Below are 108,594 nucleotides of genomic sequence, written 5' to 3'. Positions count from 1 at the left end.
CGGAGCCCTATGAATCAGACATCTCGCGCCGTGAGAATCCTGAATGTCGATACGCTCTAGGCCGAACCTACCTGCATCAGCCGCTGGCTCCGGTCAGCGGCTGATGTCGGCCAGGACGCCGCCAAGCTCGTCGACCGCCTCCGGCGTCGTCGCCCATGAGCACATGAAGCGGACCGAGCCGTCCAGGAACCGATAGACGAACCAGCCCGCCGCATGCAGGCGGCTGAGCGCCCCGTCATCCATCTCAACAAACACCGCATTGGCCTCCACCGGGTGGCGCACCGTGAAGGGCATGAGCGCCGCCAGGCGCCTCGCCATGGCGTTGGCGTGGGCGGCGCGCTCAATGAAGGCGCCGCTCTCCAGCATGCCGATGAAGGGCGCGGCGTAGAAGCGGCCCTTGGAGGGGAGCTGGCCGGCCTGCTTCAGCCGCGCGTCGAACCGGCGGGCCAGCTGGCGATCGAAGATCACCACGGCCTCGGTCGGGGTCATGCCGGCCTTGGTGCCGCCGACGACCAGAATGTCGACGCCCATCGGGCCGATGGCTTTCAGGTCGAACCCGCCCGCCGCGGCGTTGGCCAGGCGCGCGCCGTCCAGATGCACCGCCAGCCCCTTGGCCTTGGCCGGCGCGACCAGGGCGGCCAGGGCCTGCGTCGAATAGGTCGTGCCGTACTCGGTGGCGTTGGTCAGTGACAGCGCCGCCGCGGACTGACGATGGGAGAAGTCGGGGGCGGCCAGGGGCGCGGTGAGCGTGTCCGGCAAGAGCCGGCCCGAGGCGCCCGGCAGGCCGATCAGGCCGATCCCCTGGCCGAAGAAGCCGGGGGCGCCGGTCTCGTCGGTGCAGATATGGGCGTGCTCGTGGGCCAGCACCGCCTCGAACGGCCGACAGAGCGCCGCCAGCGAGATGGCGTTGGCCGCCGTGCCGGAGGCGACGAACCGCACCTCGGCGTCGGCGTCCAGCAGGCCCCGTACAGCGTCGGCGGCGCGGGCGCTGATGGCGTCGGAGCCATAGCCCGGCGTGAACCCGGTGTTGGCGGCGATCAGGGCCTCGATCGCCTCGGGCGCGGCGGGGGCGGTGTTGTCGGATGCGAAATCGTAGCGAGCCATGTAACCCCACCTCTAGAGCGGCTTTGAGGTCCGACGAAGCCGCGAATTTCGTGGTTTCTTCATAGCCGCAGCCGCATCGTCCGCCAGGGGGATTAGCGGATGGGCGGCATCGAGGCGGGCGACCTGACGGCGAGGCTGGCCAGCGTGGCGCGCCTGACGCCGCACGCCATTGTCCTCTGCGACCCCGCCGGCCGGATCGATTGGGTGAACGACGGGTTCACCGCCATGACCGGCTTCACCCTGGCCGAGGCGGCCGGCCGCACGCCAGGCTCGCTCCTGCAATGCCCCGAGACCGATCCGGCGACCGTCGCCATGATGTCGGCTTGCGTCGCCGGCGGCGAGGGCTTCCGCGTCGAGATCATCAACCGCGCCAAGGACGGCCGGAAATTCTGCCTGGACCTCGATGTCCGTCCGACCTTTTCCAGCACGGGCGCGCTGGACGGCTTCATGGCCATCCAGGTCGACATCACCACGGCGCGGGACCTGCAGAACCAACTGAATTCGACCTCGGTGTCGCTGAAATCGGCCGGCCGTCTGGCGCGTCTGGGCGCCTGGGAGGTCGACCTCGCTGAGCGGCTGGTGCGCTGGAGCCCCGAGCTGGCGGAGCTGTTGGGGCGTCCGGCCTTGGTGGAGAGCCATCTCGACAGTCTGGTCATCTACGCCCCCGAGGTGCGGGAAGAGGTGCTGGCGCACATCAGCGGCGCCATCGAAACCGGCGAGCGGATCGACTTCGAGGCGCCGGCGCTGATCGCATCGGGCGAACGGATCTGGCTGCGGGTCATGGGCGAGCCGCGCATGGTCGACGGCAAGTGCGTGGCGCTGCACGGCGCCAGCCAGGACGTCACCGAGCAGCGCGAGGCCGTGGCCGATCTGCGGGAGTCCGAGCGCTTCGGGCGCGGGGTCATCGACGGGCTGGCCGCGCTGTTGACCGTCATCGACGACACCGGCGCGATCATCGCCGCCAACTCGGCCTTCAAGCAACTGGGCGCCCAGGTCGTCCAGGCCGACGTCTATCCGATGGGGCGCAATCTCTTCGCGGTCTTCGAGCGCCTGCCCGGCGGCCGGGGCCGGACGCTGACCAACGGGGTGAAGCGCGTCCTGGCCGGCCGGACGGACACCTTCGCCTACGCCTACCAGTCGCGCAGCGGCGAGTGGTTCCGTCTGACCGCCGCGCGCTTCCAGGGCGAGGGGCCGGTGCGGTGCGTGGTCATCACCCAGTCCATCGAGGACCTGAAGCGTTCGGAGAAACGGCTGAAGGCGCTCAACGCCTCGCTGAAGCGCGCGCGGGACGAGGCCAACGCCGCCAACGTGGCCAAGTCCGCCTTCCTGGCCACGATGAGCCACGAGATCCGCACGCCGCTGAACGGCGTGCTGGGCATGGCCCAGGCCATGGCCCGCGACGAGCTTTCGGATCGCCAGCGCGAGCGGCTGACCGTCGTGCGCCAGGCGGGCGAGACCCTGCTGGCCTTGCTGAACGACCTGCTGGACCTGTCGCGGATCGAGGCCGGGCGCCTGGAGCTGGAGGACGGCCGGATCGACATCGACGCCCTGGCGCACGGGGTGCAGGCGACGTTCATGACCCTGGCCAGCGAGAAGGACGTTTCGTTCGAACTGACGGTGTCGCCGCAAGCCCATGGCGCCTGGCGCGGCGATCCGACCCGGATACGCCAGATCGTCTACAATCTTGTCTCCAACGCCGTGAAGTTCACGGCGCGCGGGGCCGTGCGGCTGGCGGTCTCGCACGAGGCCGGAATGCTGGTCTTCAAGGTGGTCGACACCGGCCCCGGCATCGCCGAGGACCGTCTCGGATCGCTGTTCCAGAAGTTCGTGCAGGAGGACGCCTCCACCACCCGGCGCTATGGCGGGTCGGGCCTGGGATTGGCTATCTGCCGGGAGTTGGCGACCTTGATGGGCGGCGATATCGGGGCGGTCTCAAGGGTGGGAACCGGATCGACCTTCACCGTGCGCCTGCCGCTCGCCCGCGCCGAGGGTGGCCCCGCCGCCATCGATGCGCCGCCCGAGTTCGTGGCTCCGTCCGGGGATCTTCGCATCCTGGCGGCGGAGGACAATCCGATGAACCAGCTAGTGCTCAAGACCCTGCTGGCGCAGCTGGGCGTCGAGGTTCGATGCGTCGCCGATGGGCAGGCGGCTTGCGCCGCCGCCGCCGAGCAGGAGTGGGACGTCATCTTGATGGACGTCCAGATGCCGGTGATGGATGGCCCCACCGCCACGCGCTTGATCCGCGAGCGCGAACTGGCCGAGGGCCGCAGGCGTACGCCGATCATCGCGCTGACCGCCAACGCCATGGCCCATCATGAGGCCGAGTACACCGCCGCCGGCATGGATGTTCTGGTGCCCAAGCCGCTGGAGCTGGAGCGGCTGATCGGCGCGATCCAGACGGTGATGGACGCCGCGGCCTAGGGGCGGGCTCCCCCTCAGTCAGCTGCGCTGACAGCTCCCCCAACGGGGGAGCATCCTTGGTGCAGATCCTCCCCCGCTGGAGGAGGTGGCTCGGTGCGAAGCGCCGAGACGGAGGGGGCTCAGCCGACCTCCGCGCCCCAGGCCCGCACGTCGGTGACGAACAGGTCCGGCTCCTCCATCGCCGCGAAGTGACCGCCGCGCGGCTGGTCGGTCCAGCGGTTGATGTTGTAGGCGCGCTCGGCCCAGGAGCGGGGCGGGGCGGTGTAGAGCGGCTCGCCGGGGAAGTTGGCGAAGGCGGTCGGTGTCTCGCAGCGCTCGCCCTCCTGGAAGACCACGCCGCCCTCTTCGAGCAGGCCGCGATAGTACCAGGCGCCGGTCGCGAAGCTGTCGGTCATCACATAGAGCATGATGTTGGTCAGCAGCCGGTCCTTCGGGTGGACCTTGTCGAACGGACGCTCGCGCAGGTCCGACCAGTCGTGGAAGCGCTCAGCGATCCAGGCGGCCTGGCCGACCGGGTTGCCCGCGCCCATCCAGGCCAGCGACTGCGGCTTGGAGGCCTGGAGGCGGAAATAGGCCCCCATCACGTCCATCATCGCGCCCTGGCGGGTCATCCAGGCGATCTCGGCCTCGTCCTTGGGACCGCCATGGGGGCGGAAACCCATCATGTTCAGATGAATGGCGCTGACGTGGTCGCCGTGGTCGTGGGCCAGCCACGAGGTGACCAGCGCGCCCCAGTCGCCGCCCTGGGCGAGGTAGCGGTGATAGCCGAGCACGTCGGTCATCAGGGTGTTGAACAGCCGCGCCGTGGTGCGCTGGCCGATGGGACGCTTCGGTTTGGAGGAGAACCCAAAGCCGGGCAGGGACGGGATCACCAGGTCGAAGGCGTCCTCGGCTCGGCCGCCGAAGCGCGAGGGGAAGGCCAGCTTCTCGATCACGCCCCAGAACTCGAAGTGCGAGCCCGGCCAGCCATGGCTGAGGATCAGCGGCCGCTTGCCCTGCGCCTCGCCGACCACGTGCAGGAAGTGAATGTCGTAATCCTCGACCCGGGCGGTGAACTGCGGGAAGCGGTTGAGGTCGGCCACCGCCGCACGCCAGTCATAGGCTTCGGTCCAGTGGTGGCAGAGATCCTTCAGATAGCCGGCGTCGCAGCCATAGGCCCATCCGTCGGGAACCTCGGGGATCGGCGGCCAGGGATAGGCACGGACCTGATCCAGCACGGCCTGAACGGAGTTCTCGCTCCAGTTCACCTCGAACGGTTGGATCATTGTGCGTCTCCCCCTTGTCGCAGGGAAGATGGGGGTCTTGCCCCAAGGGCCGTCAAGCGCCTTCAGGCCCCTGGACGCAGGCCCTTGGCGAGCGCATGGCCCAGCTGCCGGTTGACCACGCGGGCCATGCCCTTGGGCAATTTGCCGGCCAGCTCCAGCGAGACGGCGCCGTGGGTCGCGGCCCAGAACATTCGACCGATCTCGTCGGGATCGCCCTCCAGCACCCCGGCCGCCACCAGGCCTTTGACATAGGCGTTCTGGTTCCGGTGGGCGCGGGCCGCCGCGGCGACCAGTTCGGGATAGTCGTCTTCGTGCGGCTGGTTCAGGTCGAACATCAGCTTGTAGGTCTGCGGGTGCTCGAAGGCGAAGGCGAGATAGGCCTCGCCCACGGCCGAGCTCTTGGCCTTGGCGCTGCCGACGGTGGAGGCCAGCGCGGTCTCGAGCGCCTCGGCGAAGCGGTTGAAGCCGTTGGTCCGCACGGCGGCCAGGATGTCTTCCTTGTCGGTGAAATAGCGATAGGGCGTCATCGGGCTGACCCCCAGCTCGGAGGCCAGCTGGCGCATGGTCACCGCGTCCGGTCCCTTCTCGGCGAACAGCTTTTCGGCCGCGTCGCAAAGGCGTTCGCGGAAGTCGGCGACGTCGGACTCGGAGAGGACGCGGGGCATCTGTAAACTCGGGCAAAGAAAGTGCTTGTCCTGAGGTAGCTCTTACGTAATAAATTTACAACGTAAAAAAGACGAGGACGCGATGACTGCCTGGGACGTGCTGATCAATCGGGACGATTTGCGTGATGTCGAGCTGCGCCATGCCGCCGAAAAAACCGATCTGGCCGATGGCGAGGCCCGGCTGGAGGTCGAGCGGTTCGCACTGACCGCCAACAACATCACCTATGGGATGATGGGCGACAGCTTCGGCTACTGGAAGTTCTTCCCGGCGCCCGAGGGGCTGGGCCGTATCCCGGTCTGGGGGTTCGCGCGGGTGGTCGAGTCCAAGGCGCCCGACGCGCCGGTCGGCCTGCGGATCTTCGGCTACCTGCCGATGTCGAGCCACTTCACGGCGCAGCTGTCGAAGGGTCGCAACGGCTTGGTCGACGTCGCCCAGCATCGGGCCGAGCTGCCGCCGACCTACAATGCCTATTCCGAGGCGCCGGAAGACGAGATGGACGATCACCGCGCCCTGCTGCGGCCGTTGTTCATGACCTCCTGGCTGCTGGACGACTTCCTGGGCGAGGACGAGGACGTCGGCGCGCTGGTGCTGTCGAGCGCGTCCAGCAAGACCGCCATGGGCCTGGCCTGGTTCGCCCGGCGCCGGGGCCTGGAAGTGGTCGGCCTGACCTCGCCGTCCAACGCCGCCAAGCTGGCTGAGCTTGGCCTCTACGACCGCATCGTCACCTACGACCAGGCCGGCGCGCTGAGCGCCAAGGCGCCCGCCATCTATGTCGACTTCGCGGGCGATCCGCAGGTGACCTCGGCGGTTCACGCCGCGCTCGGCGAGCGCCTGTCGCGCAGCATCATCGTCGGTGGCACCCACTGGCAGGCCGACCGCACGCGCAGCCAGCTTCCCGGCCCCGCGCCGGTGCTGTTCTTCGCGCCCGACCAGATCCGCAAGCGGGCGGGGGAGTGGGGCTACGCTGAGCTGGAAACCCGGTTCATGGCCGCCCTGCGCGCCTTCGTGGCCGAGGCTGCCTGGCTGAGCGTCAAACAACATGTCGGGCCAGAAGCCTTGGTCGCGGCCTATCACGACGTCCTCGAGGGCCGCGCGCGGCCCGACGAAGGGCACATCATCAGGCCGGTCTGAAACCGGCCAATTCAGGGAGAAGCGTCATGGATGGCGACGTTCGCATCAATCCGTATCTGTCCGGCAACTTCGCGCCGGTCCGCAGCGAGGACGACTTCGATCTCGTGGTGAAGGGCGAGATCCCGAAGGAACTGAAGGGCACGCTCTATCGCACCGGCCCGAACCCGCAGTTCGAGCCGCGCGGCGAGTACCACTGGTTCACCGGCGACGGCATGATCCACGCCTTCCACGTCGAGGACGGCAAGGTCAGCTACCGCAACCGCTATGTGCGCACGCCCAAGTGGGAGCTGGAGAATTCTGAGGGCCGCGCCCTGTTCGGCGGCTTCGGCAATCCGATGACCACCGACCCGATCGCCCAGGGCAAGGAGAGCGGGGTCGCCAACACCAACATTCTGTTCCACGCCGGCCGGCTGCTGGCGCTGGAGGAGGCCCACGCGCCGTTCGAGATGGCCGAGCGCACCTTGGACTCCAAAGGCTACGCCACCGAGTACAACGGCAAGGTCACCGCCCACCCGAAGATCGACCCCAAGACCGGCGAGATGGTCTGGTTCGGCTATGGTGTCGGCGACATGCCGTTGTCGGCCGGGATGAGCTACGGCGTCACTGACGCCAGCGGCAAGGTGGTGCGGCGCGACGACTTCCAGGCGCCGTTCTCCTCGATGGTCCACGACTTCCTGGTCACCGAGAACTACGCCCTGTTCCCGATTCTGCCGCTGACCGGCAGCCTGGAGCGGGCGATGAAGGGCCTGCCGGCCTATGCCTGGGAGCCGGACAAGGGCAGCCATGTCGGCGTCATGCGCCGCGACGGCGAGGTGGCCTCGATCCGCTGGTTCAACGCCCCGCCGTCCTATGTCTTCCACCCGATGAACGCCTGGGAGGAGGGCGGCAAGATCATCGCCGACGTCTTCCGCTATGACACCGCGCCGCTGTTCCCCAACGCCGACGGCTCGCCCGGCCAGCACAGCGCCGCGCGGATGGTGCGCTGGACCTTCGACCTCGATGGAAACAGCGACGCTATCAAGGAAGAGGCCATCGACGATCTGGACGGCGAGTTCCCGCGCTTCGACGAACGCTACGCCGGCTCGGCCCACCGTCACGGCTGGTACGCGGCCGATCCCAGCAACGCCAAGACCATTAAGCAGACGGCCATCGCCCACCTCGATCTGGTGACCGGCAAGCGCCAAGTCTACGCGCTGACGGGCGGCGACATGACCTCCGAGCCGGTCTTCACCCCGCGCTCCGCCGACGCGGCCGAGGGCGATGGCTGGATCACCGCGGTGGTCTGGCGTGCGGCCGAGGATCGCAGCGACCTGCTGGTGTTCGAGGCGCTCGATATCGCCAAAGGACCGATCGCGGTGGCCGAACTGCCACGCCGGGTGCCGTTCGGCTTCCACGGCAACTGGGTGGCGGGCTAGACTTCCCCTCGCCCCGCTTATCGGGGCGAGTTTGGGAGGCCGCATGAAAGCCATCTGGTACGACCGCACGGGCCCGGCCCGCGAGGTCTTGCAGTACGGCGATCTGCCGACGCCGGCGCCTGGCCAGGGTCAGGCGCTGGTCGCCATCAAGGCCTCGGGCGTCAATCCGTCCGATGTCGGGATGCGCGGCGGCTCCGCGCCCATGGCCTATCCCCGGATCACGCCCAACAGCGACGGGGCCGGCGTCGTCGAGGCGGTGGGGCCGGGCGTCCCGGCCTCATGGATCGGCCAGCGGGTCTGGTTCTACAACGGCCAGCGCAACGGCCGGGCGTTCGGCTCGGCCGCCGAGTACATCGAACTCGACACCGACCTGCTCAGCGTGCTGCCGGAGGGGGTCTCGTTCGCGCAAGGCGCGACGCTCGGCATTCCCTGCATGACCGCTCATCGCGCCCTGTTCCTGGCCGGACCGGTCCAGGGCCGCACGGTGCTGGTGACCGGCGGGGCTGGCGCGGTCGGTCACTATGCGGTGCAACTCGCCGCCTGGGCCGGGGCCACGGTGATCGCCACGGTCAGCTCGCAGGAGAAGGCTGAGCGCGCCCGGGCCGGCGGCGCGCATCACGTCATCGACTATCGCCGCGAAGACGTCGCCGCGCGGGTGCGCGAGCTGACGGACGGCGAGGGCGTACACCACGTGGTGGAGGTCGATTTCGGCGGCAACATCGCCTCGACCCTGGCCAGCGTCCGCATGAACGGGTCGGTCGCTTACTACGCCACCAAGGGCGCGCCGACGCCCGTCGTGCCGGTCGGGGCGGCCATGGGGCTGAACCTGATGATCCAGGGGGTCTATCTGCCGGTCTCGCCGCACGAGGCCCGCAAGCGTGCGCAGCAGGACATCACCCGCTGGATCGGGACGGGCGAACGCATCCTGTCGGTCGCCGGCCGTTTCCCGCTGGCCGACTGTGCGGGCGCCCACGAACTGGTCGAGGCCGGCGGCAAGGTCGGGACCGCGGTGGTGGAGCCATGACGACGCCGCAAGACACCATCCGCGCGCGGCGCAAGCTGACCAACAAGATCATCGCCGCCCACGACGCGGGGCGGCTGGCGCCGTTCTTCGACCGCCAAGTGAACTTGATCTCCGGCGAGGGCGGATTGCTGATGGGCGCCCAGGCGGTGCTGGCGGCCTTCCAGGCCCAGTTCGCCGATCCGAGCTTCGTCACCTACGCCCGGACCACCGAGAGCGTTGTGCTTGACGCCGAGGGGCAGCGCGCCGCCGAGACCGGGACCTGGGTCGCCACCTGGAAGGACGCGACCTCGTCCGGGTCCTATCTGGCGGTCTGGAAGAAGTCAGTCGGCCAATGGGTGATCGAGAGCGAGACCTTCGTGACACTGGCGTAGGCGCGTCCCTCCCGTCAGATGCTCCCCCTTTGGGGGAGCTCCCGGCCCCTTGGCCGGGTGAGGGGGACTTTGACTGCTTCAGCAAGCCCCCTCCGTCACGCTTCGCGCGCCACCTCCCAGAGGGGGAGGATCTGGTCGCAGCCAACCTTCACCGCGTCAAAAAGAATTCCACCGGCGCCCTGACCTCGATCCGCTCGCCGCGGACGGTATGCGGGGCGCCGGGGAAGGGGTTCGAGCGGTCCAGCATCGCCATGGCCTCGGCGTCGAGGCTGGCGAAGCCGGAGCTGTGCACCACGTTTCCGCGCAGCAGGCGGCCCTCGCGATCGACGGCGAACTGGACGTGTACGACACCTTCTTCGCGTCGCATCCGGGCACGCTTGGGATAGGTCTTGTGGGCTTCCAGCCAGGCGCGCAGGCGCGAGGCGTAGTCCAGGCTGGCGCCGTTGGGTGCGTCGATATCCAGGCCCTCGCGCGTGCCAGCCCGCTGCGGCGCGGCCGAGGTTGTGGATGCAGCGGCCGTGGACACGGCGATAGCGGGAGGCGCTGCGGCGGCGTTGGAAGGCGGCGAGGGGTCGGCCGGCCGGGAGCTATCTGGCAAGGCCTGGGGGAGTGTCAGGTTCGGAACAGGGGGCGCCGGCGCAGGCTCCCGAGGAGGGGAGGAAGGAGCCTGCGCCGACTGGCTCGGGGCGTGCGTCTCTCCGCCCCGAACTTGAACCAGTTCCGCGATCACCACGGTCTCGTCCCATACAGGCGGGGCGTCCGCGCCGGTCCGCATGACCAGCGCGATCAGCCCGACATTGAAGGCGGTCGAGACCGCCGCCGCCGTCACGCGTGTACGGGTGAGTTTCATCCTAGAAGGTCCGGGCGAGGGTGAGCTTGAAGGTCCGGCCCTCGGCGTCGAGCGCCGAGAGGTGGCGGCGGAACTGCTTGTCGAGCACGTTGTCGACGCCGGCCCGCAGCTCCAGCCCGGAGAGCGCGCCGTCCTGCGGCGTCCAGGTCACGAAGAGGTTGTGCACGCCATAGCCGCCGGTGCGTTTGCCGCCCGGTCCGATGTCCTTCTGGTCGGCGGCGAACTCGCCGCGCCAGCCGGCCGACAGGTTCAGGTCGGTGAACCTGTAGCCCAGCGTCACGTCCAACTCATCGGCGGGAATGGTGTTGAGCGGATTGCCGGTGATCTTGTTCTCGCCGTCGATCACCGACAGCCCGGCGCGGGCGAATAGGCCGCGCGAGGCGTATTCGGCCTCGACCTCGACGCCTTCGAACCGCGACTCGCCGACATTGACGAAGTAGGGCGAGTTGGCCGTGCCCCGGGTGATCAGGTTGGAGACGTCGTTACGGAAGGCGGTGACCTTCACCCGCACCGCGTCGCCTTGCGCGATCACCCCGTCGAAGGACAGGGTGACGCCGCCTTCGATGTTGTCGGACTCTTCGGGCTTCAAGTTGAGGCTGAAGTTCGAGGTGACGGCGCTGGTGCGGCTATAGATCTCGTCCAGCACCGGCATGCGCACGGTGCGGGCCACCGAGCCGAACACCGCGAAGTTGTCGCTCAGCGAATAGAGCACAGCCAACTTGGGGGAGGCGGCGGTGTCCTCGACGCTCCGGCGGGTGGTGACGCCTGCGCCCGGCTTCAGCTTGGTCTTGTCGATGCGAACGCCGGGGATGATGGTCAGCTTGTCGGACCAGACCAGCTCGGCCTGGGCGTAGACCCCGTACTTGTCCATGTCGCCTTCGGGGTGGGTGGCCGCCCCCGGATTGGTGACGCCGGCGGCGTTGACGCGCGGATTGCGCCGCTCCTGGCGGTTGGCCTGGACGCCCACGAACAGGAAGCCAGCCCAGTCCTCGCCCCACGAGAACCGCGAGGTGTTCTGGATGCGGCCTTGCCAGGTCTCGTAGGAGAATTCGGAATAGGTGACGCCGGGCAGGAAGGTGGTTTCGCGCTGCTCGACCTTGGAGTTGGCGTAGGAGCCCTGGGCTTCCAGGTTGAAGAGCTTGCTGCCGCCAAAGTCGTTTTCGTAGCCGACGACCGCGGTGATGTCGTCGACCTTGCGGCGCACCGGCGTCGTGCCGAAGGCCTCGGCCTGGTCGTACATCTGGGTGCTGTCGGAGCGCCAGTTCTGGTACGAGGCCCAGATGCTGTGCTGCTTGTCGCCGCCGACATAGTAGCGGCCCTTCAGCAGGTAGGAATTGGACTTCACGTTCGACGGGTTCACCGTCACGCCGTCGCCGCTCTTGTAGTGATCGGCGTCGCGGGCGGTGACGACGGCCAGCAGGTCGAGGTTCTCGCTGGGCTTGGCGGCCAGGATGGCCGAGCCGGACAGGCCCTCCGAATTGCTCTCGAAGCCGCCCTTCAGGCGAACGGCGAAGCGGTCGTCGCCCTTCAGGAAGTCGGAGGCGTCCTTGGTGGTGAAGTTGACCACCCCGGCCAGGGCGCCGGCGCCATAGAGGGTGGAGGAGGCCGGGCCGCGCAGGACCTCAACGCGCTTGTAAAGCTCGGGCTCGCTGAACAGCGCGCCCATCCGGTACTGCTCGTAGAACTTCGTCACCCCGTCGATCTGGGTGAGGATGCGGCTGTCGGAGTCGGCGATGCCGGTGCCCATGCCGCGGATGTTGAAGCCCTGGCCCAGGGCCGAGACGCCGCCGACCACGCTGACGCCGGGAATGGCCTCCAGCAGGTCGCCCATGGTCGTGGCCTGGGTCTGGTCGATGTCTTCCTGGTCGAGCGCGGTCACCGCCTGGGGGGTGTTGATGGCGACCTTCTCGGCGCCGGCCGAGACCACGATCCGGCCAAGTGAAAGCTGGGCGGCGGCGGTGCTACCTTCGCCCTTGGGGTGGGCTTCCTGGGCCTGAGCCGTTCCCGCCATCAGCAGGCAGGAGGTTCCGGCCAGCAGCGCCGCCCGGCTCCACCACATCGATCGCCCCATAGATATCTCCATATCAGTATGCAAATGCGAGTCAGTCGCATATTTGTTGCGCAACGCCCCCCGTGGGCGGTCGGCGAGCCGTCAATGCGCTATCGGAAAGATAATTGCAAGTGAGTCGCAATTGCACTATCCGGGTTTCAATTTTGAGAATGATGGAGCAGGGATCCTATGGGGCGATTAGGCTTTGCGGCGCTTGCGGGCGCCGGACTATTGGCGGCTGCGCCGGGCGTGGCCCTGGCGCACATGCCCTTTATGCTGCCCAACATGTTCGACCTGACCGATCGTGATCACATTACGGTCCAGGCCGGCTTCGCAGAGGACGCCTTCGTGTCCGAGGTGGTGATGAAGTCCGACGCCTTCCACACGCGCGGGCCGGGCGGCACGGTGACCCCGATCAAGGACGTCACCTATCTGCGCGACCTGACGGTGTTCGAGGCGCCGGTCCCGGCCAAGGGCACCTACCGGGTCTCGTCGGGCGAGCGGTTCGGCCGCGTGGGCAAGATGTACAAGGGCCCGGCCGGCGACTGGGTGATCGGCGAGGGCGCCGAGCGGCCCGCCGGCGCCCAACTGGTCGATGTCCAGAGCATGACCCTTGCCGAGGTTTATGTGACCCGCGGCTCGCCGACCAAGGACGCCCTGGCGCCCACCGGCAAGAGCCTGGAACTGCGGCCCATCACCCATCCCAGCGAGATCTTCGCCGCCCGGCCGGCGACCTTCGAGCTGCTGTTCGAGGGCAAGCCGGTGGCCGGCGCCAATGTCGAGGTCTACCGCAGCGCCGGCGTCTACGACGGCAAGAAGAAGGTGTTGGATCAGATCAAGACCGACGCCTCCGGGCGGTTCTCGATCACCCCGCCCGACGCCGGGACCTACCTGGCGCTCATCCGCCACCGTACGGCCTCGCCGGCGGGCGCGCAGACCCCCTACCGCAGCTACAGCTACACCCTCACCTTTGAAGCGACCGAATAGGACCCGCCATGACCGCTTTGCGTCTTCCCCTCGCCCTGACCGCGGCCCTGCTGGCGCTGGGCGCGGCCTCCGCCCACGCCGCTCCGCATGAGCACTCGGCCTTCATCATCGACTACGACATCGACAAGGACGGCAAGGTCACCGCCGCCGAGTTCAAAACCATCCGCGACCAGCGCTTCGCGGCCATGGACGTCAATAAGGACGGCGTCGTCGACGAGGCCGAATATGTCGGCGAGTACCAGGCCCGCCTGACCGCCCAGCTGGCGGCCTCCACCGAGACCGCCGAACGCAAGGCCGAGGAGGAGGTGCGCCAGATCCGCCAGGCCCATGTCCGCTTCGGCGTTCTCGACACGAACAAGGACAAGGCGATGTCGGCGGCCGAGTTCGCCGCCTCGGGCGCGCGCGCCTTCGCCGAGCAGGACGGCGACGGCGACGGCGTCGTTTCGGCCGGTGAGAAGAAGAAGGGCGAATGAGACTATCGACAGGCGGCCCGGCGGGTCGCCTGTCTCTTAGCGCGCCGCCGTCAGGCGGCGTTTAACCCTGCGAGCGAACTTGCGAAGTTCGCTTTCGCGCACCGGTGTCGGAGCCACGTCGCCCGACAGGTCCGGCACGCCGGCCTTCCGCGAAACCAGCACCTCGATGTACTCGGCCTGGATGCCGCGGCCCGGATCGTCGATCGTGAAGATCGTGGTCGAGAGGCCGCTGGCGGCGTCCCAATAGGCGGCGATGTCGTAGCCCCAGTCGACGGTGACCAGCGACCCGTTCGGGTCCATCGGATTGCCGTGGAACACCGGCTCCAGCAGGTGCTCCACCGTGCCATCGGCCTTGCGCCGCGCGCGGCGGACCGAGGGGCCTTCCTTGTTCACGATCGGCACGGTGCAGATGTGCATGCCGCCCGGCTTCAGGGTGCGGGCGATTTCACGCATCGCCAGGTCGGGGGCGAAGACGTGCTCCATGACGTCCTGGGTGACGACCAGATCGAACCTGGCGTCAGCGAAGGTCTGCCGCTCCAGGTCTTCCGAACGCCATCCCCGGGGGTGCACCGAGCCCCAGGGGATCGACGGGTCGTACTGGCTGGCCAGGTAGCCGGGCGCCTGGTCCTGCAGCCGGCGGCTGGCCGCGGTGCCGGGCGAGCTTTCGTGGATAGCTAGCTTGCGCCAGTCGGGGCGCAGCTGCGTCAGCACCGAGAACAACGCCCGCTCGCGCGGCTGCGAGCTGCAGTTCAGGCAGAGGAAGTGGTCGCGCAGCCAGGGATCCCTAGCCGCGAAAGTGCTGTCCTGCTCGCAGACCGGGCAGAAGCCGTCGACCTTGAGGACGTAGTCGCCCTGGGCCGCCGTCACCTAGATCAACGCCCCGTGGCAGTGCTTGAACTTCTTGCCCGAGCCGCAGGGGCAGGCCTGGTTGCGGCCGGTGTTTTCCCAGCCGTCCGGCAGGGCGGTGATCGGCAGGGCTTCGCGCTGTTCGGCCGACAGGCCGTCGGGCAGGGCCCCCATCTGGGCGATGTTCTCGCCGGTCAGCGGGTCCATGTGCACTTCGGTCAGGCCGGCCAGGGGCGCGACGGGTTCCGGCTCGGCGAACTGGAACTCCACCGTCATCAGCCAGCGGGTGACGTTCTGGCGCAGGTCGACCAGCAGCTTCTCGAACAGCGAGAAGGCCTCGGTCTTGTACTCGTTCAGCGGGTCGCGCTGACCATAGCCGCGCAGGCCGATGACGTTGCGCAGGTGGTCGAGGTGCATCAGGTGCTCGCGCCACTGCAGATCGATCATCTGCAGCAGGAAGCTCTTCTCGATGTTGCGCATCTGATCGGGGCTGATGATCTGCTCGCGCTCGGCGGCGCGGGCGTCAGCGGCCTTTTGCAGACGCTCCTGGATCTCTTCGTTGGCGATGCCGTCCTCGGCCGCCCACTGCGCGATCGGCAGGTCCATGCCCAGCAGTTCGGTGACGCGCTCGGTCAGGCCGGCGATGTCCCACTGTTCGGCATAGGCCTTGGGCGGCAGGTGGCGGTTGACCAGGTCCTCGATGGTGTCCTGGCGCATCTCGCCGATGACGTCGGACAGGTCCGTGGCGGTCATGAACTCGGCGCGCTGCTCGAACACGGCCTTGCGCTGGTCGTTCACGACGTCGTCGTATTTCAACAGGTTCTTGCGGATCTCGTAGTTCCGCTGCTCGACGCGCTTCTGGGCCTTCTCGATGGCGGCGTTCAGCCACTTGTGGGTGATCGCCTCGCCTTCCTGGACGCCGAAGGTGCGCATGATCGAGTCCAGGCGTTCGCCCGCGAAGATCCGCAGCAGGTCGTCTTCGCAGGACAGGAAGAACTTCGAGTGGCCCGGGTCGCCCTGACGGCCGGTCCGGCCGCGCAGCTGGTTGTCGATGCGGCGGCTTTCGTGGCGCTCGGTGCCGAGCACATAGAGCCCGCCGGCGGCCAGCGAGGTTTCCTTCAGGGCCTTGGTGTCGGTCTCGATCCGCGCACGTTCCTCGGCGGCGGCTTCCGGCGTCACCTCGATGCCGAGGCCGCGTTGCTCTTCGCGCCACTTCAGCACGCGGATGTCGATATTGCCGCCCAGCTGGATGTCGGTGCCGCGGCCGGCCATGTTGGTGGCGATGGTGACCGCGCCGGGGATCCCGGCGTCGGCGACGATCATGGCTTCCTGTTCGTGGTAACGCGCGTTCAGCACGTTGTGCGGCAGGCCGGTGACGGTCTTGCCCTGATACTCGAACTTGTGGGCCTTCATCAGCTCGGAGAGCTGTTCCGATTTCTCGATGGAGACGGTGCCGACCAGGATCGGCTGGCCGCGGACGTAGCAGTCCTCGACCTGCTTCAGGATCGACTGGTTCTTCTCGGCGTTGGTCCGATAGACCTCGTCGTCGTCGTCGATACGGGCGACGGGACGGTTGGTCGGGATCTCGGCCACGTCCATCTTGTAGATGTCGCCGAACTCCTGGGCCTCGGTGGCCGCGGTGCCGGTCATGCCCGACAGCTTGGTGTAGAGGCGGAAGTAGTTCTGGATCGTCACCGAGGCCAGGGTCTGGTTCTCGGGTTGGATATGGGCGCCTTCCTTGGCCTCGATGGCCTGGTGCAGGCCTTCCGAGAGGCGGCGGCCCTGCATCATGCGGCCGGTGAACTCGTCGATCAGGATCACTTCGCCCGCGCGGACGATGTAGTCCTTCTCACGGGTGTAGAGGATGTTGGCGCGCAGCGCCTGGTTCACATGGTGGACGATGGAGACGTTGGCGGCGTCGTAGAGGCCAGCCGAGTCCTGTTCCAGGTGCCCGCCGGTGGTCAGCATCTCCTCGACGATCTCCGAGCCTTCCTCGGTGAGGATGACCTGGCGCTGCTTCTCGTCGTGGTCGAAGGTCTTGGGATCCTTGATCAGCTCTTTCACGACCAGGTCGATGGTCTTGTAGAGCTCGCTGCGGTCCTCGGTTGGGCCCGAGATGATCAGAGGCGTGCGCGCCTCGTCGATCAGGATGGAGTCGACCTCGTCGACGATCACGAAGTGGTGGCCGCGCTGGACCATCTCTTCGGCGTCATAGACCAGGTTGTCGCGCAGGTAGTCGAAGCCGAACTCGTTGTTCGTCCCGTAGGTGATGTCGGCCTCGTAGGCCGCCTTGCGCTGACCCTGCGACAGGCCGTGAACGATGGTGCCGGTGGTCAGGCCGAGGAACGCATAGACCTGGCCCATCCAGTCGCCGTGCAACTGAGCCAGGTAGTCGTTGACCGTAATGACGTGGACGCCCTTGCCCGAGAGCGCGTTCAGGTAGGTCGGCGAGGTGGCGACCAGGGTCTTGCCCTCGCCGGTCCGCATCTCGGCGATGCCGCCGGCGTGCAGGACCATGCCGCCGACCAGCTGTACGTCGAAATGTCGCTGGCCGAGCACGCGCTTGGCGGCTTCGCGGACGACCGCGAAGGCTTCTTCCAGCAGGTCCTCAAGCGTCTCGCCCTTGGCGAGCCGGTCCTTGAATTCCTGGGTCTTGGCGCGAAGTTCGTCGTCGGACAGCGCCTGAATCTTTGGCTCGAAGGCGTTGATTTTCGCGACCCGCGAAGCCATCGCCTTGACCTTGCGGTCATTGGAAGAGCCGAAGAAGCGTTGGAAGATGCTCAAGGGAAACGTTCCGGATTTGCGGGATGGGGCCGGCGGCGGCCTTGTCCAGCCCTTCGCCTGCCCGGAAATTCCGCTCTTTTAGGGGCGCGCGAGACTTAAGCAGCGGCCATGCCAGTGTCAACGCGGCTAGGGTGACGGGTGCGTGAGCCGCAAGCGAATTCCGCAAATGAAAAGGCCCTCCCGGTGAGGGGAGGGCCAAATCACTTAGTGTCTGATCGCCTTAGAAGATCTCGATCAGGCCGGCGGCGCCCATGCCGCCGCCGATGCACATCGACACGACGCCCCATTTGGCCCCGCGACGCTTGCCTTCTTGCAGGATGTGGCCGGTCAGACGGGCGCCGGTCATGCCGTAGGGGTGGCCAATGGCGATCGAGCCGCCGTTGACGTTGTACTTTTCCGGATCGATGCCGAGCTTGTCGCGCGAGTAGAGGCACTGCGAGGCGAAGGCTTCGTTCAGTTCCCAGATGTCGATGTCGTCGATCTTCAGGCCATGACGTTCCAGCAGACGCGGCACGGCGAAGACCGGGCCGATGCCCATTTCGTCAGGAGCGCAACCGGCCACGGCCCAGCCGCGGAAGGCGCCGAGCGGGGTCAGGCCGGCCTTCGAGGCGGCCTTGGCTTCCATCAGCACCACGGCGGCGGCGCCGTCGGACAGCTGCGAGGCGTTGCCGGCGGTGATGAACTTGCCTTCACCGCGGACCGGCTGGAGCTTGGCCAGGCCTTCCAGGGTGGTGTCAGGGCGGTTGCACTCGTCGCGATCGACCAGATAGTCGACGATGCTTTCTTCCTTCGTCTCCTTGTTGACGACCTTCATCTTGGTCGCCAGCGGGACGATCTCGTCCTTGAACTTCCCGGCTTGCTGCGCGGCGGCCATGCGGCGCTGCGATTCCAGGCTGTATTCGTCCTGGGCTTCGCGGCTGACCTTGTAGCGTTCGGCCACGATGTCGGCGGTGTCGATCATCGGCATGAACAGGGCCGGGTATTGGGCGCTGAGGCTCTTGTCGAAGTTGTCGCCGCCGCCGCCGCCGCCCGGGAAGGACAGGGATTCGACACCCGCGCCGATCGCCACTTCGGCGCCGTCGTTACGGATGTAGTTGGCGGCGGTGGCGATGGTCTGCAGGCCCGAGGAGCAGAAGCGGTTGACGGTGGCGCCCGAGGTGGTGATCGGCAGGCCCGCGAGCAGCGCAGCCTGGCGGCCGAGGTTGCCGGCGCCGTGCGCCACGTTGCCCAGGATGACGTCTTCCACCGAAGCCTTGTCGACGCCTGCGCGTTCGACGGCGTGCTTGATCGCGTGGCCGGCCATGGTGACGGTGGGGGTCATATTGAACCCGCCACGACCCGACTTGGCCATGCCAGTCCGGGCGTAGGAAACGATTACGGCTTCACGCGTCATGAAAAAATCCTCCCGTCAAAAATTAAGACCGCCACGGCCACTATGAGATCCGTACGGTGTTTGATCGGGCGCGACCTTTGCATCCCAGCGCTTAGTTGGCTAGGGACGGACAGACGCCCGCGGGCCGTTTTTGCATTCGAGGTACGTCCCCTATGACGCACTCAAGCTTCCGTCGCTTTCCTCACGCCTTGAGCGTCTTCGCCGTCATGCTCGCGGCCAGCCTGATGCTGGTCGCCTGCGGCGATCGCGGGGGAACCGAGGGGGCGCCGCAGCCTGGAGATACGGCCGTGGCCAAGGTCGACGGCAAGACCGTCTGGGCCTCGGACGTGAAGCGCGAGGCGGTGGCCCAGGGGCTGATCGGCGAGGGCGAGCCGCTCGACATCTCCTCGGACCTGTTCCGCCGCGTGCTGGACGAGGTGGTCGACCAGAAGCTGCTGGCCGCCGAGGCCGTCACACGGAAGCTGGACAAAGATCCGGTCGCCCAGAAGCGGCTGGCCGCGGCGCGCGAGCGCATCCTGGGCGACATGCTGGTCGAGAGCGTGGTCTCCGGCGCGGTCAACGACAACGCCATCCGCGGCCTCTATCAAGAGCAGCTCAAGCTCGCCAAGCAGTCCGAAGAGATCCGGGCGCGCCAGATCCTGGTCGCCACCGAGGCCGAGGCCCTGGCCGTCGAGAAATTGGTCGCCACCGGCGCCTCCTTCGAGGCCTTGGCGATGGAGCGCTCCAGCGACGCGGCCACCCGCTTCAACGGCGGCGATCTTGGCTATTTCACCACCGACGTGATGCCCGAGGCCTATGCCGCCAATCTGAAGACCGCCAAGGTCGGCGACATTGTCGGGCCGTTCCAGACCGACGGCGGCTGGGCGATCATGAAGGTCGAGGACCGGCGGATGGAGCAGCCGATCACCCTGGAGGCCGCGCGGCCGCAGATCGTCCGCTTCCTGACCTATGACCAGGTTCGCGACCTGCTTGAGAAGCTGCGAAGTCGGGCGAAGGTCCAGACCCTGATCGGCGCGCCGCAGGACGTGCCCGGCCAGCCCAAGGAACCCGCCGACGCCCCGCCGCCCGCCAAGGCGGCCCCCCTGTCTCCGGATGCGGCGCAAGCCGCGCCGGCCGCCAAGACCGCGCCGGCGCCCGCCGCGCCCCCCGCTCAAGCCAAAGCCGCCAAGCCATGACCCGCACCCCCGCTCCCAAGAAGACCGCCGCGCCCAAGAAGAGCACCGCCGGCAAGGCCCTCGAGGCCGCCGCCAAGCCGGTGGAGGCGCTGGCTGGCGCTCTCGACCCCCTGGCCACGGCGCTGAAGCGCGCCACGACCAAGCAGAAGCCCGAGCCGCAACCGGCGGCCAAGCCCGGCAAGGCCGCGCTGCCGGTCTCGCCGCTGGCCGTTCCCTTCCCGCACTTGCCGCCGATCCCCGGCGTGCAGTTGGCGACCGGCCGGGCCGGCTTCTACAAGCAGGACCGCGAGGACCTGCTGGTCATGCGCTTCGCGCGCGGCACCTCGGCGGCCGGGGTCTTCACCCGGCACGGCATCGGTTCGGCCCCGGTCGACTGGTGCAAGAAGCATCTGGAGATGACCAAGGGCGCCGACGTCCGCGCCCTGGTGGTCAACGCCGGCTGCGCCAACTCCTTCACTGGCAAACCGGGGGCCGACGCGGTGCGCCGGGTCGCCTCGGCCGTGGCCAAGCGCTTCGACTGCCGCCAGCGCGACGTGATGGTCGCCTCGACCGGCGTGATCGGGGTGCTGCTGGACGACGCCAAGATCACCCATCGGCTGCCCGACGTGGACGCCAAGCTGGTCGACGACGGCTGGGCCGGCGCGGCCCGGGCGATCATGACGACCGACACCTTCCCGAAGGGCGCCTACGCCGAGGCGATGATCGACGGCGAGAAGGTGCGCATCGCCGGGATCTGCAAGGGCTCGGGCATGATCGCGCCGGACATGGCGACCATGCTGGCCTTCGTGGCCACCGACGCGGCGATCTCGCCGTCGGCGCTGCAGACCCTGGCCAGCCTCTACACCCGTACGACCTTCAACTGCGTCACGGTGGACGGCGACCGCTCGACCAACGACACCCTGCTGCTGTTCGCCACCGGCCAGTCCGGCGCCCCGAACATCAGCCGCGCCGGCGACAAGCGCCTGGCCGACTTCCGCGAAAAGCTGGAGGCGGTGCTGCTGGACCTGGCCCTGCAACTGGTCCGCGATGGCGAGGGCGCCAGCAAGTTCGTGAAGATCAATGTGAGCGGCGCCGAAAGCCAGGCTTCGGCCCGCAAGATCGCGCGCACGATCGCCGAGAGCCCGCTGGTCAAGACCGCCTTCGCCGGCGAGGACGCCAACTGGGGCCGGATCGCCATGGCCGTGGGCCGCGCCGACGAGCCGATCGACCGCGACCGGGTGAAGATCCAGTTCGGCCCCCTCGTCGCCGCCCAGGACGGGCTGATCTCGCCGACCTACGACGAGGCCAAGATGAGCGCCTACATGAAGAACCAGGAGCTCGAGGTCTCGGTGGACGTCGGGGTCGGGCGCGGCACCGCCAGCGTCTGGACCTGCGACCTGACCAAGCAATACATCGCCATCAACGGCGACTATCGGTCCTGAAACGACACCGCCCCCGGCTCGAGTTCGAACCGGGGGCGGATGATCGCGATCTCAATGTCCCGCGCCCGACGTGAGCCGGGCGCGGGCTTGATAGTCGTTAGTCCAGCGGGGTCCAGCGCTTGGCCGGGGCGCTGCTTTGGCCGCCCTGGCCTTGAGCCTTTTCACGCTTCGGGCCCTTGAACTGAGCTTGGCTGATCGGCGTGGTCGAGGCGCGTTCGCCGCCCGTGCGGGCGCCGTGCGGATGACGATCACCGCTGGCCTGGCCCTGACGTTGGCCGCCGCCGCCGCCGCCAGCCTTGGCGCCGGCGCTCGGACGGTTGCGCTGCTGGCGCAGGCCGCCCGGCAGATCGCTGCGGCCTTGCGGCTTGCGTTGACCACGATCGCCACGCTCGTTGTTGTTACGGCCGGCCTCGGCGCGTTCGGCGGCGATTTCCGGCATCGCCTGGGTCATGACGTGCAGACCCTTGTCGTTGCGGCGGTCGAAGGACGGGATGGTCTGACGCGTCACCTTCTGGATGTCGCGCAGCAGGTTACGTTCGTCGTCGGCGCAGAAGGCCACGGCCGAACCGCCAGCGCCGGCGCGGGCCGTACGGCCGATCCGGTGGACGTAGGATTCCGGCACGTTGGGCAGTTCGTACTGGACGACGTGGGTCACGGCGTCGACGTCGATGCCGCGGGCGGCGATGTCGGTGGCGACCAGGGCGCGGACTTCACCGGCCTTGAAGGACGCCAGCGAGCGTTCGCGTTGACCTTGGCTCTTGTCGCCGTGGATGGCCGCGGCTTCGACGCCGGCCGCTTCCAGCGACTTGGCCACCCGGTCGGCGCCGCGCTTGGTGCGGGTGAAGACGATGACGCGCTTGAAGTTCTTCTCGGCGAACAGTTCGCAGAGCAGGGCGCGCTTGCGGGCGGTCTCGACGAAGATGACCTTCTGGGTCACGCGCTCGACCGTGGTCGATTCCGGGGCCACCGCCACCTTGTGCGGGTTGGGGTTCAGCAGTTCGCTGGCCAGCTTGCCGATCTCGGTCGGCATGGTCGCCGAGAAGAACAGGTTCTGGCGATCCTTGGGCAGGTGCTTCACGATCCGGCGGATGGGCAGGATGAAGCCCATGTCCAGCATCTGGTCGGCTTCGTCGAGGACGAACATCTCAACGCCGCCCAGGGTGATGGACTTCTCGCCGAGGTGGTCGATCAGACGGCCGGGCGTGGCGACCAGCACGTCGACGCCGGGGGCCATGGCGCGCATCTGGCCGCCGTACTTCACGCCGCCGAACACCACGGCGACAGAGACGCCCATGTGCTTGCCGTAGGTCTTGAAGCTTTCGGCGATCTGGGTGGCCAGTTCGCGGGTCGGGGACAGCACCAGCACGCGGCAGCCGCGGCGGGGCGCGGGCTTACGGTCGGCGGCGAGGCGATGCAGGATGGGCAGGGCGAAGGCGGCGGTCTTGCCGGTCCCGGTCTGGGCGATGCCCAGCAGGTCGCGGCCGCTCATCACGCCCGGAATGGCCTGAGCCTGGATCGGGGTGGGCGTGGTGTAGCCCTCGTCGGCCAGGGCCTTGAGCAAGGATTTGTCGAGGCCGAGGTCAGTAAACTTGGTCAAAACGTATGTGTCTTTCACATATGCGCCGTGCCCGGCCGCTTGGCTGTGCCAAGGGTCGCGGGGGCGCGGGTCAGTTGTGGAAAGCCCCCGCGTGGCGGGGCGATCTATGCGATCTCTTCAAGCGCTCGACAGGCTGGGTTCGACTTGGAACCCATCACGCGACTGGAGCGCCGATATCGCCGCTTTTGCTGCAGCGCAGCGTGGAGATGAGGGTTTAGAGCAGAAAAGTCAAGCCAATCCAGCGTTGGAGCCGACTTGGCGGGAGCGGCGCCGCGGCGCCGCTCCCGTTGCATCGGCCGCTAGGCCGCTGATCGGATCAGGCGAACACGAAGTCGTCGGCCGCGAGATCAGAGGTGGAGACGCCTATCAGCCGCACCGCTCCTGACCCCAGGGCCAGGACGGCGTCGCCGTTGATGTCGGTGGTCAAGTGCGCCTGCACGTCGGCGAAACTGTGCAGGTTGGCGACGCCGGTCAGGTCGATGACGTCGCCCAGGCCTGCGCCGGCCTGGAAGTCGGTGATCGTGTCGTGGCCGGCGTCAGCCTTGAGCACGAACCGGTCCTCTCCCGCCCCGCCGGTCAACTGGTTGTCGACAGCGTTTCCGACGATGGTGTCGTCGCCCGAGCCGCCCACCGCGTTCTCGATGATCGCGCCGTAGGCGATGCTGATGTTGTCGTGCATCAGCGGATCGGTCGCCCCGATGATCTCACGCCAGCTCTCGCCGCCGTTAATGCCGTCCACCCCGTTGTTGTAGATTTCGTAGAGCAGCTCCGAACGCGCCGGCAGGCCGGCGGCGGCGTTGTTCGCGTTGATCTCCGCCAGGGTCAGGAAGTGGTCCACGCCACCGGCGCTGCTGAACGATCCGGGGTTGAGATCGATGTAGGACGGGGTGTCGTAGCCTGAGAGATCCAGGGTATCGACACCGCCCGCGTCCCAGATCGTGAACACCGGCGCCAGCTTGTGCGCCGTGAGCTGGAAGGCCGTGCGGTCGGCGAGATCGGCGGTGAAGTTGAAGCCGTAGGTCGTGTCCCCCGTGCGGGTGGTCGTATCCACGCCGTAGATCGCCTGGATCGCGACGACGTCGTGGACGAGAGGTGTCGGGGAATAGACGTACCGCATCGTGGCCCAGTCGATGTGCCGCGCGCCGGTCTCGTAGGAGTCCCAGTAGGACATCACGGTGTACTGGCGAGAGTCCTGGTAATAGTCGGCCAGGGCGTAGCTCAACGGGCCTTCGTCACTGGCGTTGTAGTCGCCCGGATGCGACAGCCCCAGGGCGTGCCCCGTCTCGTGGATGAGGGTCTGCATGCCATAGAAGCCCTCTTCCAGCTGCAGGCCGCTGACGGGGCCGGGGTTCACCCAGACGTCGCCTTCGATGTGCTGGTACTTCGCGCCGTAGGCCGTGCCGTGCGGTAGGTAGGCCCAGGCCTGGCCAGGTCCGGTGGTGGTCGTGGCGTAGGACAGGTCCCAGTTGCCGTGACCGACCGACTGCTCCTCGAAGCGCAGCGGAATGAGGTCGTCCCAGTATCCCAGCGCGTCGCGGGTCGCTGCGCGTTGGGCCTCGTTCATCGGCGAATAGCCGTACTTCTCGGCGGCTTCGTGGGGATTGTTGTAGATGCCCGTCGTGGTCGGCCCGTCATAGAAGCCGTAGGTCAGCGCCCCGTCCGAGAGGGCCTTGGCGCTCCATTCAAAGCCGGTGCGATTGAGTTGGGCGGCGATCTGTTCCGGTGTCCAGATCGGCAGATCTCGCATGGTTCCGCCCGCGTCGGGATCGGCCGATGCGTCGTATCGGATTTCGCGGTCCGCAGGCAGACCGGTTTCCAGGGTGATCGCCTCCCTAGGCGTCGTTATTTTTGTCATGAGCAATCCGTTGTGGAGTTGTCACGGTAAGCTTGGCTGTGTCGGCCTGACTCATAATCGCGTGGAGGTAGTCGCCGAGCCTTGAATACAGCAACGCTTACCTTTGGACGCTTATCAACGCACAAGGATCTTCAGGGGGCAATATCTGTCGTCGATCACGGAATGTGCAGTCGGATCTTGCGTGATGCATGTGCGACGTGATTGCATCTAGCCGTGTAGCGGCTGGCGGTCGGGGCGGGGCGTTCAGTTGTCGGTTGCATTCGGCGTGCAGTCCCGCGAGGAAGCGGCATGGCTGACACCAAACCCATGCTCTTCGTCGCCGCCGCGGCGCTCATCGACACCGACGGCCGCGTGCTGATCTGCAAGCGCCCGCAAGGCAAGCAATTGGCGGGCCTGTGGGAGTTTCCGGGCGGCAAGGTCGAGCCGGGCGAATCCCCCGAGGAGTGCCTGATCCGCGAGCTGGACGAAGAGCTGGGGATCAAGGTCGCGCACGCCTGCCTGGCCCCCTTCGTGTTCGCCAGCCACGCCTACGAGGCGTTCCACCTGATGATGCCGCTGTACCTTTGCCGGCGGTGGGAGGGCTTCGTGACCGCCAAGGAGCATGACGCCATCGCCTGGGTGAAGCCCGCCCAGCTTACCGACTATCCGATGCCCCCGGCCGACGAGCCGCTGGTCGCCTGGCTGCGCGACCTGATCTGAGCGCCAACGCGCGGGGTTAAGCGCGGGACGGCGGCGCCATGTGCGGTTAGCCTCCCCTCAGGCGGCGACAAGCCCGCCGCGAGGAGGATGCTCATGCCCCCGACTCCCCGGCCCAAGGCGGGCGCACGGTTCTTCGGCCTCTACCGCGGCCTCGTGGTCGCGAACCTGGATCCCCAGGGGATTGGCCGGCTCTCCGTCGTCTGTCCCGACGTGTCCGCGGTCGCCGGCTGGGCCATGCCTTGCATGCCGCTGGCCGGCCCCGGCATGGGCGCGGTTTTTGTGCCGCCGGTCGGCGCGAGCGTCTGGCTGCAATTCGAGGCGGGAGATCCGGGCCGGCCGGTATGGGTCGGCGGCTATTGGTCCAGCGCCGCCGAGACGCCCGCGGCCGCCCAGGCCGGACCGCCGTCAGGGCCGCCCATCGTGTTGCAGAGCGCGCTTCAGAACCGCCTGGTGATCAGCGACCTGCCCGGCCCGGCGGGCGGGGTGATGCTGCAGAGCGCCTCGGGCGCCACCATCCGCGTCACCGACGCCGGCATCACCATCGACAACGGGCAAGGCGCCAGCATCGTGCTGCACGGACCGGCGGTCACCATCAACGGCGGGGCGTTGGAGATCGTCTGATGCCCAGTGCGCTTCTCGACGCCGCCGCCGTGGTGATCTGCGCCCACGGCGGACGAGCCCACCCCGCCGCGCCGAGCGCCCGCGTGCGGGTGAGCGGTGCGCCGATCGTCACCGCGCCTGGTCCATGGCCGATCGCCGGTTGCCCCTTGCCGCCGCAGGCCGGCGGTCCCTGCCTGATCGCGCAGTTCACCACCGCCGCGACCCGTGTCACCTCGCTCGGTCAGCCGGTGCTGCTTACCGAGAGCTTCGCCATGGCCGCCCCCACCGGCGCGCCGTTGACGGTCGCGTCAGCGCAGAACCGGGTGCGCGGGGTCTGAAGCGCTCGTCTTGACCCGCCCGGCGCCTGCGCCTAGCCTTCGCCCGTCCCCAATGCGACGCGAAAAGGAGGGGTAAGCCATGACTGTTCTCAGCCGCACCACCCTTCGCTGCGTCGCCGAACAGGTATCCTGATACCGTAGGACTTTCGGCGAACGCCTGACCAGGCCTTCGAACCGAAGGATGTCCAGCCTTGCTAGACACATACGGCTGGAGCGAGACGCTCCAACGCCAATTCACCGACCATGCGGCGCGCGGCTTCGCGCCCGGCCGCGTCATTGTTCAACAGCGCGGGCTCTACCGGCTCGCCACCCCGCAGGGCGAGGTCTCGGCCGAGCTTTCGGGGAAATTCCTGCATGAGGCCCTGAGCGGCGATCACCCCGTCGCCGGCGACTGGGTCGCCTGCGCGGTGCGTGCGCAGGAGGGGGCGGCGACCATCCACCACCTGCTGCCGCGCTCCAGCGTGTTCATCCGTAGAGCGTCTGGCCCAGGCGGCGGCTCCCAGGTGGTGGCGGCCAATGTCGACCTCGTCCTGCTGGTCGCCTCGCTGAACGCCGACCTCAGCCTGCGCCGGCTGGAACGCTACCTGGCCACCGCCTGGGAGAGCGGCGCTCAGCCGGTGATCGTGCTCACCAAGGCCGACGCCTGCGAGGACGCGCAGGCCCTGATCGCGCAGGTGGAAGCGATCGCCTTCGGGGTTCCCGTCCACGCGGTCTCGGCGGTGACCGGCCAGGGTGTGGCGCAGGTTTCGAACCTGCTTGCGCCCGGCAAGACCGCCGTGCTGCTCGGCTCCTCGGGGGTAGGCAAGTCAACGCTCGTCAACGCCCTGGCCGGCGCGGAGCTGATGGCCACCGGCGGTGTCCGCGAGGATGACGCCAAGGGGCGTCACACCACGACCCACCGCGAACTGGTGGTCCTGCCGACCGGGGCGCTGGTCCTCGACACCCCAGGCATGCGCGAGCTTGGGCTATGGGATGCCGACGAAGGCGTAGCCGCGGCGTTCGGCGACATCGAGGCTCTGGCCGCCGCGTGCCGGTTCCGCGATTGCGGCCACCAGGCCGAGCCGGGCTGCGCGGTCCGCGCGGCGCTGGACCGCGGGGAGCTCGATGCGGGACGCTGGCGGAGCTACGGCAAGCTGCAGCGCGAGCTGGCCCATCTGGATCGCCGCGACGATCCCCGGGCCCAGGTCGAGAACCGCAAGCTGTGGATCCAGCGGCACAAGGCCTCGCGCCAGCGGCTGAAGCATCGCGATCGGGAGGCCTATTGAGGCGGCGGGCCGCCAGCCGAATGTGAAAAGGCCCGCGGTGAGCTCGGATCACCGCGGGCCTCTCAGGAGCCGAAGCTAGGCTTCAACCGGCTCGCTGCGACGCGCGCTGCGAACGTTGTTAGGTTGGACCCGAGTCCACGCGCGACGCCAGCCCCATATTTGGTGTCGGCCCGCGCGAAATGACGCACCTGACCTGTCTCGACGGTCTCTCGGCGCTCAGTTCACGGAAAGCTTGGATCAGAGTATCTGATCGACATGCCGACTTTGCGCCAACTTCGTTATCTGACCGCCCTGGCCGAGGAGCGGCATTTCGGTCGCGCCGCCGCGGCCTGCAACATCACCCAACCGGCGCTATCGATGCAGATCCGCGATCTGGAGGCCGAGCTGGACCTGGTCCTGGTCGAGCGCGGCCGTGGCGGCGTGGCGCTTACCGACGACGGCCGGGCGTTGGCCGAGCGGGCGCGGGCCCTGACGGCGGGCGTCAAGGACCTGGAGGATTTCGCGCGGGAACGGCGGGGCGTCCGCTCGCGGCGCCTGGCGCTCGGCCTCATTCCGACCGTTGCGCCCTATCTGCTGCCCAGGATCCTGCCGCTGCTGCAGGACGCCATTCCCGATCTGGATCTGAAGATCCGCGAAACCCGCACCGCGCTGCTGATGGCCGAACTGGCCGCCGGCGATCTGGACGCCGTGATCGCCGCCTTGCCGCTTCACGCGGAAGGCGTCGAGGTGGAGACCCTGTTCGAGGACCCGTTCCTGCTGGCCAGTCCGGCCGACGCTCCGCTGGCGGCGGTTGACCCGCGCGCCTTGCCCGGCGAGCGCCTGCTGCTGCTGGAGGAGGGCCATTGCTTGCGCGACCAGGCCCTGGGCGCCTGTGAGCTCAGCGATCTGTCGACCTTCGGCGCCACCAGCCTGACCACCTTGCTCCAGCTGGTCGCGCACGGGCAGGGGGTAACCCTGCTGCCGCGGATGGCGGCAGGCGACCTCGCCGATCCTCGGATCGCGCTGCGACGGTTTCCGGCGCCCGAGCCCAGCCGCACCATCGCCATGGCTTGGCGATCGGCCTCGCCGCGCCGCAAGCAGCTCAAGGAGCTCGCCGCGCGGATACGGGCGGAGGGCCCCGCCGCCCAATCCTGAGCCCGGCTGATTTGGTCGCCGCTCCGTCGGCTCTGGTCGAAAGGCCGCCGATGGCCGGCGCTAGTTGCGCGATGAGATGATCGCGCCGCGACGTCGAGTTCGCCGTCCTGGCCGATGGGTCAGGAGAGACGGCGGATGGCGGGGGGAGGACGGACGTATTCTAGGCTGCCGGGCGCCGCCGCCAGGATTTCGTTGATCCTGTGGGCCTTCGGCTATGTGCTGGTGGCGCTGCTGGCCTCGATGCTGGGGCGCGGCTCGTTCCTGTTGCAGTTCCTCATCCAGACGCCCTTGCTGGTGATCGCGTTGGCTCAAACGGCGGTGATCCATGTGCTGTGGCGCGCGCTCGCCACGCGCGGGCCGGTGATCCTGTGGCCGCTGCTGGCGCTGGCCTGTCTGACGGCCGGCGCGATCCAGAGCGCGGTCGACCTTGGCCTTTATGTCTGGCTGACCCGGGCGTTCTTTCCGGCCTGGGCCGCCTGGACGACCATCGATGCGTCCCGCATCGGCTTCGTGCTGATCCTCTATTCGTGGACCTTCTGCCTCAACGCCACGCTGTTCTGGGCGCTGAGATCGGAGGAGGCGGCGAAGGCGCAGCGGCGGCGGGCGGCGCAGGCGGAGGCCGTGGCCCAGGACGCCCGGATCGAAGCGCTGCGCTTCCAGCTCAATCCGCATTTCCTGTTCAACACGTTGAACGCCATCTCCAGCCTGGTGATCACCCATCGCAACGCCGAGGCCGAGGCGATGACCTCCCGGTTGGCCAGCTTCCTTCGCACCAGCTTCGACACCGATCCGAAGCAGCCGATTTCGCTGGCCGACGAGCTCGCGACCATCGAGTCCTATCTGGACATCGAAGGCGTCCGCTTCGGCGAGCGGCTGCACGTGACGTTTGATTGTCCGCCGGACCTGCTGGGCGCCCTGGTGCCCAGCTTCATCCTCCAGCCCCTGGTCGAGAACGCGGTGAAATACGCCGTGGCCCCCTCGCGACTGGGCGCGACGATCGGGGTGGCGGCGCGCGTGGCCGGGGGCGAGCTGACGATCTGCGTCAAGGACACCGGACGCGGCTGCGCCGCCCCATCGGTGGGCGGAACCGGCGTCGGCCTTCGCAATATCCGCACCCGCCTGGCCGCCCTCTACGGCCCGGCCGGGCGCCTGGAGACCGCGGCGCGCGACACCGGCTTCACCGCCACCGTCCGTCTGCCGCTGCATCTTGTAATCCCTTCGCCTGGAGTGGGCTGACCCATGCGTATCCTGCTGGTCGACGATGAAACCCTGGCGTTGGAGCGGCTCGAGACGCTCTTGGTCGATGTGCCCGACGTCGAGGTGGTCGGCGTGGCCCGCGACGGCGAGGAGGCCGCCGAGCAGATCGCCGCCTTACGCCCCGATCTGGTGCTGCTGGATATTCAGATGCCCAATCGCGACGGGCTTTGCCTGGCGCGGGCGCTGAAGGCGCGGCCGGACGCCCAGGTGGTGTTCGTCACCGCCTATGATCAGTTCGCCCTGGCCGCCTTCGATGTCGACGCCATCGACTACCTGCTGAAGCCGGTGGAGCCGGCGCGGCTGAAGCTGGCCGTCGACCGCGCGCGGCGACTGCGCGTGGTCGGGGCGCCGGAGCCGACCTTCGAGAGCGCCGAGCCCGAGGTCGTAAATGAACCCTACAGCGCGCCCTTCTGGGTGCGCCGGCCGCGCGGACTGGTGCGGGTCGAGATCGACAGCGTCGCCTGGATCGAGGCGGCCAGGGATTACGTGCTGCTGCATACCCCCAACCGATCCCACATGTACCGCAGCACGATGGACGCCCTGACCCCGCGCCTTGATCCGGCGTCGATGCTGCGGGTCAGCCGTTCGGCCTTCGTGCGCCGCGAGGCGGTGGTGCGGGTTCGCCGCCGCAGACGCGGGGTGCTGGTTTTGGAGCTTTCCGACGGGGCCGAAGTCCCGGTAGGAAACACCTATACCCATGCGGTGAGCCGCGAGTTCTTGCAGGTCTATGATGACGTCGACTGACGACTGGCTCGCGGGTTTCCTGGCCGCTGAGCGGCTGCCCGCGACCTACGCGCAAACCGTCGAGACCGTGGCGCTGCCGCTGGCCGAACGGATCGCTTCGAGCGTGCGGCCGGGCGGGATCGTGGTCGGGGTCTGCGGTTCGCAGGCCAGCGGCAAGTCGACCCTGACGGCGGTGGTCCGCCGGTTGCTGGAAGCGCGCGGCCTGAAGGTCGCGCTGTTCTCCCTGGACGACATCTATCTCACCCGCGCCGAGCGCCAGGTGCTGGCGCGGGACGTGCAACCGCTCTTGGCCACGCGCGGTGTTCCGGGAACCCACGACGTCGCCTGGGGCGAGGCGCTGCTGAGCGACCTGCGCCAGCCGGGGCCTGTGGTCCTGCCGGCCTTCGACAAGGCCAGCGACGACCGCAAGCCTGGCGAGACCTTCGAAGGTCCGGCTGACGTGGTGCTGTTCGAAGGCTGGTGCGTCGGCGCCCGGCCCCAGGCGCAGGCCGCCCTGGCCGAACCGGTCAACGCCCTGGAACGCGAGCGCGACCCGGACGGCGCCTGGCGGACCTACGCCAACACGGCGCTGGCTGGTCCCTACCAGGACCTGTTTTCAAAACTCGACATGCTGATCCTGCTGCAGGCGCCCAGCTTCGACGTGGTGTTGACCTGGCGGATCGAGCAGGAGCGCAAGCTGCGCGAGCGGCTGGCCCGCGAAGGCGGTGACGCCTCGCGCGTCATGAGCGACGATCAGGTCGAGACCTTCATCCGCCACTATGAGCGCCTGACCAGCTGGATCTTGGAAGAGATGCCGAGGCGGGCCGATATCGTGGTCCGCCTCGACGAGCGGCGACGCGCGTCGCCAGTGACCGCCTAGGCGGCCGGTTCGGCGTTCAGCACCTGGGTCAGCCGCTGGCGCAGGGCGTTGTCCTTTTGGACGGCGGCCGACATCTGGTTGTACTTCTCGGGCGTCAGGCCGCTGGCCTGCACGGCCTCGCCCATCTTGCCGATCATTTCCTTCTGGACGGTGGCCTTGGTCGGGCCGTCGGCGCCGACCAGCTTGGGGCTGTACTCGCCGTTGATCTTCTGGATCTGGGTCATGGCCTCGCCGAACGATTTCAACTCGGCGTCGGTGAAGCCGCCAGCGGCGGGCGCGGCGGCCGGAGCCTCAGCGGCAGGCGCCGTCTGGGCTTGAGCGGAGGCGGCGAAGGTGGAGGCGGCGAGCAGGCCGGCGGCCAGAATAGCAACACGCATACGGGGGTTCCTAACCTAATGGGTATCGAGCTCGATCAGCCTAGTGCGGCGGTCTGGACGAAAATACGACCAGAATGCGCCGAACGCCGATCTGCGACGATAGTGCGCAGGCGCTAGGCGCCTGCGGCGGACCTAGTCCTCTTCGCGCGGCAACGGGTTCTCGACCACGCCCAGGGCGTCGGCCAGACGCATCTTGGCCGAGCCGGGCTTCAGCGGTTTCTGCTGACTGGGATCGGGCGCCCAGCCGGTCAGGGTCAGGATTTCGAAGGTCGCGGGAACCCGGCCGTCCGGCTCGGCGAACTTCTCGACATAGAGCTCGCAGGCGCGGGCCAGGACCTGGCGGGTCAGCTGGCGCGGGTGGCGTTCGGCCAGCACGCTGGTCTCGCCCATGGCCCGCAGATCGGCCAGCAGCTTCAGCGGGTGGGCATAGCGGACGGTGACCCGGTCGACGTCGGCCACCGGCAGGGCGAAGCCGGAGCGTTGCAGCAGGCCCGCGGCGTCGTAGGCGTCGGCGAAGGGCGAGACCCGAGGCCCGGCTCCGCCGGTCAGCTCCGCCTCGGCCGCCAGCAGTGACTGGCGCAGCTCGGTCAGGGTCGCGCCGCCCAGCATCGAGCCGATGAACAGGCCGTCCGGCTTCAAGGCGCGGCGGATCTGGATCAGCGCCCCGACCACGTCGTTGGTCCAGTGCAGCGCCAGCGTGGAGACCACCAGGTCGAGGCTGCCGAAGGCGAAGGGCAGGCGCTCCTCGTCCGCGACCAGGCGCGGGCCGGTTCGGCCGGCCAGCATGGCGCCCGAGAGGTCGGCCTCGATCAGGCAGCCGACGCGGGGCTTGGCGTCGCTGAGCGCCAGGGCCTCCCCGAACGCTCCGTTACGCGCGCCCAGATCGACGGCGAGCGGGAAGTCGCGCATGATCGCTTCCAGGCGCACGACGGCGTCCTCGGCGGCGCGCCGCTTGAGGAAGTCGGCGTTGGCGTAGACGGCCGCGGCCCGGCTCAGGCGGGTGCGAAGCAGGTCGCGGTTGAAGAGGCGGGGCGGGGCGGACATTGGCGGCGGAACGCTTTTCGACTGGAAGCCTGTCAGATGGCGATGCGGCCCCCTGGTGGAAACCCGGGCCGCGCGCGAAGGCCGCGGTTCGTACCGCGCTCGACCTGCTTTTCCCACCCCAATCGCTGGATGACGGCCCCGCGCCGATGTCGACCGGCTTCAGCCCGGAGGCCTGGAGCCGCATTCCGTTCATCGACGGGCCGCTCCGCGACGGCTGCGGAACGCCCTTCGAGTATGACCTGAGGGAGGGCGTGCGCTGCGCCGATTGCATGGCCAAGCCGCGCGCCTTCGCGCGGGGCCGCGCCGCCTGCCTCTATGACGACGCCTCGCGCGGCGTGATCTTGCAATTGAAGCATGCCGACCGCACCGACCTGGCCCCGCTGCTGGCCCGCTGGATTAGCCGCTCGGCCCGCGATCTGCTGGCGGACGCCGACGCCATCGCGCCGGTCCCGCTGCATCCCAGCCGCCTGCTGGGCCGGCGCTACAACCAGGCCGCCGAGATCGCCCGGCCGCTGAGCCGCCTCACGGGCGTGCCCTATCTGCCGGACGCCTGGTGCGGTTGCGGGCCACCGAGACCCAGGGCGGCAAGTCGGGATCGGGACGGCGGCGCAATGTGGCCGCCGCCTTCGCCACCCCCGCCGGACGCGCCCATCAGGTGGCCGGCAAGCGCATCCTGCTGATCGACGACGTCATGACCACCGGCGCCACATTGGAAGGCTGCGCGAGGGCTCTACTGGCCGCCGGCGCGACGTGCGTTGATGTCGCAGTGGTTGCGAGGGTGAAAGAAGCGGCGAACCGCTCCATATAGATCGAACGCAGTTTTCACGTATTAGTCGAGCCATGGCCCAAGTCACCATCTACACGAAACCCTACTGTCCCTACTGCATCCGCGCGGTCTCGCTGCTGGAGAAGAAGGGAGCGCAGTTCACCGAGATCGAAGCCGCCTTCGATCCAGAGAAGCGCAAGGAGATGGTCCAGCGCGCGAACGGCGGCGCGACCTTCCCGCAGATCTTCATCGGCGATCAGCACGTCGGCGGCTGCGACGACATGATGGCGCTGGAATACGACGGCAAGCTGGACGCCCTGCTGGCCGCCTAGCCTTGAGCTTATGTGCGGCCTGACCTACGGGTGAGCCCATGACCCTGCGCGTCGGATTGATCCAGACACGAACGCCCGCCAGCCACGCCGCGGCGCTCGCCCATGTGGCGCCGCTGGTGCGCGAGGCCGCCGCCCAGGGCGCGACCTTCATCGCCACGCCCGAGGGAACCAACATCCTCCAGCGGGACAAGGCGCTCCTGCTGCCGCAACTGACGCTGCTGGCGGACGACCCCGTCGTCCAGGGCCTGCAGGCCCTGGCCGCCGAGCTGTCGGTGGCGATCCTGGTCGGCTCGGCCCTGGTCAAGCGTGAGGACGGCAAGGCCGCCAACCGCGCGGCCCTGATCTCGCCGCTGGGCGACATCGTCGCCACATACGACAAACTCCATATGTTCGATGTCGACCTGCCGACCGGCGAGAGCGCCCGCGAGAGCGAGACCTACGAGCCGGGCGACGAGGCCGTGGCGGTCCATGCCGGCCAGATGCGGCTGGGCCTGACCATCTGCTACGACGTTCGCTTCCCGGCCCTCTATCGCGCCCTGGCCATCGCCGGCGCGCAGGTGATCGTGACCCCGGCCGCCTTCACCCGGCCGACCGGCGAGGCGCACTGGGAGATCCTGCTGCGTGCCCGCGCCATCGAGACCGGCAGCTTCGTGCTGGCGCCCGCCCAGGGCGGCTTCCACGAGGACGGCCGCGGCACCTACGGCCGGACGTTGGCGGTTGGTCCGTGGGGCGAGGTGCTGGGCAAGCTCGATCACGACGAGCCCGGCGTGCTGGTCGTCGACCTTGATCTCGAGGCGGTGGACAAGGCGCGGACCGCGATCCCGGCCCTGGCCAATGCGCGAGCGTTCGAGACGCCTATATCTATCCTATGATCCGCTACGCGCTTTCCTGCGACAACGCCCATGAGTTCGAGGGCTGGTTCGGATCGTCGGATGATTTCGACGACCAGTCCAAGCGCGGCCTGATCGGCTGCCCGGTCTGCGACTCCAAGGCCGTGACCAAGCAGATCATGGCCCCCTCCGTCGCCGGCACGAAGAAGACCACCGACTTGGCCCCGCAGATGCGCTCGATGGTCATGGAGGCCATGGGCCGGGTGCGCAAACACGTCGAGGACAACTTCGACTATGTCGGCGACACCTTCGCCGACGAGGCTCGCGCCATCCACGAGGGCCGCTCCGAAGATCGCGGCATCTATGGCGAGGCGACGCCTGCCCAGATCAAGTCGCTCGCCGAGGATGGCGTCCCTGTCGCCGCCATGCCCCCGGCGCCGCCGAAGAAGTCGGAAGTGAATTAGCTTCTAGATCCCCGAGCTGTCGGCGAAGCCGACTGAGGGGGCCTTCGCGCAAGCCACACCATTCCCGTTGCCGCTCGTCCGCACGCCCCATAGGGTCGCTCCCATTATTGTGGAGCTGTTGATGATCCGTTCGATTTCCGCCGCCGCATTGGCGCTCGCCGCGCTCGCGTCCCCCGCCGCGGCCCAGACCCCGCGCCCCGACCAGCTGGCCTTCCGCGACCTCTACAAGGAGCTGATCGAGATCAATACGACGCTGTCGTCGGGCAGCTGCACCGCGGCTTCGCAGGCCATGGCCTCGCGCCTGAAGGCGGCGGGCTTCGCCGACGCGGACCTGCAGGTCATCGTGCCGGCGGCGCGTCCCAAGGACGGCAATCTGGTCGCCACGCTGAAGGGCTCCGATCCCAAGGCCAAGCCGATCCTGCTGTTGGCCCATATCGACGTGGTCGAGGCCAATCGCGCCGACTGGGAACGCGATCCCTTCAAGCTGATCGAAGAGGACGGCTTCTTCTACGCCCGCGGCGCCAGCGATGACAAAGCCCAGGCGGCGGTGTGGACCGACAGCCTGATCCGCTTCAAGCAAGAGGGCTTCAAGCCCCGGCGCACCATCAAGATGGCGCTGACCTGCGGTGAGGAGACGCCCGACACCTTCAACGGCGTCCAGTACCTGATCCAGAACCACCGCGACCTGATGGACGCCGCCTTCGTGCTCAACGAGGGCTCGGGCGGGCGGCTCGACGCCAAGGGTAACCGCATCTCGCTCGGCATCCAGGCCGGCGAGAAGGTCTATCAGGACTACACCCTGGAAGTGACCAACAAGGGCGGCCACTCCTCGGCCCCGGTGCGCGACAACGCCATCTATCACCTGTCGGCCGGGCTCTCGCGCCTGGGCCTCTACGACTTCCCGGTGAAGCTGAACGACGCCGTCCGCGCCAATTTCGAGCGCATGGCGGTGATCGACGGCGGTGAAACCGGCAAGGCCCTGGCCGCCGTGGCCAAGAACCCCGCCGACGCGGCGGCTGTCGCCATCGTCGCCCAGGAGCCGGGCCGCAACTCGATGATGCGCACCACCTGCGTGGCCACCATGGTCAATGCCGGCCATGCCCCCAACGCCCTGCCGCAGCGGGCGCGGGCCAATGTGAACTGCCGCATCCTGCCCGGCGAGGGCGTCGAGGAAACCCGCCTGGCCCTGGTCAAGGTGCTCGGCGACGACGCCATCAAGGTGACGACCGTGGGCGAGCCCAGCCCCGTCTCGCCGCCGCCGACCCTGGGCAAGTCGATCACCGATCCGGTCGAGAAGGTCGCCGCCAAGCTGTGGCCCGGCGTGCCGCTGGTTCCGGTGATGGCGACCGGCGCCACCGATGGCCGGTTCCTGAACGCGGTCGGTATTCCGACCTACGGCTTGACCGGCTTCTTCGGCGAGCCGGGCGGCAACGGCGCTCACGGCCTGAACGAGAAGATGCGCGTCCGCTCGCTCTACGAGGGCCGCGACTTCCTCCACGAGGTGGTGAAGATCTACGCGACGCAGAAGTAGTCCCACACACCGTCATCCTCCGGTCTCGCGAAGCGAGATCCGGGGGACCCATACTGCGTGGCAGGTTCTGCAACTCAGCTTGGGTCCCCCGGATCAGCCTGCGGCTGACCGGAGGATGACGAGCTGGGCGCTAAAACGTCTTCCGCAGCCCCAGCGACAGCACATAGCCCTGGCCCTGCACCTCGCCGCGCAGGCGGGTGGTGGTGGCCGCCGGCGTGCCTTCATAGAAGGTGGTGTCGTGCAGGACGTCGCTGGAGGCGAAGTCGATATAGGTCAGCGCGGCGTCCAGCTTCAGGCTACCCGTGACCTGGGCCGTGGCCCCGGCGCTGTAGAGCCAGCGGTCGCCGTCCGGCACCCGGGTGGTGCGGGCGTCGTCCGGCGTCGGCGTGGGATCGTATTGCACGCCGGTCCGCAGGGTCAGGCGGTCGTTGACCGCGTAGTCGAGGCCGACCCCGCCCGAGGTGGTGTCCTTGTAGCCCTGGAACAGGGTTTCGCCCCCGCCGCCGGCGAACTTGACGTCGATGGCCTTGAACTCGCTCCAGCCGATCCGCTGCACCTGGGCGTCGAGCGTGAGCTTGTCGGTCGCTCGCCAGCGAGCGCCCAGGGTGGCGACCCACGGGGTGGCGAAGGCCGCCGAGCCGTCGATGTCGCGGTTGGCCGGCGCCAGCGGTCCGAGCAGCCCCGCGACCAGGACGCGGCCGTCCAGGTCGTGCTCGATCTTGGCGCGATAGCTGGCGCCCAGGCTTACCTTGCCCAGGTGCGCCTGGGCGCCGGCGGACCAGCCGAAGTCCCAGCCGTCGCCGCTGAGCTGCGAGACCCCGTCGGGCAGGGCCGGCGAGAGATTGGGATAGGCGGTCTGCAGCTTGGCCTCGGTGTGCTGGGCGCTGACCCCCAGCCCAACGTCCAGCCAGTCGGTCACCTGCATGGCGCCGGTGAGCTGGATGTCGGCCGTGGTCAGGCGTGAGGTCAGGGCGTCGTACCTGGCCCAGGAGTTCCCGCGATACTCGGTGGTGAAGTTGAAGGGCGCGGCCACCGAAAGCCCCAGGGCGAAGTGATCGCCAATCGGCGTGGCGATGGCGAAGTTCGGCGCGACGCCGTTCTGGATCGGGTTGAAGGCGCGCGGCTCGCCCTGCACCGGGATGGTCGTCCCGCCCGGATAGGTGATGGTCGAGCCCTGGTTCGTCACCTTGGCGTCGACGAACACGGCGTGCAGGCCGCCATAGATCTCGCGCGGCGAGCGGGCGATGGCGGCGGGGTTCCACCATAGCGACGAGACGCCCTGGTCGGCGACCTCGCCGGAATAGGCGCGGCCGGCGCCGCGCACCGACTGTTCCTGGAGATAGTAGCCGGCGGCCTGGGCCTGCGAGGCTGTCAGGGCGACGATGGCGGTGGTCGCCGCCAGGATTGTCGAGCGGGTCATGATGCGTGTCTTCACGGGGGAAGGGGAGGTTCCGGCAGCCGCGGGGGCTTGAGCGCAGAACACCGAACACGCCGGTTTGTTGCAGGATCGGCCGCTCCGCCTTGCCAAGCGGGCCTCATCGCGCGACAACGAAATAAATTGGCATGGAGGATGCCATGAGTGCATCTGATGGTTCTGCGAAAGTCGGTCGGACCCTGGCGGACTCGGTCCCCCATTGGCCGGCGCGGGTAAAGCCGCCCAAGGGATCGCCCAACATCCTGGTGGTGTTGTTCGACGACGTCGGCTTCTCCGACTTCGGCTGCTACGGCTCTCCGATCAAGACGCCGACCATCGACGCCCTGGCGGAGGACGGCCTGCGCTACACCGGCTTCCACACCACGGCGATGTGTTCGACCACCCGCGCGGCGCTGCTGACCGGACGCAACCACCACTCGGTCGGCATGGGCTGCCTGGCCAATTTCGATTCAGGCTTCCCCGGCTATCGCGGCAAGATCGCCCACGAGGCCGGGACCCTGCCCGAGATGCTGCGGGCCCAGGGCTACGGGACCTACATGGTCGGCAAGTGGCACGCGACGCCGCTCAGCCAGGTGGGCGCCAGCGGGCCGTTCGACGGCTGGCCGTTGGGGCGGGGGTTCAACCGCTACTACGGCTTCATGGACGCCGAGACCGACCACTATTCACCTGAGCTGGTTCGCGACAACACCCCCATCGACGCCCCCGGCCACTTCCCGGACGGCTACCACCTGACCACCGACCTGGTGGACGAGAGCATCCGCTTCGTCGCCGACCACATCGCCGACGCGCCCGATCAGCCTTGGCTGCTGTGGTTGGGGCTGGGCGCCTGTCACGCGCCGCACCAGGCGCCGAAGGAGATCATCGAGAGCTACGACGCGGTCTTCGCCGAAGGTTGGGACGTCGAGCGCGAGCGCCGCCTGGAGCGCCAGAAGGCTCTGGGGATCGTGCCGCCGGAAACCCAGATGCCGCCCCGCAACGACGGGGTGAAGGCCTGGGCCGACCACAGCCCCGACGAACAGCGGGTGTTCACCCGCCTGCAGAGCGCCTTCGCCGGCATGCTCGACCACGCCGACCGGCAACTGGCGCGGCTGGTGAGCTTCCTCGAGGAGGCGGGCGTCAAGGACGACACCCTGATCCTGGTGCTGTCGGACAATGGCGCCAGCCAGGAGGGCGGCCCCCTGGGCTTCGTCAACGCCATGGGCCCCTACAATATGAAGTTCGAGCCGATGGCCGAGAAGCTCGCCAACATCGAGAACATCGGCGGGCCCGACAGCCACTCGAACTTCCCGCTCGGCTGGGCGATGGCGTCCAACACGCCGCTGCGCCGCTACAAGCAGAACACCCACGGCGGCGGCATCCGCGACCCGCTGGTGATCTCCTGGAAGAACGGTGTCGCCGCGCGCGGCGAGACGCGGGGCCAGTTCGCCCATGCCAGCGACTTCACCCCGACCTTGCTCGACATGCTGGGCCTGACCTCGCCGCAGGTGATCGCCGGGGTGCCGCAGATGCCGATCGAGGGCGTCAGCTTCGCGGCCTCGATCACCGACCCCGCCGCGCCCTCGAAGGCCAGCCCGCAGTATTTCGAGATGTTCGGCCATCGCGGCCTCTGGAAGGATGGCTGGAAGGCTGTGGCCTTCCACCCGCCGGGCGCGGCTTTCGAGAGCGACCGCTGGGAGCTCTACCACCTCGACGCCGACTTCTCGGAAACCAGGGACCTGGCCGAGCAGGAGCCCGAACGCCTGAAGGCCCTGGTCGATGAGTGGTGGGCCCAGGCCGAGCGCTGCAACGTCCTGCCGCTGGACGACCGCTTCGGACCGCGCTTCGCCGAGAACGCCCTGCGCCACCAGGGACATCGCAAGAGCTTCGCGTTCCACAAGGGCATGGGGCATCTGCCGGGCGACTGCGCGCCCGACGTGCGCTCGCGCTCCTACTTCATCGAGGCCGACGTCAATTTGGGCGAGGGCGACCAGGGGGTGTTGATCGCTCACGGCGACGCCACCAGCGGCTACAGCCTGTTCGTCCGCGACGGCCGCCTGCACCACACCCTGAACATCGGCGGCCTGCGGACCACGGTCAGTTCGGAGCAGGAGGTCGCGCCCGGGCGCCGCAAGCTCGGCGTCCGCGTGATCCAGGGCGATGGCCGCCGGTTCACCCTGACGGTCGACGGCCAGCCGGCCGGCGAGCTCTCGACCCATCTCGGCTTCATGACCCTGATCTCCTGGTCGGGGCTCGACATCGGCCGCGACCGGGGCAGCGCGGTCGGCGACTACGCCCAGCCGTTCACCTTCACTGGCGCCCTGCGGACCGTCACCGTCACCATGGACGCCGACCAGGATCTGGACGGCGACGCGGTCGGCGAAGCCGAGATGGCGCGGCAGTAGCGGGCGCCGCACCGCCTCCTTCTTTCCTCCCCCGCTACGAGGAGAGGAATGCGGTTTTCGAACGGAACTCGCTGGCGTCGGCCCGATTGTCTTGTGTGGCGGCGAAGCAACACTACATCCCTGAGCGAGGTGTCGTGCTTGTATGAGGCGACGCCCCAAATCCGCCTATCCAGGGGAAAGCATGAACATCGATCTCTATTCCGACCGCGCCAAGCAGGCGATCCAGTCGGCGCAAAGCCTCGCGCTCGCCCGTAGCCATCAGCAGCTCGCGCCCGAGCATCTGCTGAAGGTGCTGCTTGAAGAAAAAGACGGCCTGTCCCGCGCCCTGATCCAGAGCGCCGGTGGACGGCCAGACGAGGCCGACAAGGCCGCCGACGCCCTGCTGGCCAAACGGCCCAAGGTCGAGGGCGGTTCTGGCCAGCTCTATATGGCGCCCGAGACCGCGCGCATCTTCGCCGAGGCCGAGGCCGGGGCGAAGGCGGCGGGCGACGCCTTCGTCACCACCGAACGCCTGCTGATCGCCATCGCCAAGGAAGGCGGCGATTCCGCACGGGTCCTGAAGGACGCCGGCGCCAACGCCGCGGCGCTGGAAGAAGCCGCCAAGGCGATGCGCAAGGGCAAGACCGCCGACAGCGCCTCGGCCGAGGAAGGCTATGACGCGCTCAAGCGCTATGCGCGCGACCTGACCCAGGCCGCCCGCGACGGCAAGCTCGACCCGGTGATCGGCCGCGACGAGGAAATTCGCCGCACGATCCAGGTGCTGTCGCGCCGCACCAAGAACAATCCCGTCCTGATCGGCGAACCCGGCGTCGGCAAGACCGCCATCGTCGAGGGCCTGGCCCTGCGCATCGTCAATGGCGATGTGCCCGAAAGCCTGAAGGACAAACAGCTCCACGCCCTGGACATGGGCTCGTTGATCGCCGGCGCGAAGTATCGCGGCGAGTTTGAGGAGCGCCTGAAGGCGGTCCTGAACGAGGTCACCCAGGCCGAAGGCTCGATCATCCTGTTCATCGACGAGATGCACACCCTGGTCGGGGCCGGGAAGACCGAGGGGGCGATGGACGCCTCCAACCTGCTCAAGCCCGCCCTGGCGCGCGGCGAGCTGCACTGCGTCGGCGCCACCACGCTGGACGAGTACCGCAAGCACGTCGAGAAGGACGCGGCCCTGGCCCGTCGCTTCCAGCCGGTGTTCGTGTCCGAACCCACGGTCGAGGACACGATCTCGATCCTGCGCGGCTTGAAGGAGAAGTACGAGGTCCACCACGGGGTCCGCATCTCCGACAGCGCCATCGTGGCCGCGGCCACCCTGTCGAACCGCTACATCGCCGACCGCTTCTTGCCTGACAAAGCCATCGACCTGATCGACGAGGCGGGCAGCCGCGTGCGGATGGCGGTCGATAGCAAGCCCGAGGAGCTCGACGAGATCGACCGCCGCGCCGTGCAGCTGAAGATCGAACGCGAGGCGCTGGCCAAGGAAACCGACGCCGCATCCCGAGCCCGGCTGGAAAAGCTGGAAGAGGAACTCGACGAGCTGGAAGGTCAGTCGGCCGAGATGACCGCCCGCTGGCGCGCGGAAAAGGAAAAGGTCGGCCAAGCCGCCCAGGCCCGCGAGGCGCTCGATCGGCTGCGCGCCGAACTGGTCACCGCCCAGCGCCGGGGCGACCTGCAGCGTGCGTCGGAGATCGCCTATGGCGAGATCCCGCAGCTTGAGCGGCGCCTGGCCGAGGAAGAAGCCGCCGCCGCCGACAACCCCGTCAGCCTGGAGGTCGTCGACGCCGAGCAGATCGCCGGCGTGGTCAGCCGCTGGACCGGCATTCCGGTCGACAAGATGCTGGAAGGCGAGCGCGAGAAGCTGCTGGCCATGGAGGACGCCCTGCGCAAGCGGGTGGTCGGCCAGGAGGAAGCGCTGGTCGCGGTGTCCGACGCCGTGCGCCGCGCGCGCGCCGGCCTGCAGGATCCCAACCGTCCGATCGGCTCGTTCCTGTTCCTCGGCCCGACCGGCGTCGGCAAGACCGAGCTGACCAAGGCCTTGGCCGGCTTCATGTTCGACGACGAGAGCGCCATCACGCGCATGGACATGAGCGAGTACATGGAGAAGCACTCGGTCAGCCGCATGATCGGCGCGCCTCCCGGCTATGTCGGCTACGACGAAGGCGGGGCGCTGACCGAGGCCGTGCGCCGCCGGCCCTATCAGGTCGTGCTGTTCGACGAGGTCGAGAAGGCGCACCCCGACGTCTTCAACGTGCTGCTGCAGGTGCTGGATGACGGGCGCCTGACCGATGGTCAGGGCCGCACGGTCGACTTCCGCAACACCATCCTGATCATGACTTCGAACCTGGGGTCCGAGTTCCTGGCCAGCCAGGGCGAGGGCGACGAGGTCGAGGAGGTTCGGCCGATGGTGATGGACGTGGTCCGCCGCCACTTCCGGCCCGAGTTCCTGAACCGGATCGACGAGATCATCCTCTTCAAGCGGCTTGGCCGCGCCGAGATGGACAACATCGTCGATATCCAGCTGCAGCGTGTCGAGAAGCTGCTGGCCGATCGGCGCATGTCGATCGTGCTGGATGCGGCCGCCAGGCATTGGATGGCCGACAAGGGCTACGACCCGGTCTATGGCGCGCGGCCTTTGAAGCGGGTCATCCAGAAGGAACTGGTCGACCCCATCGCCCGCAAGCTGCTCGCGGGCGATCTGGAGGACGGTTCGGTCATCCAGGTCGGCGCCTCGGCCGACGGCCTGGAGATCGGTCGGGCCAAGGTCCACTAACGACAAACGCCCCGGGTGATCCCCGGGGCGTTTTGCATCTGCTCGTCATCCTCCGGTCAGCCGAAGGCTGATCCGGGGGATCCAAGCTGAGTTGCAGAATGTGGATAGCCCGCTTGGGGCCCCCGGATCGTCTTGCAGACGACCGGAGGATGACGAGCGGGCGGTCTACAGATCCACGCTCACCGCGCGGCCGCCGCGGACTTCCACGCGGCGCATGACGGCGATGTCGGGACCTGTGCCGGGGGCGACCGGCTTGGCCACGGTGATCACGTACCAGGCGCCGTTGGCGAGGCCCGAGAAGCTGAACCGGCTGTTGGCGTCGCAGACCGTGCGCTTGACGAAGGCCGAGTAGTCGCCGCTGGGGGCCGAGGGGGTGCGAGCCCGCACCTCGTCGGCCGGCAGCGCCGAGCGGTCGGGCGACTTGTAGAGGATGGTCATCCGCCGCCGGGTCCACGGCGTCTCAGGCGTCAGGACCACGCCGGCGCCTTCGCAGCTGTAGCGGGCCTGGCCGGACCGGAAGACCAGGCGGCCGTCCACCCGTCCGGGGCCGGGAACCGCCGACCAGGAAAAGTCGCCCGCGCGGAACGTGTTGGCCGAGGCCGGGCCATCGGAGCCAGGCGGCGGAGGCGGCGGGGGACCCATGGTGGGCGCGCAGGCGGCGACCAGAAGCAGGGCGGCGGAGGCGGAGAGGAGGCGTATGCGTGACATGGCGTGCGCACCTTATGCGGCCGAACCCCCAGACGCCAAGCTCCTGACGGACGGTGCTTGGTAAAATGCCCGACAGTGCGCGCATCGGCGCCCGTTGACGTGCGCCGTTTCAGGGCGCTGCATGCTGACGTTGTAATCGCGGAGAACGCACGTCATGCAGAGTTCTGGATTTACGGGATCCCGCGCCGGCCGGTTCGCCATAGCGCTGGCCTGCGCCGCCGTCCTCGCCACGCCGGCGGGCGGCGGATACGCTCAGACCAGGCCAGCCGAGCCGCAGCCGGTTCAGCTGCCGTCGCCCAGCGGACCCGCGATCCAGCCGCCCCGTCCGGGCGGTCCGTCGATCCAGCCCCCGCGGCCGAGCGATCCGTCCATTCAGCCGCCACGCCCCCCGAATCCGGGTGGTCCGTCGATTCAACCGCCACGCCCTCCGTATCCGGGTGGTCCATCGATTCAGCCGCCACGTCCGCCGTATCCCAGCGATCCGTCGATTCAGCCGCCCAGGCCTCAACCTCCGCGGCCGCCGTATCCGGGCGGTCCGTACCCGCCCACGCCGCCGCAATACGGAGGTCTGACGCTCCACAGCAGCACCGGCTTTAGGGGGGCGTCCTCCCGGACGTTCATGGCCGGCGCCGCAAACCTGGCCAATTACAATTTCAACGACCGGGCGCTGTCGGTGCGCATTCCGCGCGGAACCCGCTGGCAGCTATGCCAGGACGCTCATTTCCGTGGGCGCTGTGTCACCCTGACCAGTTCGGTCAGCGACCTGCGCCGTTACGGACTGGCGCACTCGGTGTCCTCGATCCGTCGCTACTGAGGCGGACCGAGGCTTTCGCGGCGGCGGCCTAGTCGTCGCCGCGCACCTTGCCGCGTGTGGATTTTATCCCGCCGCGACGGACCTTGGCCTCCACCCGTCGCTTCTTGGCGGCGAGGGTGGGCCGGGTTTTCTTGCGCGGCGGCGGCGGGGGCCGCGCGGCCTCACGGATCAGGTCCAGCAGCCGCTCCAGCGCGTCGGCGCGGTTGCGTTCCTGGGTCCTGTGGGTCATCGCCACCAGGACCAGCACGCCGTCCTGGGTGACCTTGCGCCCGCCCAGCTTCATCAGCCGGATCGCCACGTCGTTGGGCAGGGACGGAGACGCGCGCACGTCGAAGCGCAACTCCACGGCGGTGGAGACCTTGTTGACGTTCTGACCGCCGGGACCGGCCGAGCGGATGAACCGTTCGGTCAGTTCGTCCTCGGAGAGGCTGATGGTGGGGGTGACTTCGATCACCGACTTTTCCGATATCCCTGTTTCGGCTAAGCTTAGCCCATGCGCGCCGCCATCGCCCTTATGCACGTGACCTGCCGAACCGCCCAGACCGGGCTGGTGGGAGAGGTCGTGCGCTAGGACGAAACAGCGCCCGTATTCGACACCAGCCCCGCCGGCGACGGACGGGGCTTTTTCTTTGGCTCCGTTCTCCGGCCCACCGAGAGACGACCATGAGCCAAGACGAAATACTGATCCGGGCCGCGGAACCCGACGACGTCGCCGACCTGACCGAGGCGCTGAACCAGCCGCGCGCGGTCTGGGGCACGATGCAGGTCCCGTTCACCAGCGTGGCGACGCGGCGCGAGCGCTTTCAGGTCACCTCCGCCGCACAAACCATGCTCGTCGCGGTGATCGGCGGAAAGGTCATCGGCAGCCTGGGGCTCAACCGCCTTGAGGGGCGGCGAGGCCATGCCGGGGTGATCGGCATGGCGGTTCATGACGCCTATGCGGGGCGCGGCGCCGGCACGGCCCTGATGGCGGCGGCGGTGGACCAGGCCGACCGCTGGCTGGGCCTGCGCCGGCTGGAGCTGTTCGTCTGGCCCGACAACACCCGCGCCATCGCGCTCTATGAGCGGTTCGGTTTCGAGCGCGAGGGACTGTACCGCGGCTACGCCTGGCGGGACGGGGAGTATGTCGACGCCATCTCGATGGCGCGGCTGCGTCCGTAGGCGTCCTCGCGCCGGCCGCTCTGCAGATCGTCATCCTCGACCGAAGCGTAGCGGAGTGTCGGGGATCTATAGACGCCAGTCTCTGGCGAGAAGCCCCGGACGTCCGCGTCTATGGATGGCCGGGACAAAGCCCGGCCATGACGAGCTTAGATGGGGGAGGGCGTTTCTAGTCGGCGCCGCAGGCCGAGCAGCGGCCGCGGGCTTCCAGGGTGATGGTCGAGATCTGGTAGCCCGCCTTCGCGGCGGCGGCGAGTTGGGCGGTGAAGTCCGGCTCGAACTCCTCGGCCGCGCCGCAGCAGTCGCAGATCAGGAAGGCGGCGCGGTGGCTCTGGCCGTCGATGCGGCAAGGCACATAGGCGTTCAGGCTCTCGATCCGGTGGGCGAAGCCCAGCCGTTCCAGGAATTCCAGCGCCCGATAGACGGTCGGCGGCTTGGCCGGTTCTCCGTGCGCGCCGAAGGCGGCGATCAGGTCATAGGCCTTCTGCGGAGCGTTGGACTCCAGCAGCAGCTCCAGCACCCGGCGGCGCGGGGTGGTCAGCCGCTCCTGGGTGGCGACGCAACGGCTTTCGGCCGCGCCCAGGGCGTGGCTCAGCGCCGAGCCCTTGAGGCCCGGATGCACGCCGTCCGGATGATGACATTCGGCTCCCATGTCCCTTGGCTACCCGCCTCTTGGCTGCTCGGCAAGCACGGGGCGCTTGACGGATGGTTATGTTATCTCATAACAGAAGGTGTTATTTCGTAACGGGGCGGGGCGATTTCAAGCCTTGGGCCTGTTTTCTGCTTGAGGCGTCGCCCATGACCAAGACCCACCTCCTCGCCGCCAGCGGCATTGCGGCCCTGATGGCCACCCCGGCCTGGGCCGACGTGACGAAGGAGGTGTCGGAGGTCGTGGTCACCGCTGCGCCCTATGTCGTCTCGATGGACTCCTCGACCACCAGCGTCGAGGTGCTGAAGCGCGACGATCTGGACACCGCGCCGGCCGCGGGCTTGGGCGACGTGCTGTCGGGTTTGCCAGGCGTGCGCTCCACCTTCTTTGGCCCGGGCGCCAGCCGACCGGTGATCCGGGGCCTGGCCGGGCCGCGTGTTCTGGTCCTGACCAACGGCGTCGGCATGATCGACGCCTCGGCCCTGTCGCCCGACCACCAGGTGGCGACCGACCCGCAGGAAGCCGAGCGGATCGAGGTGCTGCGCGGGCCTTCGGCCCTGGCCTATGGTGGCTCGGCCATCGGCGGCATCGTCAACATCATCGACGACCGGATCCCCCATCAGGTGGTCGACGGCGTCCACGGCCGGATGCTGGTCTCGGGGTCCAGCGGTGATGACGGGAAGATGGCCTCGGCGGCCTTCAAGGCCGGCGTCGGCAACTGGGTGCTCAGCCTCGACGGCTTGCGCCGCACCAGCGAGGACTACACCGTCCCCGTGGCCCAGATGTCCCGGCGGTTGGCGGCTGAAGAGGGCCTGCCCGAGCCCAGCCTCTCGGAGACCAAGGTCGCCAACAGCGCCGTCGAGCTCACGGCCTATGGCGCGGGGGTGTCCTATGTCGGCAGCCAGGGCTTTGGCGGGCTATCGATCAAGAAGACCGACACCACCTACGGCATCGCCGCCGAGGAGGACGTCACCATCGGGCTGAAACAGACCCGTGTGGATGGCCAGGGCGAGCTGAACCTCGATCTCGGGCCGTTCGACAAGATCAAGTTCTCGGCCGGCTGGGCCGACTACAAGCATACCGAGTTCGAGGGCGACGAGGTCGGCACCACCTTCCTGTCGGACGGTTGGGAAGGCCGGCTGGAACTGGTTCAACCTGACCGTGGCGGCTGGCAGGGCGCGGTGGGCGTCCAGGCCCTACAGCGCAACTTCGACGCCATCGGCGAAGAGGCCCTGATCCCCAAGACCAAGATCACCGAGCAGGGGATCTTCACCCTGCAGCGGCTGGACAAGGACAAGTGGGGCGTCGAGGGCGGCCTGCGTCTCGATCAGCGTAAGCTCGACAGCGAGATCGCCGAGCGGAAGTTCACCAACATCTCGGCGTCGATCGGCGCCTTCCTGCGTCCTGCCGAAGGCTGGTTCCTGGGGCTGAGCGGCTCGCGCACCAGCCGCGCCCCGACCGAGGAGGAGCTGTTCTCCGAGGGCGCGCACCCAGCGACCCAGCAGTTCGAGGTCGGCGACGCCGATCTCAATGAAGAGATCTCTTATTCGCTGGACGCCACCGTGCACTATGCGGACGGGCCCTGGTCGATCGATCTCCACGCCTTCGCGGTGAAGTACGACGGCTTCGTCGACCTGCGGGCGACCGGCGCGGTGGACGCGGACTCCGGTTTCCGCATCTACCATTTCGTGCAGACCGACGCGAAGTTCTACGGCGGTGAGATGGAGGCCTCCTACCGCCTGTGGCAGGACGGCGATCGCAGCTTCACCCTGGAAGGCTCGGCCGACTATGTGCGCGGCGAGACCGATCTGGGCGTGCCGGCCCGCATTCCCCCGTGGTCGGTGACCGGCCGGGCGGTCTTCGACGCCGGCTGGTGGACGGGCAAACTGGAGCTGCGCCGGGTGGCCGAGCAGGACCGCGTCGCCGAATTCGAGCTGCCCACCGACAGCTACATGATGCTGAACGCCTCGCTCAGCGCCACGCCGTTCGCTGATAAGAATCTGAAGCTGTTCGCCGAGGCGCGGAACATCAACGACACCGAAGCGCGGGAACACGCCTCGTTCCTGAAGGAACTGGCGCCGCTGCCAGGCCGCAGCTTCCGGGTCGGCGCTGGCTACAAGTTCTAAGCCACAAAAAATCCCTCCCCGCGGCGGGGAGGGATTTGAATGTCTTCGGCCTTGGGGCGGGGAAGCGCAAAGCTCCCCGCCCTTTTTGCTGGGCCTTAGGCTTCTTCGGTCTCGTTCGGCGGAGCGCCTTCGCCACCCTCGAAGCTGCGCGGAGCGCGGCGACGGCGGGCCTTGGGCTTTTCTTCGCCTTCAGCGGTGGGCGCGACCTCGGCCTTGGGGGCGCGGGGCGCACGCGGAGCCTTCAGGAAGGCCGGGGCGTGGCTTTCGCCGCCGTCCTCGTCGCGCAGAACCGGGGAGGGACGCTCTTCGCTGGCGACCAGCGGCGAGGCCTTCGGTTCGACCACGGCCAGCGGATCACGCTCGGGGCGGTCTTCGCGGTCGCGGCGGTTTTCGAAACGCTCACCGCGCGGCGGACGGTCATCGCGTTCGCGGCGGTCGTCACGGTCGGCCCGGGGGCGGTCGTCGCGCTGGCGATCCTCGCGAGGACGATCCTCACGCGGCCGGTCGTCACGGGGACGCTCGTCGCGGGGGCGATCCTCACGCGGGCGCTCATCGCGGGGTCTGTCGTCGCGAGGGCGATCGTCACGGGGACGGTCGTCACGGGCGTCGCGTTGGCCCTGTTGGCCGCCTTGCTGGCTTTGTTGGCCTTGCTGGCCGTCACGCGGACGATCGTCGCGATCACGCCAACGGTCGCGGCCGCGGCCTTCGAAGCGATCATTGCGATCATTGCGGTCGTTGCGGGGACGGTCGTCGCGTTGCCCGCCGCCCTGGCCGCCGCCTTGGCGATCTTCACGCGGCCGGTCGTCACGGGGACGCTCGTCGCGCCAACGCTCGGCGCGCGGCTGTTGGCCCTCGCCTTCGTTGTTGTCGGAGTAGGCCTCGCCCGAGGCCTCGGCTTCAGCCGCGGCCGCCGCCTGGGCGCCGCTCTCGTCCTCGAAATCGATCTCGAAGCCGCTGAGGTTCTCGCGGCCGATGATCTCGGCCGCGGGTTTGGTCGGCTGCATGGCGCGCACGACGCGGAAATAGTGTTCGGCGTGCTGCAGGTAACCCTCGGCGAGCACCCGGTCACCGGCCGACGACGCGTCGCGGGCCAGCTGCTGGTACTTCTCGAAAACGTGCTGGGCGTTGCCGCGCACCTTAACGCCGTCGGGACCGTTCGAATCGAACGACCGGTTCGCGTTTTGCTGCTGCGGTTTGCCGCCACCGCCGCCGCCACGATTGCGGCCGCGCTGGCGCTTCATACCCTTGAAATCTCTCATTCTTTGTGTCCGCCGCCGCTTCGGTCTCGCCGGTAAGCGCGCGGTCTATCCTCTCGCCTTGGTCGGGCCAATCGCCCGTAAGTCCATGTTGAAGACGTAAGTGTTCCCCGTCGTCCGCCCGGACCTTGAGGCGCGAGACACGCTTGGCCTGCGCGCCTGCCGGGCCGGCTGATCATCCTGATTTACAGGGCGACCAAAACCTCTAGCACCGGCGAATTGGGTGGAGACAGGACAAAGACTTAGCGATTCAGTCGCCGGTTTCCAAGGGGTTTTTCACACCGACCACAACGCGGTCATGGGTCGACAAGTCCTTGATGGTCCAGACGTCGTCGGCGCCGGCCTCGTTGAACAGGGCCTCGACCGCATCCTTCTGATCGTAGCCGATCTCCACGGCGAACATGCCGCCCGGTTTCAGCACCCGCAGGATCTCCGGGGCCAAGTGGCGATAGGCGTCCAGGCCGTCGGTCCCGCCGTCGAGCGCCAGGCGCGGCTCGTGATCCTTCACCTCCGGCTCGAGGGTCTCGATGACCTCGCTGGCGATATAGGGCGGGTTGGAGACGACGATGTCGAAGCTGGCGTCGGCCAGGCCCTCGGTCCAATTGCCGCGGGCGAAGGCGATCTGGTTGGCCAGCCCCAAGTTGGCGGCGTTCTCGCGGGCCACGGCCAGGGCTTCGTCGGAGATGTCGGTCGCCAGGCCCTTGGCCTTCGGCCGCTCGGCCAGGATCGACAGGACGATGGCGCCGGACCCGACGCCCAGGTCCAGGATCTGGAAGGCGGCCGCCTCGTCGGGGAATTTCTTCAGCACGTAGTCGACGATCACCTCGGTGTCGGGGCGGGGCGTCAGCACGTCGGGCGTCACCGACAGCATGATCTTCCAGAAGCCCTTGCGGCCCAGGATGTGGCTGACCGGCTGACGGGCCTCGCGGCGCGACAGATAGTCGCCGAGGCGTTCTTCCTGCTCCGGCGTCAGCGCCCGGTAGGGATCGGTGACGATATCGGCGCGGGTGGCGTCGGCGGCGGCTTCCACCAACAGGCGGGCGTCGATGACCGGGCCGGCGAGCCCGGCGGCTTCCAGCCTGCTCTTGGCTGTTTGCCAGGCTTGCAGCAGGGTCAGGCTCATTCGGCGGGCTCCATCGACGGCTCGGTGCAGGCGTCGCCGACTGCGATCCGTCCAGAATCGGTAACGTGGACATAGATGCCCAGGTTCATGTGGCCGTAGTTGTCGAACAGGGCCTTTACAACATCCATGTCGCGTTCGGCGGTGACCGGATCCACGTGGGTCGCGGCGCAGCGGACGATAGGCTTGAACACCTTGGCGCGGGCGAAGCCGAGCATCAGCTCGCGGCCGCTCCACTCGTTCTCGGCCCAGGCGGGCCAACCCTCGACCAGGACGTTGCCGCGGAACCGCAAGGGGTCGACGGGGCGGCCGATCTTGGCTTCCAGGTCGCGGACGCTGGCCAGGTTGACGATCGAGACATGACCCAGCGGGTGGTCCATGAACCGGTGCCCGTCGGCCGAGACGACCCGCAGGGGACCGCTCGCCTCCTCGCCCAGCAGTTGCGCCAGCCAGGCCGCGAAGGCCTCGCGGCCTGGGTCCTGGGAGAGCACGCCGGAAAAGTCGGCTTGCCCAGGCGCGGTCGCCGTCAGGGTGGCGCTGGCCTCGTCATAGGCGGTGCGGGCCTTGGCGACCTCGGGGATCGCGGCCAGGACGGTGAACTTCTGCTTTGAGATGAAGCCGGGCGCGGCCGGATCAAAGCCCGATGGGCCGTTCTCGACGGCGAACATCCGGTCGCAGGGGAACGGACCGCCGACGGTCAGGTCGGCGAAATTCAGCCGCTCGGGCGTGAAGCCCTTCACGGGGTGACGATAGAGCGCAGCGATGTGGCCGGTCATGGTCCCTGGTACCTGCAAGCTCGAGGGCGGGACAAGCAGCTTATGTCCTGATAGGCGGCGCGGCGAGCCCGAGGGGGCGTCGTTCGGCTTTGCGCGCTACAACCACCGGAACGGGCGCCGATCTGGCGGGTTTTTGAAGCTCGGTTTGAGGTGTGCGAAGCGTGCGACGACCAGAGATTTCACTACGGTCGATCAAGTCGGGGCTTCGCGTGGCAGGGCCGATCCTCCTGCGTGCGGCGCCCTGGGTTGGGCTGGTCGCCATGACCGAGCTCTGGCGGCGCAGCGTCATGAAGCCCAAGCCTGGCCTCAGCGTGCAGGCCGAGGCGACGCCGGAGGCCTTCGATATCGCCGAGCCCGGCCGCGGCCGGCTGGCCCACGGCCCGCATCGGATTCCACCGATCGGCTGGAAGGACATTCTCTGGCGAACCTATCAGGAGATCGGTCGCGACCGGCTGCCCGCGGTCGCCGGGGGCGTCACCTTCTACACCCTGCTGGCGCTGTTTCCGGCCATCGGGGTGTTCGTCTCGCTCTACGGGATCTTCGCCGATGTGGGCGCGGTCCAGAAGCAGCTGGCGGAGATGGCCACGGTGTTCCCCGAGGAGGTGGTCGGGATCGTGGGCGACCAGATGATGCGGTTGGCCAGCCGGCCTCAAGCCACGTTGTCGGTGGCCTTTCTGATCAGCCTGCTGCTGTCGGTCTGGTCGGCCAACGCCGGGATGAAGGCGCTCTTCGATGGTCTGAACATCGCCTACGACGAGGCCGAAAAGCGTCACTTCGTGCGGCGCACCGCCCTGACCTACGGCTTCACCTTCGGCGCGCTGGTGTTCCTGGTGGTGATGAGCGCCATCCTGGTGGCCACGCCCCTGGTCTTCGAGCGGCTAGGCCTGCACGAACTGGCGAGCATCTGGATCCCTTTGCGGTGGCTGGTGCTGCTGCTGATGGCGGCGGCCGCCTTTTCGATGATCTATCGGCTGGCCCCTTGCCGGGCCAGGGCGCGCTGGCGGTGGGTCTCGGTCGGCGGCGTGATGGCGGCGTGCTTCTGGCTGGGCGGGTCGCTGGGCTTTTCCTGGTACGTCAACAACGTCGCCCACTTCGACGTGACCTATGGCTCGCTGGGGGCGGTGATCGGATTCATGATGTGGATCTGGTTTTCGGTGATGGTCGTGCTGCTCGGCGCCGAGCTGAACGCAGAGATCGAGCACCAGACGGCGCTGGACACCACGATCGGTCCGGCGGCCCCGATGGGCGAGCGTGGCGCGGCGATGGCCGACACCGTGGGCCTGGCCTTCCATCTGGACATTTCCAGGATCAAGGAGCGGGCGGTCGACGACGGCCGCCGTCAGGCCGAGCGCGTCCGCAGGGCGCTCCGGCGTTAAAGCGCGCTGCGCTCTAGGTCTTTGCTTTGTCGCGCTTTCTGGCGTCGATCCGGCGTTCACTTCGCCGGAAAGCGCTCTAGTTGTACTCGTCTTCCAGCGCCGAGAGGCGGGCGGCCTGGTCTTCGGCGATCAGCGGATTGATCACGTCGTCCAGCCCTTCGCCCTCGATGACCTTGGCCAGATTGTAGAGCGTCAGGTTGATCCGGTGATCGGTCACCCGGCCTTGCGGGAAGTTGTAGGTGCGGATGCGTTCGGAGCGATCGCCCGAGCCGACCTGGTTCTTGCGGGCGTCGGCGCGGGCGCTGTCGAGGGCTTCGCGCTGCTGGTCATAGAGCCTGGCCTGCAGGACCTTCATGGCCCGCGCCCGGTTCTGGTGCTGCGACTTTTCCGACGAGGTGACCACGATCCCGGTGGGAAGGTGGGTGATGCGCACGGCGGAGTCGGTCTTGTTGACGTGCTGGCCGCCGGCCCCGGACGAGCGGTAGGTGTCGATCCGCAGGTCCTGGTCGCGGATCTCGATCTCGACGTTCTCGACCTCGGGCAGCACCGCGACGGTGGCGGCCGAGGTGTGGATGCGGCCGCCGGCTTCGGTCTCGGGCACGCGCTGCACCCGGTGGACGCCGCTCTCGAATTTCAGCCGGCCGAACACGCCGTCGCCGGTGATCGAGGCGATGATTTCCTTGTAGCCGCCGACTTCGCCCTCGGAGATCGAGTCGATCTCGACGCGCCAGCCGCGGGTCTGGGCGTAGCGCTGGTACATGCGGAACAGGTCGCCGGCGAACAGGGCGGCCTCGTCGCCGCCGGTGCCGGCGCGGACTTCCAGGATCGCCGAGGCGTTCTCGTCCTTGTCCTTGGGCGCGAGCAGCAGGGCGACCTCGTGCTCGAGGCCGGGCAGCCGGTCGTTCAGCGCCTGCAGTTCGTCCTGCGCCATGGCCGCCATCTCCGGATCACCGGCCTTGGCCATCTCTTCGAGCTCGGGCAGTTCGTCGCGCGCGCGGGCCACCGCCATGACGGCGTCGGCCACCGGCTTCAACTCGGCGTGTTCCTTGGACAGGCGAACGATTTCCGCCCCGTCCGTGGCCGCGCCCATGCGCGCCTCGATCTCGCGGAAGCGGTCTAGGACCTGATCCAGTCTGGCCTGGGGAAGACGCACGGTATTCCAGTCACGGGTGAATGTGGGGACGCCTCTCTAGCGGTCCCGAGCGCCGTTGCCAAACGCCCAGACGCGCAACGAAAAAGGCCCCCTCCGCGAGGAGGGGGCCCTTCATCATCGCTTTCGCGAGGTATCTTAGACGCGAACGCCGGTCAGCGGGGCGTTGCCGAAGGCGCCCAGCTTCACGTTGCCGGTCATGGCGTCGCCGGCCACGGTGGCGGAGAACTCCAGCGTCATCGGCATCGGTTGGCTGATCGCGCTCGACCAGGTCAGGGTGTCGCCGGCGACCTTACCCTCGATGGTTTGCTCGCCCATCCGGCCGCTGGTCGTGCCGGTGAAGGTGTCGCCGCTGGTGGTGATCGAAGCCTCGACCTCTTGAGCGCCCATCGGCGATTGAATGGTGATCTTCCAGTTGCCGTCTGCGGACATCGTGTTTCTCCCTGGTTTTGGATGCGCACCTAACCAAGGGTATGCGAAGGACGCAAGAGGTGACGGGGGCGTCATCTTTGACAAAGTTCAATTTGAAATCGAGGCGGTCGGCCCCTCAGGACGGCGTCGGCTCTTCGCCTAGGCCAAAGCCGACCAAGCGCAGGGCGCTGACCAGGCCGATGATGCGGTCATAGACCTCGTTAGCCGCGTCCATCATCTCGGGCGAGGTGAACACCGCTCTCGGGGCGGCGAGGCCGCCGGGAACGCGTTCGATCCAGCCATCCTCGAGGAACGCCTTCACGTAGCGATCGACCATGTCGCGCGGCGCGCCCAGGGCGCGTTGCAACTGGTCGTCGGTGATCGGGGTGATGGTGCTGTCGGGGGCGATGTCGCGCAGGCCGGCATAGCGGGGATCGCCGATCAGATGCTCGCCGTTGGCGCTCCAGATGGTGGTGAAGACCATCAGGGCGAACATGTCGCCATTGTGCAGCTTTGCGAGCGAGCGCTGCGCCTTGAGCACTTCAAAGACGACGGCGCGGAGCACGGCGCGGCGGTTGTCGGTTCCAGGAGGCGGCGGGCTACTCACAGATGGTCCTCAATGCGTCCCGTGGGCGAGGTGCTCAGGCTCCTCGCCGAAACTGAAGCCCGCGCCGCGCATGGTTGAGACCATGGCCATCATGCGGCCGTACAGCTCGTTGGTGCCGTCCAGCATTTCAGGCTGGGTGAAGACCGCGGTGGGGACCACCAGTCCGCGGGGGGTACGCTCGACAATCCCCTTCTCGACCAGCTGCTCGACATAGGAGACCAGGATGTGGTCCGGCATCGGCGTGGTGCGGCGCAGTTCGTCCATGGTGACCGGGCGCCTGGCGGTGTCTGGCGGGATGCTCTTCAGCTGAGCGTATCGCTTGTCGGTGATCAGGTGCTGGGTGTTGAGCACCCAGATCGCCGTGAAGATCACGTACTCGATGATGTCGTCATCGTGCATCCGGGCCATCGAGGTCGCGATGCGCACGATTTCGTATCCGACGATGCGCACGATGGCGCGACGATTGTCAGTCGACGGGGGGAGCGTGGTCACGACAACACCTCGGGGGAAGGATGGCCGAGGCCTAGGTTAATTCGTCTGAGGGTAACAGTCGGTGAACCGCCGTTCGCGCGACGGGAGAATTATTCCGCCGCCGCCAGGGTCGCGTTCTCGGCCTTGGCAAGTTCGGCCGCCTTGGCCTCGACCAGTTCGACGATGTGCTCGACCATGCGCTCGTTGTCCATCTTGTGATGGGCCTTGCCGGCCAGATAGACCATGCCCGCGCCCTTGCCGCCGCCGGTGAAGCCGACATCGGTCATCAGCGCTTCGCCCGGGCCGTTCACGACGCAGCCGATGATCGACAGGCTCATGGGCATGGAGATGTGCGCCAGCCGGGCTTCCAAGGTCTCCACGGTCTGGATGACATTGAAGCCCTGCCGCGCGCAGGAGGGGCAGGCGATGATGTTCACGCCGCGATGGCGCAGACCCAGCGACTTCAGGATATCGAAGCCGACCTTGATCTCCTCGACCGGATCGGCCGCCAGGCTGACCCGGATGGTGTCGCCGATCCCGGCCCAGAGCAGCGAGCCCATGCCGATCGCCGACTTCACCGTGCCGTTGCGCAGGGCGCCGGCCTCGGTGACGCCCACATGCAGCGGGCAATCGATGGCCTCGGCCAGCTGCTGATAGGCGGCCACGGTCATGAAGACGTCGGAGGCCTTCACGCTGATCTTGAACTCGTGGAAGTCGTTGTCTTGGAGGATGCGGGCGTGATCGAGCGCGCTCTCGACCATGGCGGCGGGGCAGGGCTCGCCGTACTTTTCCAGCAGGTGGGGTTCGAGGCTGCCGGCGTTGACGCCGATCCGCATCGAGCAGCCGTAGTCGCGGGCGGCCTGGATCACTTCACGCACCCGGTCGGGCCGGCCGATATTGCCCGGATTGATCCGCAGGCAGGCCGCGCCGGCCTTGGCCGCCTCGATGCCGCGCTTGTAGTGGAAGTGGATGTCCGCCACGAGCGGGACCTTGGACTCCCGGGCGATGGTCTTGAACGCGGCGGTGGAGTCCTCGTCGGGGCAAGAGACCCGCACGATGTCGGCGCCGGCCTCTTCCAGTTGGCGGATCTGGTCGATGGTCGCCGCGGCGTCGGCCGTCAGCGTGTTGGTCATCGACTGGACCGTGATCGGGGCGTCGCCGCCGACCTCCACATTGCCGACGCGGATCTTGCGCGAGGTTCGCCGGTCGATGGCGCGCCAGGGGCGGAGGTGGGTATGATCTTGGACGCTCATAGCCTGAGAAAATAGGGCCTCTCGCGGCAAAACGCGAGGGGGCCGTTCGCCCTAGGTGATGTCCTCGCCGGGCTTGAGCCCGCCGGCCAGCAGCGCCTCCCAGACCGCCTCGGCGTTCTCGGCGAACTGGAAGAGGTCGAGGTCGCCGGGGTTGATCATGCCTTCGGCGACCAGGGTGTCGAAATTGATCACCGAGCGCCAATAGGTCTCGTCGAACAGCACGACCGGAATCGGCGGCGCCTTGCCGGCCTGGCGCAGGGTTAGGATCTCGAACAGCTCGTCCAGGGTGCCAAAGCCGCCGGGGAACACCACCAGGGCGTTGGCGCGCATCGCCAGGTGCATCTTGCGCATGCCGAAATAGTGGAAGCGGAAGGTCAGCTCCGGCGTCGAATAGGGGTTGGGGAACTGCTCGTGCGGCAGGGTGATGTTGAAGCCGATGGAGGGGGCTCCGGCCTCGGACGCGCCACGGTTGGCCGCCTCCATGATGCCGGGCCCGCCGCCGGTGGCGATCACGTTGTCGCGGGGCTTGGCGCCGCTGAGGATCGCGCCGCCGCGTTCCGAGGCGATGCGCCCGAACTCACGCGCCCCGGCGTACCAGCGGGCGTGGCGCTCGTTCCCGTTCTCGCCGACCCGGGCGCTGCCGAACACCACGATGGTCGAACGCACGCCCCAGGCGCGCAGGGCTTCGTCGGCCTTGGAGAATTCCAGCAGGAAGCGGACGCCGCGCATGGAATCGCCCAGCAGGAAGTCGGGGTCGAGAGCGGCCAGGCGATAGGAGGGGGAGGCGACTTGGGCGGCGTTGGCCAGTTCCCGGTCGATACCGTCTTTGCCCGCGCTCATGATTCTGGCCTCCCAACTGTACTGGGAGGCAGCTTCGCCGCTGGGGGCGGGCAAGACAACCGCACGGGGCGGTCAGCCCGTGAGCTTCGACGCCGAGATGGTGGGGGAGGGCAGCAGGCCCTTGGACTGGCCGCCGACGAAGACCTGGAACGCGTGGTCGTCGGTGGAGTCGATGGTCAGGCCGGCGAAGTTCGGCACCCGATAGGCTTCGCCCGCCGCCAGCTGCCGGGCGAAATAGACCACGCCGCCATTGCCGCGCACGATCAGCGAGCTGCCCTTGAGAGCCTGCAAGGTGACGACCGAGGATTGGGGCGCGGCGCCGTAGATGGCGCCCTTTTGGATGAAGGTCGGCGGCAGCGGCCGGGTGGGTTCCACGGGGCCGGTGACCGGGTTGGCCGCGGCCAGCTTCTTGGCGGCCAGCACGGCGTCGGACGATCCGTCGGCGGCGGTCGCGGCCGCCAGGCCGGGGGTTTCGTAAGGGGCCGGCGTCGTCGACTCGACCGGCGCGGGCAGCGGCGCGCCGAGCGACACCGGACCAGCCGGGGCGCCCAGCTTGGCCTTGGCCAAGGCTGATTCAGGCGCGCGGTGGGGTGGCGGAGCGTCCTCGCTCATCGCGCGCTGCGCGATGTTCCAAAGGATGATGGCCGCAACCACCAGTATTCCGGCGCCGACGATCAGGGTCAGGCGGGGATCTTTGCTCTCGCTGACGCCGATCGGCGCGCGCAGGGCGTTGTCGGTCAGCGGCTCTTCGCGACGGAAGCGTTCGACGGCGGCCTCGCCGTCCAGGCCGAGCGCGACGGCGTAGGCGCGAATATAACCGATGGTGAAGGGGCGCGACGGCAGCTCGTCCAGCCGCATTTCTTCGATCGCCGCCAGGTAACTGCGGCGGATTCGCGTGTTGTCGGCGAGATCTTGCAGGTTCAGACCGCGCAACTCGCGGGCGGCTTTCAGAGCCGCGCCAATATCGGGGCCCGCATCCAGGTTAGGCGTGAGGGCGTTTTGACGGTTCGCTTCGCGATCACCGTCCATCCTCAAATGCAGATTTGTAACCCCGCCAGTATCAAGCGGCATGGCTACCTGGCACCCCTGTTAAAGCTACGATCTAAAGGCGAAACCACGTGCCGCCAACGTTACTGTCTAGGTCTTAATATTCCATTGTAAATATCATTCTAGGCGTCGGAATTCAATGCGTTAATCAGACGCGGGCCGCGTGGCCCTGGTCCTTCGCAGCGCGAATTCTAGATCGCCAGATACAATTTGCGCGCGAGCGTCTCGATCTCGTTGCGGATTGTTCCCGCCGAGCCGCGGATCAGGGTCTGAACCCCGCGCCGAGCCGCCTCGCGATCGCAGGACAGCACCATCTGCTTGACCGGCCCGACGCCGGCCGGCGGCATGGACAGGCGGTCGAAGCCCAGCGCCACCAGGACGAAGGCCTCCAGCGGTCTGCCGGCCATCTCGCCGCAGACCGAGACCGGCGTTCCGGATTCCTCGCAGGCCTTCTGGATCGTCTCCAACGCCCGCAGGGCCGGAGGCGACAGGAAGTCGTAACGGTCGGCCACGCGCGGGTTTCCCCGGTCGGCGGCGAACAGGTACTGCATCAGGTCGTTGGTGCCGACGCTGACGAAGTCGGTCATCGGCAGCAGGGCGTCCAGGTGCCAGATCAGCGACGGCGCCTCGATCATCGCGCCGACGTCGAGGCGCGAGGGGGCGGGGCGTCCGCGGCGCTGGGCCCAGGCGACCTCGTGGTCGACCAGGGCGCGGGCGGCGCGGAACTCGTCCACGCTGGCCACCAGCGGAAACATGATGCGCAGCGCCCGCCCGCGAGCCGCGGCGATCAGGGCGCGCAGTTGCAGGCGCAGCAGGGCCGGGCGGTCCAGGCCCATGCGGATGGCGCGCCAGCCGAGGGCGGGGTTCTCCTCGCGCTCGGCCTCCATGTAGGGCAGCACCTTGTCGCCGCCGAGATCGAGCGTGCGGAAGGTGACGGGCCGGTCGCCGGCGGCGTCCATCACCCGGCCATAGAGCGCAGCCTGGGCGTTGAAGCGCGGCATCTCCTCGGCGACCATGAACTGGAACTCGGTGCGGAACAGGCCGATGCCCTCGGCTCCGGTCTCGCCCAGGATGTCGAGATCGACGTCGAGGCCGGCGTTCATCAGCAGGGTGATCTTGGCGCCGTCGCGAGTGAAGGCGGGCGTGTCGCGCAGCTTGGCGAACTCGGCGCGGCGCTGGAGGCGGACTTCCAGCCGGGCCTGCAGCGCCTTCACCACGTCGGGGCGCGGGCGCAGATAGGCTTCGCCGGTCTCGGCGTCGACGATCACGGGGTCGCCTTCCGACACCCGGTCGCGCAGGCCAGGCAGGCGGCCGACGCAGGGGATGTCCAGGGCGCGGGCGACGATGGCCGCGTGGCTGGCCGAAGAGCCTTCTTCCAGCAGCAGGCCGGCCAGCTTGGTGCGGTCGTATTCCAGCAGGTCGGCGGGGCCGAGGTTGCGGGCGATCAGGATGGCGTTCTGCGGCAGTTCGCGCGCCACGTGCCCGTCGCCGGAGAGGTGACGCAGCAGCCGGTCGGCCAGGTCCTCGAAGTCGTGCAGCCGCTCGCGCAGGTAGGGATCGCGGGCCTGGCCCAGGCGGGCGCGGTGTTCGGAGCGAACCCGTTCGACCGCCGCCTCGGCGGTCAGGCCGTTGCGGACGGCGTCCTCCAGCGACCGGTTCCAGCCGCGGTCGTGGGCGAACATCCGATAGGTGTCGAGCACCTCGTAGGAGGCGTCGACCAGGCCGTGCTGGCCCTCCAGCATCTCGTCGATCTGGGCCTGGAGTCCCTGGATGGCGGTCTTGAGCTTGGCCTCTTCGGCGACGACGTCCTCGGCCAGCAGCTGAGAGGGGGCGACCGGCGGCTCGTGCAGGACGGCGACGCCGAGGGCCAGGCCGTCGGCGAACTTCGAGCCGATCAGCCGCTCGGGCCGGTGGGGCGCGATCTCGACGCCCTTGAGTTCGCCTTCCAGCTCGCTGCCGGCGACCATCTCGGCCAGCACCATGGCGACGATCTGCAGGTCCTCGACCTCGTCGTCGGTATAGCCGCGCTCGGTGCGGTTCTGGACCACCAGCACGCCGATGGCGCGGCCGCCGCGCAGCAGCGGCACGCCCATGAAGGCGTGGAAGGGATCTTCGCCGGTTTCGGGGCGGTAGGAGAAGGCCGGGTGGTTCGGCGCGTCCGACAGGTTCAGCGGCCGGCCCAGGCGCATGATCTCGCCGACCAGGCCTTCGCCCGGCTTCATCCGGGTGACGTGGACGGCGTCGGGATCCAGACCTTCGGTGGCGAACAGCTCCATGTCGCCGCGTTCCCGGAGCATGTAGAGCGAGCAGACTTCGGCGACCATCGAGCGGGCGATGATGCGCACTACGCTGTCCAGGCGCGTTTGCGCCGGCCCGCCTGAAGCAAGCGCCTCACGAATCTGCCGAAGCAGACTGCGTTGTCCCCGAATGGCGACACCCTGCATGGCCATCAGTCGGTTGCTCTCCCTGTCCTTTTCCGCCTCGTAGCAGCTTTGAACGTCGGAACGGAGACGAAAAGGCGACCCCAAGTTTTTGTGAGCGTCACTGTGGAATTTCCTCCGGCGTTTCTGACGCAAGTGCGCAATTTCTGCGCATTTGCGCGCGTCGGCCAAGCTCTGGCGTAGCGCCCAACATGGCCTCATAGTGTTGAAATAACGTGGTTCGTCTGGGGAGGCGGCGATGCGGAAGAGCTGGCTTGCGTTCGCGCTCGGCTGGGCGGTGATCCTGGCAGGGTCGCTGCTGGCCCATGTCGTTCAGACCTCCGGCGGCGTCACCGTGCAGGACGTGCGGTTTGCGGGTGACAAGGGGACCACCCTCTCGGCGCTGGTCTACACCCCGCCCGGCGCGAGCGCGGCCAGGCCGGCGCCGGCCGTGCTGGTCAGTCACGGCTATATCAACACCCGCGAGATGCAGTCGGCCTTCGCCATCGAACTGGCGCGGCGCGGCTTCGTGGTCCTGGCGATGGACATGTCGGGGCACGGCGGTTCGACCGGCATCGTCGGGACCAACGACTTCGGCGGCCCGGCGGCCCTGCGTTACCTCAAAAGCCTGCCCCAGGTGGACAAGGCCAATATCGGTCTGGAAGGCCACAGCCTGGGCGGCGGCCCGGTGGTCGGCGCGGCGGCTTCCGACCCGGCGGGCTACAAGTCGGTGGTGCTGGAGGGCTCGACCCCGGCCATCGGGGCGGTGTTCGGCTCGGCCGCCAAGGCCGACCTGCGCAATCTGGCGATCGTCTTCGGCGGCTATGACGAGTTCGCCGAGCTGATGTGGCAGGTGGAGAAGGGCGTCGACGTCCCGAAATCCAAGGCGCTGCAGGCTTTGTTCAGGACCTCGGGCCCGGTCGTGCCCGGCCAGGTCTATGGTGATGTCGCCGCCGGATCGGCCCGGGTGCTGTACGTGCCGCCGGTCACCCATCCCGCCGAGCATTTCTCGGTCGCCGGGGTCGCGCCCGCCGTCGACTGGTTCCAGAAGACCCTGGACGGCGAGGCCAATCCCCTGCCGCCCACCCAGCAGATCTGGATCTGGAAGGAGGTCGGCACGCTGATCGGTTTCGCCGGGCTGGTGATCTTGATGCTGGCGACCTTCCAACTGCTGCTGTCGGCGCCATGGTTCCGGGCCCTGGCTCACCCCGCCGAGCCCGCGGCCGAGCGGCGCGGCGGGCGGTGGTGGTTGGCCTTCGTGCTGACCGCGGCGCTGCCGGCGATCACCTTCTTCCCGTTCATGAAGCTCGGGATGCTGTTCCTCCCGATGGCGTTTTTCCCGCAGTGGATCACCAATCAGCTGCTGGTCTGGGCGCTGCTCAACGCCGTGCTCACCCTGCTGCTGGGCTTGGTGCTGAAGAGCGCCAGGCCGAGCGTGAAGACCGACTGGCTCCGGTCGGCCGCGATCGCGCTGTTGGTGGCGGGCGTGGGCTATCTCTCGCTCCACATCGTCGATCAGTTTCTCCATGTCGACTACCGGTTCTGGGTCCTGGGCCTGAAGCCGTTGGACGCACTGCACCTTGGCTATGCGCTGGCCTATCTGCCGCTCTGGACGGCCTTCTTCCTGGTCGCGCTGCACGCCCTGCACGCCAATCTCGCGGTGAAGGGGGAGGGGCGGATGGTCCAGTACGCGGCGGGGATGGCGGCCATGTGCCTGGGCTTCGTGGTGCTGCTGGCGGTGCAGTACGCCAGCCTGTTCGTCACCGGCCGGCTGGCCATCCCGAGCGAGCCGCTGAACACCATTGTCGGCATCCAGTTCGTGCCGCTGCTGGCGGTGGTCGGGCTGATCGCGGTGTTCACCTATCGGCGGACCGGCAGCCACGTTCCCGGCGCGCTGATCTGCGCGCTGTTCATCACTTGGTACGTGGTGTCGGGCACGGCCACCCACTGGTCGCCGCAGTTCCAGCTGCCGGCGCCCGGGCGCGGCTAGGGCGTCACCAGATAGGCGCAGCGCCGGGCGCCCGCGAGGATATGTTCGGCGCGTTCGACCCGGGCCGGGGCCAGCATGGTCTCGAACAGGGTCAGCTCCGAACGGCAGAAGCCCTGGCAGGCGCTGGCCGCGGCGCAGATCGGGCAGTGGTTCTCGATCAGCAGATAGGCGCCGTCCTCGCGCCGGCTCCATTCGGCCATGTAGCCCTCGGCGGCGCGGACCTGGGCCAGGCGATCAAGCCGCTCCTCCAGGCTCGCCGCGCCGTCCAGCGCCTTGCGGTAGCCGACCTGCGTCGCCTGCTCGCGGCGCTTAACCAGCCGGTCCATGCCCTCGTCGCCGAACTCGCCGCGGATCGCCTCGATCAGTTCGAGCGTCATCTGGGCGTGGGTGTCGGGAAAGCGCCCGTTCCCCAGGGCGGTCAGTGACCAGGAGCGGCGGGGCCGTCCGACGCCCATTCGTTCGGTGACGTGCTCGACCAGGCCCTCGGCCGCGAGCTTTTCCATTTGCAGGCGGGCGGCCTGGCGGGTGACACCCACGGCCTCGGCGAGCGCCTTGGTCTGGGCCGGTCCCTTGCTCTTGAGCAGCAGGAGGATTTGATCGGATGTGGTGCGCATTTGACAAATGGATGATTGCAAAATCCGCCGGCCGGGTCTAGCTCGGAATAAGTAAAGTAAGGGATTGTCAAATGGCGGGCGCAACCAAGGCGGATGGAAGTTGGGCCGACGTGATGGCGGACGGCCGCCTGCCGCGCTTCATCCTGATCTGTCTTGGGGTTTGGATCAGCGCCGCCGACTCCCTGGTCACCGCCACGATCATGCCCAGCGTCGGCGCAGACCTGGGCGGTTACGCCTATTTCGGATGGGCCACGGCGGGCTTCCTGCTGGGCTCGGTGCTGGCCGGCGCCAGTTCAGGCCTGCTGGCGCTGCGCTTTGGCCTGCGCCGCGCGACGGCGGCCGCGGCCCTGCTCTATGCGGTCGGCTGCGCGCTCAGCGCCGCCGGCCCCGACATCTGGAGCTTTCTGATCGGACGCCTGCTGCAGGGCATGGGCGGCGGCTGGGTGGTCGGGTTCTGCTCGGTGGCCATCGGCCTGCTGTTCCCCGACCGCCTGTTGCCGCGGGTCTATGCGTCCGTCACCGCGATCTGGGGCGTGGCCAGCCTGCTGGGGCCGTTGATCGGCGGGATCTTCGCCGACCTGGGCGCCTGGCGCTGGGTGTTCTGGCTGTTCGCGATCCAGGCGCTGGGCGTGGCCTGGGCGGCCTGGGCCCTGTTGCCGAGCGGCGAGGACGGCGAGGGCTCCAGCAAGGTGGCGTGGCCCCAGCTTGGCCTGATCGCCCTGGGGGTTTCGGCCATCGGCCTGGCCGACATCGCCCATAACTTCGCCGGGTCGCTGGCCCTGACGGCGGTCGGGATCATCTTGCTGGCGGCCATGGTCTGGCTGGATGGCCGCTCAAACGTGCGGCTGCTGCCGAAGGGATCGGGGAGCCTGAAGACCATCGCCGGGTCCGGCTTCGCCACCATGTTCCTGCTGACCACCGCCTCCATGGGCTTTTCGATCTATGGCCCGGCGATCCTCCAGACCCTGGCCGGGTTCTCAGCGCTCTCGGCGGGCTATGTGATCGCCGGCGAGGCGGCGGCCTGGACGGTCATGGGGCTGCTGGTCGCCCACCTGACCGGCGCCTGGCCGGTGCGGATGATCCGGCTCGGCGCCGTGGTGGCGACCCTGGGCGTGTTGTTCAGCGCGCTCGTCTTCCCCACCGGCTCGGTCTGGGGCGTGATCATCGCGGGCCTGTTCCTGGGCGGCGGCTTTGGCCTCTCCTGGGCGTTCATGAGCCAGCGCATCCTGGCGGCCCTGCCGATGGAGGAGCGCGCCATCGGGGCGGCGGCCATGACCACGGTCAGGCTGACAGGTTCGGCCGTTGGGGCGGCGGCGGCGGGCGCGGTCGCCAATCTGGTGGGCTTCTCCGGCGGCCTGACGGAGGTGACCGCCAAGGCGGCGGGGCTGTGGGTGTTCGCCTCGATCCTGCCGATCGCGATGCTGGGCGTCTGGACCGCCTGGCGGCTCACCGTCCAGCGCTTAACCCCGGCGTGACAGCGCGCCCAACATGATCTGGGTCAGGGCGATGGTCGCCTCTGCGCGCGACAGGCGCTGGACGGCGGCGGCCTGCGACAGGGCGTCGGCCGCGCCGATCAAGCCCAGCAGGACCGCCCGCCCTTCAGGGCCTGGCAGGTCGACGAACGGCGACAGCGCCTCGCGATAGAGGTCGACATAGCCGTCCCGCAGCGTTTGACGGAAGTCCTCCATCTCCTCGGTGGCCGACAGCGCCGCGGCGATGGCGCCGAACTCCGGGCCGGCCGAGAGCACGCAATCGACATAAGCCGCGCTGACGATGGCGACCACATCCTCCAGGGTCTCGGCGCGCGCGGCGATGGCCGCCTGCGCCGCCTGGGCCTGGCGGGCGTCATAGTGGCGGTAGAGCGCGATCAACAGGCCGGCCCGCGTGCCGAAATGCTCATAGGCGATGGGTTTGGTGACGCCGGCCTGCTCGGCCAGATAGGCCAGGGTCAGGGCGTCAGTGCCTTGCGAGCGCACGATCGCCGAGGCGGTCTCCAGCAACTGGATCCGCCGCTGCTCCTTGGGCATCCGCTTGGCCGACACGAGCATCCTTTCCCCGTCGAGGCCGCACGTCACGAAGGCGCTTGACCGACCGATCGCTCTGCGTATGTTACCAATCGTAACTTACAGATCGTAATATAGCGACGGTTCTAGCGGAGGCGTTCATGACAGCCAAGTCGATTCAAGTTTCCAAGGCGACCCCCGATGACGCGGCGCGCTTCGCCCCGCTCATCGCAGGACTGATCCGGGCCACCGGGCCCGTCAGCTACGATTATCAGTTCGGCGGCGGAGGGCTGCTGGAACGCATGGTCGCCGCCTCGTGGACCGTGCCCGACACCCTGTTCGCGGCCTCGGCCGCCACGCTGGCCACCGATGGCGATGAACTGCTGGGCCTGGAACTCGGCTTCGCCGGGCCGAACTTCTACGTCTTCAAGGACAATCTGGTGGCCCTGGCCGGCGATCTGATCGCCCAGGGCGTGGTGTCGTTCGAGGAGCTGAAGGGCCTGGCCGAGCGCGCCGAGCAGGCGAGCTATCTGAACGCCCACGTCCCGGAAGACGTCTATTACCTGCACGCGCTGTCCACGCCCGAACGCCATCGCGGCAAGGGGGGCGGCCGGCAATTGCTGCAGGCGGCGATCACGCGAGCCAAGGCGGACGGCTACCGCGAACTGCAGCTGGACGTCCTGGCCGACAACCCGGCGGTCGGCTTCTACCAGGCCAACGGCCTGCGCATCCTGACGGAGACTCGCTCGCCGGACCTGTCGCGTGACCACGCCTTCCCCAGCGAGTACCGCATGGCGGTGGCGCTGTGAGCCCGCGCATCCTGATCGCCGGCGGCTATGGCCTGGTCGGCGGGCTGGTCGCTCGCCATATCCGCGCGGCCGGCCATGACGTCGAACTGATCCTGGCGGGCCGACGTCCGGCGGACGGCGAAGCGCTGGCGAAGGAGCTGGGCGCGAAGACCGCCCGGCTCGACGTCGCCGATCCCGACGCCGACCTGACGGCGATCGGGCCGGTCGATCTGGTCGTCGCGGCCTTGCAGGACCCGCGCGAAGGCCTGCTGCTCGGCGCCTTGAGGTCGGGGGCCGCTCATATCGGCGTCACCCGCACCGCCGACACCATGTCGCCCGTCGCGGTCGCGGCCGGCGCCTTCGCCGCGCGTCCAGTGCTGATGCTCGGCCATTGGCAGGCCGGCGTGCTCACCTTGGCGGCGCAGGTTGCGGCGGCGTTGTTTACGCGGGTCGACCGGATCGATCTGGCGGCGCTCTACGACTACGCCGATCCCATCGGCCCGATGACTATGGGCGACAGCACGGGCTTCGTCGGCCGCGCCCTGATCCGCAGCGACGGGCTGTGGGCCTCGGTGGACGCCGAGGTGAACGGTCGGCAGGTGGCGCGTCGCGGCCAAACGGCCTTCGACGCCATGCCGATGGGGGTTTTGGACGTCCCTGGCCTGGCCATCACCACAGGCGCGCCCAATGTCCGCTTCGATCTGGGGACCGGCGAGTCACGCGGAACCCAGGCGGGCGGTTCCGCGTCCCACGACCTCTTCATCGACATCACCGGGCAGGTCGAGGGCGGGCAGGTGGAGACCCGTCGCACGGTTCTATCTGATCCACGCGGCCAGGCGCACCTGACGGCGCTTGGTGTGCTGGTCGCGGTCGAGCGTATTCTGGGCCTCGATGGCGGCCCGCCGACGACGGCCGGGCTGAAGTTCCCCGAGAGCTTCCTGGACGCGCGCGCCGCCATGGCTCGCTTCGAGGCGTTCGGGGTCAGCGTCGGATCGGAGGCTTTGCAATGACCCACGTCATGCGGGCCCTGACCCTCGCGCCCGATGGGCGGATGGAGGTGGTCGAGGTCGCGGTCCCGGCGCCGAAGCCGGGTCAGGTCCTGGTTCAGATGAAGGTCTCGGCGGTCAACGAAATGGACGTCCAGGTCAGGTCCGGGGGCTGGAGGCCGCAGGTGAAGGCGTTCCGCCGGGCCGGACCGGCGGTGACCGGCTTTGAGTTTGTCGGCGTCGCCCACAGCGACGGCCGCCGCATCCGCTCCGGTGATCGCGTGATCGGTTACAGCCATGTGCTGAACGGACCGCGCACCCATGCCGACTACGCCTGCATCGACGAGAACGACCTGCAGGTGGTCCCGGCGCAGCTCGGCGACGAGGATGCGGCGGCGCTGGTGGTGATGGGCCTGACGGCCATCGAGATCCTCGAGCGGCTGAAGCCCCTGCGCCCTGGCCAGCGATGCCTGGTGATCGGCGCGGCGGGCGGGGTCGGGGTCTACGGCGTCCAACTGGCGAGCAGCCAGGGCGCGGAGGTGAGCGCGGTCTGTTCGGCGGCCAATGGCGAATGGGTCAGCTCGCAGGGCGCCTCGCAGATCAGGCCCTATGAGAGCGAACCGCTCTACCGCAGCGGCGACCGCTTCGATCTGGTGATCGATACGCCGGCCAAGTCGTCGTTTCGGGCGGCCGTGCCGTATCTCGCGGCGGGTGGAATGTACGTGACGACCAATCCCACCGCCGACCTCGGCGGTTTCGTCAGGTCCGCGTTCTCATCGAAGCGTGTCGGCTATCTGATGATGCTGCGGTCAAATCCAGCGAAGCTGGCGCGGCTGATCGAGCTTCACGCCACCGGCGCGATGCGGGCGGCGGTCGACAGCGTCCATGATCTGGCGGAGGCGAACGCGGCCTTTGACCGGTTCGCCGTCCGCGGCAAGCAGGGGCGGGTGCTCCTGCGGATCAATCCTTAGAGCTGGTCGAGACCAAAGCCCGCGTGCAGGGCGCGGACGGCCAGCTCGGTATAGGCCGCGTCGATCAGCACGCTGATCTTGATCTCGCTGGTCGAGATGACCTGGATGTTGACGCCCTTCTCGGCCAGGGACTGGAACATGGTCTTGGCCACGCCCGTATGGCTGCGCATGCCGACGCCGATGACCGAGACCTTGGCCACGTCTTCGTTCACGGCCACGTCGTCGAAGCCGATCTGCGGCTGGGCGGCGCGGACGATCTCGACCGCGCGGGCCGCGTCACGCTTGCCGACCGTGAACTCCATATTCGCAGTGTCGGCCGTTCGCGCGTGGCTCTGGACGATCATGTCCACGTTCACATTGGCGTCGGCCAGGGCGCCGAAGATCTCCGACGACACGCCCGGATGGTCGGGCAGGCCGAAAAGGCTGATCTTCGCTTCGTCGCGGCTGTAGGCGACGCCGCTCACGATCCGCTTTTCCATGATCTCTTCCTCGTCGCACACGATGGTGCCTTGGCCGGGCGCTTCGCCGGGCTCGACAAAACTGGACAGCACCCGCAGCGGAACGTTCTGGGCCATCGCCAGTTCGACCGAGCGGGTTTGAAGAACCTTGGCGCCCAGGGACGCCATCTCGAGCATCTCCTCGTAGGAGATCTTGTTGAGCTTGCGGGCCTTGCTCTCGATACGCGGGTCGGTGGTGTAGACCCCGTCCACGTCGGTGTAGATGTCGCAACGGACCGCCTTCACCGCCGCGGCGATCGCCACGGCGCTGGTGTCGGAGCCACCGCGGCCGAGCGTGGCGATGCGGCCGTCGCGAGTCACGCCCTGGAAGCCCGCGATCACCGCGATCTCACCAGCGTCCAGCGCCGCCGACAGCTTCTCGGGCGGAATGTCGTCGATGCGGGCGCGGCCATGGGCCTCGTCGGCGATGATCGGGATCTGCCATCCCAGCCACGACTTGGCGGGCAGGCCCATATTGCGCAGGGTCATGGCCAACAGGCCGGCCGTCACCTGTTCGCCCGAGGCGACAACGGTGTCGTATTCATCATCTGAGGGCGCAATGCCTTGCGCGGCGGGGCCGGCGCCGTCGGTCCAGGCGACCAGTTCATTGGTCTTGCCCGACATGGCCGAAACCACCACGCACACCTGGTGTCCGGCCGCGACCTCCGCGGCCACGAGCCGGCCAACACGCCGGATACGTTCTAGGTCGGCCACCGAAGTGCCGCCGAATTTCATCACTAGCCGAGACAGCGCAAGAGCTCCGCTTGAGAGGGAAGGCTGCGCCTAATAGCGGCGGGAGCGTTGGGGGGCAATGTCTGCCTTTCGAAGGCGGAAAAACGTCGCGCGCCGGCAAGATGTCGCCCGTCGAACGCCGCTGATCGCATAGGGGCTGGCGCTAATCGTCCGGCAGGAGGAAAAGAGCCCCATGTCCGCCGCCGCCGCATCCTCCATCGACCCGGAAGAGGTCGAACGTTTCTCCCGCATCGCCGCCGAATGGTGGGATCCCAAGGGCAAGTTCGCCCCGTTGCACAAGTTCAACCCGACCCGCCTGTCGTTCATACGCGAGCAGGTCCAGGTGCGGTTCGGCCGCGACGCCAAGTCGCTGCGCCCGTTCGAGGGGTTGCGGCTGCTCGACATCGGCTGCGGAGGCGGGCTGCTCTGCGAGCCGATGACGCGGCTCGGCTTCCAAGTGACGGGCGTCGACGCCTCGGAGCGCAACATCGGCACCGCCAGCACGCACGCGGCCGAGCAGGGGCTCTCCATCGACTACCGCGCCTCGACGGCCGAGGACCTGCTGGCGGGGGGCGAGGCGCCCTTCGACGTGATCCTCAACATGGAGGTGATCGAGCACGTGGCCGATCCCGGCGCATACCTGCGCAGCTGCGCGCGGCTGTTGGCGCCCGGCGGGTTGATGATCGTGGCGACCCTGAACCGGACGCTGAAGGCTTTCGCCCTGGCCAAGGTCGGGGCCGAGTACGTCCTGCGCTGGGTTCCGGCCGGGACCCACGACTGGACCAAGTTCCTGAAGCCCGAAGAACTTCGGAGCTTCCTGGCCGACGAGCCCGTCGCGATGCAGGGGCCGTTCGGCGTCGTCTACGACCCCTTGTTGCGGCGTTGGTCGAGGTCATCGGACTGCGACATCAACTACATGATGACGGTCACACGCGACGCGGCGTAAAGAGGCGACCTACAAGGTGGTAACCATGCCCTCGATACGCGTGCTCGGTCACGCTTTCCGCGCTTGGCGTCGCAATAAGAGGTGGGCGAAGCACGAGCCTGAGACCCCTTATCTCGCCGACCTGCTCGCCGGTTCGCCGATGTGCCTGCACGTGGGCGCCAGCGATGGGCGCCACGCCTATGTCGTCACCCAGGTCGCGCCGGCTGCGCAGATTCACGCCTTCGAACCCTCCGCCTTCACCTTCGAGGTCCTGAAGGTCTGCCTGGCCTGGCACGGCATCGCCGGCCAGGTGACGCCGGTCCACGCCGCGGTCTCCGACAAGGCCGGCCAACTGCTGCTGGTGACCCCGAAAAAGACCTCCGGCCGCATGGGGCGGGCCTTCGCCTATGTCGCCAGCGAGGCCCCGGTCGGCCAGGTGCGGCCCGACCTTGAGGACAGCGGTGTCGAGATCCAGCCGACCCCGGTGGTCACCCTGGACGGATATTGCGAGAGCCACGGCCTCAAGCGCATCGACTTCATCCGCATGGACATCGAGGGCGGCGAACAAAGGGCGCTGAAGGGCGCCGAGCGCCTGATCGACCGCGACCGGCCCCATGTGCAGATCGAGATCCACCCGGTCATGCTGGAGACCCGCTTCGAAAGTTCGGCCGAGGCCGTGCTCGACGTGTTCCTGTCCCGTGGCTACCGCATGTTCGCGCTGAACGGCGACCGGCTGGAGGAGCGCACGACGGTCGACACCGACCTGCCCTGGAAAGACTACTTCTTCGTCCATCCCAGCCGCGCATCGGAGCTTCCCGATGGGGTCTTCAAGGCCCGCATGGCGGCCTGAGCCGCGTCGGCCCTAGCGCCCGTGCCGGCCGCGTCCTACCCTCATCTGAACAACGATAAGGGAGGAGCCTGCGATGCTGGCCCTGATGATGGACCGGGCGCTGAACCTGCCCTCGATCCTCGAATACGCGGCGGCCTATCACGGCGATCGGGAGGTCGTGACCCGCACGGTCGAAGGGCCGATTCACCGCTATGGCTACAAGGACGCGCTGGCGCGGGCCAAGCAGATGGCCAATGCGCTGATCGATCTGGGCGTGAAGCCCGGCGACCGGGTCGCCACCCTGGCCTGGAGCACCCATCGCCATTTCGAGCTCTACTATGCGGTCTCCGGCATCGGGGCGATCCTGCACACGATCAATCCGCGCCTGCATCCGGACCAGATCGCCTGGGTGGCCAACCACGCCGAGGACAGCCTCTTGCTGTTCGATATCAGCTTCGGCGAACTGGTCGGCGAGCTGGCCCCCAAGCTCTCGACCGTGAAGACCTATGTGGCGATGACCGACCGCGCGCACCTGCCGGCGCAGGCGCCGGCCGGGACGCTGGTCTATGAGGAGCTGATCGCGGCGCATTCGCCGCAGTTCACCTGGCCCGAGCTCGACGAGCGCCAGGCCTCGGGGCTCTGCTACACCTCCGGCACGACCGGCAATCCGAAGGGCGTGCTCTACAGCCACCGCTCGACGGTGCTGCACGCCATGGCCCTGGTCCAGCCGGACGCCTTCGACCTCTCGGCCCGCGACACCGTCCTGCCCTGCGCCCAGATGTATCACGCCAACGCCTGGTGCACGCCCTATGCGGCCCCGCTGGTCGGGGCCAAGCTGGTGCTGCCGGGTCGGCAACTGGACGGGCCGTCGATCTGCGAGCTGGCGGTGGCCGAACAGGCGAGCTTCCTCTTGGGCGTGCCGACCATCTGGGTCGGGGTGCTCGATCACCTCGACCAGACCGGCCAGAAGCTGACCTCGGTGCGCAACGTCGCCATTGGCGGCTCGGCGCCGACCGCGGCCCTGATGCGCCGGGTGGAGGACCAACTCGGCGCCACCGTCCGCCAGATCTGGGGGATGACCGAGACCAGCCCGATGGGCGTCATCAACACCCCGCTGGCGACCCATGCCGGCGAGGACGAGGACGCCGCCTACGCCCGCAAGCTGAAGCAGGGGCGGGGCCTCTGGGGCGTCGAGATGCGGATCATGGGCGACGACGGGAGCGTCCAGCCGCGCGACGGGGCCAGCGTCGGCGCCTTGCAAGTGCGGGGACCTTGGGTGTCCTCGGCCTATTTCAAGAACGAGGGCGCGCAGGTCTTCCTGGATGACGGCTGGTTCGACACCGGCGACATCGCCACCATCGACACCGAGGGCTATCTGCGCCTGACCGACCGCGCCAAGGATGTCATCAAGTCGGGCGGCGAGTGGATCTCGACCCTCGACCTGGAGGATGCGGTGTCCTCCCATCCGGCCGTCGCCATGGCCGCCGCGATCGGGGTGCCGCATCCCAAGTGGGACGAGCGGCCGTTGCTGCTGGTGGTGCTGCGTCCGGGCCACAGCGTCGAGCCCGAGGTGCTGAAGGCCCACGTGGCCGAACGGGTCGCCAAGTGGTGGACGCCCGACGAGGTGCGGATCGTCGCCGAGCTGCCGATCGGCCCGACCGGAAAGGTGCTGAAACGGGAGCTGCGTGACCGAATGATCACGCCGGCCTGAAACAAGCACGGCCAGGCGAACCGGGCTTGAGTTGCCGCGTTCAACTCCCACGTCAGGATACCGAACTGGGAGCTTGAACCTTGCCGCATAAGAGACCCAAGGGCGTGTTGTCCGTGGGATGGGCCTGCTTCGCATGCGCCGCGACCGGCCGCACCGAGCATGCGCCGACGTCGGACGATTATCCCGACACCGTGGTCCGCCGGATCCGTTTCGACGCGGGCGGCGGGCTGGGGTGGAAGCTGTCGGCGATCACCACGCCGCGGACCAAGCCCGCGCCCTGGAAGATCGTGGTGGTGACCGGCGCGCCGTCCTGGGCGGAATACTGGGCGCCGGCGCTGGCCGCCCTGCCGCAGGATCGCGAGATGATCGTGGTCGACCGGCCCGGCTACGCGTCCTCCGAACCCATCGAATATGTCGGCGACATCGCCGTCCAGGCGCGGGCGCTGGCCCCGTTGCTGGACGCCAGGCCCGGCCAGAAGGTGTTGCTGGTCGGCCAGTCCTACGGCGCGGCCATCGCCGCCCTGATGGCGTCGAACAATCCGCGCAAGGTGGCGGGGCTGGTGCTGCTGTCGGGCTATTTCGGCGAGTCCGGGCCGACGGCCCGTTGGCTGCTGGACATGGGCGCCAAGCTGCTGAAGGTCATTCCGCGCGACCTGCGTCACGCGGTGATCGAGGTCACCAACCAGCCGGGGCAGCTGGACGGAGTGCGAGCGGCGTTGGCGCGGATGCGGGTTCCGGTGCACGTCATTCACGGCGACAAGGACGACTTCGCCCCCATCGAGATCGCCGAGCGTGTGCTGGCCGAAACCCGGACGTGGCGACCGATACGGTTCGAGCGCGTCCCCGGAGCGAACCATTTCCTGAACGACGGGCCGGTGGAGCCGTTGCTGGCCGCGCTTGAGGGTTGCATCCCGGTCCCGCGGCCGCTCCTGCGTCTCCGCTTGCCGACCCTGACCTGGTTCAAGCCAAAGCCGCCGCGCACCACCGTCCAAGCCTAGCGGTAAGCTGGGCCGCGATCACGATTTGGCCCTTCGTCGGAACCCTGGCGTGTAGGCGGCGGTTCTGAAGGCCGTTGGGCGGGCGCACGACGGAGACGAAAACATGATCATGAAGCCTCTCCTGGCTGGTGCTGCGGTCGCCCTGCTCGCCCTGCCGGCCATGGCCCAGCAGCCTGGCGTGTCGGGCTCGGCGGCCGAGGAGCCCGGCGCGGCCATGTCCTCGCCGCCGGCCGGCGAGCCCGCGCAGACCAGCGCCAGGACCGGCGCGGCCACCAACACCTCGGCCACGGTCGCCGACACCGACCTGAAGATCGGCGCGGCGGTGAAGGACGGATCAGGCATGGAGATCGGCAAGATCGCCAAGGTCGGCAAGTCGGGGGGGCAGACGATGGTCACGCTGTCGTCCGGCGCGCGGACCGCGGTGGTCCCGGCTTCGAGCCTGATGAAGTCCGGCGGGACCTTGATGACTTCGGAGAGCAAGGCGGAGGTCTGGGGCCCGCGATAGGCCCCGCGACGCCTTGGCGAAGCAGGGGCCCTGGCTATGACGCCGGGGTCCCTGGATTTTTGGAGGCGGGACGGGCGTTCTCCGAAAAACCCGCTTGGCCCCCGCCACCTGAACAGCGATAAGGTTCGGAAGACGAAAGCCGCGGCCATACCGCGACTTCGATAATTCCGCCCCGCGGGGCGCTGTTTGGGGAGTTCGCAATATGAAGGCAGCCGTCCTGCGCGAAGTGGGTAAGCCGCTTCAGATCGAAGACGTGCAGATCAACAAGCCCGGCCCGCGCGAGGTGCTGATCCGCACCAAGGCCGCCGGCCTCTGCCACTCGGACCTGCATTTCATCGAAGGCTCCTATCCGCACCCGCTTCCGGCGGTGCTGGGCCACGAGAGCGCGGGCGTCGTTGAAGCTGTCGGCTCCGAGGTCCGCACCGTGAAGGTGGGCGACCACGTCATCACCTGCCTGTCGGCCTATTGCGGCCACTGCGAATCCTGCCTCACCGGCCACCTGTCGCTCTGCGTGTCGCCCGAGACCAAGCGCGACGCCACCGATGAGCCGCGCCTGATGCAGAACGGCGCTGGCCTGCCGCAATTTCTGAACCTGTCGTCCTTCGCCGAGCAGATGCTGATCCACGAGCATGCCTGCGTCGCGATCCGCAAGGACATGCCGCTCGACCGCGCCGCCCTGATCGGCTGCTCGGTGATGACCGGCGTCGGCGCGGCGATCCACACCTCGAGCGTGCGTCCCGGCGAGACCGTGGCGGTGATCGGCTGCGGCGGCGTCGGCCTGGCGGCGATCAACGGCGCGGCGATCGCCGGCGCTGGCCGGATCATCGCCATCGACATGGTCGCCTCGAAGGGCAACCTCGCCCATCAGTTCGGCGCCACCGACTTCATCGACGCTTCCCAGACCGACGCGGTCAAGGAAGTGATCGAGATGACCAAGGGCGGCGTGCACCACTCGTTCGAAGCCATCGGCCTGGCCAAGACCGCCGAGCAGGCGTTCGGCATGCTGCGTCGTGGCGGCACCGCCAACGTCATCGGCATGATCCCGATCGGTCAGATGATCAGCCTGCCGGGCTTCGCCCTGCTGGGCGAGAAGCGCATCCAGGGCTCGATGATGGGCTCCAACCGCTTCCCGGTCGATATGCCGCGCCTCGTGGACATGTACATGAACGGCAAGCTGAAGCTGGACGAGATGATCTCCCAGCGTATCCGCCTCGATCAAGTCAACGAAGGCTTCGCTGAGATGAAGCGGGGCGAGCTGGCCCGCTCGGTCATCGTCTTCGACTGATTTCATCGTCATTGATGACCTGAAAGGCCCCCTCGCCGAGGGGGCCTTTTTTGTATGGCGAAGCTCAAACAGAGCTGCATGCGGGGGCGTCGAACGGGGCGCTGGAGGACCGCGGGCCGGCGCGCGGCCGCTTCAACTATTTGTAAGGCGCTGGCCGTGCGGCGGTGAGGTGAGAGCGCAAATCTGACGGCTCGGCGAACCTCTCCGCCGTCATGGAGCAATCTCAATGAAGCTAGCCATTCTCGCCGCCGGAACCCTGGCGGTCTCGACCCTGATCGCCGGCGGCGCCTTCGCCGCCCCCGCCAGTTCGACGAGCGTCGCCCCCGCGGCCGCCTCCAGCACCCACAAGGCCCCGGTCAAGAAACATCATCGACATCACCGGGCCGCTCCGGCCGCGGCCAGCACGACGACCACCAAGTAGCAGAGCCATTCGGCGGCGCCCGGGTCGTCCTCGGTCGCCGCCTATCCACGCGGGGCGTGGATCGGAGAACCAATATGTCCAGCAAGTTGTCATGGGTGACGGCCTTGGCCTTTACGGCCGCCATCGCCGGCGCCGGCGCGGCGTCCGCCGCGCCTTGTCGCGATGCGAAGGGTCATTTCGCCAAGTGTTCCGCCGTCGCGACCGCGCCGGCCAAGGCCCAGAAGTGTCACGACGCCAAGGGCAAGTTCGTGAAGTGCACGGTCAGCGCCGCGGCGCCGAGCGCCAAGAAGTAAGGGCCTGCTCCCTGGCGCGCGGTGTTCCTCGCGCCAGGCGCAGCGCTATTCGACGAAGAAGCCCAGCAGGGCCGGACGCAGATAGTCCTCCAGCAGCCCCGCCGTGGATTCCGGATTGTTCTTGGGATCGAGCGGCAGCGAGGCGTTGAACACCACCATCACCGCATGGGCGGCCAACAACGGATCGACCGGTCGGATCGAGCCGTCCGCGACCCCGTCCGAGATCATGCCCGCGAACGAGTGGGTGATCTGGTGGAAGCGGGTCAGCATCTGGCGACGCATCGAGCGCGGGACCGCCGCCAGCGCGTGATGGCGTAGCATCCGGCCGCTCTCGCCCGAGGCCTGGTGCATGCCCAGCGACGCCGTCGTCAGCCACAGCCGCACCCAGCCCGGTTCGATGTCCGCCGCGCCGCGCTTGGCCTGGTCGATGATGTCGAAGGTCCGGGCGAAACAGGCCGCGGCCAACTCATCCTTGTCGGCGTTGTGGTGGTAGAACGAGCCCTTGGTGACCTTGAGCTCGGCCGAGATCTTGTCGACCGAGGCGCCGCGATAGCCCTCGCGGTTGATCAGCTTGGTGGCGGCGACCAGGAACCGGTCGCGGGTCACCTCATCGTTCAGCGCGTCCGGCGATCCCAGGGTCATCAGCGGCAGGTCGGGCCAGGCCTGGCCCTTGGCGGCCAGACCGCCGGTCATTACGTCGACAACCCGGGCGGCGACGCGCCGATAGTCGTCGGGTTCATAGGCGTCGAGCCAGGCGTCCGACCAGGTCAGCTGGTTCACCACCAGCCGCGCCAGGGCCTGGCGGCGCGGCGGCGTCATCCAGGGCATGTCGGGCGATTTGAACAGCCGGCCGATGCGGACATAGAGCGTCTGGAACGACTCGATCAGCGCCTCGGACTGATCACCCTCGACCAGATAGATCTCGCTGAACGGGGCCAGCGGGATCTCCTCGCCGGCGGCGATGCGGCGGCGGGTCTCGAAATAGCCGGCGACGAAGATGCGCAGCCGATCGGGCGGCGAGGCCTCTTCCTCGGCCTGGGTCAGCATCTCGCCGAACCGCCGTATGGTGTCGTGCAACACCGCGGCCGCCAGGTCTTCCTTGCGCTTGAAGTAGTAGGTCAGGCTGACCGGATGCAGGTCCATCCGCTTGGCGACGGCCGCCAGGGTGAACCCGCTCATCCCTTGATCCACGAACACCTTGATGGCGGCGGCCATGATCGCGTCTCGCTTGGCGACATAGCGCGCGCGAGGCTTGGGTTGGACGGCTGCGGTCACGACGACTCTCCGCGCGAAACTGGCTTGAGCGGGACATTAGTCCGCCTGCGGCCCGGTTGAAAGTTCACGCGCGTAGGCGGCTTAGCGGCGCAGGCCCGCGACCTTGACGGCGTTGGCCTCGGTCGCCGCGAGCTTGCGGGTCTCGCCGGCGTCGTCGGCTTCGCCCTGGACCATGCGGTCGATGCGGGCCTTCTGCGCGCGGAAGGCGGCCAACTCGGCGCCGGCCAGGACCGTGCCCTGGGGCACCTTCGCGCCGACCGGGTTCACGCGCTTGCCGTGCTGCCAGATTTCATAGTGCAGGTGGGGGCCGGTGGAGGCGCCGGTGGAGCCCACATAGGCGATCACCTGGCCCTGGGTGATCCGCATGCCTGGCTTGATGCCTTTGCCATAGCGCGACAGGTGGGCGTAGCCGGTCTCGAAGCCGCCCGAATGGCGGATGCGCAGCCAGTTGCCGTAGCCGCCCCAGCGCCGAGCCTCGACCACCACGCCGTCGCCGGCGGCGACGACCGGCGTGCCGGAGCCCGCGCCGAAGTCGATACCCTGGTGCATGCGGTTGAAGCCCAGGATCGGATGGCGACGCATGCCGAACCGGCTGGTCATCCGCGCGCCGTCGACCGGGGTGCGCAGCAGGAAGCCTTTGATGTTCTTGCCGCTCTCGTCGAAGTACTGGACCTCGCCGTTCGTGCGTTCGAAGCGGTAGAACTGGATGCCCTTGATGGCGGCGTATTCCAGGTCGCCGGTCTCGATGGTCTTGCCGCTCTCGGTGATCTTACGGTCGAAGACCATGGTGAAGTCGTCGCCGGGCTTCAGGTCGCGGTCGAAGTCCACCTTGTGGGCGAACAGCTTGACCATGTTCACGACCATCGACGAATTGGCGCCCAGCCGGGCGGCGCTCTCATAGAGCGAGCCGGTGATCTCGCCGCGCGCCACGGTCTGCTCGTCGCGGATCTTTTCTTCCATTTCGCGCAGGCGCATGGCGCCGTCGAAGGTGCGCGACAAGGTGATGGAGTTGGCCGGACCGGTGCGCATCGACAGGCCGATCAGCCGGGCCGGGCCACGCTCGCCGCGCGGACGGGCGACGGCGGCGTCGAACGCCAGGCCGGCCTTGATGTGAACGGTGTCCATGGCCTCGCCCAGGGTGGCGACCGCCTGGCGGGCCTCGTCGCGCGGCACGCCGGCGCGCTGGACGGCGGATTCAAGGGTTTCGCCGGGCAGCACCTTGACCGGCACGCTCTCGGGGCGGGCGAAGCCGGGCTGGGCCTCGGATTGGGTGAAGGCGGCGTGTTGCAGGGCCGCGATCTCGGCGGCGCCGAGCGGCGGCTTGGCCGGGGCGATGGTCTCGGTGGTGGTCAGCTTGAAGCCGACCGCAATGGCCGCGAGGCTGGCGGCGCCCAGCAGCAGGCGCGGAACGAGCCGAAGTGTCGGACGTCGCGGATCGAACTCTTGCATCATGCCCCCGTACTCGCGATGCCCATGGTCAGGCTTGGCCCGCCAAACTCAAGTGCATCGAAACTGGCTAAACTGCCCCGGCGCAGCAAGAAAATGCGGGGCGACTATTGAGCGGTTTGGTTAATCGCAGGTGAGTCTTTTGTGTGACTTACGCGCGTCCGCTTGCTTAGAGCAGACCAAGCACCAGTTCGGCAGGACGGCACAGCGCCGCACCCTTCGGGGTGGAGACGATGGGGCGATTCACCAGGATCGGATCGAGGATCATCGCGGCGATGATCGCCTCGTCCGAGGTCGACGGGTCGGTGAGGCCAAGCTCGACGGCCTTGGTGCCGCGTTCACGCAGGATGTCGCGCGCCTTCACGCCCATCTTGGCGGTGAGCGCCTCAAGCTGGTCGCGGGTCCAGCCGTCCTTCACATATTCCACGACCTGCGGCTCCAAGCCCTTCTCGCGCAGCAGCGCCAGGGTGTTGCGCGACGTCCCGCAGGCGGGGTTGTGATAAATTACGACTTCAGACTTCCCGATCATTTCCGAATTTCTCTTCCGTTCCCAAGAAGCGTTCTTCTCGCCTCAAGGGGCGGTAAGTCGCCTGCGTTTCGCCGACAGAACCGCCACGCCGGCCCGGATGCGGTGGGCGTAGAATAGGGGCTGCGGCGTGTCGAGCGAAGCATGAATTGGCCGGCGCCTGGCCTGCAACGCAAAAGTCCCCCGGCCGCGCCGGGGGACTTGCAGTCGAACACTTTTGGCGGTGGGCCGCAGGATCGTCCCGCGGCCGCCCGCACCTCTTCAGCCTAGACGAAGTCGCTGGGAGCGATGTCCGACAGACTCTTACCGACCAGGACCACCGCGACATCCAGCGTGGCGGGATCGCCGTCGGTGTTGGCGAACACGATGACGTCCGCGCCCACCTCGACCGCTACGAAATCGGCGCCGCCCGCCACCGCCTGGAGGGCCGCGTCCGTCGCCGCCGCGTAGTCAGCGGCCGTAGCTGTGCTGAAGTTTTCGTCAGTGGCGGGCGCGCCGAGCGCCAGGCGATCCTCTCCGGATGTGAAATCGAAGATGTGATCGAGGCCGTCCGCGGTGGCCGCCATGCCCTCGACGCTGAAATCGTCGGCGCCGGCGCCGCCTTCCAGGCTATCGGCCCCGGCGCCCCCGGACAGCGTGTCGTTTCCGTCTCCGCCGCTCAGGCTGTCGGCGCCAAGTCCCCCTTGGAGGCTGTCGGCTTCCGACGTCCCGGGAAGGGTCTGGCCGCCAGGATCGGTGTCGTCGGGATCGACGTGGCCAGGCGGCATGTCGGGGCGCTGGCTGTGCTCGTTATCGATCTGGCCTGGCGGGTCCACACGCCAGCCGCCCATTGCGGTTTTCCCAGCAAACGAGATGTGCTCGCCGCGGTGATTTTCGGGGGTTGTTTCGCTTTCGATCGACTTGATCTTGGCCGCCATAGGTCTGTCCTCCGCTGAATGAACGACCCGGAGTCACTGGGATGGACGTGAAGATTTACGAAAATTAGAGGGTTAAGGGGGTGGCCGGCGGCGTCCCCTTTGATCGACCGCCGAACGACGTCACGAAAGGGATCGCGAGGTCCTTTTCCGACCGCCAGTTGGGCTTGTGCACCTCGAACTGGGATGGGCCGACCTTCTTCACGCCGTCGGGACTAGCTTCGCGAGGCCAGGCTTAACCTGCCGAATCCTGAAGTCTCTACCTAGAGTAGGATCAGTAAATGGCGGTGCAGTTTGGTTAATGGAACGTTGATATTTTAACTTGACCAATTGAGAACTTGGCATAGTTTGCCGGCGTGGCTTTCGGGATTCACCCTCTTTTGACGGGTGTAGTTAGATATGCTTATCACCTCAGGTGGCAAGCGTCGTGGGCTGTCATGTTCTCCCCATCCGCTGCTTCCCTGTGTGGTGCTGCTTTAGGAGATGCGGGAGGAGGGTGATCAGATGTTCCGTTTTTCAGGAAGCTGCGTCGCAACTCGGCCCTCGCATGCTCAGTCGCAACTCAATCGTTTGAGACCCTAGCGCCTCGGGCGGCCCTTAGGGCCGCGCCCGGGCGCACGCTCGCCACAGCATCGCCGTTGAAGTCACGCCTCGCGCCCTGCGCGTGAGACGCGTGCGGTTTTTAATCAGGTCGGGGGATCTTTGGACGGAGAGGCGTCATGCCCACGAACAACGAAACCTTGATCAGCGTCACCGGTCAGGTCACGCACGACGAGACCAACGGCCTGCAAACGACGGGCATCGCCTCCGCCTTCGAGGACAACAACGATCAGGACGTCTTGAACCTGAGCGCCCTCAACGCGGCCGCGCCTGCGCTCTATACTCGGCTGTTCTCCGCAGGTGGCCTGAACCTGACGCCGCCGCCAACGCCGCCGAGCAGCCAGAACGGCGAAGGACAGGCTGTCGCCCAAGTGATCACCGTCACCAACGGGGCGGGCCTGAACGACTTGAAGTTCACCGACGCCAGCGGCAATCCGCTCAACGGGTTGGGGAGCGGCCTGACCACCATCGATGGGCAGGCGATCTCGCTCTACACCGACCTCAACAACAACATCGTGCTCGGCAAGTATGACAGCGACGCCAACGGCTCCAACGACGCCGTGGCCTTCGCCCTGGTTCTCGAGGAACTGAAGAATGCGAGCAACGTGGTCACCGGCGGAAAGATCTGGGTCGTCCAGTTCACGCCCCTTGATCACGGCGCCAACGCCAGCGCCGACAACGTGGTGGACCTGACCAACAAGCTGTACGTCACCGGCGCTCAGGAGCTGTTGTTCGAGAATTTCGACGATGCGCCGGCCAACCAGAACGCCTGGACCGCGGTCGATAACAATCCCGCGTCGACGGCCGACATCCAACTGCTGATCACCGGCCTGAACCTCACCCCGCAGAACGTGAGCAACGACAAGTACGGCGACTCGGTGAACACCCGGGCCACCAGCCTCGGCAGCAACAATCAGGCGGTCAATAACGGCGAGGCCCTGCGCTTCGATACGGTCATCGGCATCACGGTGCCGATCGGCAACACCGCCGCCGACTTCACGCAATCCATCCAGTACGGGGACCATGTCGAGGTCACGGGCCTGGGCGTCCAGATCGTGCAGACCTCGCCCCCAGGTCCGCAGACCGTGCAGGTCTCGATCTTCGACGTGGCCGCCGACACGGCCCAGGGCAACGCCTTCGTCAATGGGCTGGAGACGGTGGCTGGCGGCGATCCCAACAACCTGCGCACCAACATCGCCTCGGTCGAGATCCGCAATGCGGCCAACCAGACGGTCGAGTGGCGGGCGATCGACGGGACCCTGCTCGGCGGCACTGACACCAACATCGCCTTCGCCTTCGCGACCAGCGCCGACGGCGCCGACGGCCCCGCGGCCGGGACCGAGAAGAACCAGGCGACCGTGACCAACCTCACCGTCGGCATGCAGATCATTGTCCGCAGCGCGGCCGGCGAGGTGTTCGACCGCATGGTCGTCAAGAATGTCGGCGACGGCTCCTTCGATCTCGGCGGCGTGCGCATTCTCGACGCCTTCACCGATACCGACGAGGTCGGCTCGCAGGTCAACTTCGAGGACGACGGCCCGACCGTCGCCCTGGCGCTGAACGGCACGCCGTCGATCACGGTGGACGAGACCTTCCTCAACGTCTCGGCGGCTGATGCGGCCAACAGCTTCTCGCCCACCGCGGCGTTCGGCGTGGATGGCGACGGCGGCTCGGCCTATTCGCTGTTGGACCCCGGCGGCGCTAACAGCGGCCTCGTGGACACGCTTAGTGGCCTGCCCGTGAAGCTCGGCCTGGACGGCGCCGATGTCGTCGGCTTCCTCGACAAGGACAACAGCACCGGCTTCAACACTGGCGACGACGAGGTGTTCCGGATCAGCATCGACTCGATCACCGGCCAGCTCACCCTGAACCAGCTTCGGGCCCTGCAGCACTCCGATACGGCCAACCCCGACGACATCGCGAGCATGACCGCGGGCAAGGTGTTCGCGAACCTGCAAGTCACCGACGGGGATGGCGACACCGCCAACAGCTCGGTCGACATCAGTCAGATCTTCAAGTTCAAGGATGACGGTCCAAGCACCACCATCTCGGCCAACGCCACGCCGTTGTTGCAGACCGACGACACGACCCTGACCACGAACGACAGCGACACCGATCCCTATGTGGCGTCGCCGAATGACGACGGCGGGGCGGACGGTCAGCCCAACTCGACGGTCCTGGCCTACAGCCTCGCGGCTGTTCCGGCCGGCACCGCCACGGGTCTCTTTGACACCCTCGACGGCGGCGCGATCGTGCTTGGCAAGGTCGGCAGCGATCTGGTCGGGTACGTGAACAAGGCCGGCGGCGCCGAGTTCGGCGCGGGAGACCTGGAGGTGTTCCGGGTCAGCATCGACGCCGGCACGGGCCAGGTCACGCTCGATCAAGAACGCGCGATCAAGCATGACGACGGCGCCGAGGACAACAACGACTTCCAGGAAAGCAACGACGCGACCGACGGGGATCCCGATACGGTTCTGCAACAGCTCACCGGGCCATATATCGAGGTCCGGGCGACTGTGACGGACGGCGACGGCGACAGCTTCACCACGCCGGCCTCGCTGGCTAATCTGACGATCAACTTCCTGGACGACGGGCCGACCGCGCCGACCCTGACCCCCGCCGCGGGCGCCAGCGTGACCCACGACGAGACCGAGGGCGTGCAGGCCGACACCGACGTGGCCGGCGCAACCTTGGTGGGCGGCGTCAGCATCGCCTCCCTGTTCAGCTCGGTTCTGCCGCAGACCGGCGACCCTGATGTGTCGGCGAAGGACAACAGCGCCATCGGCTTCGCCCGCTCCGGCGTTCCGCTGGTGACCGCGTCCGGCGGCGGCTTCGGCTCCGACGGCCCGGCCGGCGCCGGGTCTAACTACGCCCTGACGACCAACGGCGGGCTATCTGGCGCGCAGACCACGGACGGCACGAACATCTACGTGTTCGCCCAGGGCGGCCTGATCGTGGGGCGGGTCGGCAACGATCCGGCCGGCGCGGTCGCGTTCGCCGTCGCCGCCAACGGGACGACGGGCGAGGTCTATCTCGCGCAATACCTGTCGCTGAAGCACTCCGACATCAACGTCCACGATGAGAGCACGCTCGAACCCAACGACGTCTTCGGTCTGAGCGCCGGGGCCGTGAACGTCACCGTCACCTACACCGATGGCGACAACGACAAGGCGACCTCGACCCCGGCCGACATCAGCACTCTGGTCCGGTTCCAGGACGATGGCCCCACCATCACGGCGAACACCAACGCCGCGGCGGCGGTGACCCACGACGAGACCCCCGGAGTGCAGGCCGACACCGACGTTGCGGGCACGGCGATCGCCTTTGGCGCGACCCAGATCCAGCAACTGTTCGATACCGAGGTGCCCTCGCAGGGCGATGATCTCAACGTGCCCGGCACGGGCCCGATCGGGTTCGCGCGCAGCGTGAGCGGACTGGTCACCGTGACGGCCGGGAGCGCCGGGGCCGACGGTCCGGCCGCCGCCCAGCTGAGCTACAAGCTGCACACGACGGACTCGACCGACTCCGGCGTGGACACCACTGAAGGGGTGAATATCTTCCTCTTCAACGGCACGGGGGCGGCCCAAGACCTTATCCTGGGCCGCGTCGGCGCCACGGCCGGAGCGGCGGCGACCGGCGTTGTCGCCTTCGCGCTGGCGGCCAACCCGGCGAACGGCGAGGTGTTCCTGACGCAGTACCTGTCATTGGCCCACCCTGATCCAGCCCTGCCCGACGAGCAGATCGCGCTCGCCACCGGCACGGTGTCGATGTCGGTCACCCGAACCGACGGCGATGGCGACACCGCCACGGATTCGAACAATGACATTAGTCTGCAGGTCCGGTTCCAGGACGACGCACCGTCAAACTTCACCCCCGCGGCGATCCTGGTGGCGGACGCCGTCCAGAACCAGCCCGGCGAAGGGGCGACCAAGGACCTGACGAGTTCCGGGGCGACGACCGTGCAGGTCGACCACACCGGCGCCGACGGGTTCGGTTCCCTGACCTTCTCGGGGACCAATGGATCGCAACTTCAGGGCACGATCGGGGCCGGGGCCTTGCAGGCCCTGACGGCCGACGGCCTGCCGATCACCCTGACGGGCTTTGGCACCGGAACCCTGACCGGCGCGACCACCGCCGGCAATGTGTTCACGATCGGGCTTAACGCCGGAACGGACAGCTACACGTTCAACATGCTGGGCCAGATCGACAACGGCGCGCAGAGCATCTCCCTCGACTTCGCCGGCCAGAAGCCGACGGGCTATGAGTGGTTGACGCTCGACCTGCCTGGAAACGATCCCGGCGATGTGGACGGCCCCGACGCCGGGACGACGATCGACCCGGCCGAACGGGATGGCGACTTCCTGTTCACCGGCATCATTCGCACGACGGTCGACGGCCCGATCACGGATGACCCTGGCGCGACCACACGTATCGCGGTGAGTTCGACCGGGATCGGCGTCGCCAGTCAGTCCATCAATCCGCTCGACGGCGTGTTCATCGACTTCGTCGAAGGCGCGCCGCGGACCTTGGACGGCATCGCCCCGATCGGTGACATGACCTATGCCAGCCATGTCACCTACAACAACGCTGGGTTCTCGATCAGCCAGATGAAGCCCAACGTCAACGCGGTGCTGGACGTGCGGGTGAGCGCCTACGACGAAGCCTCGGTCGGCCCGCCGCCGAACAACGGCGAAGCGACGGAGATCATCAACGACCCGACCAAGGCGATCACCCAGATCACGGTCCGCTCGGCCGCCGGTGTCGAGCATGACTTCACGGCCGATGGTTCGTTCAACTTCGCCGGACGAACCGTCAGTGTCGACTTCAGCCCGAGCAACGCACCGGGCGGCGCCGTCAACAACTATGTCGAGATCGACAATCTCGGCGACAATTTCACGGTGCTGATCAGCACGGCGAACGGCTTCGAGCGGATGCTCGTTGAGGACTCCGGCACGGGTAATGAAGGCTTCGACATCTCGGGCATAACGATCGAGCAGTTCAACTCCGGTGATCCGGTCCACTTCGACTTCACGGCCCTGCTCAAGGACGGCGATCTCGACACCGCTATTGGACTTATCGGCGTTACCCTGACGGCGCCGGACGGCATCTTCTGAGTTGACGGTAAACACACTTCCAAACTTAGGGGGCGCGCCAGCGCCCCCTCTTTTTGCCCGAAATCAGCGGTCTGAACCTACCAGGTGAACCTTTTGGTTCCGCCGACGATGGTGGCGTCGGAGGCGTCGAAGGCCATCACGTCGGCCGGCCGCGGGGGTAGGGGCTTGGCGTCCGCCGGCCACCGCTCGGTGACGCTGACATAGCCGATATCGACGGCCCCGGTTGCGGCGGCCCTGAAGCCCAGCACGACGCCTTGCGGCGCGCCGTCCCAATAGATCCGCGTCTCGGCGCCGGGCGCCGAGAGCCCCTCGAGCGGCCGCCCGTTCAGGGTCGCGCCGGTAAGCTGGACGCTTGGCTTGAGGGTGAAGGCGATGGTGCGGGCGCCGGGCGGCGGCGTCACGCGCAGCAGCTGTGATCCATCCGGCTGTTTGGTCAGTGAGAGGGCCGGGCCGGCGGCGGTGATCGGCGCGGCCTTGGCGGCCCAGACCTCGCCCCGCTGGCCGGCGGGCAGGGTGGTCTTCTCGACGGTCGCCCCGTCGGCGGTCAGCATCTGGCGGGTCCAGGGCGAGACCTCGCGCAGGCGGGTGATCCGCCAGGTGCGACCCGCGCCAGCGTCGACGAAATAGGCCGCGTGGGTCGCCTGCGGATAGCGCGCGTCCCAGGGGCTGTCGAAGCGGACGATGGCGGTGACCACGAAGCCCAGCAGGATCAGGCCGAGGGCCGCCATGCGCGCGCCCTTCTCGTTCTCCCCGGCGTGGGCCAGCGGCCAGAGCAGCAGGGCGCCCAGCCAGACGATGACGGCGAGCAGCTCCACCATGTCGAGGCCAAGATAGAGCCCATGCCCGAAGCCGAGCAGCCAGCTCAGCCCCACCGCGCCGAGCGCCGCCAGGACCCCCAGGAAGGGGAGGCTGCGCCTGGACGCCATGCCGGTGAGCGCCGCGCCCAGGCCGGCGATCGCCAGCGGCCAGGCGGCCAGGAAGGCGGTGGTCGGGGCCAGGACCTGCATCGCCAGCGCGGCCAGGAAGCCGGTGAGCAGCACGCCGCTCCACGCCCCGGACGTTGTCGCCGGCCGTCCGAAGCTGATCACCGCCAGGACCGCGCTGGCCGCGCCGACGCCAAGGCCGATGGGGTCCCAGCCGCCGAAGGCCGAGCACGCGGCGCCGGAGCCGAGCGCGATGAGGGCGGTCGGCAGCCTGGTGCGGCCGCGCCCGGCCGCCGAGGCGGCGATGGCCAGCGCGCCGACGCCCAGCAAGGCCAGGGCGATCTCCCAGCGGGTGACCTGGGCCAGCAGGTAGCGCTGCTCCATGAAGCCGAAGTCGACGCCCGTGGCCCGCCGCGCCAGGCGAAGCAGCGTGGCCGACAGGGCGACCAGATAGAGGGTCGCGCCAACGCCCTGGACGAGGTCGAGCCAACGCAGGAGGCCGGCGCGTCTGGCCTGCCAGCCGCCAATGAGCGTCAGCAGGCCAGCGAGCGCCAGGACCGCCCATCCGGCGGCGGGCGGATAGGCCAGCATCTTGCCGGCGAAGGTGTTGGCGTAGACTTGGTTCGGGGACTTGGCGGGCAGGGCGGGCGCGAAGGCGGCCTCGCGCGCCGCCGCCAGGGTTTCTTGGCCAAGATGTTGCAGCGAACCCTTGTCGAGGTTGGCCGGCGTCGAGGTCGGGGAGTGATAGTCGAACTGACGCCCGATGAAGGCGTAGTTCAGGCCGGGAATCCCAGCGTCCTTCGATACCGTGAAGTCGGTGTCGTTGGGCATCTTCTCGTACATGAAGACGGTCAGGGACGAGGCGGTCGGCGAGGTCGCGGTCTTGCGGAACAGGTCGATCGCGCCGCCGTTCTCCGCGCCCGTCTGGAACATCTGGGCCCGGCCGCCGCCGCCGCGCGACTCCATGTTCATCAGGAAGCCGATGCGCTTGGCCATCGGGTGCTGCTCGAAGAAGCCGTAGGCTCCGAGCAGGCCGGCCTCCTCCCCGTCGGTCATCAGCAGGATCACGTCGCGGGCCGGTTGGCCCTGCACCTTCAGTGCGCGGACGATCTCCAGTGCCGCGGCGACTCCGGCGGCGTCGTCGGCCGCGCCGGGCGAGCCGGGGACGCTGTCATAATGGGCCATCAAGGCGAGCGCGGGGGCGGTGCGGTCGCGGCCGGGCAGGACGCCGATCACGTTCTCGACGGCGCCGCCACGGATCGAGACCTCGGCTCCGGTCTTCCGCTGGCGGAAGGCGTCGGTGTGCTGGACCTGCGTCTCCAGCCCCAGAGCGGTCATCCGTTGGACCAGGTAGTCGCGGACCGCGGCGTTGGCCGGCGTGCCGGTCGGGTGCGGCGCCCTGGCGATGACCTCGACGTCGGTCATGGCGCGGGCGGCGGAGAAGCTGGCCTGGGGCGCGGTGACCGGGGCGGGCGGCGGCGTGCGGTCGCCGACCCAGGCCAATGCGAAGGCGATGGCCAGGCAAATGGCCAGCGCGATGGATCTTCCCACGGTGTCGCCTCCCCAGCGATCTGCTGTGGCCGACCCTAACCTGGAATGAGGACAAAAAGAAAACGCCCGCCGGAAGGAGCGGCGGGCGTTCGGTATTGTTCGAAAGTGCTGTGCGCCTTAGGCGGCGACGGCGGCTTCCTGCGGGTCGCGCAGCACGTAGCCACGGCCCCAGACGGTCTCGATGTGGTGCTTGCCGTCGGCGGCCGCGGCCAGCTTCTTGCGCAGCTTGCAGATGAAGACGTCGATGATCTTCAGCTCAGGCTCGTCCATCCCGCCATAGAGGTGGTTCAGGAACATTTCCTTGGTGAGCGTGGTGCCTTTGCGGAGCGAGAGCAGCTCCAGCATCTGGTATTCCTTGCCCGTCAGGTGGACGCGGGCGTTGTTCACTTCGACGGTCTTGGCGTCGAGGTTCACCGTAATGTCGCCGGTCTTGATGACCGATTGCGCGTGGCCCTTGGAGCGGCGGACCACGGCGTGAATGCGCGCGACCAGTTCGTCCTTGTGGAACGGCTTGGTCATGTAGTCGTCGCCGCCGGCCCCGAAGGTCTTCACCTTGGTGTCGATTTCGGCGGTGCCGGACAGGATCATGATGGGCGTATTGATCTTCGCGACCCGAAGGGTGCGCAGAACGTCCATGCCGCTCATGTCAGGCAGGTTCAGGTCGAGCAGGATCAGATCGTAATCGTAGATCTTACCCAGATCGACGCCCTCTTCCCCGAGGTCGGTCGTATAAACATTAAAACCCTCGGACTTGAGCATCAGCTCGATGCTCTGCGCCGTGGCGCTATCGTCCTCAATCAACAGTACGCGCATCAGTTCCTCCTCGAACGGTAGCGCTTAAGCCCCCGAATTCAGGCAATTCGCCTCGGCACTCGCGGTTAACTTGCCAGCGAGTTAATTTAAGACCGGTTAATGGTGAAGCGCCTCTGAGCGAATCGTTAACTCGGTTCGGGATTCGGCCACAAGCGCGGCCCCTCTCGCGGACTCCTCGGACTGTTGAATCTTTTGTGATTGGACGGGGGTGGCGAACACGGGCTGCGGCCAAGCTTCCGCCATGGGGGAACGGTAAGGGGATCGGGTCGTTTCGACCTGCGAACCCTAAGCCTGCAAGGATACCCATGGCCGTGAAACTGAAGCCGCTCGCCGATCAGGTCATCGTCATCACCGGCGCCTCGTCCGGGATCGGCCTGGCGACCGCACGCAAAGCGGCCAAGGCCGGAGCCGCGGTGGTGCTGGCCTCGCGCAACGAAGAAGCCCTGCGTACCGTCTGCAAGGAAATTAACGACGCCGGCGGCCGCGCCCACCCGGTGGTCGGCGATGTCGGCGATCCGGCCGACGTTGAGAAGATCGCCCGGGCCGCGGTGGCGCGGTTCGAACGCTTCGACACCTGGATCAACGACGCGGGCGTCGGCCTCTATGGCGAGCTGATGCAGACCCCGGCCGCCGATCACGAGCGGCTTTTCCGCACCAACTACTTCGGGGTGGTGAACGGGTCGCTCGAGGCCGTGAAGCATTTCCGCAAGCGCGGCGGATCAGGCGCGATCATTAATCTCGGCTCGGTGCTGTCGGACGTCGCCACGCCGATGCTGGGCGCCTATTCGGCCTCCAAACACGCCGTGAAGGGGTTCACCGACGCGCTGCGGATCGAACTGACGCGCGAGAAACTTCCGGTCGCCGTGACGCTGATCAAGCCGTCCAGCATCTCCACGCCCTTCGCCGACCATGCCCGCAACCTGATGGACAAGGCGCCCCGGGCGTTGCCGCCTCACTATTCGCCGGACGTCGTGGCAGGCGCCATTCTGCATGCGGCGCAGCATCCGATCCGCGACATGGCGGTTGGCGCGGGCGGGCGGCCGCTGGTCCTGGCCTCCGCGGCCGCGCCCAATTTCACCGACAAGCTGCTGGCCAAGATCGTGCCGCCGCTGTCGCGGCGACGCGGCGAAAAGGTCCTGGGCGATAATCTCTATGAGGCCGGCAGCGGCGGTCACACCGAGGGCGAGCATCTGCGCGGCCGCCGGTTCAGCGTCTACACCGAGGCCCAGAAACATCAGGCCCTGGTCGTTGGGCTGGGCGCCTTGGCGGTGGTCGGCCTGGCCGCCTTCCTCGGACGTGGGGCCATCGGCCGCAACGCCCGGCCGGTGCTGGCCCGGACCATCAGGCCGCTGGCCGTGGGCGCGGCCATGCGTCGACCTGTGGCGGCGGCCAAAATGGCGGCCAAGCATCCGGGGCGGGCCGCGCGCCTGGTCTCGGCGCTGCGCTGAGGTCGTTAAGAATCTTCACCGGGGGTTAACGGCGCAGGGCGGATTCTCAAGCGGTCGAATCTGACCCTGGGGGGCCCAGCCGTTGCGTAGCCTAGTCGCCGCTGTCGAGCGGATCGATCCACTCACCGTTTCTGGCCGCGTGGCGGCCGTGAACGGTCTGCTGATCGAGGCCCGCGGCGGGCTGACCCGGCTGGCGGTCGGCGCGCGGGCCGAGATCGAACGCCGGGCCGACAAGCCGCTGGCCGCCGAGGTGGTCGGCTTCCGTGAAACCCGCGCCCTGCTGATGCCCTTCGGCCCGGTCGAGGGCGTGGCGCCCGGCGCCGAGATCCGCATCGAGCCGCAGGGCTCGGCCGTTCGTCCCACCACCGCGTGGCTGGGACGCATCATCGACGCCTTCGGCGAACCCATCGACGGCAAGGGGCCGTTGCCCCAGGGCCTGGTTCCCTATCCGTTGCGCGCCGCCCCGCCCGCCGCCCATGCGCGCGGCCGGGTGGGCGAGAGGCTCGATCTGGGCGTTCGCTCGATGAACGTCTTCACCACCTGCTGCCGCGGCCAGCGCCTGGGCGTCTTCGCCGGCTCGGGCGTCGGCAAGTCGGTGCTGCTGTCGATGCTGGCCAAGGAAGCCGACTGCGACGCCGTGGTCGTCGGCCTGATCGGCGAGCGGGGCCGCGAGGTCCGCGAGTTTATCGAGGAGACCCTGGGCGAAGAGGGGCTGAAGCGCGCCATTGTCGTGGTCGCCACCTCCGACGAGCCGGCCCTGAAGCGCCGCCAGGCCGCCTACATGACCCTGGCCATCGCCGAGTTCCTGCGCGACCAGGACATGGAGGTGCTGTGCATGATGGACAGCGTCACCCGCTTCGCCATGGCCCAGCGCGAGATCGGGCTGGCCGCGGGCGAACCGCCGACCACCAAGGGCTATACGCCGACCGTCTTCACCGAACTGCCCAAGCTGCTGGAGCGCGCGGGGCCGGGGCCTGTCCGTCCGGACGGCACCACGGCCGGACCGATCACCGGCATTTTCACGGTGCTGGTGGACGGCGATGATCACAACGAACCGATCGCCGACGCCGTGCGCGGGATCCTGGACGGCCACATCGTCATGGAGCGGGCCATCGCCGAGCGCGGCCGCTTCCCGGCGATCAATGTGCTGAAGTCGATCAGCCGGACCATGCCGGGCTGCCATCTGCCGCATGAGCGGGAGATCGTGAAACTGGCCCGCCAATCGCTGTCGGCCTACGCCAACATGGAAGAATTGATCCGCATCGGCGCCTATCGCGCCGGGGCCGATCCGATCGTCGACCGCGCCATCGAGCTTAATCCTGCGCTCGAGGCCTTCCTCGCCCAGGACAAGGACGAGGCGACCAGCCTGGAGGCGAGCTTCGACAGTCTCGCCCAAATCCTGATGGGTGAAGCCGCATGAGCTGGGCGCAGTCCCTGATCAAACTCTCGACCTATGAGGTCGAGGTCCTGCAAAAGCGCCTGGGCGAAATCGCCGACCGGCGGATGCAGGTCGAGATGAAGCTGGTGCTGCTGGAGGCGGAGGCCGAGGCCGAGGCCGAACGCGCGCGCCATGACGTCGAACACGGCTGGTATCAGCTGGGCTTCCTGGAAGGCCTGCGCGCCCGCCGGGCGATCATCCTGGCCGACATCGCCCGCATCCAGATCGAGGAGGCCGGCGCGCGCGACGCCCTGGCCCTCGCGTTCGAGGAGCAGAAGAAATACGAGCACGTCGCCGAGAGCATCCGCCTGGCCCGCGCCAAGGAGGTGGCTCGCCAGGAGACCGCCGCCATGGACGAGATGGGCCTGAGGCGGGCCGCAGCGGGCCGGTGACAGGCCCCGGCGTCAACCGCCGCGCGTTGATCGGTTCGGCCTTGGCGCTGGCCGCCTGCGAGCGCCGGGCCGACGCCCAGACCTCGCCCGCCAATCTGCCGACCTTGCGCTCGGTCGCGCCTTTCCCGGTCGGGACCTGTCTCCAGGCGCTCCAGCTCGACGATCCGGCCTTCGCCGCGCTCGTCGCCGCCCAGGTCTCCCAGCTCACGCCCGAGTGGGAGATGAAGATGGAGTACATCGTCCAGGACGACGGCTCGCTTCGCTTCGAGGGGCCCGACAAGATCGCCGCCTTCGCGCGCAGCGCCGGGATCAGGCTCTTCGGCCACACCTTGGTCTGGTACGCCCAGTCGCCGCCGGCCTTCGAACGGTTGGACGTCAGCCGGATCGCCTTCGACGCCGCCTATCGCAACTACATCCTGGCGGTCGCCGGCCGGTATCGCGGACAGGTCTCGGGCTGGGACGTGGTCAACGAGGCGGTGGCCGAGGATGGGGAGGGCTGGCGCGACAGCCTGTGGTCGCGAAAGCTAGGCGCGCTCGACCACATGGTCCTGGCCTTCCAGCATGCTCGCGAGGCCGACCCGGACGCGGTGCTGTTCCTGAACGACTACAATCTCGAAAATATCCCCAAGAAGCGCGCGACCTTCCTGAAACTCGCCGAGGCGCTGCTGAAGGCCGGCGCGCCGCTTGGCGGTCTTGGCACCCAGACCCACGTCGCCGCCGATCTGGCGCCGGGCGAACTGAGCCGAACGATTAGCGACCTGGCCAGCCTTGGCCTGCCGGTCCACCTGTCGGAAATGGACGTCTCGATCACCAGGTCCGAAGGGCTGATCAAGGATCGCACGCGCCTGGCGGCGGGGCAGGCGCGGGTCTACGCCGAGGCGGCCGAGGCCTTCTCCAGCTTGCCACCCAGCCAGCGGTTCGCCTTCACCCATTGGGGGCTGCGCGACGGCGATTCCTGGCTCAAGCGCGAGAACGCCGCGGACACGCCGCTATTGTTCGATGACCAGGGCCGTCCAAAGGCCGCCGCGGCGGCCTGGATCGGCGGTTTGCGCTAGTTCAGCGGCCCGCCGCCGGGAGCGGCGGTGCGCGGCGCGGGGCGTTGGCCCTGGTCGGCGGCGTCAGCGGCCTGGCGCAGGGCGTGCAGGTCGTCGCTGAGGCGGAACAGGGCGACATAGAGCTCGCAGAACGAGCGCCACAGCAGGACCAGGCCCCCGACCACCAGCAAGCCGGCCACCAGGACCGGGATCGCCAGGATCACGCCGATCCAGCTTTCCTCACGCAGGGCGACGCCGACGGCGGCCCCCACGGTTCCGAAGGCGATCAGCGCGATGACGCCCAGACCGGCCCAATAGATCAGATGGATGACCTGGTTGGTCATCAGCCGCTCGAAGGTCAGCAGATCCCAGAAGATCGTGCCCCCCGGGCCGCGCCGGGTCTTGGAAGCAGGTGGCCGCATTCGAAATCCAACGCCTAGCGGCCGACAGTGACCGCGCCAGGGTCAAACCGCTATCAGCCGCCACGCCGGGCTGCAACGGCCCTGACGATCCGATTGGGCCGATGGCCCGCTGATCGGCGCGCGGGCGGGTCCTGTCGCGGAGCCGGAAAGGGCTGCAATTCTGAGCAGAATGGAGGTTTCGTGACGTTGGAGGGCTCAGATCAGCCCGCACGCGACAGTGATCGGCGACTTTGTTCCTGATGAGCGGGCGAGACGTCGGCGATGCAATCAAATGATCCTGTCGTCGCGCCTGACATTTGTTACGAAATGCGTGTTAGCCTCCTTGCATGGCTGATGAAACGACGACCCTGGACATCGCCGACTGGAAGCTGGAGCCGATCTCCGGCGCCGACCGCGAGGTGGTGGAGATCATTCACCTGCCTCCGGAACAGGAGGCTTTCGCCGGCAGCCTTGACGAGGTGTTCGGCCGATTGAACGAGAACGACGCCGTCGGATTGGAGCAGGGCTTCGCGGTCGTGGAGCCGTCCGGTGAGATCGTGGGGTTCTTTGTCCTGCGCGAGGGCCTGCGCCGTCCGCCCTGGGCGCCGCCCGGCACGGTCAGCCTGCACAGCTTCCGGGTTCGGCCTGGTTTCCAGGGCAAGGGGGTGGGGCGGCGCTGCATCGCCCTGCTGGAGGACTGGTTCGCCCGCGAGCGGCCGATCCAGCCTCAGCTCATGTTGGCGGTGAACGCCCGCAACGAGCCGGCCATCGCCGCCTATCAACGGATCGGCTTCGTCGACACCGGCGCGCGCCACGAAGAAGGATTTGGCCCGCAGCTGATCTTCGCCAAGCCGATGGGATAGGGGCGCGGCCGGCCCCCCGACATTCGTCATCCTCCGGTCAGCCGAAGGCTGATCCGGGGGACCCAAGCCGACTTCCAGAATATGGCGTAGCCCGCGGTCCCCCGGATCTCGCTCCGCGAGCCCGGAGGATGACGATGATGGCGCCTAGATCGAGCCCACGGTCTTCAGCCGCGCCTTCGGATGGATCTCGTTCTGGCTCAGGACCGGGGTCTGGCCGCGGAACCGCTCGATGATCGAGCGGACATAGGGCCGAATCTGCGGGCTGGTCAGCAGCACGGCGCTCTCGCCGGCGAGGGCCGCGCGCTCGAAGCTGTCGCGCACCGCCCGGATGAAGTCCTGCAGTCGTGACGGGGCCAGCGCCAGCTGCTTCTCGTCGCCCGACCCGATCAGGGCGTCGGCGAAGGCGTTCTCCCATTCCGCCGACATGGTGATGATCGGCAGGGCGCCGTCGTCGCCGCGATAGGCGAAGGAGAGCTGGCGGGCGAGACGGCCGCGAACCTGCTCGACCAGCAGGGTGATCGACTGGGTGTGCGGCGCGGCCTCGCCGATGCCTTCCAGGATCGCCGGAAGGTCGCGGATCGAGACCCGCTCGCGCAGCAGGGCCTGCAGCACCCGCTGGATGGTCGTGGCGGAGACGACGCTGGGGATCAGGTCGTCGACCAGCTTCTTCTGCTCGGCCGGCAGTTCTTTCAGCAGCTTCTGCACCTCGGCGTAGGAGAGCAGGTCGGGCATGTTCTCCTTGAGGATCTCGGTCAGGTGGGTGGTCAGCACCGTGGCCGGATCGACGATGGTGTAGCCGCGGAAGGTGGCTTCCTCGCGCAGGGACTCATCGACCCAGGTGGCGGGCAATCCGAAGGCCGGTTCGCGCATGTGCTCGCCCGGCAGCTCCACCTGGCCGCCCGAAGGGTCCATGGCCATCAACGCCCCGAGCCGCACTTCACCGCCGCCGCCTTCCATCTCCTTGATGCGGATCATGTAGCCCTGCGAGGGCAGGCGCATGTTGTCGAGGATCCGCACCGCCGGCATGATGAAGCCGAAATCGGCGGCCAGGGTCCGGCGTAGCGCCTTGATCTGGTCGGTCAGGCGGCGGCCTTCCAGGTCGTTGATCAGCGGCAGCAGGCCGTAGCCCAGCTCGATCTTGATCTCGTCGATGGCCAGGGACTGGCTGATCGGTTCTTCCTGATCCTGGGTCGGCGCGCTGGCGGGCACGATGTCGACCGGCGGCGGCCTGGCGGCGTCCTGCGAACGCTTCCAGGCGAGGAAGCCCGCCCCGGCCGCCAGGGCCGCGAACGGAATGATCGGCATGCCCGGGATCAGCGCCAGCAGGCCGGCCGAGGCCGAGACCATGCCCAGGGCGATGGGGTTCATCGCCAGCTGGGCGACCAGGGCCTTGTCGGCCGAGCCGTCGACGCCGGCCTTCGACACCAGGAAGCCGGCGGCGATCGAGATGATCAGGGCGGGGATCTGGCTGACCAGGCCGTCGCCGATGGTCATGATCGTGTAGGACGAGGCGGCCTGGGCCAACGGCACCTTGTGCTGCACCACGCCGATCAGGATGCCGCCGATGATGTTGATGGCGACGATGATCAGGCCGGCGACCGCGTCGCCGCGCACGAACTTGCTGGCGCCGTCCATGGCCCCGAAGAAGGTCGATTCCTGCTCAAGTTCCTTGCGGCGCTTCTTGGCTTCGTCTTCCTCGATCAGCCCGGCCGAGAGGTCGGCGTCGATGGCCATCTGCTTGCCGGGCATCGAGTCCAGGGTGAAGCGCGCGGCGACTTCGGCGATCCGGCCCGAACCCTTGGTGATGACGACGAAATTCACGATCACCAGGATCGCGAAGACGATCACCCCGATGACGAAATTGCCGCCCATCATCAGGTTGCCGAAGCCCTCGATGATCTTGCCGGCCCCGTGGGCGCCCTCGTGACCATGGCCGAGGATCAGGCGGGTCGAGGCGATGTTCAGCCCCAGCCGGAACAGGGTGGTGACCAGCAGCACGGTCGGGAAGGCCGTGAATTCCAGCGGCCGCTTGATCAGCAACGAGGTCATCAGGATCAGCACCGAGGAGGTGATCGAGATCGACAGCAGCAGATCCAGCATGAACGGCGGGATCGGTAGGATCAGCAGCAGGACGATCCCGATGACGCCGAACGCCAGCGCCACCTCGCCCTTCATCAGCCACCCGAGCATCTCGCGCGGGCTGGGACGGGCGGCTGCGTATGATCCTGTATCAGCCATGGTCTATCAGGCCGCGCTGGCGCCCATCTGCGGCGCGGGCACGGCGACGCCGGCCTCGTTGTATTCCTTCAGCTTGTTGCGCAGCGTGCGGATCGAGATGCCAAGGATGTTGGCCGCGTGGGTGCGGTTGCCCAGGCAGTGCGACAGGGTGTCGAGGATCAGCTGCTGCTCCATGTCGGCCACGGTCTGGCCGACAAAGGCGCGGGTGACGGCCTCGGCGGCGCCGGCCGCGGTCTGGGCGGTGCGGACGGCCGGATCGGGCGCGGCCAGCGGCTGACCGTCAGGCAGGCGGATGGCGCTTTCCTCGATCTCCGGACCGACCGCCAGCAGCACCGCGCGGTGCATGGCGTTTTCCAGCTCGCGCACGTTGCCCGGCCAGCGATGGATGGCCAGGCGGCGCTTGGCCTCGGCCGAGAGCGGACGTTCCAGCGTGCCGTTGGCCTTGGCGTATTTGCGCACGAAATGCTCGGCCAGGGCCACCACGTCGCCCGGACGCTCGCGCAGCGGCGGCAGGCGCAGGTTCACGACGTTCAGGCGGTAGAGCAGGTCTTCGCGGAAGGTCCCGTCCTTCACGGCCTGGGCCAGGTCGCGGTTGGAGGTGGCCAGGATGCGGATGTCGACCTTCACCGGCTTGGAGCCGCCGACCCGGTCGATCTCACGTTCCTGAATAGCGCGCAGCAGCTTGGCCTGCAGGCGGGCGTCCATCTCCGAGATTTCATCGAGCAGCAGGGTGCCGCCGTTGGCCTCTTCGAACTTGCCGATCCGGCGGGCGACGGCGCCGGTGAAGGCGCCCTTCTCGTGGCCGAACAGCTCGCTCTCGAGCAGGTTTTCCGGAATGGCGGCGCAGTTGACCGAGATGAAGGCCTTGGTGGCGCGGCGCGACTTCTGGTGCAGGTAGCGGGCGATGACTTCCTTACCCGAGCCGCTTTCGCCGGTGATCAGGATCGAGGCCTCGGACGGCGCGACCTGGTCGGCCAGCGCGATCACCGCCTGCATGCCGGCGTCACGCACGACCATCGGCTTGTTGTCGTCGGAGACGGCGGCCAGCACCGCGGCGATCATCTCGGCGTCCGGCGGCAGCGGGATGAATTCCTTGGCCCCGGCGCGGATGGCGTCGCCGGCCTTCTGGGCGTCGGGATCGACGCCGCAGGCCACGACCGGCACCCGGATGCGCTCGTTCTCGTTCGCCGCGATCAGGGCGGCGATGTCGAGATCGTAGTCGACCAGCAGCAGGTCGGCGCCTTGCCCCGCGCGCAGGGCGTGGGTGGCCGCCTCGATGGTCTCGACGTGGCTCACCTTGGCGCCCGCTGTCATCGCCATCTTCACGGCGTTGGACAGCTGTCCGTTCAGTTTTCCGACGACCAAAAGCCGCATAGCACTATCTCCTCAGACGCCTGGGCCTTAGCCCTGGGAGTCGCCGTCCTTGATGATTTCCGTCATGGTCACGCCCAGGCGTTCGTCCACGATGACGACCTCGCCCCGGGCGACCAGGCGGTTATTGACGTAGATGTCGATGGCCTCGCCGACCTTGCGGTCCAGGTCCAGAACGCTGCCGGACTGGAGCTGGAGCAGCTGGGCCACCGACATGGTGGCGCGCCCCAGGACCGCGGAGATCGAGACCGGGACGTCGAAGACCGGCGCCAGGTCGGTGGCGGTCTTCTCCTCCATCTCCATGCCCATATCCATGGGCAGGTCGGAGGGGGCGAACTCGTCGAGTTTGAGATCGTTGGACATGGCGGTCAGCTTTCGCTTCCGGGAATGAGGGGTTCGGCGTGCAGGCCTTCGGCGGCCAGCGCCGCGTGGAGAGCGGCCGCCACGCGCGCGGCGGCGGCGGCGGGATCGAAGGCGGCGGCGCCGTCGCCAAAGTCGAGCGTGAAGGCGCCAGGGCCCATCGTGGCCGAGGGGCGGACCTGAATGGCGCCGGCGAAACCGATGGATTGAGCGGTCTGTTCCAGGGCGGCCTGGACGCCGTCCGCCAGTTCGGGCGGCGCATGTACGACCAGGCGCGGCGAGGCTTCGATCTCACGGGCCAGGTTTTCCAGCGCGGCCAGGATCGGGGCCTGCGGGAACTGGGCGAGCGCGGCGTCGGCGATGGCGCGGGCGCAGGCCATGGCCAGTTCCGCCGAGCCGACCCGATGCTCATGGGCGACGCCCGCCAGCTTGGGCATCGCCGCGCCGACCGACGCGGCGATCTGCGAGAGCGCCTGGGCCTGAAGGGCGCTCATCGAGCCCAGGGCCTGCTGCTCTCCCTGGGCGAAGGCTTCGGCGCGCAGCACCTCGACCTCGTCGACCGTGTAGAGCCGCTTGGGCCGGGTGGCCGCGTAGGCGACGTCGCCGGCGTTGTCGAACACCGTGTCAAAGCCGAATTTCGGGTGGGGCGTGCTGGTCATCAGTAGATCAGCTCGTCGTCGCCGCCGGCGCCGGCCAGCATGATCTCGCCCTTGGCGGCCAGGTCCTTGGCGACCTGGACCATGTTCATCTGGGCCTGGTCGACGTCGCGCAGGCGGACGGGGCCCATGCCCTCCATGTCCTCGCGCATGATCTTGGCGGCCCGCTCGGACATGTTGGAGAAGAACATCTCGCGCAGGCTGTCCGAGGAGCCCTTCAGCGCCAGGGCCAGCTGGTCCTTCTCGACGCCACGCAGCAGGGTCTGGACCCCGCCAGGATCGAGCTTCGAAAGGTCCTCGAAGACGAACATCAGGGCCCGGATGCGCTCGGCGCTCTCGCGGTTGCGCTCTTCCAGGGCGGCGATGAAGCGCGCCTCGGTCTGGCGGTCGAAGGCGTTGAAGATGTCGGCCATCATCTCGTGGCTGTCGCGCTTGGAGGTGCGTGCCAGGTTGGACATGAACTCGGTCCGCAGGGTCTGTTCGATCTTGTCCAGGATCTCGCGCTGGACCGGCTCCATGCGCAGCATCCGGGTCACGCATTCCAGGGCGAAGTCTTCCGGCAGTGCGGCCAACACGCGGGCGGCGTGCTCGGACTTCACCTTGGACAGCACCACGGCGACGGTCTGGGGGTATTCGTTCTTCAGGTAGTTGGCGAGCACCGCCTCGTTCACGTTGCCCAGCTTGTCCCACATGGTTCGACCCGCGGGACCGCGGATCTCCTCCATCAGGGTGTCGACCTTGTCGGCCGGCAGGAAGGCCTGGAGCAGGCGCTGGGTCTGTTCGAACGACCCCATGATCGCGCCGGCGCCGGACATCCCGGAAATGAAGTCGACCAGCAGCTGCTCGACCACGCTGGACGAGACGGTGCCGAGGCCCGCCATCGCCTGGGAGATCTCCTTGATCTCCTCTTCGTCGAGCTGTTCCCAGATGGTGCCGTGGTCTTCGCCCAGGGCCAGCAGGACGACCGCGGCGCGCTCCGGTCCGCTTAGCTTGGCGGGATCGTTGATGGCTTTCATGATCATGTCGTCTCATGCAGCCAGGTGCGCAGGAGCGAGACCGACTCCTCGGGGTGGCTTTCAACGAATTCGGCGACGCGCTTCACCGACGAGGCTTTCACCTGGCCTTCGATGCGGGCGATGTCGATCCGTTGGTCCAGTTCGTTGGACGGGTTGGGCAGGGCCAGCGGCTGGCCGGTCGCCGGGTCGACGGTCATCTGCATCTGCTGGCCGTCGGCGGTGGTGACCAGCCGGGTCACGCCCACGCCGCCTGCCGAGGTCAGCGCTGGCAGGCCGCGGCCGGTGGGCGCCTTTAGCAGCGGCCGGACGATGAACAGGATCATCAGGATCGCGACGATGGCGATGATGCCCAGCTCGATCGCCCGCATGATGTCGTTCTTGTCGAAGCCCATCAGCGGGTTGGCGGTTTCAACGCCACCGGCCGTATCGGTGGCCGGGAAGCGGACATTGACCACGGTCACCTGGTCGCCGCGATCGGCGTTGAAGCCGACGGCGGTGCGGACCAGTTGCTCGATGCGCTGCATCTCCTGGGCCGAGCGCGGGGTGTAGGCGCCCGGTTCGCCATTGGCGCCGGGGGCGGTGATCCCGTCGATGGCGACGGCGACCGAGAGGCGCTTCATGTCGCCCGGCTCCTGGATCTCGGTGCGGGTGGTCTTGGAGATCTCATAGTTGGTGGTCGACTCGGTGCGGCCGCTGGCCGACTGGTTCAGGGCCTCGCCATTGGCGCCGACCCCGCTCGGGATGTTGGCGCTGGCCGAGACCGCGCCGTTGGCGTCGGGCTGGTTCTCGCGGGCGGTTTCCTCATTAGTGGTCTCCGAACGCACGACCTGACCATCGGGGTCGAAGGTCTCCTGCTGGACGGTGACGCGGGCGAGGTTCAGGTCGGCGGTGACGTTCACGCGGGCCTTGCCGGCGCCGACCACGCCCTCGACCAGGCCCTTGACGGTCTTGGCGATGCGTTGCTCGACCTCGCTGCGACGGCCGTCGGCGGCCTGACCGCCAAAGCCGTCCTCGCCGGTCGACAGGGTCTTGGCGTGCTGATCGACCACGGTCACGCGGCCGGGCTTCAGGTTCGGCACGGCGCTGGAGACCAGGTTCTGGATCGCCTGGACCTGGTCGGGGGAGGGCGCGCGCCCGCCGACCACGATGGTGACGGCGGCGGACGGCTGCTCGGACTCTTCCTCGAACAGCTGGCGCTTGGGCAGCACCAGGTGCACCCGGGCCGAGGTCAGGCCGTCGAGGCCGCGAATGGTGCGGGCCAGTTCGCCTTCCAGGGCGCGCTGGCGGTTGAGCTGCTGCACGAAGTCGGTCTGGCCGAGCGCGTTGGCGTCGTCGAAGATTTCGTAGCCGACCGAGCCGGAGGTCGGCAGGCCCTTGCTGGACAACAGCAGCCGGGTCGAGGCGACCTTGTCGCGCCCGACCATGATCGTCGATCCGTCGCCCTTGACCTCGTATTTCACCCCGGCCTGATCGAGGGCGCCGGTGATCGAGCCGGCCTCTTTCATGTCGAGGTTCGAATAGAGCAGCGCCTTCGGCTCGCCCAGGTTCATGGTCAGCGCGAACAGCGCCGCGGCCACGCCGGCTCCAATTCCGAGGAAAGCCGCCAGCCGTCCGATACCGAACTTCTGCAGGGCGGCGACGAAGCTATTCAACGCGGACGTCCTTCCCAGGATACGCGGGACGCACGCTCACTCGCCCGCCGCTAGGCAGTATTTACCCAGTGCTTGGTAAACGACGCGTTTAAGAGTTGCCGTCTTAACGCCTCAATTTGCAAAAGAAACGCCGCGCGTCCGTGAGCGAAAATCAACCGCTCCAAGGGGTTAGCGCGCCCCAGAAGCCCAGGACCACCGAAAACGCCGCATAGACGAGAACCGTAAAAGTAAACGCCGCCTTGCGCAGGGACGTCCACGAATCAACCCGGCGCCCGCCGCGCCAAATCGCCGGCAGCATGATCAGGCTGATCAGGGTGAGCCCGGCGGCCACCAGGACGCAGGCCGAACCGATGATCAGCGCGGCGCTCGGCCAAGCGTACATGACCATCGCATGGTCGGCGGTGCGTGAGGCCCAGAGCCCGAAGAGGGCCAGGGCGGCCAGCCAGAGCACGGCCTGGCTAGTCTGGATCAGGCTCGCCTGACGCTGCACCGGGGTTTCGCGGAACTCACGCCGGTTGCGCAGGAATAGGCCGGCGACCGTCGCGATCGCCGCGACGCCGCTGAGCAAGGCCAGGATGGCCAGGGTCGAGGGCCGTTTCCAGAAAGCCCCGCGTTCGAAGGTCTGTTCGCCAATCGCCCGCTGGAAGCTCTGGGCGCGGCCATCGGCCATCGAGAAGGCGATGCGGTCGGCGCCGGTCGTCGAGATGAACCGGCCGCCCGACAGCTCGCCGTCGGGCACGAAGGTGCGCACCGTGTCGCCAGCGCTGACCGCCAGCCGGCCTTCGGGCGTCACCGCCACGTCGACGCCGCCGATCAGCAGGCCGACCAGGCCCTCCAGCCCGCGATAGGCGCGGCGCGTGCCGATGTAGTAGCCGGTGAAATCGCCGGCCCGATCCAGCAGGGCCGGGGAGCCCGCGCGCGGGAACGGCTGCGGCGCGACATAGAACTGCTGCACGACCTGGGCGGCGAAGTCGTTGGTCAGTTCGCCGCCGGTCTCGGTGTTGGTGCTGATGAAGATGCCGAGGTTCAGATCGGGCGTCACCACCATGTTGGAGAGGAACGAGAGCGTCCCGCCGGCATGGCCAAAGCCCTTATGGCCGCCTGGCAGGTTGTACTCGATGAAGCCGTGGCGCCATCCGTTGATCCCGGCGGGCGTCTTGCGGATCGGGGTGTTGAAGGCCTGGGCCGCGCGGGGACCGTAGACGACGGCGCCGTCGAGCGTGCCGCCGTTCAGCAGCAACTGCATGTAGCGCGCCATGTCGGCCGCGGTGGACGAGGCCGAACCGGCCGGGGCGATGTGGCCGATATATTCAAACGGTCGAGCCTGGAAGCCGGTCGGGGTCCAGCGGTAGCCTTGCGAGATCTCGCCGGCCAGTCGCGCCGGGATCGGTCCGGGAAGGCCCGCCTTGACCGGATGGGGCTCGCGGAAGCTGGTGCTGTTCATGCCGGTCGGCAGGAAGATGCCCTCCTCGATCAGCCGCTCGAACGGCTTGCCCGAGACATAGGCGACGGCTTCGCCGGCCAGGGCCGCACCGTAGTTGGAATAGGCCGAGGCCTCGCCCGGCGCCCGCACGCGGCGCGGCCGCTCTTGGCGCAGGTAGTCGGCCATCGGGCGTTCGCGGTCGAACTTCTTCTCGAACAGGTGGCCCAGCACCCGGTCTTCGAAGCCCGGCGAGTGGTCCATCAGGTTGATCACCCGCACCGGCGTGCGGAAGCCCTGGTCGCGGACCTGGATCTGTTCGGGCAGGTAGAGGTTGATCGGCGCGTCCTGACGGATGCGGCCGGCCTCGATCTCCTTCATCAGGGCGATCCAGGTGAAGGTCTTGGAGATCGAGCCGATGCGGAACAGCGTCTTGTCGGGATCGACCTTGCGGGACGGCGACAGGCTGGCGAAGCCGTAGCCCTTCTTCAGCACGATCTGGCCGTTCTGGACGACCGAGACGGTCACCCCGGCGATGTGCTCGCGCATCATGGCGTCGCGCACCACGCCGTCGACGAAGGCTTCAAGTTCGGCCGGCGGCAGGGCCTCGCCGGGCGCCAGGCGCGCGCCGGTCGGCGTCGCCGGCAGGGCGGCGAGCGGAGCCGCGGCCATCGTCGCGGCAGGCGCCGTTGGGCGGGGCGTCGTGGCGGGAGCGGAGGCCCGCGGCCGGGGGGCGGCCGGACGCTGCAGGCTGGTGTAGGGAACTGGTCCGCGCGGGTTGACGACGGGCGGCGCAGACGCGGGCGGTTGGGCGGCTGGAGCCGGCGGCGGCGCGGCGTCCTGAGCGAGCGCCGGCGGAGCCGAAACGGCCAGGACGGCGGTGAAGAGAGCCTTGAAGATCAAACGCATGGACGATTACCCGCTGGCCCCATTGTCCAGTGATTCCTCTTGTAGGGCGCCGCGCGCGCAGGGCGCTAGAGCGGTTTGACGCGGGCCCCTGAGCGCGCTGTGAACGTCGCTCAATCGCCCTTTGGCGGGCCCGTCGGGAAGGGGTGGAGCGGCAGCACAGGCCGCAGGTCTCCGCCGATCCAGATCTGCGGTTCGGAGGGCGGTTTCGCCCCCTCTGCGACCTCGCGCCGGGCGACGCAGGACTTCACCGCGCTGGCCAAAGCGATGAAGTCGTGAGCGGTCGGGCTCGACTTCAGCACGCAGTCGTCGAAGAACGGATAGACGCTGTCCTCACCGCAGCCGAACGAGGTGCGGTCGCGTCGCGCGGCGGTCAGGATCATCCGGTTCGGCTGGGCCAGCGGCCGGACGAACACGCCCGAGAAGCAGGCCGACATGATCACCACGGTGGGCCGCGCGCCGCAGGTGGCGCCGAGGATCCGGTTCAGAATGGCGGGCGACAGGATCTTGTCGTCGATCAGCACGCCTTCCGGCGCCCCGTGCGAGGTGAAGTAGAGCAGGCAGCCGGACTTGGCCTTGCCCGACAGGTCGCTCAGGGTTTCGTAGATGGCGCGCGGGTCGGACTTGAGCGGCCCGTCCTTGTAGCGTTCCGGGCGCACCGAGAACTGACGCATGTTGTGCGCCGAGAACCCAATCCGCTGAAGTTCCTTGGAGACGTCGCGGCGCGCGTTGTCGAAGGCCTCGGTCGGGCCGCCGCCGGCGCCGTGGAAATCGCCGGCGACGACCAGGGCCGCCCAGTCGTCGAAGGGGCTAGGTTCGGGCGCCGGCGTCGCCGCGAACGCCGAGCCGGCCCAGCTCAAGGCTAGGGCGAGGACTGCGCTGGCGAGGCCGGCGCGCCAGCCCATCCTAGCTTTTGTAGCGCTGGAAGGGGGTTGGAACCGCCGTCCCCGTGGCCTTGGCCAGCAGGCGTCCGTCGGCGTCGTAGAGCTCGCCCTCGGTGAAGGCGATGGTGCGCCCCCACTTGGCCACCCGGCCGATCCCCTTCAGCTTGCCGGGCGCGCCGGGGCGGAAGAAGGTGGTCTTCATCTCGGCGGTGGGCGCCACATGGGTCATGCCCGAGGCGACCATGCAGGCCACCGACATCGCCTCGTCCAGCATGGCGCAGAGATAGCCGCCCTGGATCTGCTTCATCGGATTGAGCAGCAGTTCGGCCTTGGCGTCGAACTCGACCTCCACCGACTTCTCGGCCTGGCTCACCGCCACGATGCGGAAGCCGAGGGTCTGCGAGCCGGTGGGCTGGTTCTTCGTGCGCTGGAAACGGGCGAGGATCGCCTCGTCGGTCAGGGCTTCCGGCTCGGCGGGAGCGACGTCGGTCATCGGCGCGCGCTCACTTCTTCCGGAAGGTGTCGAGCGACACGACGTTCGGCGCGTCCGGATCGGTCTCGGCCGGCGGCTCGGCGGGCTCTTCCTGCGCCGCGACCGGCAGGGTCGTCATGTTCGAGGTCGCCGACTCGAACTGCAGCAGGAACTGGACGCTCGGGTCGTAGAACCTCGTCACCGCGGCGTAGGGCACCGACAGCCGCTTGGGCTGGCCGCCGAACTTCAGGGTGATCGAGAAGAAGGTCTCGCCGGGGGCGAGGTCCCAGTACTGGTGCTGCAGGACGATGGTCATTTCGTCCGGGTACTTGCCCAGCAGATCGTTGGGGCCGGACACGCCCGGCGCCTCGGTCTTGAAGGTGATGTAGAAGTGGTGGGCGCCCGGCAGGCCTTCCGGCGCTGCGGCGCGTTTCAGCGCGGCCTTGACCACGCCGCGCAGGGCTTCTTGGGCCATGGCTTCGTAGTGCATCTGGTCTTGGGCCGGCGGGTCCTGGGCCATCGAAACTCCGAGGGAAAAACTCTGGCGCGGAGGGTAGCGTTTCGGCGTCCCGGCGCAAGGCGGCTCGCGCCCCAGATGAGGGTCAATCGCTTAGAATTGTGAGGAAAGTGGAGGGGTTCTGTTGCAAGGCCCCCTCCGAGCCCCGCCTAACGCTGCTAAGACGCTAGGAGTTTATGTCGAAATCTGTCGGGTCGCTTACGCGGCCAAACGGACTTCTTCAGCGAAGTTATCGTTCGCATTTAGATTAAGGCCCGAAACGGTGGGCCAAGCCGAGAGAAAGCAACACCTTTAGACGTCTGTCGATGCTGATCGGCCCCATGCTTACCGGCGATAACAGCCGGGGAAGATTGGTGGAGCCGCCGGGAATCGCACCCGGGTCCAGTCCGCTTATGACGTGCGCGTTTATCCCTATAGTCGGGCCGAAACCCGACACGTCCAATATAGGGGCAAGCCGTCGGATTTTGAAGAACTTCCGACGCGAGGGGGCAGATCCCTTTCGCGAAGCGCCAATCGACAGGCCGTTTTCGCGGGCCGCCGCCGATCCTGCGCCAACGGGTTAGGGCTCCGAGCGGCCGGCTCGCTAGGCTTTGAGGACGTTCAATTCCTCTCGGGAACCTCATCATGAACCCTCTGCTCTACGCCGTCCGGCCGATCCTGATCGACATGGCCGCCACCTTCGTCTTCTACGGCGTGCTCGCCGCCACCGGAGAGGTCGCCATCGCCACGATGGTCGGTATCGCGATCGGCGTGCTCCAGGTCGTGGTGATGAAGGCGCGCGGCATGAAGATCGCCGCCATGCAGTGGACCAGCCTGGCGCTTGTCCTGATCATGGGCGGGGCGACGCTGCTGACCCACGACGCTCGCTTCATCCTGATCAAGCCGACCATCGTCTATCTGGCCATCGGCGCGGCCATGCTGCAGCGGGGATGGATGGGCCGCTACATGCCGCCGATCTCGGTCGATCACATTCCCCAGCGGCTGGT

Annotated in this window: 95 protein-coding genes and 1 other RNA gene (1 of these 96 running past the window's edge); 48 read left to right on the top strand and 48 right to left on the bottom strand. The window is 68.0% G+C overall.

The genetic code is table 11. The features are described from left to right. Window positions 1-93: 93 nt before the first annotated feature. Window positions 94-1,104, bottom strand: a complete 1,011-nt coding sequence (locus ASE02_RS10840; protein ID WP_056734013.1) for a low specificity L-threonine aldolase — start codon at window positions 1,102-1,104, stop codon at window positions 94-96. A gap of 99 nt (window positions 1,105-1,203) precedes the next feature. Between ASE02_RS10840 and ASE02_RS10835 the strand changes: the two genes are divergently transcribed. Next, a complete protein-coding gene (locus tag ASE02_RS10835) occupies window positions 1,204-3,525 on the top strand; it encodes an ATP-binding protein (protein WP_056734011.1) in 2,322 nt (773 codons plus the stop codon). A gap of 119 nt (window positions 3,526-3,644) precedes the next feature. Here ASE02_RS10835 and ASE02_RS10830 read toward each other — a convergent pair whose 3' ends face one another. Both ASE02_RS10830 and ASE02_RS10825 read right to left on the bottom strand, forming a co-directional pair. Continuing rightward, a complete protein-coding gene (locus ASE02_RS10830; protein ID WP_056734009.1) occupies window positions 3,645-4,790 on the bottom strand; it encodes an epoxide hydrolase family protein in 1,146 nt (381 codons plus the stop codon). 62 nt (window positions 4,791-4,852) lie between these two features. Further along, entirely contained in the window at window positions 4,853-5,455 is a 603-nt protein-coding gene (locus tag ASE02_RS10825; RefSeq protein ID WP_056734007.1) for a TetR/AcrR family transcriptional regulator, read from the bottom strand. Between the two features lie 82 nt (window positions 5,456-5,537). Here ASE02_RS10825 and ASE02_RS10820 point away from each other — a divergent pair, with 82 nt between their 5' ends. The 4 genes from ASE02_RS10820 to ASE02_RS10805 are packed head-to-tail and all read left to right on the top strand — an operon-like array spanning window position 5,538 to window position 9,397. Continuing rightward, entirely contained in the window at window positions 5,538-6,587 is a 1,050-nt protein-coding gene (locus ASE02_RS10820; RefSeq protein ID WP_056734005.1) for a DUF2855 family protein, read from the top strand. A 26-nt stretch (window positions 6,588-6,613) separates the two neighbouring features. After that, window positions 6,614-8,002, top strand: coding sequence for a carotenoid oxygenase family protein (locus ASE02_RS10815; protein WP_056734004.1), 1,389 nt, complete (start codon window positions 6,614-6,616; stop codon window positions 8,000-8,002). Between the two features lie 43 nt (window positions 8,003-8,045). Continuing rightward, window positions 8,046-9,026, top strand: coding sequence for an NADPH:quinone reductase (locus ASE02_RS10810; RefSeq protein WP_056734002.1), 981 nt, complete (start codon window positions 8,046-8,048; stop codon window positions 9,024-9,026). After that, the gene (locus ASE02_RS10805) at window positions 9,023-9,397 is read left to right on the top strand and encodes a nuclear transport factor 2 family protein (protein ID WP_056734000.1); all 375 of its coding nucleotides are present in this window, start codon (window positions 9,023-9,025) and stop codon (window positions 9,395-9,397) included. Before ASE02_RS10810 ends, ASE02_RS10805 begins: the two co-directional genes overlap by 4 nt. A gap of 148 nt (window positions 9,398-9,545) precedes the next feature. On the opposite strand, the gene ASE02_RS10800 is transcribed toward ASE02_RS10805, so the two are convergent. Both ASE02_RS10800 and ASE02_RS10795 read right to left on the bottom strand, forming a co-directional pair. Further along, complete coding sequence (locus tag ASE02_RS10800; RefSeq protein ID WP_082602004.1) at window positions 9,546-10,247, bottom strand: energy transducer TonB; 702 nt, start codon at window positions 10,245-10,247, stop codon at window positions 9,546-9,548. A gap of 1 nt (window position 10,248) precedes the next feature. Continuing rightward, window positions 10,249-12,318, bottom strand: a complete 2,070-nt coding sequence (locus ASE02_RS10795; protein ID WP_056733997.1) for a TonB-dependent receptor domain-containing protein — start codon at window positions 12,316-12,318, stop codon at window positions 10,249-10,251. Window positions 12,319-12,486: 168 nt separating this feature from the next. On the opposite strand from ASE02_RS10795, the gene ASE02_RS10790 reads away from it, so the two are divergent. Both ASE02_RS10790 and ASE02_RS10785 read left to right on the top strand, forming a co-directional pair. Next, window positions 12,487-13,284, top strand: coding sequence for a DUF4198 domain-containing protein (locus ASE02_RS10790; RefSeq protein WP_056733995.1), 798 nt, complete (start codon window positions 12,487-12,489; stop codon window positions 13,282-13,284). Between the two features lie 8 nt (window positions 13,285-13,292). Continuing rightward, window positions 13,293-13,757, top strand: coding sequence for a hypothetical protein (locus tag ASE02_RS10785; RefSeq protein WP_056733993.1), 465 nt, complete (start codon window positions 13,293-13,295; stop codon window positions 13,755-13,757). A gap of 36 nt (window positions 13,758-13,793) precedes the next feature. Here the strand turns inward: ASE02_RS10785 and ASE02_RS10780 are convergent, their stop codons facing one another. The 3 genes from ASE02_RS10780 to ASE02_RS10770 all read right to left on the bottom strand — a co-directional run bounded on the left by ASE02_RS10780 (window position 13,794) and on the right by ASE02_RS10770 (window position 18,780). Further along, window positions 13,794-14,624, bottom strand: coding sequence for a bifunctional 2-polyprenyl-6-hydroxyphenol methylase/3-demethylubiquinol 3-O-methyltransferase UbiG (locus tag ASE02_RS10780; RefSeq protein ID WP_082602003.1), 831 nt, complete (start codon window positions 14,622-14,624; stop codon window positions 13,794-13,796). Beyond that, on the bottom strand, window positions 14,625-17,387 hold the full coding sequence (gene secA / locus ASE02_RS10775; protein WP_082602002.1) for a preprotein translocase subunit SecA: 2,763 nt from the start codon (window positions 17,385-17,387) through the stop codon (window positions 14,625-14,627). It lies immediately after the preceding gene. Between the two features lie 220 nt (window positions 17,388-17,607). After that, a complete protein-coding gene (locus tag ASE02_RS10770; RefSeq protein ID WP_056733992.1) occupies window positions 17,608-18,780 on the bottom strand; it encodes an acetyl-CoA C-acyltransferase in 1,173 nt (390 codons plus the stop codon). Between the two features lie 152 nt (window positions 18,781-18,932). Between ASE02_RS10770 and ASE02_RS10765 the strand changes: the two genes are divergently transcribed. Together ASE02_RS10765 and argJ are read left to right on the top strand one after the other, a co-directional pair. Then, window positions 18,933-19,955: a peptidylprolyl isomerase gene (locus ASE02_RS10765; protein WP_056733989.1), complete on the top strand. Its 1,023-nt coding sequence runs from the start codon at window positions 18,933-18,935 to the stop codon at window positions 19,953-19,955. Then, a complete protein-coding gene (gene argJ / locus ASE02_RS10760) occupies window positions 19,952-21,376 on the top strand; it encodes a bifunctional glutamate N-acetyltransferase/amino-acid acetyltransferase ArgJ (protein WP_056733987.1) in 1,425 nt (474 codons plus the stop codon). Before ASE02_RS10765 ends, argJ begins: the two co-directional genes overlap by 4 nt. A gap of 97 nt (window positions 21,377-21,473) precedes the next feature. On the opposite strand, the gene ASE02_RS10755 is transcribed toward argJ, so the two are convergent. Together ASE02_RS10755 and ASE02_RS23230 are read right to left on the bottom strand one after the other, a co-directional pair. Continuing rightward, on the bottom strand, window positions 21,474-22,973 hold the full coding sequence (locus ASE02_RS10755) for a DEAD/DEAH box helicase (protein WP_056733985.1): 1,500 nt from the start codon (window positions 22,971-22,973) through the stop codon (window positions 21,474-21,476). 316 nt (window positions 22,974-23,289) lie between these two features. After that, window positions 23,290-24,828: a M10 family metallopeptidase C-terminal domain-containing protein gene (locus ASE02_RS23230; RefSeq protein ID WP_082602001.1), complete on the bottom strand. Its 1,539-nt coding sequence runs from the start codon at window positions 24,826-24,828 to the stop codon at window positions 23,290-23,292. Between the two features lie 288 nt (window positions 24,829-25,116). On the opposite strand from ASE02_RS23230, the gene mutT reads away from it, so the two are divergent. From mutT to ASE02_RS10710, 8 genes are all read left to right on the top strand, one after another. Continuing rightward, entirely contained in the window at window positions 25,117-25,527 is a 411-nt protein-coding gene (mutT, locus tag ASE02_RS10745; protein WP_056733981.1) for an 8-oxo-dGTP diphosphatase MutT, read from the top strand. 93 nt (window positions 25,528-25,620) lie between these two features. After that, entirely contained in the window at window positions 25,621-26,148 is a 528-nt protein-coding gene (locus ASE02_RS10740) for a phage baseplate assembly protein V (RefSeq protein WP_056733979.1), read from the top strand. Further along, complete coding sequence (locus tag ASE02_RS10735; protein WP_056733977.1) at window positions 26,148-26,465, top strand: hypothetical protein; 318 nt, start codon at window positions 26,148-26,150, stop codon at window positions 26,463-26,465. Before ASE02_RS10740 ends, ASE02_RS10735 begins: the two co-directional genes overlap by 1 nt. 191 nt (window positions 26,466-26,656) lie before the next feature. After that, window positions 26,657-27,730: a ribosome small subunit-dependent GTPase A gene (gene rsgA, locus ASE02_RS10730; protein WP_056733975.1), complete on the top strand. Its 1,074-nt coding sequence runs from the start codon at window positions 26,657-26,659 to the stop codon at window positions 27,728-27,730. Window positions 27,731-27,994: 264 nt separating this feature from the next. Then, window positions 27,995-28,864, top strand: a complete 870-nt coding sequence (locus ASE02_RS10725) for a LysR substrate-binding domain-containing protein (RefSeq protein WP_235536665.1) — start codon at window positions 27,995-27,997, stop codon at window positions 28,862-28,864. 192 nt (window positions 28,865-29,056) lie between these two features. Next, on the top strand, window positions 29,057-30,100 hold the full coding sequence (locus tag ASE02_RS10720; protein WP_056733971.1) for a sensor histidine kinase: 1,044 nt from the start codon (window positions 29,057-29,059) through the stop codon (window positions 30,098-30,100). Between the two features lie 3 nt (window positions 30,101-30,103). Continuing rightward, on the top strand, window positions 30,104-30,865 hold the full coding sequence (locus ASE02_RS10715) for a LytTR family DNA-binding domain-containing protein (RefSeq protein WP_056733968.1): 762 nt from the start codon (window positions 30,104-30,106) through the stop codon (window positions 30,863-30,865). Beyond that, the gene (locus tag ASE02_RS10710; protein ID WP_056734042.1) at window positions 30,852-31,724 is read left to right on the top strand and encodes a hypothetical protein; all 873 of its coding nucleotides are present in this window, start codon (window positions 30,852-30,854) and stop codon (window positions 31,722-31,724) included. Before ASE02_RS10715 ends, ASE02_RS10710 begins: the two co-directional genes overlap by 14 nt. On the opposite strand, the gene ASE02_RS10705 is transcribed toward ASE02_RS10710, so the two are convergent. Beyond that, window positions 31,721-32,101, bottom strand: coding sequence for a DUF4168 domain-containing protein (locus ASE02_RS10705; protein ID WP_056733967.1), 381 nt, complete (start codon window positions 32,099-32,101; stop codon window positions 31,721-31,723). The two genes, ASE02_RS10710 and ASE02_RS10705, sit on opposite strands and share 4 nt — an antisense overlap. Window positions 32,102-32,233: 132 nt before the next feature. After that, window positions 32,234-33,145, bottom strand: a complete 912-nt coding sequence (locus ASE02_RS10700; protein WP_056733965.1) for a methyltransferase domain-containing protein — start codon at window positions 33,143-33,145, stop codon at window positions 32,234-32,236. 553 nt (window positions 33,146-33,698) lie between these two features. Here ASE02_RS10700 and ASE02_RS23335 point away from each other — a divergent pair. From ASE02_RS23335 to ASE02_RS10675, 5 genes are all read left to right on the top strand, one after another. After that, a complete protein-coding gene (locus tag ASE02_RS23335; RefSeq protein WP_369818544.1) occupies window positions 33,699-33,953 on the top strand; it encodes a ComF family protein in 255 nt (84 codons plus the stop codon). 32 nt (window positions 33,954-33,985) lie between these two features. Further along, window positions 33,986-34,243: a glutaredoxin 3 gene (grxC, locus tag ASE02_RS10690; protein WP_056733963.1), complete on the top strand. Its 258-nt coding sequence runs from the start codon at window positions 33,986-33,988 to the stop codon at window positions 34,241-34,243. 38 nt (window positions 34,244-34,281) lie between these two features. Then, the gene (locus ASE02_RS10685; protein WP_056733961.1) at window positions 34,282-35,115 is read left to right on the top strand and encodes a carbon-nitrogen hydrolase family protein; all 834 of its coding nucleotides are present in this window, start codon (window positions 34,282-34,284) and stop codon (window positions 35,113-35,115) included. Continuing rightward, window positions 35,112-35,537 carry a DUF1178 family protein gene (locus ASE02_RS10680; protein WP_056733959.1) on the top strand — a complete coding sequence of 142 codons (426 nt, stop codon included), beginning with the start codon at window positions 35,112-35,114 and terminating at the stop codon, window positions 35,535-35,537. Before ASE02_RS10685 ends, ASE02_RS10680 begins: the two co-directional genes overlap by 4 nt. Before the next feature lie 121 nt (window positions 35,538-35,658). Further along, entirely contained in the window at window positions 35,659-37,068 is a 1,410-nt protein-coding gene (locus ASE02_RS10675; protein ID WP_056733957.1) for a M20/M25/M40 family metallo-hydrolase, read from the top strand. A gap of 130 nt (window positions 37,069-37,198) precedes the next feature. On the opposite strand, the gene ASE02_RS10670 is transcribed toward ASE02_RS10675, so the two are convergent. Next, a complete protein-coding gene (locus tag ASE02_RS10670; RefSeq protein WP_056733955.1) occupies window positions 37,199-38,488 on the bottom strand; it encodes an OmpP1/FadL family transporter in 1,290 nt (429 codons plus the stop codon). A 155-nt stretch (window positions 38,489-38,643) separates the two neighbouring features. On the opposite strand from ASE02_RS10670, the gene ASE02_RS10665 reads away from it, so the two are divergent. Together ASE02_RS10665 and clpB are read left to right on the top strand one after the other, a co-directional pair. Then, a complete protein-coding gene (locus tag ASE02_RS10665; RefSeq protein WP_056733954.1) occupies window positions 38,644-40,884 on the top strand; it encodes an arylsulfatase in 2,241 nt (746 codons plus the stop codon). Between the two features lie 181 nt (window positions 40,885-41,065). Continuing rightward, the gene (gene clpB / locus ASE02_RS10660) at window positions 41,066-43,648 is read left to right on the top strand and encodes an ATP-dependent chaperone ClpB (RefSeq protein ID WP_056733952.1); all 2,583 of its coding nucleotides are present in this window, start codon (window positions 41,066-41,068) and stop codon (window positions 43,646-43,648) included. A gap of 165 nt (window positions 43,649-43,813) precedes the next feature. On the opposite strand, the gene ASE02_RS10655 is transcribed toward clpB, so the two are convergent. Next, complete coding sequence (locus ASE02_RS10655) at window positions 43,814-44,356, bottom strand: hypothetical protein (RefSeq protein WP_056733950.1); 543 nt, start codon at window positions 44,354-44,356, stop codon at window positions 43,814-43,816. Between the two features lie 154 nt (window positions 44,357-44,510). Here ASE02_RS10655 and ASE02_RS23165 point away from each other — a divergent pair, with 154 nt between their 5' ends. Then, window positions 44,511-45,170 (top strand): beta/gamma crystallin-related protein, encoded by a 660-nt coding sequence (locus ASE02_RS23165; RefSeq protein ID WP_082601999.1) that lies wholly within the window; start codon window positions 44,511-44,513, stop codon window positions 45,168-45,170. A 28-nt stretch (window positions 45,171-45,198) separates the two neighbouring features. On the opposite strand, the gene arfB is transcribed toward ASE02_RS23165, so the two are convergent. Further along, window positions 45,199-45,624 (bottom strand): alternative ribosome rescue aminoacyl-tRNA hydrolase ArfB, encoded by a 426-nt coding sequence (gene arfB, locus ASE02_RS10645; protein ID WP_056733946.1) that lies wholly within the window; start codon window positions 45,622-45,624, stop codon window positions 45,199-45,201. Between the two features lie 209 nt (window positions 45,625-45,833). Here arfB and ASE02_RS10640 point away from each other — a divergent pair, with 209 nt between their 5' ends. Beyond that, window positions 45,834-46,331 carry a GNAT family N-acetyltransferase gene (locus ASE02_RS10640; RefSeq protein ID WP_056733944.1) on the top strand — a complete coding sequence of 166 codons (498 nt, stop codon included), beginning with the start codon at window positions 45,834-45,836 and terminating at the stop codon, window positions 46,329-46,331. 166 nt (window positions 46,332-46,497) lie between these two features. On the opposite strand, the gene ASE02_RS10635 is transcribed toward ASE02_RS10640, so the two are convergent. Beyond that, window positions 46,498-46,980 (bottom strand): Fur family transcriptional regulator, encoded by a 483-nt coding sequence (locus ASE02_RS10635; protein ID WP_056733942.1) that lies wholly within the window; start codon window positions 46,978-46,980, stop codon window positions 46,498-46,500. Between the two features lie 146 nt (window positions 46,981-47,126). Here ASE02_RS10635 and ASE02_RS10630 point away from each other — a divergent pair, with 146 nt between their 5' ends. Beyond that, window positions 47,127-49,103, top strand: coding sequence for a TonB-dependent receptor (locus ASE02_RS10630; protein ID WP_056733940.1), 1,977 nt, complete (start codon window positions 47,127-47,129; stop codon window positions 49,101-49,103). Window positions 49,104-49,198: 95 nt separating this feature from the next. On the opposite strand, the gene ASE02_RS10625 is transcribed toward ASE02_RS10630, so the two are convergent. The 3 genes from ASE02_RS10625 to ASE02_RS10615 all read right to left on the bottom strand — a co-directional run bounded on the left by ASE02_RS10625 (window position 49,199) and on the right by ASE02_RS10615 (window position 52,255). Further along, window positions 49,199-50,362 carry a DUF4167 domain-containing protein gene (locus ASE02_RS10625; protein ID WP_056733938.1) on the bottom strand — a complete coding sequence of 388 codons (1,164 nt, stop codon included), beginning with the start codon at window positions 50,360-50,362 and terminating at the stop codon, window positions 49,199-49,201. Between the two features lie 247 nt (window positions 50,363-50,609). Continuing rightward, a complete protein-coding gene (gene prmC / locus ASE02_RS10620; protein ID WP_056733936.1) occupies window positions 50,610-51,482 on the bottom strand; it encodes a peptide chain release factor N(5)-glutamine methyltransferase in 873 nt (290 codons plus the stop codon). After that, the gene (locus ASE02_RS10615) at window positions 51,479-52,255 is read right to left on the bottom strand and encodes an MOSC domain-containing protein (protein ID WP_056733933.1); all 777 of its coding nucleotides are present in this window, start codon (window positions 52,253-52,255) and stop codon (window positions 51,479-51,481) included. The genes prmC and ASE02_RS10615 overlap by 4 nt, the downstream gene beginning before the upstream one ends. Before the next feature lie 260 nt (window positions 52,256-52,515). Between ASE02_RS10615 and ASE02_RS10610 the strand changes: the two genes are divergently transcribed. Then, window positions 52,516-53,631: a YihY/virulence factor BrkB family protein gene (locus ASE02_RS10610; protein ID WP_082601998.1), complete on the top strand. Its 1,116-nt coding sequence runs from the start codon at window positions 52,516-52,518 to the stop codon at window positions 53,629-53,631. Between the two features lie 76 nt (window positions 53,632-53,707). On the opposite strand, the gene prfA is transcribed toward ASE02_RS10610, so the two are convergent. The 8 genes from prfA to ptsP form a co-directional block, all read right to left on the bottom strand. Then, window positions 53,708-54,784 (bottom strand): peptide chain release factor 1, encoded by a 1,077-nt coding sequence (gene prfA, locus ASE02_RS10605; protein ID WP_082601997.1) that lies wholly within the window; start codon window positions 54,782-54,784, stop codon window positions 53,708-53,710. A 135-nt stretch (window positions 54,785-54,919) separates the two neighbouring features. After that, entirely contained in the window at window positions 54,920-55,213 is a 294-nt protein-coding gene (locus tag ASE02_RS10600; RefSeq protein ID WP_056733930.1) for a hypothetical protein, read from the bottom strand. A 115-nt stretch (window positions 55,214-55,328) separates the two neighbouring features. Further along, the gene (locus ASE02_RS10595; protein ID WP_156406006.1) at window positions 55,329-55,799 is read right to left on the bottom strand and encodes a hypothetical protein; all 471 of its coding nucleotides are present in this window, start codon (window positions 55,797-55,799) and stop codon (window positions 55,329-55,331) included. 9 nt (window positions 55,800-55,808) lie between these two features. Next, window positions 55,809-56,291, bottom strand: a complete 483-nt coding sequence (locus ASE02_RS10590) for a hypothetical protein (protein WP_056733927.1) — start codon at window positions 56,289-56,291, stop codon at window positions 55,809-55,811. 89 nt (window positions 56,292-56,380) lie between these two features. After that, the gene (gene ispG / locus ASE02_RS10585) at window positions 56,381-57,523 is read right to left on the bottom strand and encodes a flavodoxin-dependent (E)-4-hydroxy-3-methylbut-2-enyl-diphosphate synthase (protein WP_056733925.1); all 1,143 of its coding nucleotides are present in this window, start codon (window positions 57,521-57,523) and stop codon (window positions 56,381-56,383) included. A 51-nt stretch (window positions 57,524-57,574) separates the two neighbouring features. Then, entirely contained in the window at window positions 57,575-58,363 is a 789-nt protein-coding gene (locus ASE02_RS10580; RefSeq protein WP_056733922.1) for a TIGR00730 family Rossman fold protein, read from the bottom strand. 72 nt (window positions 58,364-58,435) lie between these two features. Continuing rightward, the gene (locus tag ASE02_RS10575) at window positions 58,436-59,434 is read right to left on the bottom strand and encodes a RodZ family helix-turn-helix domain-containing protein (protein WP_056733920.1); all 999 of its coding nucleotides are present in this window, start codon (window positions 59,432-59,434) and stop codon (window positions 58,436-58,438) included. A 167-nt stretch (window positions 59,435-59,601) separates the two neighbouring features. Next, window positions 59,602-61,860, bottom strand: a complete 2,259-nt coding sequence (gene ptsP / locus ASE02_RS10570; protein ID WP_056733917.1) for a phosphoenolpyruvate--protein phosphotransferase — start codon at window positions 61,858-61,860, stop codon at window positions 59,602-59,604. 229 nt (window positions 61,861-62,089) lie between these two features. Here ptsP and ASE02_RS10565 point away from each other — a divergent pair, with 229 nt between their 5' ends. Next, window positions 62,090-63,820 (top strand): alpha/beta hydrolase, encoded by a 1,731-nt coding sequence (locus ASE02_RS10565; protein WP_056733916.1) that lies wholly within the window; start codon window positions 62,090-62,092, stop codon window positions 63,818-63,820. Here the strand turns inward: ASE02_RS10565 and ASE02_RS10560 are convergent. Continuing rightward, complete coding sequence (locus ASE02_RS10560) at window positions 63,817-64,434, bottom strand: metalloregulator ArsR/SmtB family transcription factor (RefSeq protein ID WP_056733914.1); 618 nt, start codon at window positions 64,432-64,434, stop codon at window positions 63,817-63,819. The two genes, ASE02_RS10565 and ASE02_RS10560, sit on opposite strands and share 4 nt — an antisense overlap. Before the next feature lie 71 nt (window positions 64,435-64,505). Here ASE02_RS10560 and ASE02_RS10555 point away from each other — a divergent pair, with 71 nt between their 5' ends. Further along, window positions 64,506-65,909, top strand: a complete 1,404-nt coding sequence (locus ASE02_RS10555) for an MFS transporter (RefSeq protein WP_056733912.1) — start codon at window positions 64,506-64,508, stop codon at window positions 65,907-65,909. Here ASE02_RS10555 and ASE02_RS10550 read toward each other — a convergent pair. Then, the gene (locus ASE02_RS10550; protein ID WP_200957658.1) at window positions 65,895-66,482 is read right to left on the bottom strand and encodes a TetR/AcrR family transcriptional regulator; all 588 of its coding nucleotides are present in this window, start codon (window positions 66,480-66,482) and stop codon (window positions 65,895-65,897) included. The genes ASE02_RS10555 and ASE02_RS10550 overlap by 15 nt on opposite strands. A 116-nt stretch (window positions 66,483-66,598) precedes the next feature. Between ASE02_RS10550 and ASE02_RS10545 the strand changes: the two genes are divergently transcribed. From ASE02_RS10545 to ASE02_RS10535, 3 genes are read left to right on the top strand one after another with little or no spacing between them, the layout of a single operon-like run. Beyond that, a complete protein-coding gene (locus ASE02_RS10545) occupies window positions 66,599-67,246 on the top strand; it encodes an N-acetyltransferase (protein ID WP_056733910.1) in 648 nt (215 codons plus the stop codon). Next, the gene (locus tag ASE02_RS10540; RefSeq protein ID WP_200957657.1) at window positions 67,243-68,235 is read left to right on the top strand and encodes a hypothetical protein; all 993 of its coding nucleotides are present in this window, start codon (window positions 67,243-67,245) and stop codon (window positions 68,233-68,235) included. The genes ASE02_RS10545 and ASE02_RS10540 overlap by 4 nt, the downstream gene beginning before the upstream one ends. Beyond that, window positions 68,232-69,182: an NAD(P)-dependent alcohol dehydrogenase gene (locus ASE02_RS10535; RefSeq protein WP_056733908.1), complete on the top strand. Its 951-nt coding sequence runs from the start codon at window positions 68,232-68,234 to the stop codon at window positions 69,180-69,182. Before ASE02_RS10540 ends, ASE02_RS10535 begins: the two co-directional genes overlap by 4 nt. Here ASE02_RS10535 and ASE02_RS10530 read toward each other — a convergent pair. Further along, window positions 69,179-70,429: an aspartate kinase gene (locus ASE02_RS10530; RefSeq protein WP_056733906.1), complete on the bottom strand. Its 1,251-nt coding sequence runs from the start codon at window positions 70,427-70,429 to the stop codon at window positions 69,179-69,181. The genes ASE02_RS10535 and ASE02_RS10530 overlap by 4 nt on opposite strands. Window positions 70,430-70,604: 175 nt before the next feature. On the opposite strand from ASE02_RS10530, the gene ubiG reads away from it, so the two are divergent. From ubiG to ASE02_RS10490, 8 genes are all read left to right on the top strand, one after another. Further along, on the top strand, window positions 70,605-71,357 hold the full coding sequence (gene ubiG, locus ASE02_RS10525) for a bifunctional 2-polyprenyl-6-hydroxyphenol methylase/3-demethylubiquinol 3-O-methyltransferase UbiG (RefSeq protein ID WP_056733904.1): 753 nt from the start codon (window positions 70,605-70,607) through the stop codon (window positions 71,355-71,357). A 25-nt stretch (window positions 71,358-71,382) separates the two neighbouring features. Continuing rightward, window positions 71,383-72,186, top strand: coding sequence for an FkbM family methyltransferase (locus ASE02_RS10520; protein ID WP_082601996.1), 804 nt, complete (start codon window positions 71,383-71,385; stop codon window positions 72,184-72,186). A gap of 73 nt (window positions 72,187-72,259) precedes the next feature. Beyond that, complete coding sequence (locus tag ASE02_RS10515; RefSeq protein ID WP_056733900.1) at window positions 72,260-73,876, top strand: long-chain fatty acid--CoA ligase; 1,617 nt, start codon at window positions 72,260-72,262, stop codon at window positions 73,874-73,876. Window positions 73,877-73,956: 80 nt separating this feature from the next. Continuing rightward, window positions 73,957-74,874, top strand: coding sequence for an alpha/beta fold hydrolase (locus ASE02_RS10510; protein ID WP_082601995.1), 918 nt, complete (start codon window positions 73,957-73,959; stop codon window positions 74,872-74,874). Between the two features lie 103 nt (window positions 74,875-74,977). After that, the gene (locus tag ASE02_RS10505) at window positions 74,978-75,379 is read left to right on the top strand and encodes a hypothetical protein (RefSeq protein WP_056733895.1); all 402 of its coding nucleotides are present in this window, start codon (window positions 74,978-74,980) and stop codon (window positions 75,377-75,379) included. A 202-nt stretch (window positions 75,380-75,581) separates the two neighbouring features. Further along, window positions 75,582-76,664: a Zn-dependent alcohol dehydrogenase gene (locus ASE02_RS10500; protein WP_056733893.1), complete on the top strand. Its 1,083-nt coding sequence runs from the start codon at window positions 75,582-75,584 to the stop codon at window positions 76,662-76,664. Between the two features lie 226 nt (window positions 76,665-76,890). After that, window positions 76,891-77,085 carry a hypothetical protein gene (locus ASE02_RS10495; protein ID WP_056733890.1) on the top strand — a complete coding sequence of 65 codons (195 nt, stop codon included), beginning with the start codon at window positions 76,891-76,893 and terminating at the stop codon, window positions 77,083-77,085. A 74-nt stretch (window positions 77,086-77,159) separates the two neighbouring features. Beyond that, window positions 77,160-77,378: a hypothetical protein gene (locus ASE02_RS10490; RefSeq protein ID WP_056733888.1), complete on the top strand. Its 219-nt coding sequence runs from the start codon at window positions 77,160-77,162 to the stop codon at window positions 77,376-77,378. A 45-nt stretch (window positions 77,379-77,423) separates the two neighbouring features. Here the strand turns inward: ASE02_RS10490 and ASE02_RS10485 are convergent, their stop codons facing one another. From ASE02_RS10485 to ASE02_RS23225, 4 genes are all read right to left on the bottom strand, one after another. Next, complete coding sequence (locus ASE02_RS10485; RefSeq protein WP_056733886.1) at window positions 77,424-78,653, bottom strand: TetR/AcrR family transcriptional regulator; 1,230 nt, start codon at window positions 78,651-78,653, stop codon at window positions 77,424-77,426. An 81-nt stretch (window positions 78,654-78,734) separates the two neighbouring features. Then, entirely contained in the window at window positions 78,735-80,102 is a 1,368-nt protein-coding gene (locus ASE02_RS10480) for a M23 family metallopeptidase (protein ID WP_056734034.1), read from the bottom strand. 166 nt (window positions 80,103-80,268) lie between these two features. Next, window positions 80,269-80,628, bottom strand: coding sequence for an arsenate reductase (glutaredoxin) (gene arsC / locus ASE02_RS10475; RefSeq protein ID WP_056733884.1), 360 nt, complete (start codon window positions 80,626-80,628; stop codon window positions 80,269-80,271). A gap of 263 nt (window positions 80,629-80,891) precedes the next feature. Beyond that, window positions 80,892-81,455: a hypothetical protein gene (locus ASE02_RS23225; protein ID WP_304438357.1), complete on the bottom strand. Its 564-nt coding sequence runs from the start codon at window positions 81,453-81,455 to the stop codon at window positions 80,892-80,894. 803 nt (window positions 81,456-82,258) lie between these two features. On the opposite strand from ASE02_RS23225, the gene ASE02_RS10465 reads away from it, so the two are divergent. Next, entirely contained in the window at window positions 82,259-87,253 is a 4,995-nt protein-coding gene (locus ASE02_RS10465) for a DUF5801 repeats-in-toxin domain-containing protein (protein WP_056733880.1), read from the top strand. A gap of 77 nt (window positions 87,254-87,330) precedes the next feature. Here the strand turns inward: ASE02_RS10465 and ASE02_RS10460 are convergent, their stop codons facing one another. Beyond that, on the bottom strand, window positions 87,331-89,727 hold the full coding sequence (locus tag ASE02_RS10460; RefSeq protein WP_056733878.1) for a M20/M25/M40 family metallo-hydrolase: 2,397 nt from the start codon (window positions 89,725-89,727) through the stop codon (window positions 87,331-87,333). A gap of 117 nt (window positions 89,728-89,844) precedes the next feature. Next, a complete protein-coding gene (ctrA, locus tag ASE02_RS10455; RefSeq protein ID WP_056733875.1) occupies window positions 89,845-90,540 on the bottom strand; it encodes a response regulator transcription factor CtrA in 696 nt (231 codons plus the stop codon). A 305-nt stretch (window positions 90,541-90,845) separates the two neighbouring features. Between ctrA and ASE02_RS10450 the strand changes: the two genes are divergently transcribed. The 4 genes from ASE02_RS10450 (at window position 90,846) to ASE02_RS10435 (ending at window position 94,873) form a co-directional block, all read left to right on the top strand. Continuing rightward, window positions 90,846-91,988 (top strand): SDR family oxidoreductase, encoded by a 1,143-nt coding sequence (locus tag ASE02_RS10450; RefSeq protein ID WP_082601994.1) that lies wholly within the window; start codon window positions 90,846-90,848, stop codon window positions 91,986-91,988. Window positions 91,989-92,070: 82 nt separating this feature from the next. Beyond that, window positions 92,071-93,408 (top strand): flagellar protein export ATPase FliI, encoded by a 1,338-nt coding sequence (gene fliI, locus ASE02_RS10445; RefSeq protein ID WP_056733874.1) that lies wholly within the window; start codon window positions 92,071-92,073, stop codon window positions 93,406-93,408. Next, complete coding sequence (locus tag ASE02_RS10440; RefSeq protein WP_056733872.1) at window positions 93,405-93,818, top strand: hypothetical protein; 414 nt, start codon at window positions 93,405-93,407, stop codon at window positions 93,816-93,818. Before fliI ends, ASE02_RS10440 begins: the two co-directional genes overlap by 4 nt. Continuing rightward, a complete protein-coding gene (locus ASE02_RS10435; protein ID WP_082601993.1) occupies window positions 93,815-94,873 on the top strand; it encodes an endo-1,4-beta-xylanase in 1,059 nt (352 codons plus the stop codon). The genes ASE02_RS10440 and ASE02_RS10435 overlap by 4 nt, the downstream gene beginning before the upstream one ends. On the opposite strand, the gene ASE02_RS10430 is transcribed toward ASE02_RS10435, so the two are convergent. Continuing rightward, window positions 94,870-95,274 carry a DUF4282 domain-containing protein gene (locus ASE02_RS10430; RefSeq protein WP_056733869.1) on the bottom strand — a complete coding sequence of 135 codons (405 nt, stop codon included), beginning with the start codon at window positions 95,272-95,274 and terminating at the stop codon, window positions 94,870-94,872. The genes ASE02_RS10435 and ASE02_RS10430 overlap by 4 nt on opposite strands. Before the next feature lie 326 nt (window positions 95,275-95,600). Here ASE02_RS10430 and ASE02_RS10425 point away from each other — a divergent pair, with 326 nt between their 5' ends. Next, on the top strand, window positions 95,601-96,116 hold the full coding sequence (locus tag ASE02_RS10425) for a GNAT family N-acetyltransferase (RefSeq protein ID WP_056733867.1): 516 nt from the start codon (window positions 95,601-95,603) through the stop codon (window positions 96,114-96,116). Window positions 96,117-96,260: 144 nt separating this feature from the next. Here ASE02_RS10425 and flhA read toward each other — a convergent pair whose 3' ends face one another. The 11 genes from flhA to ssrA all read right to left on the bottom strand — a co-directional run bounded on the left by flhA (window position 96,261) and on the right by ssrA (window position 108,081). Next, entirely contained in the window at window positions 96,261-98,354 is a 2,094-nt protein-coding gene (flhA, locus tag ASE02_RS10420; protein ID WP_056733866.1) for a flagellar biosynthesis protein FlhA, read from the bottom strand. Between the two features lie 6 nt (window positions 98,355-98,360). After that, window positions 98,361-99,728 carry a sigma-54-dependent Fis family transcriptional regulator gene (locus tag ASE02_RS10415; protein WP_056733864.1) on the bottom strand — a complete coding sequence of 456 codons (1,368 nt, stop codon included), beginning with the start codon at window positions 99,726-99,728 and terminating at the stop codon, window positions 98,361-98,363. Between the two features lie 27 nt (window positions 99,729-99,755). After that, on the bottom strand, window positions 99,756-100,088 hold the full coding sequence (fliN, locus tag ASE02_RS10410) for a flagellar motor switch protein FliN (RefSeq protein WP_056733863.1): 333 nt from the start codon (window positions 100,086-100,088) through the stop codon (window positions 99,756-99,758). 5 nt (window positions 100,089-100,093) lie between these two features. Continuing rightward, window positions 100,094-100,744 carry a flagellar assembly protein FliH gene (locus tag ASE02_RS10405; protein ID WP_056733860.1) on the bottom strand — a complete coding sequence of 217 codons (651 nt, stop codon included), beginning with the start codon at window positions 100,742-100,744 and terminating at the stop codon, window positions 100,094-100,096. Then, the gene (gene fliG / locus ASE02_RS10400) at window positions 100,744-101,763 is read right to left on the bottom strand and encodes a flagellar motor switch protein FliG (RefSeq protein WP_056733858.1); all 1,020 of its coding nucleotides are present in this window, start codon (window positions 101,761-101,763) and stop codon (window positions 100,744-100,746) included. The genes ASE02_RS10405 and fliG overlap by 1 nt, the downstream gene beginning before the upstream one ends. Next, window positions 101,760-103,409: a flagellar basal-body MS-ring/collar protein FliF gene (gene fliF, locus ASE02_RS10395; RefSeq protein ID WP_056733855.1), complete on the bottom strand. Its 1,650-nt coding sequence runs from the start codon at window positions 103,407-103,409 to the stop codon at window positions 101,760-101,762. The genes fliG and fliF overlap by 4 nt, the downstream gene beginning before the upstream one ends. Window positions 103,410-103,560: 151 nt before the next feature. Further along, window positions 103,561-105,738 (bottom strand): serine hydrolase, encoded by a 2,178-nt coding sequence (locus ASE02_RS10390; RefSeq protein WP_056733853.1) that lies wholly within the window; start codon window positions 105,736-105,738, stop codon window positions 103,561-103,563. Between the two features lie 110 nt (window positions 105,739-105,848). Continuing rightward, the gene (locus tag ASE02_RS10385; protein WP_082601992.1) at window positions 105,849-106,640 is read right to left on the bottom strand and encodes a C13 family peptidase; all 792 of its coding nucleotides are present in this window, start codon (window positions 106,638-106,640) and stop codon (window positions 105,849-105,851) included. Between the two features lies 1 nt (window position 106,641). Beyond that, entirely contained in the window at window positions 106,642-107,112 is a 471-nt protein-coding gene (locus ASE02_RS10380; RefSeq protein ID WP_056733852.1) for a PaaI family thioesterase, read from the bottom strand. Between the two features lie 10 nt (window positions 107,113-107,122). Continuing rightward, the gene (locus tag ASE02_RS10375; RefSeq protein ID WP_056733850.1) at window positions 107,123-107,611 is read right to left on the bottom strand and encodes an SspB family protein; all 489 of its coding nucleotides are present in this window, start codon (window positions 107,609-107,611) and stop codon (window positions 107,123-107,125) included. Between the two features lie 106 nt (window positions 107,612-107,717). Continuing rightward, window positions 107,718-108,081: a transfer-messenger RNA gene (gene ssrA, locus ASE02_RS21980) on the bottom strand. 151 nt (window positions 108,082-108,232) lie between these two features. On the opposite strand from ssrA, the gene ASE02_RS10370 reads away from it, so the two are divergent. Continuing rightward, window positions 108,233-108,594: the 5' portion of an inner membrane-spanning protein YciB gene (locus ASE02_RS10370; protein WP_056733849.1), read on the top strand. 217 nt of this gene lie beyond the right edge of the window; the window shows 362 of its 579 coding nt (coding positions 1-362); the start codon lies at window positions 108,233-108,235; its stop codon lies beyond the right edge, outside the window.

It is taken from the genome of Phenylobacterium sp. Root700 (assembly GCF_001429025.1).
Classification (GTDB): domain Bacteria; phylum Pseudomonadota; class Alphaproteobacteria; order Caulobacterales; family Caulobacteraceae; genus Phenylobacterium.
The sequence above is the reverse complement of the archived record's forward strand: the minus strand, read 5'-3'. Positions and strand labels throughout refer to the sequence as shown.

Bases quoted from the DNA above. Each gene is read 5' to 3' on its own strand.
- ASE02_RS10545 (WP_056733910.1), top strand. From the start codon at position 66,599: ATGACAGCCAAGTCGATTCAAGTTTCCAAGGCGACCCCCGATGACGCG.
- ASE02_RS10615 (WP_056733933.1), bottom strand. From the start codon at position 52,255: ATGACCGGCCACATCGCTGCGCTCTATCGTCACCCCGTGAAGGGCTTC.
- ASE02_RS10375 (WP_056733850.1), bottom strand. From the start codon at position 107,611: ATGGCCCAGGACCCGCCGGCCCAAGACCAGATGCACTACGAAGCCATG.
- ASE02_RS10790 (WP_056733995.1), top strand. From the start codon at position 12,487: ATGGGGCGATTAGGCTTTGCGGCGCTTGCGGGCGCCGGACTATTGGCG.
- ASE02_RS10390 (WP_056733853.1), bottom strand. From the start codon at position 105,738: ATGCGTTTGATCTTCAAGGCTCTCTTCACCGCCGTCCTGGCCGTTTCG.
- ASE02_RS10785 (WP_056733993.1), top strand. From the start codon at position 13,293: ATGACCGCTTTGCGTCTTCCCCTCGCCCTGACCGCGGCCCTGCTGGCG.
- ASE02_RS10430 (WP_056733869.1), bottom strand. From the start codon at position 95,274: ATGCGGCCACCTGCTTCCAAGACCCGGCGCGGCCCGGGGGGCACGATC.
- ASE02_RS10500 (WP_056733893.1), top strand. From the start codon at position 75,582: ATGAAGGCAGCCGTCCTGCGCGAAGTGGGTAAGCCGCTTCAGATCGAA.
- ASE02_RS10450 (WP_082601994.1), top strand. From the start codon at position 90,846: ATGGCCGTGAAACTGAAGCCGCTCGCCGATCAGGTCATCGTCATCACC.
- ASE02_RS10580 (WP_056733922.1), bottom strand. From the start codon at position 58,363: ATGAGCGCGGGCAAAGACGGTATCGACCGGGAACTGGCCAACGCCGCC.
- ASE02_RS10640 (WP_056733944.1), top strand. From the start codon at position 45,834: ATGAGCCAAGACGAAATACTGATCCGGGCCGCGGAACCCGACGACGTC.
- arsC (WP_056733884.1), bottom strand. From the start codon at position 80,628: ATGATCGGGAAGTCTGAAGTCGTAATTTATCACAACCCCGCCTGCGGG.
- clpB (WP_056733952.1), top strand. From the start codon at position 41,066: ATGAACATCGATCTCTATTCCGACCGCGCCAAGCAGGCGATCCAGTCG.
- ASE02_RS10670 (WP_056733955.1), bottom strand. From the start codon at position 38,488: ATGACCCGCTCGACAATCCTGGCGGCGACCACCGCCATCGTCGCCCTG.
- ASE02_RS10700 (WP_056733965.1), bottom strand. From the start codon at position 33,145: ATGTCCGCCCCGCCCCGCCTCTTCAACCGCGACCTGCTTCGCACCCGC.
- ASE02_RS23230 (WP_082602001.1), bottom strand. From the start codon at position 24,828: ATGACAAAAATAACGACGCCTAGGGAGGCGATCACCCTGGAAACCGGT.
- ASE02_RS10490 (WP_056733888.1), top strand. From the start codon at position 77,160: ATGTCCAGCAAGTTGTCATGGGTGACGGCCTTGGCCTTTACGGCCGCC.
- ASE02_RS10820 (WP_056734005.1), top strand. From the start codon at position 5,538: ATGACTGCCTGGGACGTGCTGATCAATCGGGACGATTTGCGTGATGTC.
- ASE02_RS10495 (WP_056733890.1), top strand. From the start codon at position 76,891: ATGAAGCTAGCCATTCTCGCCGCCGGAACCCTGGCGGTCTCGACCCTG.
- ASE02_RS10505 (WP_056733895.1), top strand. From the start codon at position 74,978: ATGATCATGAAGCCTCTCCTGGCTGGTGCTGCGGTCGCCCTGCTCGCC.
- ASE02_RS23225 (WP_304438357.1), bottom strand. From the start codon at position 81,455: ATGGGCGGCTGGCGTGTGGACCCGCCAGGCCAGATCGATAACGAGCAC.
- ASE02_RS10610 (WP_082601998.1), top strand. From the start codon at position 52,516: ATGACCGAGCTCTGGCGGCGCAGCGTCATGAAGCCCAAGCCTGGCCTC.
- ASE02_RS10565 (WP_056733916.1), top strand. From the start codon at position 62,090: ATGCGGAAGAGCTGGCTTGCGTTCGCGCTCGGCTGGGCGGTGATCCTG.
- ASE02_RS23165 (WP_082601999.1), top strand. From the start codon at position 44,511: ATGCAGAGTTCTGGATTTACGGGATCCCGCGCCGGCCGGTTCGCCATA.
- ASE02_RS10520 (WP_082601996.1), top strand. From the start codon at position 71,383: ATGCCCTCGATACGCGTGCTCGGTCACGCTTTCCGCGCTTGGCGTCGC.
- ASE02_RS10665 (WP_056733954.1), top strand. From the start codon at position 38,644: ATGAGTGCATCTGATGGTTCTGCGAAAGTCGGTCGGACCCTGGCGGAC.
- ptsP (WP_056733917.1), bottom strand. From the start codon at position 61,860: ATGGCCATGCAGGGTGTCGCCATTCGGGGACAACGCAGTCTGCTTCGG.
- ASE02_RS10810 (WP_056734002.1), top strand. From the start codon at position 8,046: ATGAAAGCCATCTGGTACGACCGCACGGGCCCGGCCCGCGAGGTCTTG.
- ASE02_RS10465 (WP_056733880.1), top strand. From the start codon at position 82,259: ATGCCCACGAACAACGAAACCTTGATCAGCGTCACCGGTCAGGTCACG.
- ASE02_RS10635 (WP_056733942.1), bottom strand. From the start codon at position 46,980: ATGGGAGCCGAATGTCATCATCCGGACGGCGTGCATCCGGGCCTCAAG.
- ASE02_RS10555 (WP_056733912.1), top strand. From the start codon at position 64,506: ATGGCGGGCGCAACCAAGGCGGATGGAAGTTGGGCCGACGTGATGGCG.
- ASE02_RS10705 (WP_056733967.1), bottom strand. From the start codon at position 32,101: ATGCGTGTTGCTATTCTGGCCGCCGGCCTGCTCGCCGCCTCCACCTTC.
- ASE02_RS10415 (WP_056733864.1), bottom strand. From the start codon at position 99,728: ATGCGGCTTTTGGTCGTCGGAAAACTGAACGGACAGCTGTCCAACGCC.
- fliN (WP_056733863.1), bottom strand. From the start codon at position 100,088: ATGTCCAACGATCTCAAACTCGACGAGTTCGCCCCCTCCGACCTGCCC.
- ASE02_RS10815 (WP_056734004.1), top strand. From the start codon at position 6,614: ATGGATGGCGACGTTCGCATCAATCCGTATCTGTCCGGCAACTTCGCG.
- ASE02_RS10825 (WP_056734007.1), bottom strand. From the start codon at position 5,455: ATGCCCCGCGTCCTCTCCGAGTCCGACGTCGCCGACTTCCGCGAACGC.
- ASE02_RS10385 (WP_082601992.1), bottom strand. From the start codon at position 106,640: ATGGGCTGGCGCGCCGGCCTCGCCAGCGCAGTCCTCGCCCTAGCCTTG.
- ASE02_RS10770 (WP_056733992.1), bottom strand. From the start codon at position 18,780: ATGACGCGTGAAGCCGTAATCGTTTCCTACGCCCGGACTGGCATGGCC.
- ASE02_RS10405 (WP_056733860.1), bottom strand. From the start codon at position 100,744: ATGACCAGCACGCCCCACCCGAAATTCGGCTTTGACACGGTGTTCGAC.
- ASE02_RS10600 (WP_056733930.1), bottom strand. From the start codon at position 55,213: ATGTCCGCAGACGGCAACTGGAAGATCACCATTCAATCGCCGATGGGC.
- flhA (WP_056733866.1), bottom strand. From the start codon at position 98,354: ATGGCTGATACAGGATCATACGCAGCCGCCCGTCCCAGCCCGCGCGAG.
- ASE02_RS10795 (WP_056733997.1), bottom strand. From the start codon at position 12,318: ATGGGGCGATCGATGTGGTGGAGCCGGGCGGCGCTGCTGGCCGGAACC.
- ASE02_RS10685 (WP_056733961.1), top strand. From the start codon at position 34,282: ATGACCCTGCGCGTCGGATTGATCCAGACACGAACGCCCGCCAGCCAC.
- ASE02_RS10535 (WP_056733908.1), top strand. From the start codon at position 68,232: ATGACCCACGTCATGCGGGCCCTGACCCTCGCGCCCGATGGGCGGATG.
- ispG (WP_056733925.1), bottom strand. From the start codon at position 57,523: ATGAGCGTCCAAGATCATACCCACCTCCGCCCCTGGCGCGCCATCGAC.
- ASE02_RS10550 (WP_200957658.1), bottom strand. From the start codon at position 66,482: ATGCTCGTGTCGGCCAAGCGGATGCCCAAGGAGCAGCGGCGGATCCAG.
- prmC (WP_056733936.1), bottom strand. From the start codon at position 51,482: ATGAGCCTGACCCTGCTGCAAGCCTGGCAAACAGCCAAGAGCAGGCTG.
- fliG (WP_056733858.1), bottom strand. From the start codon at position 101,763: ATGATCATGAAAGCCATCAACGATCCCGCCAAGCTAAGCGGACCGGAG.
- ASE02_RS10655 (WP_056733950.1), bottom strand. From the start codon at position 44,356: ATGTCACGCATACGCCTCCTCTCCGCCTCCGCCGCCCTGCTTCTGGTC.
- ASE02_RS10805 (WP_056734000.1), top strand. From the start codon at position 9,023: ATGACGACGCCGCAAGACACCATCCGCGCGCGGCGCAAGCTGACCAAC.
- ASE02_RS10840 (WP_056734013.1), bottom strand. From the start codon at position 1,104: ATGGCTCGCTACGATTTCGCATCCGACAACACCGCCCCCGCCGCGCCC.
- mutT (WP_056733981.1), top strand. From the start codon at position 25,117: ATGGCTGACACCAAACCCATGCTCTTCGTCGCCGCCGCGGCGCTCATC.
- ASE02_RS10440 (WP_056733872.1), top strand. From the start codon at position 93,405: ATGAGCTGGGCGCAGTCCCTGATCAAACTCTCGACCTATGAGGTCGAG.
- ASE02_RS10625 (WP_056733938.1), bottom strand. From the start codon at position 50,362: ATGAGAGATTTCAAGGGTATGAAGCGCCAGCGCGGCCGCAATCGTGGC.
- ASE02_RS10515 (WP_056733900.1), top strand. From the start codon at position 72,260: ATGCTGGCCCTGATGATGGACCGGGCGCTGAACCTGCCCTCGATCCTC.
- ASE02_RS10560 (WP_056733914.1), bottom strand. From the start codon at position 64,434: ATGCGCACCACATCCGATCAAATCCTCCTGCTGCTCAAGAGCAAGGGA.
- ASE02_RS10630 (WP_056733940.1), top strand. From the start codon at position 47,127: ATGACCAAGACCCACCTCCTCGCCGCCAGCGGCATTGCGGCCCTGATG.
- ASE02_RS10835 (WP_056734011.1), top strand. From the start codon at position 1,204: ATGGGCGGCATCGAGGCGGGCGACCTGACGGCGAGGCTGGCCAGCGTG.
- ubiG (WP_056733904.1), top strand. From the start codon at position 70,605: ATGTCCGCCGCCGCCGCATCCTCCATCGACCCGGAAGAGGTCGAACGT.
- ctrA (WP_056733875.1), bottom strand. From the start codon at position 90,540: ATGCGCGTACTGTTGATTGAGGACGATAGCGCCACGGCGCAGAGCATC.
- ASE02_RS10575 (WP_056733920.1), bottom strand. From the start codon at position 59,434: ATGCCGCTTGATACTGGCGGGGTTACAAATCTGCATTTGAGGATGGAC.
- ASE02_RS10380 (WP_056733852.1), bottom strand. From the start codon at position 107,112: ATGACCGACGTCGCTCCCGCCGAGCCGGAAGCCCTGACCGACGAGGCG.
- ASE02_RS10425 (WP_056733867.1), top strand. From the start codon at position 95,601: ATGGCTGATGAAACGACGACCCTGGACATCGCCGACTGGAAGCTGGAG.
- ASE02_RS10675 (WP_056733957.1), top strand. From the start codon at position 35,659: ATGATCCGTTCGATTTCCGCCGCCGCATTGGCGCTCGCCGCGCTCGCG.
- ASE02_RS10715 (WP_056733968.1), top strand. From the start codon at position 30,104: ATGCGTATCCTGCTGGTCGACGATGAAACCCTGGCGTTGGAGCGGCTC.
- ASE02_RS10800 (WP_082602004.1), bottom strand. From the start codon at position 10,247: ATGAAACTCACCCGTACACGCGTGACGGCGGCGGCGGTCTCGACCGCC.
- ASE02_RS10830 (WP_056734009.1), bottom strand. From the start codon at position 4,790: ATGATCCAACCGTTCGAGGTGAACTGGAGCGAGAACTCCGTTCAGGCC.
- ASE02_RS10680 (WP_056733959.1), top strand. From the start codon at position 35,112: ATGATCCGCTACGCGCTTTCCTGCGACAACGCCCATGAGTTCGAGGGC.
- ASE02_RS10740 (WP_056733979.1), top strand. From the start codon at position 25,621: ATGCCCCCGACTCCCCGGCCCAAGGCGGGCGCACGGTTCTTCGGCCTC.
- ASE02_RS10710 (WP_056734042.1), top strand. From the start codon at position 30,852: ATGACGTCGACTGACGACTGGCTCGCGGGTTTCCTGGCCGCTGAGCGG.
- ASE02_RS10480 (WP_056734034.1), bottom strand. From the start codon at position 80,102: ATGCAAGAGTTCGATCCGCGACGTCCGACACTTCGGCTCGTTCCGCGC.
- ASE02_RS10735 (WP_056733977.1), top strand. From the start codon at position 26,148: ATGCCCAGTGCGCTTCTCGACGCCGCCGCCGTGGTGATCTGCGCCCAC.
- ASE02_RS10765 (WP_056733989.1), top strand. From the start codon at position 18,933: ATGACGCACTCAAGCTTCCGTCGCTTTCCTCACGCCTTGAGCGTCTTC.
- argJ (WP_056733987.1), top strand. From the start codon at position 19,952: ATGACCCGCACCCCCGCTCCCAAGAAGACCGCCGCGCCCAAGAAGAGC.
- grxC (WP_056733963.1), top strand. From the start codon at position 33,986: ATGGCCCAAGTCACCATCTACACGAAACCCTACTGTCCCTACTGCATC.